This is a genomic window from Sandaracinaceae bacterium, from assembly GCA_020633055.1.
In the GTDB taxonomy this organism is placed as follows: domain Bacteria; phylum Myxococcota_A; class Polyangia; order Polyangiales; family Houyiibacteriaceae; genus JADJJE01.
Window position 1 is genome coordinate 980134 of record JACKEJ010000005.1, and the last position, 115343, is coordinate 1095476.

Consider the following 115343-nt stretch of genomic DNA (forward strand, 5'->3'; position numbering starts at 1 on the left):
GTCTCGCTCGGTGAAGATGCCCACCCAGGCGCCTGCCTCGCAGACCACGACCGACCCGATGTGGTGTTGGTTCATGACCGTGATGGCGTCCATCACGGTCGCGTCGACGTCGATGGTGTGGACCTGATGCCCCTTCTTTTCGAGCACCTCGCGTATGGTTCTTGTCATGCTTGCCCCCGTTTCCTCCGAGAGCGACGAGATGTGCATCGCCGCTTCGGAAGTGATAAACGTATCACTATATCCACGGGCACGAAAGGGCCTCACCTTGCATTAGACACCCATCGATACGGAGCCTCGGCATGGCACAGATGAAGTCACCAAAGTGGGCGGCACGTGACGATTCGCACGTGGACCTGGGAGGGAGCGCGCTGCTCTTCGGACGCGAGGGAGATCCGGTGGGCGAATACGCGGTCCGAGACCTGACGTCGCGCGGGGCGCTGCTGCGGGGACAGCCGTGGGCCAAGGGGGCGCCGCGTCGCGTGCACGTCCAGCTGGCGTTGCCCTCGCGCAGCGAGCCCCTGGAGGCCTGGGGACACGTGTGCCACTTCGTCGACGCGGGCGCGGGTGCTGCGGAGATGGAGCTGCGCTTCCACGGGCTGAGCGCCGACGACGAAGACCGCATCGAGGAGGCCATCCTGGCCGAGTGGGCACGCGTCCGCGACGCGTGAGCGCGGCGACCATGACAGCGACCGGCGCGCGACCGGGGCAGCGTCCGGCATACGGTGCGTCGAGGGTGCACCGCGCGTCGAGGGTGCACCGCGCGTCGAGGGTGCGCGGCGCGTCGAGGGTGCGCGGCGCGTCGAGGGTGCGCGGCGCGTCGAATCAACGCGCGCCCGCGACCCAGTCGAGCACGCGCGCGAGCTCCTCCGGCGGCAGGGGCGCAGACGGCGGCATGGGGCGCTCGTGCTGACGACGCACCCGGCGCTCGAGCTGCGTGGTGTCACCGTCGGTGGCCAGCCAGCCTTCGACCCGGAGGGTCCGCAGCGCCGTGTCTCCTTGCAGCAAGAACGCGTGACAGGCACCACAACGAGGGGCGAGGACCGCCGACCGTAGTGACTCGAACGCGGCGAGGGCAGCGGGCTGATCCACGGGCGCCGAGGTGCCTGCCGCGAACCTGGCGTCGTCGCCCATCCCCGCGTACCGCTCGAGGGCGACGCGCAGCACCGTGCCGTTCTTGTCCTCCACGAGCCACACGCTGCCATCGCGCGCGACGCCGAGCTCGACCGGCGCACCCTTGGGGCCCAGCTCGCTCGCGTCCCAGCCGCCCACCAGCTCCCCGGTAGGCTCGGTCACCGTGGGCATCCCACGCGCGTCGACCGGGAACACCAGCAGGCGATGGCCCGTGGCGCGGTACCCGTGGAGCGACACGAGCAGCGTCCCACGGAGGCCGGGCAACGCCTGCTGGTCGTAGTACGCGAGGCCGAGCGGCGCGCCGTGCGGGGGCAGCAACAGCAGCGGTGCATGGTAGGCCGCGTGGCTGGCCGGGTCGCAGCCGAAGTCCGAGTGGGTCCACGACGGGTCGCGCCCCACGCGGTCGAAGCAGTACGGCCAGCCGTAGTGGGCACCCGAGACGATCACGTTGAGCTCCTCGTGAGGGCTGTCCGCCTCGCTGAAGTCGGAGCCGTTCTCGCCCTGCAAGATGGTCCCGCTGCGGTGCGCCACGAGCGCGACCGAGTTGCGCAGCCCGCGGGCCAGCACCTCGGGGGTGCTCGCGTAGCGTCCATCCCCGAGGTGACGATAGAGGACCAGCGCGGCCAGGTCGTCCGCTTCGTCTTCGCACCGGGCGCGGGGCAGCGACTCGAGGCAGCGGTCGGTGGACGAGCCGCGGTTGAGCACGATGTCGCCAGTCGGCGTGAAGACGAACGCGCTCATCGGGTGGTAGCGGATGCGGTCTTCGCGCCGCAGCTGTGTGGCGAGCCCCGTAATGACCGGCTCGCGCGGGACGCTGACGAGCGCCACGCGGCCGGGGGTCGCTTGTGCGTGCTCCGGGGTGTCCAGCGCGTGGTTGGCTGCGCTCGGATCGAAGCGGAACACCCCGTCCACTTCGCCTACGTAGATCTTCCCATCCGGCCCCACACGCCCTCCGTGCGGTCGGTTGAGACCGGTCATGACCAGCTGCGCGAGCGGCGCTGGGGATGCGCCTGCCTCGGCCACGGCAGCCAGCTTCAGGCGGAACACGCGGCCAGCGTGCTCACGCTGCGCGCCACCGTCGATGACCCAGAACACGTCGTCGCGCTGCGGGTCCTGCACGATGGAGCGGGGTCGAAAGCGCGGGCCCGCGGCGGTGATGGCGGGGTGCGCGGCCGTGGTCACCAGCCCCACGCACGTGCCGGGCAGCGTCGTGAGCGAGAGGCGCGGGTAACCGTCACAGTCGCGTCCGACGTCGGCCTGATAGGGCCCGACGGTCTCCACGCGTGACGGTGGTGCGGGCGCGAGCGACGGCCTCGCCGCAGCAGCCTCGGACGGTGGCCTCGGCTCGGTCCCGTCCGCGGCACCAGCCGCCCCGTGGCCAGGGCCTGACGGTCCGACGCCTGCGCCCGCCGGGGATGTCGGCGCATCGGGCTCGTCACCGCCACACGCGGCGGCACCGACGACGCAGATGACGCAACACACCTGCGCGACGATGCGCTTCCAGGCCGTCCGTCGCTCAACGGATGTGCAGGACACGCGGCTCCCCATCGGCGGTGAAGAGGAAGGGGTACTGCTGCTGGACCGTGCGCTGGTCACGGGTGAACCGCAGCCTCCGCAGCGCGCCGCGTAGGCACCGATCGACACGTGGGGCACCCGCGCTGCCCAGCAGCTCGAGCCGCAGTGCCCCCGACCGGAGGACGCGCACGCGAACGCCCGGCGCAGGTTCGGGCACCCTGAACGCAGGGTCGCGAGCCAGCTCCTGCTCGTAGCAGCCGCGGACGGCTCGGGTGATGCGCTGCATCTGCTCGAAGACCTCGCGCGGCACACCGGCGGCGTGGCCATGGCCAGGCACACTCAGCGAGACGCCCAGCACGAGCGCGATGGTCCCAATCGTCCACACCCGATGCTCTCGCCACATGGGACAAGGGTGCCGAACCGGAGCTGCCGCGTCGACCCCCGTGCGCCCGCCCTCGCGGGCCCGTCTTGCCACGCCCCGCGCCGCAGCCTACCTTGAATTAGCCTCATGAATTTGCCCGCACGAAAGCCCGATTGGTTGCGTGTCCGCCTCCCCGCGGGGGAGCAGCAGGCCCAGTTCAACGCGCTGCGGGACGAGATGCGCAAGCGCGACCTGCACACGGTCTGCGAGGAGGCTCGCTGCCCCAACATCTTCGAGTGCTGGGGGCAGGGCACGGCCACCATCATGATCCTGGGCGAGACGTGCACCCGCGGCTGTCGCTTCTGCGCCGTGAACACGGGCGACCCAGGCGGGCTGACCGACCCGCGCGAACCCGAGAACACGGCGCGCGCCCTCGAGGGCATGGGCCTCGCGTACGTCGTGATGACCATGGTGGACCGCGACGACCTGCTGGACGGAGGCGCGGCCCACGTGGCGAAGACCGTGCGGCGCATCAAGGAGCGCAGCCCCGACCTCCTGGTCGAGACCCTGGTGGGAGACTTCCAGGGGGTGCGGCGCGAGGTGGACACGCTCATCCGCGACGGACGCCCGGACGTGTTCGCGCACAACGTGGAGGTGGTCCCGCGCCTGCAGCGCACCATCCGCGACGTGCGCTGCTCGTGGGAACAGAGCGTGAACGTCCTGCGTTGGGCAAAAGAGGCCGGCGCGATCACCAAGACATCCCTCATGGTCGGCCTCGGAGAGACGGAAGACGAAATGCTCAGCGCCATGCAGGCTCTGCGCGAAGCCGACGTCGACGTGTTGACCATCGGGCAGTACCTGCGCCCCACCCCCAAGCACGCCGAGCTGCTGCGCTACGTGGAACCGGAAGAGTTCGACGCGTACGCGGAGGCCGGGCGCGCGATGGGCTTCCAATTCGTGGCCTCGGGTCCCTTGGTGCGGAGCAGCTACCGCGCCGCCGAGGCGTTCTTGCATGGAGTATTGAGAGGCGAGCCGACTGCCGTCGCCGACCGCTACGGTCGCAAGCGCAGCCTGCCGCTGGTGCGCGATCCCTGAACACCCCCACCACCGCGAAGGAGGTCCCCATGCCCCGAGCCCGCCACCTTGCAGCCGTCCCCGCCAACCAGCGCGCGACCGACGAGCAGGAACGTTCTTGGCTGCGGCGCAGGTCTCCATCGGGGCAGTCCGGGGAGCACCCCTCGCCCATCTCGCATGCGCTCAAGCTGCGCCTCTACCGCGGCATGCTGCTCAGCCGGCGCCTCGACGAGCGGCTCATGGCCCTGCAGCGGCAGGGGCGCGTGGGCTTCCACGTCGGGCACCGCGGGGAGGAGGCCGCCATCATCGGGGCCGCCGCGGCGCTGCGCGAACAGGACTGGCTGGTGCCCTGCTACCGCGAGTTCGGGGCGCTGCTGATGCGCGGCGCGCCGCTCTGCACCTACCTGGACCAGATGTTCGGCAACGCCGCCGACACAGGGCACGGGCGCCAGATGCCGGACCACTTCCACAGCCGAGCCCAGCGCTGCCTCTCCGTCAGCGCGCCGATCGGGACGCAGATCCCGCACGCCGTGGGTCTGGCCTACGCGGCCCGTCTGAAAGGCAGGGACGACGTCGCGTTGGTGTTCTTCGGCGACGGCGCCACGAGCAGCAACGACTTCCACGCTGCGCTCAACTTCGCGGGCGTGTGGGGCGCGCCGGTCGTGCTCGCCTGCCGCAACAACGGCTACGCCATCAGCCTGCCGTCCAGCCAGCAGACCGCGTCCAAGGGCTTCGCCTGCAAGGCGGCGGCGTACGGGGTGCGCGGTGTCGAGGTGGACGGAAACGACGTACTGGCCGTGTACGAGGCCACCCGAGACGCACGCGAGGCTGCGGCGCGCGGCGAGGGCCCCACGCTGCTCGAGCTGGTCACGTACCGCCTGGACGCGCACTCGAGCTCGGACGACCCACGCGCCTATCGCAGCGACGAGGAGGTCGCGGCCGCCGCGGCGCGTGAGCCGATAGGGCGCTTCAAGGCACACCTGCTCGCGTGCGGCGCGCTCAGCGAGGCGGAAGACGCTCAGCTTCAGGAGGCTGTGGACGCCGAGGTGCGCGCCGCGCTCGAGGCCGCACGCGCGCGCGAGAAGCCAGCGCTCGACACGCTCTTCGAAGACGTGTACGCGGAGACGCCATGGCACCTCACGCTCGCAGCCCGCGAAGCCGCGCAGACCGCCCGCGGCGGCTCGGCCCACACCCCCGAAGGGAGCGCTGACTGATGGAAATGAACATGGTCCAAGCGATCAACGCGGGGCTGCACCAGGAGATGGGCGCGGACCCGGACGTCGTGGTGCTGGGCGAGGACGTGGGCCGCGTCGGCGGTGTCTTCCGTGTCACGCAGGGGCTGCACGACGCCTTTGGGGAACAGCGGGTGATCGACACGCCGTTGAACGAGAGCGGCATCCTGGGCACCGCCATCGGCATGGCGCTCTATGGCCTCAAGCCCATCCCCGAGATCCAGTTCGCCGACTTCATCTATCCCGGGTTCGACCAGCTGGTCAGCGAGGCCGCCAAGTACCGCTACCGCAGCGGCGGCGAGTACAGCGTGCCCATGGTGGTGCGCACCCCGTTCGGCGGGGGCATCAAGGGTGGCCTCTACCACAGCCAGTCCCCCGAGGCGCTGTTCATCCACACCGCGGGCCTGAAGGTGGTGTGCCCCAGCAACCCGTACGACGCGAAGGGGCTGCTGCGCGCGAGCCTACAAGACCCGGACCCGGTGCTCTTCTTCGAGCCCAAGCGCGTGTACCGCGCCGTGAAGATGGAGGTGCCGGAGCACGCCTACGAGGTGCCGCTGAGCAAGGCCGCGGTGGTGCGCGAGGGCAGCGACGTGACCGTCGTCGCGTGGGGCGCGATGCTCTACGAGGCGCTGGCGGCGGCGGAGCAGGTGCGCGGTGACGACGGCCTCGACGTGGAGGTGATCGACCCGCGCACCCTCTGGCCCCTCGACCTCGACACGGTGCTCGAGAGCGTGCGCAAGACCGGTCGCCTGGTGATCGTCCACGAGGCCCCGCGCGCTTGTGGCTTCGGCGCCGAGCTGGTGTCGCTGGTGTGCGAGAACGCGTTCGTGCACCTCGAGGCCCCGCCCCAGCGGGTGACCGGCTTCGACACCCCCTTCCCCTACGCCCTCGAGGACGACTACCTCCCGCTGGCCCATCGCATCGCCCCCGCGTTGCGCGAGACGGCGCGGTTCTGAGACCCATGAGCACCGACTACCTGTTCAAGCTGCCCGACCTCGGCGAGGGCATGACCGAGGGCGAGATCGTGGAGTGGCACGTTGTCGTGGGTGACCACGTGGAAGAGGACGGCCCGATGCTGGAGGTCATGACCGACAAGGCCACGGTCAGCATCGGCGCCCCGTGTGCAGGCTGGGTGCGGGAGCTGCGCTTCGGCCCCGGCGACATCGCCAAGGTGGGCGAGGTGCTGGTGGTGATCGGGCGGAGCGACGCGGAGGACGCGTCGACCGCGCCGACGCGGGCCGCGAGCGTGGACGATGCCCCGCGACGGACGGCGGGCGGATCGCCGACGGGGTCAACGGGCGGTGCGACCCCTGCGGCGCCCGCCGCGACCGCTGTGGGTGATCTGCGCGATGTCCTCCCCGGCGCGAGCTACTTCCGAGATCGGGTAGCACACGAGGGTGACCTCGCCCCCGGGCGCTCCGACGGTGCGTCAGGCGACGCGTACTTCGAGGCCAAGCCGCTCGCCACCCCCGCCGTCCGCGCGCTGGCGAAGGAGCTGGACGTGGACCTACGCCACGTGCGCCCCAGCGGCGCGCTGTCCCGCGTCCTCGAGAGCGACGTGCGGCAGCACGCCGCAGCATCGAACGCGGCTGCCGTAGCCAGCGAGCCGTCGACCGTCCCGCGTCATGGTCAGCCGTCGAACGACCGGAGGCGCGGTGCTGCAGTGGTCGCGCCCCCCTTGCCACCTCCGCACCCGGATGACGTTCGGCGACCGTTCGTCGGGGTGCGACGCCGTATCGCGGACCGCCTGCAGGCTTCGGTCCGCAGCGCCGTCCACTTCACGTTCGTCGAGGAGGTGGACGTGGAGCCGTTGATCGCGCGGCGGGCAGCCCTTCAACCGCAGGCCGCGGCGGTGGGCGTGAAGCTCACGTTCATGCCGTTCATCGTGCAGGCCGTGGTGCGCGGGCTCGCCGCTCATCCGGTGCTCAACAGCTACCTGGACGAGGGCCGCAACGAGCTCGTGACCCGCGGCGCCCAACACATCGGCGTGGCAGCCGCGACCGACGCGGGGCTGCTCGTCCCCGTCGTGCGCGACGCGAACACGCTCGACCTCCTCGCGACGGCGCGCGAGATCGAACGATTGGCCGAGGGCGCGCGCGTCGGTTCTCTCCGGAGCGATGAGCTCTCGGGGAGCACGTTCACGGTCTCGAGCCTCGGAAAGCTCGGTGGGCTGCTGGCGACGCCCGTGCTCAACTACCCGGAGGTCGGGATCCTCGGGGTGCATCGCATCAAGGACAAGCCCGTGGTGCGCCACGGCGCCGTGGTGCCCGGCAAGCTCATGATGCTGAGCTTCAGCTTCGACCACCGCGTCATCGATGGGCACGTGGGCGCTAGCTTCGCCTACGCGGTCATCGACGCGCTCGAGCACCCCGCGTCCCTGCCCTGATTCGCGTGTTGTGCGCGCCGGGAGCGCGACGCGCCGCCCGGAAACCCGAGCGGCCTGCGACGGGAGCGCGACGCGCCGCCCGGAAACCCGAGCGGCCTGCGACGGAAGCGCGACGCGCCGCCCGGAAACCCGAGCGGCGCGCGCCGTTCCTCCCAGTGCGCGGTCAGCGGCAGACGCCGTCGACGCAGCTGTCTCCTGGCGTACTGCAGTCCTGGCTGAGCATGCAGTTGGAGGTCGCTTCGTTGCTGGTCACGCAGAAGTTGTTCTGACAAACGCGGAACTGGACGTCGAAGCTGAGGCACTCCTGGCTGGTGTCGCACGGGGTACGACACACGCCACCGACGCAGGGGCGCCCTGGCTGGCACTGGGCGCTGCTGGTGCAGAAGGGTTGCGGCCGGTCGTCGTAGACGCACACGCCACCCGAGCAGTATTCGTCCGAGTTGCACGCGGAGTCGTTGGTGCAGCCGGTTTCGCATACGGAGTCGATGCAGATCTCGCCAGCGTCGCAGTCGCCGTTGTCCTCACACTCCCCCGTGACGGGCGGCAGGTCCACGCAGACCATGTCTTCGCAGGTCTGACCGGCGGGGCACATCGCCGAGGACTCGCATCCCTCACGGCACTCGCCGTTGACGCAGATGCGACCGCCACCGCACTCGTGGCTGAAGTGGCAGACGGTGCTGTCGGCGCGGCACTCACCGTCGATGCAGGTGAAGCCACTTGCGCACGGGGCGGTCGCCGAGCACTCACAGGCCGCGCCGCCACAGCCGTTGTCCACCTGGCAGACGCCATCGACGCACACGAGCCCCTCGCCGGTCGGGCAGTCCGAGTTACGCGTGCATGTGCCGGGGTTCGGGACGGGGACGGGCTCGGTGGGGTTCAGGCACACCCCATCGCGGCAGACGGTGCCCATCGGACAGTCGCTGTCGTCACCGCACTCCGTCACGCACCCGACGTCCGTACAGTGGCGCCCCTCGCTGCACTCGTAGTCGCCGTTGCACCCCGGGCGAGGAGGGCCCTCGATGGGGCGGCAGCCGAGGCCGTCACACAGGAAGCACCCGTCGGCGTCGCAGTAGTAATTCTCGGAGCGACAGCCCGACGTGAAAGCGGCCGTAGCCAGGAGAACGAGCATCAGAGCGTACGTGTGGCGCATGGTAGTCTCGAGCAGATCCACGATCCGTGCCAGCTCTCGGGCAGTCGGCCCAACGAGGCGAGCACTCGCGCAGGATAGCCTTAACTCGACCGCCTGCGCGATCTCTGGGGAATACGTCGCCAGCGAGGCGCGACGCGAGCCGGATCGGCGGTGCACACCGCCAGAGACGCGCGTGAACCCCCGTTCACGTACATCCGACCGTGGAATCGGTGACACGGTGAAAGTAGATTCGTCGAGCAAGAGCGGATAGACTCACCGATATGGGCAACGATGACTTCTCGGACGAGCGCACCATCGTGGGTGACCCGAGCGCGATCGTGGCCCAGATCGCAACGGAGAGCGTGCGCGAGAACGCGTACGTCATCGTGATCGCCGGGCCCAACGTGGGCGAGATGTACCGGCTGCCTCGCGGGGAGGCGACGGTCGGACGCGGCAGCGACGCGACGATCCACTTGCCGGACAACGAGATCTCGCGGCTGCACGCCAAGATCATCAACCGGGGCGAGACCGTCATCGTGGCGGACAACAACTCGACCAACGGGACGTTCGTGAATGGGCATCAAGTCCGGTTTCACGCGCTGCAAGACGGGGACAAGATCCAGATCGGCACCACGACGATCTTGAAATTCAGCTACCACGACGCCCTCGAGGAGAAGTTCCAGCGTCAGATGCTGGAGTCGGCCCTGCGTGACGGCCTGACGGGCGCGTTCAACAAGAAGTACTTCAGCGAACGGTTGACCGGCGAGGTGGCCTTTTCGCTCCGGCATGGGACGCCAGTGGCGCTCATGCTGTTCGACATCGACCACTTCAAGCCTGTCAACGATACCCACGGACACTTGGCCGGTGACTCCGTCCTCGCGACGTTCGCGGAGCGGGTGAGCAGCATGATCCGGCGCGAGGATGTCTTCGCGCGATACGGCGGCGAGGAATTCGCCGTGCTCAGCCGCGGGCTCGACATCCCCTCCGCGCGTTCCTTCGCGGAGCGCATCCGCCAGCTCATCGCAGACTACGAGTTCGTCTTCGACGACGCGGCCATCCCCATCACCGTCAGCGTTGGCGTCGCGGGGATGCCGGAGCTGACGGTGGAGCAGCCGACGGACCTCGTGGCGGCAGCCGACCAAGCGCTCTACGCCGCGAAGCGCAACGGGCGCAACCGCACCGAGGTCTACGCCGGCAAGTGATGCCCCCGTGTCGTCGCCACGCGCGCGGGGGACGCAGGTTGACGCGGCTGCGCCGGACCCGCAGGCTCCCGCCCCTGTGACCGAAGCCCTCGCCCAGCAGCTCAACCGCGGTGCCCGTGGGCACCGTCGTATCCACTTCGAGTCGCGCGTGCCGTTCGGGCCGGGGCTGTCGCTCGCACGCTACCGTCTCGGCAACGGGCTGCGAATCTACGTGCTGCCGGACGCGAGCGCCCCCGTGGTGAGCTACCAGACGTGGTTTCGGGTGGGCTCACGCGACGAGGACCCCGGCAAGACGGGCCTCGCCCACATGTTCGAGCACCTCATGTTCTTCGGCACGACCAACCACCCCAAGGGCGAATTCGATCGGCTGCTGGAGGCGTCTGGGGCGGAGAACAACGCGTCCACCTGGACCGACTGGACGCAGTACCACGAGAACCTCCCCAAGGGCGCGCTGCCCTTGGCGATCGCCCTCGAGGCCGACCGCATGGCCAACCTGCACCTCGAGCCGGACGAATGGGCCCGCGAACGCGAGGTGGTGCGCAACGAGCGCAGCCAAGCCGTGGACGACGACGTCTACGGGGCCGCCTCGGAGCAGCTCTGGTCGCTGGCGTTCGCGAAGCATCCCTACGGGTGGCCTACCATCGGCTGGGCGCGCGACATCGAGGCGTACACACGGGCCGACTGCCTCGCTTTCTATCGTCGCTGGTACGCCCCGAACAACGCGACCGTCGTGGTCGTCGGGGACGTGACCGAGTCCGATGTGCTGGCGCGCGTGCGTGACGCGTACGGCGCACTGCGCCCGTCGCGCATCGAACGGCGCCCGACGCCGGTGGCACCCGCGCTGCGCGCCGATCGGAGAAAGACCCTGCGCAAGCCCACCCCAACGGCCAAGCTGCTCATGGGATATCGTGCGCCGGGACTGACCGACCCCGACAGCATCGTGCTGGGGGTGCTGCGCGAGTTGCTCACCGGCGGTTTGAGCGGCCGCCTGACGCGGGCGATGACGCGTGAGACCGAGCTCGCGTCGATGGTCTACGCGAGCGCCGCACCGTTCCGTGAAGGCACGCTGTTCGAGATCTACGCCGACCTTCGCGAAGGGGTCACGACCGAGGTCGCCGAGGCCCGGGTGGTGCGGGAGCTGCAGCGCCTGGCGAGCGAGCCGGTGAGCGCTCGCGAGCTGGACAAGGTGCGCCACCAGGCTGAGCTGTCCTTCCTGACCAGCATGGAGACGGCGGCAGGCAAGGCCGAGCAGATCGGGTTCTACGACGCCGTGCTGGAAGACCCGAGCGCCGTGTTCGCGCGGGCCGAGGCCTACCGGACAATGCGCCCAGAAGACGTGATGCGCGTCGCCCGACGCCTGTTCGATGCACGCGCACGCGTCGTCGTCGCCGTCCAGCCGACCGAGCCGAATCCCAAGCCCAGGCAGCGGACGCGTCGCGCGCAGGAGGAGACGCGCGTATGAGCCCGCTGCGGTTCGCGTGCGAGCGCACGCAGGTCTTGGGCATGCCCATCTTCCTCGAGTCCAGCCACACCCTGCCGGTCGTGGACGTGGCCGTGCGTGTCGCCGCCGGCGCGGAGTTCGACCCCGAGGGCATGGAGGGGCTGGCGCGCCTGACGCTGAAGACCCTGCGCGCCGGCCCACGTGGGATGTCCGAGCGGCGCACCGAGGAGCAGCTCGCGGGGCTCGGCGCGCGCCTGCACGTAGCCACGACGCGGCGCTCCCTGCGCATCTCGGGGTCCGTGCTGACCCGCCAGCTCGCGCCCTTCTTCGCGCTTCTCTCACGCATGTTGCGCGAACCGGCCCTGCGTGGCTCGGACCTCTCGCGTCAGCGGCGCGAGACACACGCCATGCTGATGGCCCAGCTCGACGACGACGACGCCTTGGCCGCACGTCACGTACGCAAGCTGGCGCTGGGAGCGCACCCGTTCGCGCGCAGCACGGTCGGCGTCGACGCGTCGCTCGCGCGCATCGACGCCGCTCGGCTCCGGGGCTTTTTGGACACGCACCTGCGCCGCGGCAATCTCAGCTTCGGCTTCGCAGGGGACATCGGCGCAGGGCAGGCCGAGGCCCTGGTGCGCGAGCACTTCGGTGACCTCCCCGGAGGTCGCAGTCGACGACCTGGCATCCCTGCCACCAAGCTCCCTCGCGGCCGCCACGTGCGCATCGTGGACAAGCCCGAGCGGACACAGACCCCCATGACCTTCAGCGCGCTCGGGTCGCACCTGAAGGACCCGCTCCTGGACGCACTGATCGTCGCCAACACCGTCTTCGGCGGCACGTTCGCCAGCCGCCTGAACAACGAGCTGCGCACCAAGCGGGGCTTCACGTATGGCGCCAGCAGCCAGCTGGGGCGGGCCGAGAAGCGCGAGCTGTGGTCGATGCACAGCGCGCCCGAAGCCGAGCACACGGTCGCCTGCGCACAGCTGCACCTGGATCTGCTGGAGCGCTGGGTGGAGCGAGGCGTCACGCAGCGCGAGCTCAACGCGGCGAAACGCTTCCTCGCCGGAAGCTACGCGTTCGACGTGGAGACGCCGAGCAAGCGCCTCGACCTGCGACTGGACCGCCACTCCGTTGGCCTCGACCCCGACGCGTTCGTTCACTACCCCGCGCGCATGCTGGCCGTCACTCTCCAGCAGGCGAACGACGCGCTACGCGCGCGCATCACGCCGGACCACCTGGCGCTGGTGGTGGTCGCCGAGGCGCCGCGCGTGCAAGAGCAGCTCGCGCAACTGAAGGGGGTGCGTTCGGTCGAGGTGCGGCCCTACACCCAGCCCGCCGACTGACGAGGGGCTCAGGACGTCGAGCACTCGACGACGGTGGGGCTCAGGACGTCGCGCACTCGACGACGGTGGGGCTCAGCACACGGACCACGTCCACACCGCGGAGCGTGACGAGGAACCCCCGCGCGCCTCCGTTGATGAACAGTCGAGGCAACGCGAGAACGGACGCTGGGGCGAACACGGGGAGCGGCCGCTTCAACCCGAACGGCGACGTGCCGCCGACCTTGTAGCCGGTGTGACGCTCGGCGACGGCCGGATCGCAGGCTCGCACCAGCTTGACGCCGAGGTGGCGTGCGAGCGCCTTGGTCGAGACGCTCGCGTCACCGTGCATCAGGGCAACCAGGGCGCGCGCGCGCTCGTCCTCGAGCACGATCGTCTTGATGACGATGTGCTCCGGGACGCCGAACGCTGCCGCGCTTGCCGCCGTCCCGCCGCGCTCCACGTAGTCGTAGAGGTGTCCCTCGTAGGTCACGTTGGCCGCACGCAACGCGCGCACGGCCTGCGTGACGGGGTGCTTGGCGGACGACATGTCAGGGTGTCGGGAGCGGCGAGACCAGCTCCGCGGGGTGGTCCTCGTCGAGACCTCGCTCTGGGGGTAGGTCGCCACGCGGATCGCTCGTGGTCACGTCTAGCGTGATGGGATTCACGTAGGCGCTGCCCGCGGACTCCGTCACCGTGAACACCTCGGTGCTGGGCTCGATCTGCGCGTCGCCGTTCAGGTCCACCAACACGTCCACGCTGTAGCGCTTGGTGGGCAGCGCGAGACCGCGCAGCTCCAAGCTGAAGGTCGGGCCACCGCCCGTGTCGTCACGCCGGTAGAGGCCGACGACCCGCCGCAGGTTGAGATCCGCGTCGTGCTCCACCAGGTGGGCCTCCACGAAGCCGATCGTGGCGGGCAAGCCCGTCAGGGTGAGATCGAGCGTGTTGCCCTCCTCGATGGGGTTGTCGATCTCGACGAACGGCGACACGTGCGAGAAGCAGTTGAGCCCGTCCGCTTCGCAGTTGGAGTCGAACGCGCACACGTCCTCGGACCGCCAGGAGTGATCCGTGCCGCGGATCGGGCTCGTCTGGACCAGCCCGTCGTCGTTGTCGTCTGCCCAGAAGTTGAGCGCATGAGGCCCTTCGCCAATGGCGTTCGGCATGAAGAAGCTGCGGTCGGGGACCACCAGGTTGTCGATGATGGCCATGGCGCGCAGGACCGGCGGGTCCTCTCGGGTGACCGCCTGGAAGTACACGGGGTCCTCGATGTGGGGCGCGAACAGCACGACGTTGAGCTGCATGTCGCAGCCGATGTCGTCCGCGCTGACGTAGCTGTCGAGGTCGGCGACGATGGTGCAGCCGAGCGTGCAGGGCGCGAGCAGCAGGCCGACGAGGAGGGTGCGAAAAGACTTCATCAGAAGGTCACCTGCACGTTCATGTTGCATCCCGCGGGGCCACACCCGCCCATCACCTCCGTGCGACGCGCCGTCGAATCGTCCTCGTCCTCGTCAGCGTAGCGACGCCGCTGGACGAGGTACAGCACGAGGCCCGTGACGGCCGTGGCTCCGCCGACGCCCAATAGGACGTCGGTGGCGATGGTGCGGCGTCGCGCCTGATCGCGCGTGCTGTCGAGCGGGAACCCGCTGACGCAGACGTTCCCCGGGCAGTTGTCCTCGAGGTCGGCCAGGCTCGTGGTCTTGGCGACCACGCCCATGATGACGCCGCCGACGAGGACACCCGCGCCCGCGCCGAGGATGATCAACGGGGTGGGGTTGCTGCGCTGCGCATCACGCTCGCGCTGATTGCGCAGGCGATCGGCAGCTCGCCGCTGCGCCTCGGCCTCCTGCGCGGCGCGAGCGTTCTCTGCCTCCAGGGCGGCGCGCTCCTCTGCGCTCATGTTGGCGATGCGGCGCTGCTCCGCCAGCGTCTCCTCCATCGCGGCGAGCCGCTGTTCGAGCACGGCGCGATCGCCGGCATCTGGGCTCTGAGCGAGGTACTGCCGAAGCCGGTCCACCGCCTCGGCCACGTGTCCTGCGTCGCGATGCGCCAGGTACGCGTTGTAGAGCAGCTGCGGTCGCCCCGAGAGTTCGTAGGCGCGGTCGAACTCGGCGGCCGCCTCGTCGAAGCGGCCCTCGCCATACATCAGCTGCCCGACGCGGAAGTGAGACCGCGCGCTGGTCTCGCCTTCGCCCGCGAGAGGGGTCGGGGTGGTGACCTCATCCTCCATCTCGGCGGGCTGGGCTGCGGCGGTCACAGGGCCGAGGCTCGTCAAGAGGGCCACATGAGCGAGCCAACGGAGCGTGGGTGGGCGCGACTGGCGCATGAAAGACATCCAAAGAAACAAAGGCATGAGGCTCCGTGAATACGGCGCTGCACCCTCGGTGGATCAGCGCGCCCACAGAATCACCGACCAGCGCCGTGACGTAAAGTCTGCTGCAGCGTATGTGCTCCATCTGCGCTGCTGCACAGACTGAGAGCGAGCTCACGCCGCCGCTGGCGCCAACCCGGCGGACGCATCACGGGCTGCCCTGCGCTCGCTGTCGCGACGCTCGCGGTCGGTCCCGAGGTAGGGCTCGCGCGTCCCCATCACGTGGTCGAAGAACGGATGAGTCACGCACCAGTTGGCGTTCTGGTTGGGACCCATGTGGTGGTCGTAGTGCCACGGGAGGTGCTCCTTGGCCCACGCGATGTCCAAGTGGGAGCGACGGTGCTTCACGTAGTAGTTGGCCGCGCTGTACCACATGGTACCCACGAAGAACGGAGCCACCGGGAACAAGGGGGCGACCACCGCCGCGCCGAGCGCCAGCGCGACGACCTCTTTGCCTTGACCGTTCGCTCGGAACGGGTGCGTGGCGTAGTCCTCGTCGTAGTGGTCGTGCTTCCGCACGTTGCGGTGATGCTCGTGCCAGTGGAACGCCCACACGGAAGACTTGTGCCGACCCAGGCCGTGCAGCACGTGCTTGTGCACCAGCCACTCCGTGGCGTTGGCGGCGAGTAGTCCGAGGGGGATTCCGAGCATGGGTCACATCCTTCCGAGGGTGGGTCGCGCAAAACTGCGACCATGTGGTCATGTATTTATGATGACTAGCACGTCAGAGTTTGTCAATGGGGCCGTCGCCGAATCGTTTGGTATGCTCCCGGGCCATGGCATCCCCCCATAAAATTCCCAAGGAACGTCCGGGCCCTGTCGGGGGCAAGCGAGACCAGAACCGCCGCGAGCGGACCGCCGGGCTCGTGAACGCGGGCCTGCAACAATTCCTACAGCGCGGTATCGAGACGGTGACGATCGACGAGATCACCCGCGAGGCCGGCGTCGCAAAGGGCAGCTTCTACCGCTACTTCGACGACAAGGAGAACCTGGTCGCCGCGATCATGAACCCGTTCGCTCAACAGGTGCGCGACGCCATGAAGGCCTGCCACGGGGCACTCTCCATCGCGAAGACCGACGCGGACGTGACCGCGGCGTACATCGCGCTCGGTGCACACATCGCGATCGCGGCGAGCACCATGCAGGACGTGGTGCGGCTGTACTTGCAAGAGCACCGCGCGCCCTCCGTCGGAGCGCGGGCGTGCATCGGCGAGCTGTCGCGCGAGATCTCGGATGCCGCCATCGCGCTGTCCCAGGTCGCGGTGGAGCACGGCTTGATCGATGTGCAGGATCCGCGCGTCTCGGCCACGGCGGTCGTCGGTGCCGTGGAGGCGCTGGGGCTGATGTACCTCGACGGGCGCATCGAGCTCTCCCCTGCCGACTTGGGCGCGATGCTGGTGCGCATCGTGCTCGACGGAATCCGCGCGCGCGGCGGGTGACGCCAGCGCGAGCGACCCGGCGCACGGGATTGGCGTGAGGCGCAACGGGGCGTCGCAACTTTCCCTTTCCGAGCGCTTCGGGTCACACTTGGCCGAGCACATGAGAGCACCCCTCTACGCACGTGGAGCCGCCGCCGCGGTGGCCGCCGCGCTGACGCCCATGAGGGCGCTCGCGCAGAGCAGCCCTGGCCCCGATGGGGGCGTTCCGGCGAGCCTGGAAGCGCTCCATGACGCCGGACCTCCCATCGCTGCTGGGGCGACGGACGCGGGGCTTCAGCTGGCGCATGCCGCGGCCGCCGCCAGTCACGGCGCCGACGCGGCGAGTGAAGCGGCGGGCCCAGGCGGGACGTTCACCGTGGTGGTCGGGTTCCTCGCGGTGAGCATCTGCTACCTGTTGGCGGACACCGTGGTGGAGCGCATTCAGCGGCGCTTCCTGGTGCTGGCCGGCGTGCAGTTCCTGTTGCTCGGATACCTCCTGGGTCCGCAGGTGCCGTGGGTCCCGGCGTTGAACAACCTCGGCTCCATCTTCCCCGTCATCGCGCTCGCCGCGGGCTGGGTCGGTCTGCTGCGCGGTACGCAGTTCGACACCGAAGAGCTGCGCGCCTCGACCGGTGCCACCTGGTCCATCGTGTTGCTGCACCACGTCCTTGCCGGCGTCCTGACCGGGGGCGTCGCGTACTGGCTGTTCATGAGCGGCTTCGTCGGCGAGGTCGACGAGCGCAGCGCGAAGGTGTGCGCCTCGGTCATCGCGTGCTGCGCCGCTGCCGACTCGGCGGCCCCCTTCGAGCTGCTGGGTCGCCGCTATCTGATCCAAGGCCACCTCGCACCCCTGCTCAGCCGCGCCGCGCGCTTCGGCGACGTCTTGGTGATCATCGTGTTCAGCGTCGTCTTCGCGGTCTTCCACGGCAACTCCGAGGGCACGGGGGACGCGGCCGAGTGGTGGCTCATCACGCTGGGCCTGGGCGCTGGTCTCGGCGCGTTGTTCACGCCGTTCATGGGCGCGGACGAATCCGAGAACGGCCGCTTCCTGGCGCTGGTGGGCATCATCACGTTCGCGTCGGGCGCCGCCTACTTCCTGCGCCTGAGCCCGCTGGCGGTGAACGTGGTGCTGGGCATCTTCCTGGTGAACCTGAGCAAGAGCGGGCGCAGCATCCGGGCCACGCTGCAGAGCACCGAGAAGCCCATGGCGCTCGTGCTCATGATCCTCGCCGGCGCGCTGTGGAAGCCCTCCCCGTGGCTGCCGACCCTGGTGGGTCTCGCCGCGTTCGTGGCGCTGCGCCTGGTGGGCAAGTGGCTGGGCAGCTGGGTCGGCGCCCGTGGCAGCGATCTGCGCCGCGATCTGTATCGCGGGCTCCTGGCCCATGGCTCCGTCACCGTGGCGATGGTGGTCTCGTTCCGCCTGGTGTACGAGCGCGTGTTCCCGAACAGCGTGGCGATCGACATCGCCTACTCGGTCATCCTGGGCTCCGTCATCCTCAACGACCTGGTGGCGCCACGCGTGTTGCGCGCGCTGCTGGTCGACGCGGGTGACTTGGACCGCGAGCTGGCGGACAGCGCAGATGCCGACAAGGACGGCGACGGCATCCCGGATGGCGAGCAGGACGGAATGCTGTCCGGCATCGTCCCGGTGGGGGTGGCCATCTCGCTGCCGCGCCCGCCGCAGCTGCCACGTGAGAGCGCCCGCCCGCACGAAGACGAAGACGACGACACGGAGAAGGACGGCTACTGATGTACATCGTCGTGATAGGCCTGGGCGAAGTCGGCCGACACCTACTGAGCGTGCTCGACCACGAGGGACACGACGTCGTCGCCGTGGACGCTTCCGCCGAAGCCGTGGCGTATGCGGAGGAGCACTACGACGTGGCCAGCATCATGGGCTACGGCGCCAGTCAGGACGTCCTCGACCGCGCCGGTGTCGCCCGCGCCGACATCGTCGTCGCCGTGAGCAACCACGACGAGGTCAACTTGATCGCCGCGCTCGCTGCCAAGCAGCTGGGCGCGAAGCAGGCCGTGGCGCGCGCGCAAGGGGATGAGTGGGCCAACTGGACCGAGGGCATCCGCTATGGGTTGCTCGGCGTGGACGTCGTCATCAACCCGCGCGTGCTGGTGGCGCAGGAGCTGGCGCGCGTCGCTCGCTCACATGGCGCGAGTGACGTCATCGACCTCTCGCAGGACCGCGTGGAGCTGGTGCAGATCGAGCTCGCTGGCGAGTCGCGCCTCTTCAACAAGGCGCTGAAGAGCATCGACATGCCGACCAACGCGCTGGTCGCGGCGATCGTCCGCGACGGGGTGCTCGAGGTGCCTGGCGGCGACGACGTGTTTCAGAAGGGCGACCGCGTGTACCTGATCGGCTCGCCCGACGGCGTGCTCTCGGCCGAGCGCTTGTTCAGCCGCACGCGCGAGGCGCGGCGCGTGTGCATCGTCGGCGGTGGCGTGGTGGGCAAGTCGCTGGCGCGCGAGCTGAAGCGCTCGGGCGCGAAGGTCATGCTGATCGAGAAGGACCGTGAGACCGCGGAGGCCATCAGCGTGGAGCTGGACGGAATCGACGTGGTACACGGCGACGGCACGCACCAAGGGCTGCTCGAAGAGGAAGAGGTGGACACCTACGACCTCTTCTGCGCGGTGACTGCCATGGACGAGGTCAACCTGATGGCGTCCCTGCTCGCGAAGCGCATCGGCTGCCACCGCACGGCCGTGACGGTGCAGCGCGCCGACTACGTGCCCATCTACAAGCAGCTGGGCATCGACATCGTGCTCTCGCCGCGCACCGTCGCGAGCGACCACATCCTCCGCTTGTCACGCGGCGGGGTGCTGCACAGCCTGACGGTGCTCGAGAACGGACAGGCCGAGGTGGTGGAGCTGACGGTGAGCTCGCACAGCCCGGCCGTCGGGCGCGAGCTGACCAAGATGCGCGACCTGCTGCCGCATGGCGCCCTGCTGGGGGCCATCATCCACGGCGACCGCGTCGTCATCCCGCGCGGCAGCACCAAGCTCACCGCCGGTGACCGCGTGATCGTCATGACCAAGAGCCACGCGCGCAAAGCGGTCGAGCGCCTCTTCCGTCCGAGGCACACTTGAAGCGCGAGCGCCCCGTGAACCTGCGACGTCTCCGTCAGAGCGGCGCCCTCGCGCTGTTCGTGGGCGCGTTCGTGCTCGGCTACGCCGTCCTGGCAGGCCTGTTCGACGGGCTGCCGCTGGCTCGGAGCGAGAGCACGCTCTTGCTCGTCGGCACAGCCTCGCTGGTCTACGGCCTCGTGGCGCGTCACAACGAGCGCGACTACCGCGCCGTGTTCCGACCGGCCGGTGCGGTGGTGATCGGCCTCGGCGCTTGCATCTGGCTGTGCCTGGTGCTGGCGTTCTTCTTCGAGTTGGCGGACCCCGACCCCGACCTGCCGAGCGCCACGCAGGGCTATGTGGCGCTGGGCCTGGCTGGCGGCACGGCGCTGGTGCTGGGCGCCGTGATGGTATGGATCGGCGAGGTCCGGAAGCGCACCAACTTCTCGCGCCGTGAGGCCATCCTGGCGGTATGCCTGATCTGGGTCGCCGCCAGCCTGGTGGGCGGACTGCCGTTCCTTTACGGCGCGCGCATGAGCGCGACCGACTCGTTCTTCGAGGCGGTGAGCGGGCTCACCACCACCGGCGCCACGGTCATCACCGACATCGAGACGCGCCTCTCGCGCCCGCTCCTCCTGTGGCGCTCCGTGATCCAGTGGCTGGGCGGCATGGGCATCGTCGTGTTGTTCGTGGCGGTCTTCCCGAACGTCGGCGTGGGCGGCAAGCACATGTTCCGCGGCGAGGTCCCGGGCGCCACGTCGGAGGGTCTGCGCCCACGCATCGCAGAGACCTCCGTCGCGCTGTGGAAGCTCTACGCGGCGCTCACCGTGATCCTGTGGGTCGCGTTGCGCATCACGGGCATGAGCACGTTCGACGGCCTGTGCCACGCGCTCACCACGATGAGCACGGGGGGCTTCTCGACCCTCGACAGCTCGATGGGGGGCTTCCAGAACCCGGCGGCCGAGTACGTGGTGGGCATCTTCATGGTCATCGCCAGCGTGAACTACGCGCTGTACTACGCGCTGCTGCGCGAGCGCTCCCCCAAGCGCCTGCTCCACAACGTGGAGTTCAAGGTGTTCTTGGTGATGGTGGTCGGCGCCACGCTGGCGCTGACCGCCATGTTGCGCAGCAGTGGCGTGCACGCGGACCTCGAGCTGGCGTTCCGCCGCTCGCTGTTCCTTGTGGGCACCACCGTCTCGTCCACGGGCTTCGGCACGGACAACTACACCGTCTACACCTCCCCTGCGTTCGGCCTGATGGTGTTCATCATGTTCATCGGCGGCTGCAGCGGGTCCACGGCCGGGGGCATCAAGGTCGAGCGCGTGGTGCTGTTGTTCAAGCAGTCCGTAGCGCAGGTGAAGAAGAGCTTCCGCCCCAGCTCCGTGCTCAACGTGCGCATGGGTCGCGCCGTGGTGCAGAGCGAGATCCTGGCCGACGTCGCAGCCTTCTTCTTGATCTACATGGGGTGCATGGCCGGCGGCGCCTTCGTGGTGTGTTGGATCGAGCACTGCCCCGTGCCCACCAGCTTCGGAGCGATGCTCACCACGCTCAGCAACATGGGCCCCAGCCCCTTCCACGACCTGCCCTGGGCGGCGGGGGCGGACAACGCCGCCATCGTGCACTCGGACAACTTCGCCCACTACCAGCCCGTCACCAAGGTGGTCTTCTGCTTGAGCATGCTGCTCGGCCGCCTCGAGTTCTTCACCATCTTCGCGCTGTTCGTGCCAGGGTTCTGGAAGCGTTGACATGAGCGGTCACGGCACACACGCGGCCCCGCGCCGGCACGAAGGACGCTCACTACGGCAGCTGCTGATCGTCGTCGCGCTCGTCGTGGTGCTGGTCTACCTGCACCAGTGGGCGGGCAGCGCGATGTTCGGCGACCTCGACCCCACGGCCATGTTGGCCCTCGGGTTCGTGGTGCTGGGCAGCTACACCATCGGCGCGCTGGCCGAGGTGGTGCGCCTGCCGCACATCACCGGATACTTGCTGGCGGGCCTGTTCTTCGGGCCGTCCATCGCGCACTCGCTGTTGCCCGCGCTCGCGTCGCTGCTGGGCTTCGGCGCGCCCTGGCCACCGTTCGATCGTGGCGTGCTCAACGAGAACGTCGTCCACCAGCTGAAGCTCTTCGACACGCTGGCGGTCGCCCTCATCGCCATCAGCGCGGGCGGCGAGCTCAAGCTGAACGCCTTGCGCGAGGGGCTGCGCGCCATCGTGGGCATCATGCTCGGGCAGTACGTGCTCGTGATGTTGGTCATCACGGGCTTCGTGGTCGCCATCAGCGGTGTGTTCCCCTCCATCGCGCTCCCCGGGCTGACGGTCCCCACGCCGGCCGCGGCGATCGGCTTCGGCATCCTCGTCAGCGCCATCTCGTTCGCCACGTCGCCGTCGGCGACCTTGGCCGTCATCAACGAGACCGGGGCCTCGGGCCTGATGAGCCGTACCGTGCTCAGCTCCGTCGTCCTCAAGGACGTGGTGGTCATCGTCACGTTCGTCGTGGGTAAATACGTGGCGGCCACCATGCTGGGCGCCGAAGTGGAGGACATCGGGCCGTTCTTGGTGCAGCACGTCGGCGGCGGCGTGGGGCTCGGCATCGTGCTCGGCGTGGGATCGCTGTTCTACCTACGCGTGCTCGGCAAGGAGCTGCTGCTCTTCATCGTCGGCCTGGTCTACACGGCCACCTTCGTCGCCGAGCAGCTTCACGCGGACAAGATGCTGATGTTCCTGATGATGGGCTTCATCATCGGCAACTTCAGCAAGGCCGGAGAGCAGCTGATCGAGAAGGTGGAGCAGCTCGCGCTGCCCACGTACGTGGTCTACTTCACCCTCGCAGGCGCGGGGCTGCACCTCGACCAGCTGCTCGCGACGCTCACCTTCGCGCTGTCGCTGGTCGTGCTGCGCGCCATCGCCATGTACTTGGGCGTTCGGTTCGGGGGTGGTATCGGGCGCGCGGATCCCGCCACCATGCGGTACGGCTGGCTCGGCTTCCTGGCCCAAGCGGGCGTGTCACTGACGTTGGCCAACCAGCTGGGGGGCCTGCACGGCGACATTGGCGTGGCGCTCGGCACGATGGTCATGGGCGGCATCGCGGTGAACGAAGTGCTGGGGCCCGTCCTGTTCAAAGTGGCCATCAGCCTCGCGGGGGAGGGGCGCGCTGCCCCCACGGAGGAGAGCGACGACATCCCGCACCTCAGCGTGCCACCTCCGCCATCGAGCAGCGTGCATCCCGCGCCCATCGGTAGTGACGCCCCCCCCGACGACGACGCGCTCCGAACGTGGCCCGAGCAGGAACGCAAGAACCCATGGGGCAAGTCACTCCACTCGGGCTCGGCGTCGCTGGATCAGCGCGTACGGGACCTCGAGCTGGACCTGCACGCGATCGTGCGCGACGTCTCGTCTGGTCCGCTGCGCGAGTGGCGCGCGGACGGAGAGGCGTACCTGCGCGCCCTGCGGCGAGAGTTCCTCCGGCACCACCGGCGCATGACGGTGCGCGCGCGCACGAGCAAGAGCGAGAACCCCGCCGAGGCAGCCGCTGCGCTGCGCAGTGAGCAGGCAGAGCTGGCCGAGCGCTGGCGTGGCATCGTGTTGGGCCGCGGCGCACGCATCACTCAGGTCACCTGGCAGCCCGAGGACATCGTCGAGGCGCTCGACACCATCGTGGCGGCGCTGCCACAGACGCTGACGGTCCCGTACGACCCGCAGAGCTTCACTGGGCGTAGCGACGAGACGCTGTTCCAGTCCGCGCAGCGGGGTCTGCTCGTGACACGTCGCGCTGCGCTGCGCGTGCTTGGCCAGCCCGAGCCAAAGCGCGAGCTCGCGCTGCGCGACCTGGGACGCTTTCACTTGAGCGGCACGGCGCCCGACAAGCTCCAAGCGCTCATCGCGCTCTTCGTGCAAGGGGACCGCCACCTCGCCAACCGCACCCGCAGCATCTTCGACGCCATCGTGCGGGGCTACGATCAGCTGGCGACGCAGCTGGATCAAGAAGTGCAGCTGCTCGAGGCCCAGAGGGCGCGCAGCGCGCGACGAGCCTCCGAGAGCGCCTCCGCGTCCCCCGCCACCGACGCCGAGACCACCCCCGTGCTCCCCGAGGGCACGCCCGCGGAGGGGATCCCCCTGCTCGGTATCGGCGGCCCTCCGAGCAGCGAGCTGACGCGGCTCTCGTCCAGCCCACCGCCCCCGGCCATCGACGTGGAGGCGCGCCTGAAGCTGCTGCGCGCGGACATCGAGGAAGAGCTCGCCATCGGGCTCGAGGAGGTGCGCCGCATCGCGCAAGACGGCACGCTGCGCACCGCCACGGCGCTGGCCAACGGGCTGAAGGCCTTGAAGCGCGACACCGCCATCTATGGCACCTACCACCTACCGGCGCGCAAGCGCCGCAGCAGCCGCGTGTTCGCGCGCCGGCTGCGCGCCATCGAGATGCTCAGCGCCGACATCGTGGCGCACCGCCGCGCGAGCTCCGCCACCTACGGCATGCTCGCGATGGAGCTGGAGCTGGTGGGGCTCGAGGCCCGCGTGAAGGACGTGATGCTGGACCACAGCCAGCGCCTCGAGGGTGAGCTGCAGCGCCGCGTGCACCAGAAGGTGGAGCGCGTGCAGCAGTCCATGGCGGACGCCATCCACAGCTTCCACCACGCGCTCGCCACCGAGCAGGCGGGGGAGAGCCTGGCTGCGCAGGTTCGCCTGCTGACCGAAGACACCGAGCGCACCGCCGCGGAGGCCAGCCGCGTGGTGCTGCAGCTGCACGACGAGCTGCGTGACGAATCGAAGGTGGCCCCCCTGCTGGACGCCCTGACGGTCTCGGCGAGCGCGCTCACCAATCGGTACGACGTGCTCGAGGGGCACGTGGGCACGGGCGAGTGGAAGCTACCGGCCGCGCTCGAGCCTGTGGAGGTGGCGTTCCGCGACATCGTCCAGGCGCGCATCGACGCGCACATCGGGCCCGAGCTGCGCGCCACCACGCACGAGATCGCGCGCCAGGTGCAGCCACTGCTGGCCGCGCTGCAGGACCTGGAGCGCAAGCTGGCGTTCAACACCGAGCTGGCCACCAGCGAGCTCGACGTCGTCGCCGACGAGAAGATCCCACGCGAGGTGCGCGAGCTGCTGGCGGAGATGATCGGCGGCCCGCTCGAGCGCCACAAGTCCATCATCGACGACTTCGTGCAGCGCTCGGCCGAGTGGCCCGCGGAGTTCGGCGCGCGCCTGCGAGACGCCGTGAAGCAAGAGCTGCGCGAGCTCCGCAGCCTGCTGGCCGACGGTGAGTTCTCCCGAGCGCGCCTGCGCGAATTCCGGCGGGAGACCGAGAGCCGCAAGCTCCGCCACCGCGCGGAGCAGCTCCCTGGGGCGCTCCAGCGCCTGCGCCGGCAGTTCTCTCGCTCGGTGCGCGTGGTCGCTGGGGAGGAGCGCTTCGAGCGGTGGCGCGAGACGCTGGGTCTGCGCGGGGTGGTCCGGTCCACCGCGCTGGACCCCAAGTCGTTTGCCGCGCCGGCGCCTCGCGCCGACCTGCCGGTCATCTACCGGCGCCTTTTCTCGGCGGACACCATGGAGGCTGGCGACGTCCTCTTGGGCCGGGAGCGCGAGATCCACCACGCGCAGGAGATCCTCTCGCGCCGCGTGAAGGGGCGCATGCGCAGCGTGGCGCTGGTCGGTATCGACGGGGTCGGCAAGGCCGCCGTGTCCAACGCCATCGTGCGCACCGGGCGCTTCAAGCAGGTTCGCCGCGTGACGCTGAGCGCCCCCTCGGACGCGAGCGTGTTCGAGGAGGTCGTGCGCGCCGGCTCCGAGGGGCAGCTGGTCGTGGTCGACGGCGTGCACTGGTTGCTCAGCGCAGAGCCCGGCGGCTTCGAACCGCTGCGTCGCTTCGCGGACATCGTCATCGCCGATGGCGGACGGCACGCGTGGCTGCTCCACGCCGACGAGGTGTTCTTCCGCTACGCGAGCAGCGTCGCGCCGCTGGCCGACGCGTTCCCCGACCGCATCCGCCTCGAGCCCCTCTCACCCGAAGCGCTGCGCGGCGCCGTCATGGACCGCTCGAGCCACAGCGGGCTCGGCACGTCGTTCGAGCGCGTCGAAGGCGACTCCCGCATCGAAGAGTGGCTGGCACGCTCGGCCAGTCGCCTGCGTGGACCGATGGACCACTACTTTCAAGAGCTGCACGCGGCCAGCGGCGGACTGGTGCGCGATGCGCTGCGGCTGTGGCTGGCGTCCATCCGCGGCGTGCAGAACGACGAGCTGGTGCGCGTCGGGCGCGTGCCCCCCTCCGCCTACGCGGCCCTGTCGCGACTCGCCGACGACGTCCTGATTACGCTCTACCAGATCCACAGGCAGGGCTGGATGCACCCGCGTGTGCTGGCGCACCTGTTCCGCGTGGACCAGGGCGCCGCGCACGCTGAGCTGGCGCGGCTGGCGCACCTGGGGCTGTTGGAGGAGCAGGACGGGCAGGTGTACCGCGTAGAGGTCCACCTACGCGGCGCGCTGGCGCGTGTGCTCATCGAGAAGGGGTGGGTCCGATGAAGCGCGGGCGCACATCCATGCGCGGTGCAGCGTGTGCATTCAGGCGGCTCACTCCGCGGGGCGCTCCGCTGCTCCTGCTCCTGGTGGCGTGGACGGTGGCCCCCGTTGCGAGCAATGCGCAGACCCCCGCGCCGGCTGCACCGGAGAACGGGGGCGGGGCGACCGAGGCCCCGGCGCGCGCCCCGGCTCGCACGCCTGCGCGGCGTCGACCGTCCGCGCGCGCGGACGCGGGGGTAGCGACGCCACCGACGTCCGAAGGTGGCGCGGCGAACGCGGGCGGATCCAGCGGCGGCGAGCCCGGGACCTCCCGCCCTTCGAGCGACGATCGCGCAGACGCGCCACGCGAGGGGAGCGGGGGCGGCCAAGGCAGCACGTCGGGGGCTGGCTCTGCGGGCGCTGGTTCCGCGGAGACGAGCGCACCACGCGATGGCACGGCCCCCGTGGGTGATGGGCAGGCGGGCGCGCCTCGCAGCGGTACCGCGAGCGCAGCGGGGGCCGGGACCTCGGGCAACGGCGGCGCGGAGACCTCTTCACCGGAGGGCAGAGGTTCGGGAGCCGACGGGGAAGGCGAGAGCGGCGCGGCGCCACCGGGCGCGGGCGGCGCGCCGGAGCCGGGAAGCGTCCATGAGGCTTCTGGCGCGGCCAACGCAGGCGGCACCGGCACGCCCAGTGTGGGGGCCCCGAGCGCAGGGCCCACGGCGGAAGCCAACTCGGGGGACGCGGTCGCGCCGCCGACGAACGACGTCGCGGATGCGGGTGTGCCACCGGAGGACGCGGCGCTGGACGCAGGCGTGCCGTTCGTGGACGCGAGTGTCGCCGAAGAGGTCGCGGAGCCGCTCGAGCCCGACGCGGGGCCAGCGACGGCCCCCGTCGAGACCACGGCCCCCCCCGAGGCGGGCGGCGCGGCCCCCACCACGACAGTGGTGCAGGTGCCCATGCCCTTCGTGCAGGCGTCCGAGTCGATCGACCCGTGGGCCGGGCTGCGCGAGGTGATCCCCGGCATCCCGACGGGCGGCATCAAGCCCATCGGCCTGCTGGGTCTGCTCGCTCTGCTGGCGCTGTTTTCGACCTTCATCGAGCGCCTGCGCGGGCGGCTGCTGCGTGACGGCCTGTTGCCCACCCTCCTGGCCGTCACGCAGGTGGTGGTGCGCCTGCTGGCCCTGCTCATCGCGCTGGCGCTGGTCATCCAAGTGGTGCCCGCCAACATCCGCTGGGTCGTGTACTTCATCCTCATCGCCAGCGGCGCCGCGCTGGGCTGGTCCATGCGCGACGTCATGCCCGACCTCATCGCGGGCGTGGTGATCGTCTTCGAGCGGCGCATCCGGCGCGGCATCTGGATTCGGTCCGACAGCTTCTCTGGCGCGGTGGAGCGCGTGGGCCTGCGCTCGAGCTGGCTGCGGGACAGCAAGGGCCACCGTGTGGCGGTGCCCAACCGGCTGCTCATGCAGGCCCCCGTGGTGAGCGACGAAGAAGGCGAGCGCGTGCAGGAGGTGGTGGTGCGGCTCGGCGGCGCAGACGCCGCGGACATCCGACGCGCGCTGCGGGATGCCGTCTTGGCCTCTCCCTGGACCACGCCCGAGAGCGAGCCGCAGGTGCTGCGCGACCCGGTGGACCCGGACCTCTGGCAAGTGCGCGGCCGCCTGCTCTCCGCCAGCTTCGCTTCGTCGTTCCAGGGTCAGCTGCTGGAGCGCGCGGAGGCCCAGCTCGCAGCGCTCCAGGCGCGGTCGCGGCGCACGCGCGAGACCAGCCCTGGCTTCGAAGAGAGCCCGGCTGGCGTGCCCACCACCAAGCACGCCAAGCTGGACAAGGCCGAGAAGTCGGACAAGGCCGACAAGCACGACAAGACCGACAAGACCGACAAGCCGAAGGCCCCCTAGCCCCAACCCCCGCTCCTGGCCCCGACGATGACCGACACGCTTGGCACCCGCTTCCCCGGCCTGGCCCCGCTGCTGCGCGCCGACCTCCTGGGCCCGCTCCCCACCTCGGTGGAGCCGCTCGCACGCCTCAGCCGCATGACCAGCACGGAGCTGTACATCAAGCGCGACGACCGCTCTGCCGCGCACTACGGCGGCAACAAGGCGCGCAAGCTCTCGTTCCTGTTGGGTGACGCCACGCGCGCTGGCGCGGACACGCTGCTCACGGTGGGCGCCTTCGGGTCCCACCACGTCCTCGCGACTTCGGTACACGGGGCGCGCAACGGGTTCGCGGTACACGCGGTGCTGCTGCCGCAGCCGTTCACTCCACACGTCGAGCGCAACATCCTCGCCGGCCTGGGCGCGTCCGCCACGCACCACCCTGTGCGACACTCCGCGCTCGCGGCGGCCGAGGTCGCGCGTGTGCTGGCTCGGTTGCGGCTCTCGCGGCGGCGCCCCTACTTCATCCCGCACGGGGGCACCTCGCCGCTGGGTGCGCTGGGCTACGTGGACGCGGGGCTCGAGCTGGCCGCGCAGGTGGACGCGGGGCTCACGCCCGAGCCGCACGCGGTGTACTGCGCGCTCGGCAGCGGGGGCACGGCCGTGGGTCTTTGCGTGGGGCTCGCCGCCGCGGGGCTGCGTGTGCCGGTGGTGGCGGTGCGGGTCACGCCGCGCTTGGTGGCGCCGCGCGTCATGCTCGACCAGCTGGTGGAGCGCGTGGTGCACGACCTCCACACACGCGACCCGCGCTTCCCGCGCGTGGCCGAGGCCGCCAAGCACCTCATGCACGTGACCGACGAGCAGCGCGGCGCGGGCTACGGCAAACCCGACGACGCGGCGCAGCGCGCGGCCGAGCTCGCGCTGGCGGACGACGTGGAGCTGGACCCCACGTACACGGCCAAGGCCTTCGCGCAGATGCTGCAGCACGCAGAGGGCGAGCGCCGCGGGCAGCGGCTGCTGTTCCTGCACACCCTCAGCTCACAGGATCTCGAGCCGCTGGTCAGCCGCGCCCCCGCCCTGCCCCGCTGGACGGACCGCTACCGCCGCGAGCAACGCTGACGTGCCCCGCTACGACCCACCCATCGAAGACGCGGCGCAGCACGCGCACGACGCCGCCGAGGCACGCGGCGAGCGCGGCTACATGGATCCGCGCAGCGGGCTGTTCGTAATGACGGCCGGCTCGTTGGCAGCGCGCGGGACGTGCTGCGGCTCAGGCTGTCGCCACTGCCCCTACCCCGCCGAAGAACAAGCGGCGAGCGGGCGCCCACGGCTGCGACGGCCCGAGCCCTGAACGGGCACGAGCGGTTCCGCGCGGGGCTGCTACGCTCTCGGGCGTGTCGCAACGGATACTCATCGGGTTGGTGAAGGGCCTCACGCTGGGCGTCCTGCTGGGCTCGCTGTTCCACTTCGGGCTCGGTTGGCGCGTGACCCCTGGGCTGCTGGGCTACCTCATCGCCATGGGCGTGGGGGCCACCGCCGGCATCCTCGCCGGGCGCCCGCCCTGGCTGCACGAGGCGTGGATCGAGAGCCTGCTGAAGGGGGTGTTCGGCCTCGCCGTGGGCGCCGCGGTCTACTGGGTCGCGGTGCGCTTCCTCACGTTCGAGATGGCGTTCGACGTGTTCGGCGCACCCGCAAGCTCGCCGTGGACCTCGCTGCCGCTGCTGTATGCGCCGCCCATCGCCATGCTCTTCGCGCTCATCGTCGAGCTCGACAACGGGGCCAGCAGCAAGCCTGGGGCCGGCAAGCCGGGCATGCCCAAGCCCGGGGCGGGCAAGCCTGGTGCGGCCAAGCCCAAGCCCGCGGGCGGAGGCGCTGGATGAGCGCGCAAAGTGGCGCGGCCAGTTCCGGAGCGCAGGTCCAGGGACCACGCGCCACCCCGCGCACCGACGCCTACCTGGACGACCTGCGCCGCGAGTTCCCGCGGCTACGCATCGTGCACAAGCAGGACCACGCTTGGTCACGCCGCATCGACGCCCTCCTGCGCGCGATCACCTTCGGGGGCCAAGCCGCGTACGTCAGCACCTACACCACGGTGCTGGGCTGCACCATCTATCTGCCCAGCGCGTGGGCCGAGCGCAGCGACGAGGCGCGCTACATCACGCTGCGCCACGAGGCCGTCCACCTGCGCCAGTTCCGGCGCTTCACCGTGCCGGGCATGACGCTCATCTATGGGCTGCCTCTCTTCCCCGTGGGGCTCGCGCTGGGCCGCGCGCTGATCGAGTGGGAGGCCTACCGCGAGACCCTCGCCGCATACGCAGACGTGTATGGCATCGAGGGCGCGCGCGACCCGGCCCTGCACGCGCACATCCGGCTGCAGTTCACGGGGCCCGCCTACGTCTTCATGTGGCCCTTCCCGCGCATGGTCCAGCGTGCCATCGACCGCGAGGTCGCGGCGCTCGAAGCGCATAGACAGACGCCCGCGGCCCCGTGATACGGTCGACGCATGGGGCATCCCGTGCGCCTGGGAGCGTTCTACCTGCAAGACCAGATCGGTCAGGGCGGGATGGGTGCCGTGTGGCGCGGCGTGCACCTGCAGCGGGGTCAGCCGGTGGCCGTGAAGGTGCTCTCGCTCGAGCGTGCTCGCGAGCCGCGATCCCTGGCCACCTTCCGTCGTGAGGTGCGCGCGGTGGCGCGCCTCAACCACGAGGCCATCGTCTCGGTGCTCGACCACGGCATCATCACGCCAGCGGCCGCCTACGAGGCCCGTGGGCGCCTGGTGGCGGGCAGCCCGTTCTTGGTAATGGAGCTGGCCGAGGCCACGCTCGCCTCCGCGTATCCGACCGTCAGCTGGGAGGCCACGCATGCCGCCCTCGTGCGGCTGCTGGAGGCGCTCGCCCACGCCCACGCGCGCGGCATCGTGCACCGTGACCTCAAGCCCGCGAACGTGCTGTGGGTGCGGCGGGCCCCGAACTACCCGCCCGACCTGAAGCTGAGCGACTTCGGCCTCGCGCACGTCATCACACAGGACGACGCCGGCGGGCGCATGCACGCGGCCGGGACGCCCGCGTACATGGCTCCCGAGCAGTTCCGGGGGGCCATCCGCGACTTCGGCCCCTGGACCGACCTCTACGCGCTCGGCTGCCTCGCCTACCAGCTCACGGCCGGACACCGCCCCTTCCACGCGCGCAACGAGAACGAGCTGGCCCAGGCGCACCTGCACGCCACGCCGCAACCGCTCGTGGCGCGCTTCCCCGTGCCGGAGGGCTTCGAGGCCTGGGTGCGTCGGTTGATGGCCAAGCACCCCATGGCCCGCTACCGCTGCGCGGCCGACGCGCTCTTCGCGCTCCAGGCGATCGCGAGCCGTGAGCCGGTACGCGTGGCCGAGAGCGAAGGGGCAGCGGCGGAGGCTGGGGACCCCGACGGCGTCGAGGTCGCGGCGACGCTGACGATGACCGTAGCCGGTGACTCGCTCAGCGACCCGAGCGCGTCGGCGTCGTACCACACGGACCAGGGCACGGTCAGCGAGCGCCCCCCGCTGGACCAAGCCCAGCGCGACCAGTTGCGTCTAGCGCCCCTCGAGCCCCCCGGCGCGCCCAGCGGCCCCTCGTTGCCCACGGTCATCACCGACGTGGTGCCCTTCGACGCGGACGAGGGCGCCTGGGAGCTCAGCGAGGCGCCGCCGACGCCCGAGCACTGGACCACCACCCATGAGCCGCTGCCGGTGACGCTGCTGGGCGCGGGTCTCGGCCTGTTCGGCGTGCGCGAGGTGCCGCTGGTGGGGCGCCAGCACGCGCGCGACCAGATGTGGGAGGCGCTGCGGCGCGTGCGACGGGAGGGCAAGCCCCGGTCGCTGGTGCTGGAGGGTCCGAGCGGCTTCGGCAAGACGCGCCTGGCCACGTGGCTGTGCGAGCGCGCGCACGAGGTAGGCAGCGGGGAGGTGCTGCGCGCCAAGCACGAGCCCGACCACAACGCGGGCGAGGCCCTGCAGCGCATGGCCGAGCAGCGGCTCAACACGCGTGGCCTCGAGCGCAAGCTGGCCCTCGCGCGCATCCGCCGGTTGCTGCTGGCGCAGGGCGTGGACGACGAGCGCGAGTGGGAGGGGTTGTGTGCGTTGGCGGTGCCACCCGACGCGCTGCGTGAACGGACCAGCCCGCGCGTGGTGCAGCCCTCGGCGCGCTTCGCGCTGCTGATGCGCATGCTGCAGCGTGCCAGCGCCGAGCGCCCGCTGGTGGTGGCCTTCGACGACGTGCAGTGGGACGCGCTCACGCTCTACTTCGTGGAGTACGTGCTGGACTACGCGCCCTCGCCGCTGCCGGTGCTGTTCGTGCTGACCGTGCAGGAGGAGGCCATCACCGAGCGCCCCGCCGAGCGCGTTCAGCTGGACAACCTGGTGGGGCGCGACGACGTGGAGGTCATCCGCGTGGGCCCGCTGGACGCGCACGAGCACCAGACGCTAGTCACCAACCTGCTGCGCTTCGAGAGCGACCTGGCGGCCAACATCGCGCAGCGCACGGCCGGCAACCCGCTCTTCGCGACACAGCTCATCGGCGACTGGGTGCAGCGCGGCGTGCTCGAGCTGAGCAAGCGTGGCTTCGTGCTGCGCGAGGGGGCACGCGCCGACCTGCCCGACGACCTCTTCGCCGTGTGGTCGCAGCGCGTGGAGCGCGCCGTGGAGGGCGTGGAGGACGGGCGCGTGGCGCTCGAGTTGGCCGCCACCTTCGGGCGCGTGGTGCCCGTGGACGAGTGGCGCAGCGCGTGCCTGGTGCTGCGCCTGGCGGTGCCCAAGACCTTCCTCACCGACATGCTGCGCGCGCAGCTGATGGAGGTGGAGGACCCGCTCGACGTGGGCATGACCAAGGTGTGCTTCGTCCACGGCATGCTGCGCGAGGCGCTCGAGCGCAGCGCCCACGAGCGCGACGTGCGGCGGCACCTGCACGGCGCCGTGGCCGACGTGCTGCGCCCCAAGCTGCACGACGGCGAGGTGGACGTGGCCGAGCGCCTGGCGCTGCACCTGCGCGCCGCCAACCGCCTGCGCGAAGCGGTCACGCCGCTACGCAAGGCGGCCGAGGTGCGGCGACGACGCGGCGAGGTAGAGCGCGCGCTGCAGCTCCTGGACCTGCACTCGGCCACGCTGATGGACATCGAGGCCGAGGCCGAGCACGTGGAGTGGGTGGAGAACCTGCTGCTGCGCACCGAGCTGGCGTGGAAGCAGGGGGCCCTGACGCGCGCCTCCCGCCTGGCCGACGAGGGGCTCGAGCTGGCCACCGCCGCGCAGCACGCGCTGCAGCTGGCGCAGGCGCGCTACCTGCGCGGCTACCTGGACGTGCAGCTGGGCAAGCTGGAGGCGGCCGAGCCGCTGCTGTTCCAGGCCGCGCAGACCTTCGACCTCCTGGGGCAGCGCGCCGAGTCCGCGCGGGCCATGCGGGGCCTCGGCTTCGCCGCCATCTCGCGCGGGCAGCACGAGCTGGCCTTCGGCGCCTACCTGACCGCGCTCGAGACCTGCCGCGCCTACGACGACCTGCACGGCGCTGCGGCGAGCCTGTGCGGCATGGGCTTCTCCGACCCGGAGAACATCCACGGCAGCGCGGGCCACCTGGAAGAGGCGTTGGCGCTGTTCGAGCGCGTGGGCGACCTCTTCGGCGTCACCTCGACGCTCAACAACCTGGCCGACCTCCACCGCCGCGGCGGCCGCGACCAGGAGGCCGAGACCCTCTACCGCCGCGCGCTCAGCATCAGCCAGCGCATCGGCGCCGCCCACCTCGAGGCCATGATCGTCGCGGGCCTGGCGCTCGTGTTGTTACGCCACGGGAGACACGACGAAGCGCTGCGCGAGCTCGAGGTCGCCTGGCGCATGGCCGACGTCCTCGGCCAGGTGGGCGCGCTGTCAGCCCTACACGCGCTCAGCCTCCCATGCGCCGTCATCGCCAAGGACCGCGGCGCGTGGAGCGAGCACGAAGCCCGGCTCAGCGCGCGTGTCAACGACGAGGCCGTGCTCGAGCTGGAGGTCATCCAAGCCATCGAGCACGCTGGCCACCTGTGCGCGCAGAGCAACGACATGGACCGTGCCCGGCGCGCATGGACGCTGGCGGCGCGCTTCTACGCCAACGCCGGGCACGCGGAGCGAGCGGCGACGCTGCGCGCCAAGGCGACGGACTGAGGTTCGGCGTTCGTGGTTCGTCGAGGCGCAACGGAGGCTGGAGCAAGCCGAAAACCAACGCGTATGGCACGAACTCACCCACCGCGCATTGCGCAACGCCTGCAACACATGCATAATGCATGTGTGCCTGTCTCCATCACCATTCGAGATGTCCCCGACGAGGTCCGTGACGAGCTGGCCGCACGTGCCGCCGGGGCCGGGCGTTCGCTGCAGGAGCACCTGCGGATGACCTTGATCGAGATCGCGCATCGACCGACCGCCGAGACCCTCGTTGCGCAGATGCGCGCACGCAAGGCGGCGACCGGGACCACGATCGGTTCCGCCGAGATCCTTCGGCACCGCGACGAAGACCGCCGATGATTCGCGTACTGGACGCCTCGGTGGTGGTCGCCGCGTTGGTCGACCGTGGGCCAGACGGTCGGTGGGCCGAGGCCGAGCTGCTGAACGCCCACCTGGCCGCCCCACACCTCCTCCCGGTCGAGGTGGCCAACATCCTGCGACGGATGGCGCGGGCGGGACAGATCTCGGGCGACATCGCCGCGTTGGCACACGACGACCTGCTACGGCTGCCGGTGGAGCTCTTCCCCTACGAACCGGTCGCAGCCCGAGCGTGGGAGCTGCGGCCGAACCTCACCAGCTACGACGCATGGTACGTCGCGCTGGCCGAGCAGCTGGACGCACCAGTTGCCACGCTGGACACCCGGCTCCGTGGCGCCGTGGGGCCCACGTGCGCGTTCCGAACGCCACCCTGAACACGCGGCCATGGCCGCGTGATGTCGCGCCCGCGCACGCCCGCGCCCTCGACGCAACTCGCCGAGCCTCGCGCCGAAGACCGCCGGGCATGGCGAAGCACGACGCGCTGTTCAAGCGGATCTTCTCGGCTCCCGAGCACGCCGCAGGCGAGCTGCGCACCATGCTGCCCCGCTCGCTCGTGGCCCAGCTGGACCTCGACCAGCTGGAGGTCGTGGAGGGCAGCCTCGTGTCCAAAGAGCTGCGGCTGCGCCACACCGACCTCCTCTTCCGAGTGCCGTTTCGCAAGCCACGCAACGGGCAGCGCTACGTGTACGTCTACGTCCTGCTGGAGCACCAGAGCAAGGCCGACCCCGACATGCCCTTCCGGGTCCTCGAGTACGTGGTGCGCATCTGGGCCAAGCTCCGCGCCGACGAGCCACACCGAGGGACCCTGCCGCTAGTGGTCCCCCTCGTGGTGCACCACGGCGCCCGCGCGTGGAGCGCGCCAACGTCCGTGCACGAGATGGTGGAGGGGCTCGCCGAGCACCCCGAGCTGCGGCGCTTCGTCCCCAACCTGGACCTGCTCATCGACGACCTCGCCGTGGCCAGCGACGCCGAGCTCATGAACCGCCCCCTCGCGCCTGTCGCGCGCGTGGCCACCTGGCTGCTGCGTGACGGGCGTGATGTCCATGCGATCCTCGCCCACTTGGAGTTCTGGGCCGCCCTGCTCGCCTTCATCGCGGAACGGTACCCGGATGAACTCGAAGCACTCCTGCGCTACATTTTGCTGGCGGCCGGCGAGCGGTCTGTCGACGATGTCCGCCGCGCCATCCTGATTCACGTCCCCACCGCGGAGGGTCCCTTGGCATCAGCCGGTGAACAACTCATTCAACAAGGCCGCGAGCAAGGCCTCCAGCAGGGTACGCTCGTTACCCTGCGCACCATGCTGCGATCCCAGCTGACGGCGCGCTTCGGTCTGCTCGGCGCCGACGATGTGGAGACCATCGAAGCGGCAACCGCGCCCGCGTTGGAGCAGATGCTCATCCGCGTGCTGACGGCAACGACCCCCGAGGAAGTCCTCCGCGACAGCTGACTCGCGTCACGGCCCGAGACACGCGCCCTCGATGCAATTCGCTAGCTTCACCGCTGCCTCACGCTCTGCCGCCGTGTGCCTCCCGCCTCGTCCCGTATTCGGTGTGCTCGTCATCCTCGGTCTCCAGGACAGGAGTCGACCACCCATCCTCAGGTCGTCCGGGATTTCAGCCCTCAATCTCGGGGGCCGCTGATTGGCAACGGCATCTACGGGAGGCCGGTCAGTGGGCCCACGACTCGGCGAGTGGACACGGCGATCGCGTACCGTGGTGTCATCACTCCATGCACAGCGCTGCGCGAATCGCGAGGAGTGTGTCTCGGACGTGGACCGACTCATCGAGCCGCTCGTCGATGAGCGCCACAAACGCGGCGGGATCCGGTGGACCAGCCGGAACAAGGCGATACTTGCCTGGTATGGTGCCGAAGACCGTCTTTCTGTTGGGTCTGGATGCCTCTCGGATCACGCGGCCATCTTGGGGACGGCCTGAACGTGGGCGGAGAAGTCGCGCCGGCGTAGCGTGACGACGGCGCGGTCGAGGCGGTCGTTGAGAACGAGGGACCGGCAGGTCAGCGTCGCGCGGAGGCCGTCGTTTCGCCAGCGTTGGCCGGAACGTTTGCAGCGGACGGAGAAGAAGGACTTGCACGCGCCCTCGGTCGCGCTGGAGCCGATCGGGAAGCCGGCGTCGCGGAGGGACGCGTAACGCATGGGGGCGCCGTTGTTCGTGATGAACGTGAGCTCGTTCTCCATCGCGATGCGGCACGTGGGCAGGTATCCGTGGGCGACTTCCCGCTCGAGCTCTTTGGCGATGGCATCGATGGCTTCATCCTCTTGGCGAAGCGCCTTCTTCCATCGCGCTATGATCGCGGAGGCGTCGCCCTCCATCGCCTGCGCGGCGGCCGAGAGGTGACCCATCGCGTGATAGTGGTCGACGAGCTCTTCCCAGTCCGACACGGAGGGCTCGCCCTCGAGCGCGGCGACGAGGAGCGTCCACACTTCCTTCGCCGCGTCCTGGACGACCACGATGCGCAACGTGTGCACTCGCCAGGGCGCCCCTGCCCGACTGAATCCATTTCCGTGAAGCTGCCGCCCTTTCACAAAGGAGCAGCTTGGGATGAGCAAGGCATCGGCAGATGAAGGGTTCTTGCGAGGAGTCACTGGGCCCGCGCACTGGAGGAGGCGGACGCGCGACGGGGCTCCAGGTGCGGCGGCGGTGACGAGCCCCTCGACGCCCATGGCTTCGTACCACTGCAGCCAGCGGTTGACCGAACCACGCGTCACGTCCAGCTCGGCCGCCAGCTCCACAACACGGCGCCCTTCAATGTACCCGAGCGCCGCCTTGCCTCGGCGCCACTCGTCGAGGTCCCCCGCCTTCGAACGTTCCCGAATGAACCCTCGCAGCTTCTTCTTCGCCGACGGGCTACGCCCTCGCGCGCTGATCGCTTCGCCGTTCCTTGACCGTGCCATGATCACGTCCTTGTGTGATCGCGGAACCCTGATCCTCCTCGGATCCCGAATCAACAAGAACTTGGATCCGCCTCTCGGCGATCCTGGTTAGACCTGCTCATCGACGACCTCGCGGTGGCCAGCGACGTGGAGCTCATGGACCGCCCCCTCGCGCCTGTCGCACGGATCGCCACGTGGCTGCTGCGTGACGGTCGTGATGTCCGTGCCATCGTCGCTCACATGGAGGCGTGGGCCGCCTTGCTCGCCTTCGTCGCGCAACGGTACCCAGATGAATTCGAAGCGCTGTTGCGCTACGTATTGCTGGCTGGCGGCGAGCAGTCCCTCGAAGATGTCCGCCGTGCCATCATGATACTCGTCCCCACCGCGGAGGGTCCCTTGGCATCAGCCGGTGAACAACTCATTCAGCAAGGCCGCGAGCAAGGTCTGCAAGAAGGCCGCCAGCAGGGCCGCCAAGAAGGCACCCTCGCGACCCTGCGTACCAACGTGCGTACGCTGCTCAGCGCGCGTTTTGGGCCGCTCCAAGCTTCCCTCGAAGGACGCGTGGACGCCGCCACCGCGTCCGAGCTGGAACAGATGCTCCTCCGCGTTCAGACCGCCACGAGCGCCGACGAGGTGCTCGACGCGCCGTGATGTCCGGTCTCGGTCGCTGACCCCGCCGGAAATGCGCCCACCGTGACCGATCAGCGACACCGGGATGCGACCGACGTCGGCCCGTGCGAGCCTGATCGGGGGCTCGCCGTGTGCATGGGGGTCAGAGCATGGAGCGCTTGAACGCGGCCGGCGCCATGTCGGCCACGTCAAGCCTGAACACGTCGCGGTGGGTGCCGAGCCGCTCGAAGGCCCAGGCAAGGTAGGCCTGGACGGGTACCCCGATGGCGCGGCAGGTAGCCACGATGCCGAGCAGGACGCAGGCACGGTGCGCTCCCTCCGAGCTGCCGGCGAAGAGCATGTTCAGGCGCAGCTTCGCGACGTTCTGGAACTCTCGCTCGGTGGGCGAGTTGTCGATGGGGACGTCCGGTCGTCGATGAATCGGAAGAGCGCATCGCGGTGGTTTCTGTAGTAGCGCACCGCCGCCATGAGCGGTTCCGAGGGGAGGAGCACGGGCTCGACGGCCGCGAGCCACACCTCGAAGTCGTCGGCGAGCGGCCGGACGTAGCGTTGCCGATGCTCTCGCAGCGCTTCGCCTATGAGACCTAGCGCCTGCGCCTTTTCCTCTTCGCCGTAGATGGCGCCGATGAATGCCCCGCCCTCTTTGGCGAGCCCTGGTTGGGTGGCCTCGGCGTCGCGAAACTTGCGCCGCCCGTGAGCGTTGCAGCCGGTCTCGATCACACGCCCCGTCTCGAACACCGCGTTGAAGCGATGCTCGGCGTCCGCGGTGAGCTTGCCCGTGAACGGCGCGAGCTTGGACACCACCGACTCGCTGCTCTTGTCGGCCTCGTACTGGAACACCGCGAGCTCGTGGTTTCGGTACAGCTCGATGTAGCCGTTGTGCGCGACCGGGAGCTTTGGCACGAGCACCTTGAGGCCCGTTCCATCGGTGGCCATCCACGAGCCCGCGAGGAGCGCTCGCCAGTGGTAGCCGTCGACGGGCGCGAGCAGGTCCGCAGCTCGCTCAATGAACGACACGAGCGTGCCCATTGCCAGCGGCACGCCCCGCTCGGCGAGATCACGGCGAAGCCGGTCGAGCGGCGTCAGCAGCCCGAACTTCTGATGGACCAGCCATCCGAGCCACTCGCCCGTGACCTTCGAGCGCTCGTAGGGCGCTGGCAGGGAGCGCGGTGTCGTGCGTCCTCCGCAGCTCCGACAGCGGCAGGTGGTGCGGCGCACCACACGTCGACGCTGATGCTCCTTGACCACGTGGAGCTTCTCCTCGGTGATCTCGTCAGCGGCATCGAGCGCTGTGCTCCCGCAGTGCATGCAAGCGTCCGGTCGAAGCGTGTGCTCCTCCGCCTCGAGGTGCGGCGGGAGCTTCTTGCGCCCCGTCGGTTTCACCGGCGACTTGGCCTTCTCTTCCTCGGTGGGCTTCCCGGGCGCCTGCGGACGCTCGTCGAACGCGCGCTTGGCTTCGCCTTCGACTGTGGGCGGCGGCGCGGGAGGCTTCACGGCCGGGGTCTTGCGTTGCTTGCGCTGGGCGATGGCCAGCAGCTGCGCCACGCGCTCGTTCAGCTTCGCCAACTGCTGGACGAGCTGAGAGACCTGACCGCGCAGCTCGGCGTTCTCTCGTTGCAGCGCCTCGACGTCGACCACGACGGCAAGAGATCACGCCAGGAGAACGCTGTCGATCCCCTACCGCCGCACATCCGCTCGTGCGCGGCGGTACCAGCCCTGTCGCGCCGCCGTGAAATCGATGCCAGCGAGCAGCGACGCGAACGCCGTACCGTCGATTTGCACCTGGGTTTCCGCGCCGTCGATGCGCGGCAGCTGGAAGCTGCCAGCCTCGAGCCGCTTCGCCAGCAGACACCACCCCGAACCATCGAACCACAGGGCCTTCGCGATCCGTCGCCGCTTGTTCATGAACAAGTAGAGGTGCCCATCTACAGGGTCGAGTCCAAGCCAACGCACCGCTCCTGCAAGCGAGTCGAACGAGCCGCGCATGTCGATGGGCTCCACTGCCACGAACACGCGCACCGTCGGCGGCAGGCTGACTACACACCGGTCGGGGACTTCTATCTTTGAACCCAAACCTCGAACGCCCGACTGTTGAACACGCACACCTTGGCGACGCGACCTTCGGACAGGACACCCCCACGCGCTATCGGTGTGTGATACCCAACTCGGTCTGTCAGATCGACGAGCACTTCTTCACCCCGGACAGTGATCCGGTCAGGACCCATCCTACCGTCCGAACGCTGTTGTTCGATCACGGCAACTTCACCTTCTACCCAGTGGCACCTCTCCATTCCATCACGAACGAGGTCTGCCTGAATCGAGGCCCCATGTAGTGAACCTGATATGGTCGCAACCCCGACCAGGATCGCAGCACAGGCAAAGACTCTCGCGTTGCGAATCCAGGCAAGTCGGGCTCCAACCGCCGCCGCCACCCCAAACAGCGCCCCGACGACCATCGCCGCATCCAGACCTGCCGACCTATATACTAGTTCCCACATAGCACCTCAATCACTGTCACCGAACTCCAACCAACTGCCAAAGTCGATCCTATCACCATGCCCAAAGCCGATCCCGGGATCTTGCTCGGTTCGCTCAGTCGTCACGACAGGAATGTAGAGCGTGTCGAACCTCCTGAACACGTTGAAGCCCGTAGAAGTACTACGCTGAGCTAGGTCAATCCCAAAGTACGCAGGGTTGTCCTCAGACAGATCGCCGTCTCCCCAGAATATCGTAAATATTCCAAGAATCTCAAGATTATGGAATATCCCCTTCCACTCTGCACCTCGCCCACCGATTGCGATATTCGGCCCAAACGACCACCCAAACCCGGCCCCCAGCGCGTAGTTCTCTTGCCTGAGTGAATCGCCATCGTCTACGGTGGGCACAACGAGATAGAGACCACTGTGACCTTCGCCTTCAAGCGGCGCAACAGACTGAACGTTTAGACCTACGGAACCTGCGGTACCTAGAGTGCCTCCGCTCACGGTCCCGGAGAAACCAAACGAGAAGTCAACTGGTATCGACGAGATCATCCAGGGTCGTTCTTCAGACTGTTCCTGGTCGCTGTCCTCGGGTGGCGGAGATGACGCTTCATCGCCACCCGTAGCTGCGAGCATCAGGAGTAGCAGCTGCGCGCTAGCGTCGTCAGAAATCGCCTCCTCCATCAGCTGCTCCAGTGTGGGCTGACGGGGGCGCGGGGGCTGTCGCTCAGGGGACGCCTCAGCGGGTGGTGCGGTCGGATCGGAGAGTAGGATTTGCTGCTCCTCCGGGTCCCAGTCCTGCATCACATGGTTGGGCGTCCGAGGGGGGGGGGCTGGACATTCGCCTTGGCATTGGAGCCCGAGCGGGTCCCTGGCCTGCAACAGGCTCCCGCCAACGTAGTGGTACCCGTTCATCGCCTCGCCTCCGCCCATGGCGTGCACGCTCAGCGGGTCTACGCTTGCCCAGCGGCCGAGCCGGGGGATCAGATACCGCTCCCCGAAGTACACCAGCCCAACTTCTTCGTCGGCTTCCTTGCCCGTGAAGCCGATCGGCTCGAGCTGCATGGAGACGTCCTCGGTGGTTCGGTGCGTCTCGCGTGCGCCGTTGGGGTAGAAGGTGGTGTGTTCCAGGAGGTCGCCACTTTGCAGATCTACGACGGCGGCGGTGCTGTGGACCAGGTCGCTGAGCGGGAGGGTCAGGCGTTGCTCGCAGGTGAGGGCGCCTGTGGGGTCCAGCTCGTTGTTGTTGGCCCAGACGAGGCGGGCGCCGCCCACGAGGTATTGGGTCTCGGTTCCGAGGGTGGTGCTGGCGTGGTAGGTGTGGCCGGCGTAGTCGTGCTCGAGGCCGCGGCGCTCGTAGTCGCCTGGATAGGGCTGGAGCGTGGTGGCGGCGAAGGCGTCTCCGTCGCGGCCGCGGTTGAGGGTCTCCTTGATCACCCGGACGTTGCCGGCGTCGTAGCGGTAGCGCTGCTGGACCATGAGGTACCAGCCGCCGGAGGCGCCTTGGCGGTCGTAGCGGCGGGCCTCGGCCAGGCGGTTGAGCTCGTCCCAGTCGTAGCGGTAGTGCTGCTCGCGCTGGCAGCGGCAGTTGTTCTCGAGCGTGCTGCGGCGGGTGGCGAGGCTCTGGTCGCGGGGGTCGGCGCAGACGAGCGTGGCGGAGCGGTCGAGGCACTGGCTGCGCACCGTCATGTGGGTGACGTTGCCGTCCTGGCCGTAGTTCAGGGTGACGTAGCCGCCGTGGTCCACGCCCACTTGGCGCGTGGCCGGGGCCGGCCGGATGTTGGTGCTGAGGTACAGGGCGCTCGGGCGGTCGGATGGCGACAGCGGGGAGAAGCCCGGGTCGTCGTTGCCGCTGCTCAGCAGGCCGGCCGAGCGCTCGTAGAAGACACCCTGGTCGTCGGTCCAGTCGGTCTGGTTGGCCAGCCAGTCGTAGTCGTACGTGAGGTCACGCACGCGCGTGGGCGCGTTGGTGGACACCATCGGCGCCGGCCGCCGGTGCATGGGGTCGCGCTCGCCGTGGGTGCTGCCGTCGAGGTTGGGGCGGGTGCGCTCCTCGCGCCAGTCCGTCGCCGCATCGTCGTAGCCCGGGTCGAACGCGCCCGTCTGGTCGTTCATGTACGTGAACGCCACGTTCGTGACGCGGTAGAGCGCGTCGTGCTCGATGTTCTGGCGCCACGGACGGTAGCCGGCGGGCCACTCGGCCGTAGCGCGGGCGTCGGTCACCTCGGTCAGGTTGCTGACCGCGTCCCAGGTGTACTGGAAGTCGTGCACGGTGGTGACGGCGTTGAGGTCGGGCACCACGGCCCCCGCGCTGGGGGTACGCACGGCCAGGCTGCGCTCGGGGCGTCCTCGCTCGTCGTAGGTGGTCTCCGTGTACAGGGTGCCGATGACCTGGGGGTCGCCGTAGTCCGTTCGCACGGGCTGCCGGTCGGCGTTGTAGGTGACGTTGCGCACGATGGGCACGCCGTAGAGGGTGCCGCCGTTGGCGGACACGCGGAGGTCCACGCCAATCGGCAGGCCCAGCTGGTTGTAGTGCAGCGTGCCGCCGACTTCGGGAGTGAAGCCCGTCTCTCCCCCCATGGCTTCCCAGTCGGGGTCGCTGGGGTAGTCCATGGCGACGGGCCGCCCCGCGTAGTCGTAGGTGGTGCGCGCGACGTAGGTGTGGCCTGCTTCCTCGTCCCAGCGGCGGGTGGTCGGTGCCAATGGCGCACGCAAGCCAGTCTGCGTGAGCTGCGCGTTCAGGCTGGCGTTGAGGTTTCGTGCGCGGGGCAGCACCGCCATCTGGCGCAGCGCGGCTTCGGGCTGGCCGCGCTGGTCGTAGACCACCACGCTGCGCTGCGCGCGATCGGTCGAGCCGCTCAGCCGGCCTATCCAGCGCGGGTTGTCGGACACGGCTGCCACGTCCAGGTCGAAGTCGGGCTCTTCGTCGAAGAAGTAGCGCACGTCCACCAGCTGGCCCTGCTGGGCGTCCTCGGCCATGCCGATGGCGTCGAGTGGCAGCGCCGTGTCGGGCAGGTCGCCCGGCGGGATGGCCTCGGCGCAGGTGACGTAGTCCTCGGCGATGAGCCGGCCGGCGTGGTCGTAGTAGAAGTTCTGGCCGCAGCCGCGCGGGTCGCGCACCGCGGCCAAGTCGCCCACGTCGTTGAAGAGGTAGCGCCAGGTGCGGTTGGCGTCCGTGCGCGCGGCGTCGCGCGAGTCGCTGTCGGGGTCGGTGGAGGCCACCCGACGCCCGAGGGAGTCATAGGTGAAGGTGCGGAACAGCAGGTGGGTGCCCACCACGCTGGCCCCGGCGCCGAAGGGGGTGTCGTCCTCGGTCTCGGCGCGCCCCACCTGCAGCGCCACGCCGTCGGCGCGGTAGAGACTGCCCAGCCGATAGGTCTCGAGCACGTTGCCCGTGGACGCGCGCCGTTGGCGCAGCACCTGGTCGATGGTGCGCCCCTGGCCGTCCACGCGGGTGGTGGTGCACGTGGCGTTGAAGCGCGGGTTGGAGCTGCGGTCGAGCGCGTCGCACACCGTGGTGCTGGTGGCGCCGTAGGCCGTGTGGGTCTCGGTGTGGTCTTCGGCCGCGGCGCGGATGACGCGCCCGAAGGCGTCGTAGGTTGCCGTGGTGTAGGCCGTGGTGGGGATGGTCAGGGCCGCTGCCGCGCTGGGCTCGGCGCCTCCCCACAGGTCGTTGTGGTAGCCCATGTAGGAGCTTCCGCGCGCGTTGAGCACGGCCAGCCCGCTGCGCTCCCACTCCATTGGCCCGCGGCGCGCAAGCGAGACGCGCGGGCGGCCGAGACCGTCCACGTACGAGACAGTGTCTAGGTACTCGGGGGCCGTGCAGCCCACGTTGCCGTGGTTGACACGGGCCATGATGCGGCTGACCGGCGAGTCGGCGGTCGCCAGCTGGTAGGTGAACGACTGGGTCGGGGCCCCCGTCATGGTGCAGTCGTCGAACGCGGGTGGCACCACCGCCGTCAGGCGCCCGAGGCCGTCGTAGGCCACCGACGAGGTCTCGTCGTTCGGGTCGGTGGCCGTGCGCAACACGCCCATGCCGCGCTCCCACGTGGCATGGGTCTCCAGCAGGCAGAAGGGGGCTCCGGCGTTGGCCACCGGGTCGGCGCAGAATGTGGCGTCTCGTCCCCGCCGGATGGCGATGCGCTCCGACGTGGGTAGCTGGGCGTAGGCCTCGTCCACGCTGACCTCGGAGTAGCGCAGGCACTCGTTCAGCCCGCCTGCGTGCAGGTTGCCGCTTGCGCAGCTGGCGCGGGGCGTGCCCCACGCGTCGTACTGCGTGGAGGACTCGATGACCTGCGCGCTGGGCATGGTGTAGCCCTGCGCGTCGGCCGTGCCGGCGAACTCGAAGGTGACGCCGCCGGGCAGCTGGGCGAGCGCCTGAGTGTGCTGCAGGTCACCCGTGACCGGGTCGAAGGTCTGCGTGCTCCGGCCCAGCTGGAGTCCGCCGTCGCTGGCGCCCGTGGTGAAGCTCTCCACGGTGCGCCACAGCCAGTTGCCGCCGGGCAGCAGCGCGGGCACCACGTGCCCCACGGTGAGGTCCTGGGGATACGCGGCCGGTTCGGTGTCGTGCTCGTCCTGCAGGCGGCCGTGCGTGGTCTGCTGCCAGACGTTGCCCACGTTGTCGACCACGTCGGTGGTGCCACGCACGTGGGCAAAGCGCGCGCTGCGCACGGGCACACGCCACGTGTAGGGCGCCCCCGTCGTCGTCGCGCCGCCGTTGTTGTCCACGCCCTCGAACTGCAGCCACGGCAGCTCGCGCTCCTCGCGCGCCCCCACGAACTCGGCGTGGTGGTAGCGGAACTCGTCGGTCTGCGAGACGTAGGCGTACCAGACCACGCGTCCGTCGAGGCCCGTGACGAGGTGGCGCGCCACCACGGTGCCGTGCGCGGTGGCCAGGTAGGCGTGCTGGGCGTCGTACGTCTCCGTGTACCACTGGCGCCCCTTGAGCGCCTCGAAGGGGTTCTCGGCCAGACGGTCGCTGGCGATGTCGCTCGGTCGGCGCCCCTGGTGGAAGTAGGTGCGCACGTACTGCGTTCCGTGGTGCTCATCGCCGATGGCCACGGCGTCGGCCGCGCCGAAGCCCCGGAACTCCTGCTCGATGCCCTCGTAGTAGCCCTCGTGGAACTTGAACTCGCTGCGCGTGACGTTGGCCGCGCGCCCCAGCAGGTTGAAGTTGTCCGTGGTGCTCACGGCGCGCACCACCGTGCTCAGCACTGGCGTGCCGCCGCTGCGGTACACGCAGCGCCCGCTCAGCTCGTACAGCAACTGGTCGCCCCAGGGGCACTGGGCGGGTCCTGGCCCCGGGTCGGTCAGGGTCTTGCCACGAGGGGGGCCCACCTGGCTCCACTGGAACTCGTCGCCCCCGCAGTCGCCTGGGCACTGGTCCGCCTGCACCAGGTCGCGGGTGTAGTCCTCGGCGGCGCTGGCGTAAGTGAGCGTGGTGGCGGCACCGAGGCCGTTGTGCACGCGGGTGAGCAGGCGTGGACGGACACCGCCCAGCAAGTCCATGTACTGCCACTCGCCGGCCCGCCCGTACACCAGGTCCGTGGTACCCGAGCCGTCGATGTCGGCGAAGCGCACGTTGGAAGCGAACTCGGGGGCGAAGGGCGAGGCGAACGTCTGGCGCGCCGTGAAGCGCTCGCCGTTCACGTTCATCCACACGTCCAGGTTGCGGTAGCGCACCTGCACCACGTCGCTCAGGCCGTCCTCGTTCACGTCGACGGTGAACACGCCGCTCAAGTCTGGGTTCAGCTCCGGCGGTGCGTTCTCCATGTGGCGCTCGCGGCCTGCGCCCTCGTTGCGGCCGCACGTGGCTGGGCCGTCGCCCCACAGGGCCTCGCCGCGCCCGGGCCAATACACCAGGCGCCCGCGGCGCATGCGCACGATGTCCTGCACGCCGTCGCCGTTCATGTCCGCCAGGCGAATCTCCGAGTCGCTGAAGTCGACCGGGTTGCCGTCGTGCAGCAAGCAGGTCTCGAGGGGCGCGGTGGACAGGGTCCAGGTCCCGCTGCCCTCGTTGTAGATGGCCTGCCCGAAGCGCCCCTCGCCGCCGGGCGCCCAGCCCAGGTTCATCCAGGTCTGCATCACCGTGCCGGTGGTGCGCACCACGTCCACCAGGTGGTCGTTGTTGACGTCCCACATCTTGTAGTGCGCCCCGTCGCGCACGAGGTCGATGCGCGGGTCGTCTCCCACGTTGTCGAGCTCCACCTCGGCATAGGTAAAGCCCCAGCCCTGCTGCGCGGGGCGCACGCTGTAGTCCACCTCTTCGTCCGCGCGGCGCGTGGGCGTGAAGTACCCGTAGCGATCGAGCCGCGGCATGTGCAGCAGGTCGCCGCGGCCGTCGCCGTCCACGTCCATGGGCGCGATGTTGGCGTTGCGCATGCGCATGACGCCGCTCAGGTCGCCGCGCATGGGGACGGGCACCGCGTCGCTGAACACGCCCGCGCGACCGGCCGGGGTGGTGCTCGCGCCGCGGAAGCCGTTGAAGAACACGCCTGCCGCGGGGGCGCCAGAGGCCGTGCGGTAGCGCGCGGGCTCGGTCACGATGAGGTCCGGCAGGCCGTCCGTGTTGACGTCGTACAGGTCCGCGTCGGCGAGGTCCACCGACACGTCGGGGCCGAACGCGACGTTGTGCACCGCGTTGTCCACGCCGCCAAAGCCCGCGACGGAACCGAGTGGCATCTGGCTGTACTCGAAGGTCATCGGCGGGAGCAGCTCGCCCACCGTGCTGTCTTCGAGCGCCGTCTCGAGCACGCGCCCGTTGGTCATCACACCTGGGGGCGCGTTGCCCAGTGGCACGTTGGGGCGGCCCTCCACCTGCACGCTCGCGAGGAGCGAGTGATGCACCTGGCCGTGGTAGGCTAGGTGGTAGCGGCGGACCAGGTAGCGGGTGCCCACCGCCTCCTCGGCCATGGTCACGGTCACCATGCGCACGCGCCAGCGCAGCTCGGTGCGCCAGCCCATGGTGTAGCTGCTGAACACGTCGGGGCGCGCCGTGTCGTAGGTGATCTGCACGTGCGCGGCGTATTGACTGAGCGGGGCGCGGCACGCGCGCTGGGCGTCGGGGACGCCCCCCTGCGCGCAGCTGTTGGGCGACACGTAGTAGATGTCGGCCAGGTAGTTGTGCCCGCGGTCCTCGAGGTAGCGGTAGTACACCGTCGACCCGTGCGCGTCGCTCATGCGGGTGAGGTACCAGCTGAAAATGCGACCATGCCCTGCCCCCAGCTCGCTGGTGAGGCTCAGGCGGCTGTCGAGGTCCGGGGGGCCCGTCATGGCCGGCAGCTCACCGAAGTCGAAGCGCGTACCGTCCTTTCCCTGCACCACCCAGCGGCGACCGTCCGGCGAGCGGAAGAAGCGCATGAACCCGCCCTCCACACGCGCGCGGTACTGCTGCCACGTCGCCACGTCCGTCGGCACATCCCGGGCGCTGTCCACGTCGAAGAGGCCGCTGGCGTCCACCGTGCCCATGCGGGTGCTGTCGACGGGCACCAGCTCTTGGCCGCCGTTGTAGATGAAGCGGTCTTCCTGCGCGTGCCACGCTTGGCGGTCGTCGTAGCGGGGGAGTCCGCGGTCGGTCTGTCGAGCGATGAACGGCACGCTCATCCCCCAGCCGATGCCGACGACGCCGTTGCCGCTGGTGCTGGAGTAGCCGAGCCCGAGCGACGGCTGGACGCCGGCCCGACCTGCGGGGAGCGCGATGGGCACGCCAAAGGTCGCCGTGCCGCTGCTCAGGTTGGGCGTGAAGCTCTCGCCCATGCCTTCGATGGAGCCCTCGGCGTTGGGCAGCGAGATGGCCTGCGGCGTAACGGAGCTGTTGCCCTGCTCCGCGCCGGGAAGGTCTTTGGGCTCGGCTCCTTCGGGCTCTTGTTCCTCGCCCTCACCGGGTTCGACGCGCTCCTCGACGCTGTCCTGCTCCTCGTCACCGGTCAGTTCGCGACGCTGCTCGTCCTCGGCGTCGGCGTGCTCCTCGGCCCCATGGCGGCTCCCGCGTGCCTCGGTCTCGCGGCCAGCGACCGTCCCGCGACCCGCGGCCGACTGCACGTCCTCGCCCGACGAGCTGCGCTGCGTGCTCACGCCGGCGCGCGTGCCCGCCTGGGACATGGCGCCCGCGGGCAGCCAGAGAGCCGGGGCAAGCAAGCATCCCAGCAGCAACACTCTCTTCGCGATTCGAGTCCGTCTCATCCGTCATTCTCCCGCGCCGAGCTGCCCCGGCTGCGGTTCGAGAGCTCCCTCACGGAGGGGGAAGCTGAAACACCACCGCGCCAACGCGCGCACCAACGACCTGCGCCGTGTAACCAAACCAGACCGAGCCGCCGGTCAGCTCGTAGGGGGCTGCGGCGACCACCGGGAAGCGCTCCCCACGCATCAGCAGCCGGAGCGCGTCCACCTCTTCGGGCGGCGTGATGCCCACAGAGAGGAACAGCGGGTGCGGGACCGGGTCGTTGTCGTTGTAGACCACCACGTAGCCGCCTGAGCCGCCCGGGCCGTAGGGGGCGACGTGCGGGTCCGACGCACCCAGGTTCGCGTCGACGTCGAGGGGCACGGCCGCCCCCAGCACGCCACCGGCCGCATGGGGCAAGCTCATGGCGTAGAGGTCGCCGTTGCCGTCTTGTCCGCGCGTCGTGTAGGCCAAGAGGTAGCTGTCGCCCTCCGGGTCCACGTCGGTCAGCTCGAGGGACGTGGCGTCGCCCGGCAACACCACGAACTCGTTGCCCAGGGGCCCGCTCTGAAGAAAGCGCCGCGCGCGCAGCTGGATGGGCGCGCTGAAGTCTCCAATCTGCGACAGCCACGCCACCATGAACTCGTCTCCATGGGCCGCCACGCTCGGGCGGGTCTGCGTGTCCGTGGTGGTGCTCGCCACTGGAAACACCTCGGACACCGCACCCGACGTGTTGCGGAAGCGCCGGCCCCACACGTCCGAGTCGGACGTGCTGTCCTCCCACACCACGACGAAGCTGTCGGTCAGTGCGGCCAGCTGGGGATAGCGCTGTGAGCCCTCCATGGGCCCATGCACCACCTGCTCGCTACTCAGGCTGCCGTCAACCGCCACTCGACGCATGCGCACCACGAACGCGGGCAGCCCCCCGACCATCCGCGAGGCCGTCCACGCCACCACGAACCCGCCCGACGTGAGCCCCACCGCGGTGGGCGTCATGTCGAACGACGTGAGCGTCGTCTTGTCGACGGTGAGCGGGTTCTCCAAGTCCAGGAAGTTGCCGTAGCGGTCGAGCCGGGACGCGCGCAGCTCTTGGCGTGCCTCGCCGAACTTGATGTGGTGTTGCACCCACACCAAGAGCCCGTTGCCCAACCCGTCCAGCACCAGCAGCCGACCCGTCGCGGAGAAGCGCGCGCTGTACTCTTCCGAGCCAGGGTCCACACGCGCGGTGAACTCGGTGGGTTCGCAGCCCATGCTGCACGTGTCGCCGTCGTCGGCGTTCTGGTCGTCACACCCCTCGCGGGGCCAGAGCGCCATGCCCCCAGGCTCGCGGTAGCCGTCGCCGCAGCCACGCATCACACACTGTCCCGCCACGCACAGCAGCGTGTCCGTCTCGCCACACAGCGTCCCGTCCGGCAGGGTCGACGCTTCACACATCCCCGTAGCGGGGTTGCACTCGGAAGGCGCGCATGGGTCGGTGGCGATGCAGCCAGACGCACACGGGCCCGCGTCCACACCCACATCCGGCGAAGCATCTGAGCCTACATCCGCGAGGTACATGTCGACCCCACCAGCGTCCCTTCGCGCGCCCTGGTCCACGCCCGCGTCATCCGACACGCCACCGTCGCCGTTCATCATGCCAACGTCGACGCCCGCATCGCGCCGTGAACGCCCGTGGGGAGACGCACACCCGGAGGCGAGCGCGACCCAAGCAACAACGGTCACGGCGACGAAGCGACGCATCGCTCAGTTGGTTCGCGTCCAGAAGCGATAGCCGAGGACCAGCTGAACGTCTTCGATGCCGTTGAAGTTCACACCTGGCTCATCCCACACACGGAGTCGGTAGGTGCCCGTCACCGGCCGGCCGCGCATCTGACCTTGCGTGAACTGGCTGATGAGCGCCTGGTCCGCGCCGCTCATCGGGTTCGAGAGGTACCGCTCCGCAGCGAGCGCGCGCGCATGCTCGATGCGCCCCGTGTAGAGAGGCGCGTCGTACGAGCGCCCATCGTGGCCCAGCACCGTGTACGGTCCGAAGTGCTCGAGCGAGTAGGGGACGTAGCCGGCGCTGTAGCAAGTGGATGGTAGGTTCGCGTCACGGCACTGGCGCGACGCGGACCCGACGACGTTCGCCGCCACCGAATCGATCCGGTAGTTGAAGTTACCGCGTGCGAAACCGGACGCAGCAAACGTATTGCCGCGTTGGATGGACTCCTCCGCAACGGTGAAGCTGGTCTCCCAGTAGCAGTAGCGCGTGCGCTCGTCTTCAGGGCAGCTCCCCTGGAAGCCAAGGTCGCAGAGCTCCTCGCACCCGTACGTCCACGATCGGTCACGGAACTCGACACCGGTCGTGTCCTCGCAGACCTGCTGCCCGTACGTCAGCGTGTCTTCGGTCGAGGCAAAGTCTGGAACAGCGATGTCCCCCAGGTCCGGGTCGAACGTCGACACGCCCCACGGCATGCGCTCGAGCATCACGCCCGCCACGACGGGCTCCATCAGCTCGTTGCCGTTCTCACCGTACTCGACCTGTGGTCCGACGTGCACCTCGATGGTCTGAACAGTGGGTACGAAGACGTAGCGCCATCGGCGCGTCCACACTTCGTCCGCCTCGTCGGCGAAGCTCCCAATATCTTGTACCTGCGCCGCTGGCGCCACGCTTGCGCTACGTACCGAGAGTTCGGGCAACTGGTTCGCATCCGCCTCGGCAAGCTCGTACCAGGACAGCCGATAGAGTCCCACCGCCCCGCTGAGTGCCTGCGAGTACGTTGCCCCCGGTCGCCAGCCGCAGCCTGGATCTTCGAGGCCGCTCTCGTCCACGCAGGGGCAGTCCACGCCAGGGCAGCTCGGATGCCCCGGGCGGAACGTGAGCCGCATGGGGTTGGCGACGCCCGTGATGCCCACCGGCGGTCCGTCGATGTCGGCCACTGGCGCAACGCTGATGCACGCCGCTTCTCCGGGAGCCGCGGACTCGAGGAAGCACCCTGTCGGACGCCAGCCCCGTGGCTGAACGTCGGTCGCCTCCGTCAGCGACGCCGAAAAGTAGAGGAGGTTGCCGACGGGTGCCTCGCACAGCGCCCGAATGTTCTGGATGTCGTCACGAAGCGAAACCACCGCGACGTCGACGCCATCCGTGAATGGGAAATCGTGACGGTAGGACTCCACGAAACTCTCCAGTAGCGACACGTAGTCACCGACAGCGCCCGCTGTGTACTGCCCAGCGGTGTTCTCGTCCGGGTCGTCGGAGGTCTGCTGGCCGAAGTCGATACCGTCCATCTCGCAGATGGTCGACTCCCACGCAGCCGGTCGGTCAACCAGCGAGAGGTCGTTGGTCAGGTCGGCGAGGCGCACACCGAAGCGCTGCTCGATGGCTCGCTTCGCCAAGAAGCTGAGGCGAATGGCGTCCCGCTCCGCCCGCCGATAGCGTTCGTGCTCAGCGCTGTGCCGTGTGCGCAAGCTGCGACTCACGGGAAGGATTGCACCCGCCTCGTCGGTGGACAGAAACAACGCACGAGCGAGCGCGCGGTCTGCCTGAGCCTGCATGCTGTCCAGCTGAATCAGGTACTGGTCGATGGCGGCGCTGCTGGTTCGGAGCCGCGTCTCCAGCAGACGAAGGTTGACGGTAGCCTCATCCGACACGTTCTCCGCCGTCAAGATGAGTAGCGCGCGGTTCGAGTCCGCGATGGCCTCGTTCGCTGCGAGATTTCTCGTGAGTCGCTGGACATTGGTGGCGTTGACGGCGCACTGCGCCGCCGCGCGCACCGAGCCGGCGATCGCCGCCTTGACGCTGAAGATCGACCCTTCCGCCGCTGCGAACAAGCTTTGAGCGCACTGGTTCGCCTGCTCGGCCACTCCGGTCTTGTAGTTGTTCCGATCGATGACGTCGATGTTGGCTAGCCGGCTGAGCTCTTCGTTGGCAGACCGCACGGCACGCTCGAGTCGCCGCACTTCCGCCGCCATTTGCTCTGGGACAGCGCTCAGATCGACCATCGCCGCACGCAACCCGGCAACCACGACGCCATACTCACCGTGGATACCTGACGTCCCCGTGGCGTCATTGGCGTCGAGGGACTCGACGACGCTCACCGGCATCTTGGCGAACACCATCCGGTTCGCGAGGCCGTGAACGGCGTCGGCCGCGTATTTCAGATCATTCAAGATGTCCGGTAGGTCATCTGCGGAAATGTGCGTACGCGGCGTGGGCACGACGCTGATCTGCGACGTAGCGTCTGCTTCGCAGATCAGCTCCAGAGCGTCGAACACCTGCCCCGCGGTGAAGGTGTTGCCCATGGCGCGGGTGTAGTAGTCCACGCCCACGAGGGCCCAGCCGTCGACACCGTCCAGAAACCACGGAAACACATGGTCGCATCCGAAGACATTACTTGGACAGCCGCTGGGATGGAACGGATCTGTGAGGCCCAACATCTGAAAGTACCGTGGGCGAGCAGGGTCACGAAGCGACCGGAGTGTCTCGGAGGCAACGAGGCGACCGTTCTCCACGTTGAGAGGGTCCAGCGGTGACACGGTCTCCCCGAAGGGCGCGCTAGAATTGATGGTCATGAAGCCCACGCCGTCCCATGGGCACGTCGTAGTATGAACGTAGGGTTCCTCTCCCTCTGAGCGCCAGACCCACATTACGTCGCGCTCTAGAGTCGAAGCGGCAGCCTGACAGGCGGCATATCCTTGGCGGTCTTCTTGGTTGATACTCCACCGTCCGTAGGGCGAGCCTCCCGCGATCCATGTGTCCTCGTATCCTGTGGACGACCTACCCTCGACGCTCACGAGGATATTGCCCTGGTCGTCCTGCTCGACGGCGACCCCCCACGGCACGACGAAGCCCTCGAGTGTCTGTTGACCAAGCCACCGCGCTGCAACCGCGGCTTGAACCATACGGGCGTTGAGAAGCTGTCGGCGCCCCTGGTTCGCGCACGAGTTCCCGTCGCAGAACAAGCTTCCCGCCACACGACCATTGCTGCACCGATTCTCTTCGAACCCGCCTTGAGCACAGACGCCGCTGGCTCGCGGTCCGTTGACGATGTCACCGTTGGTGAGAATGGTTCGCTCGCCAACACGGAGTGACGAAAACGACCCTGGCCGCGCCTCCCAGTTGATGCCACGGGCGATTCGTCGCGCGTTGCTGGCAGAAAAGAAGTCGCTTTCGATAAAGACCTTCCACCATGCTAATCGAGTTGCAAGGTTGTTCGTGCCTATCCGCATCAGGCGACGCGCCTCCCGAACATCGTCGCAGAACCCGGGTGGAGCCTTGGTGCCCGCGGAGAGCTGTGGTGCCGAGAAGAGACCAAGGAGGTCTGCGCCACTGATCCTGACGGACACGTATCCGTCGCCGGCCGCGGCGCAGCCGGTCGGAGGGTCATCTTCGGTGGGCTGGCGCGGGCATGCCTGGTCCGGGAGGTCGTAGTCTCGTGCCTTGCCACACACCTGCGTCTCTTCGCCAATGGGGTGGAAGATGCATAGCTCCTGCGAGCCGAGGCTGACGAAGGGACGCCTCGTCGAGGCTTCGAGGCATCGGATGAGATCTTCCATCCCAGGCGTATCCTCACCAAGGCACCGAGCGATTTCCAGCGGAGTGCCCGCGTCGGGGCAGGTGCTCGTGACGTTCTCTGCGGTCAGCGGCGCAATGCTGATGGCCGACCCACAGATGGACTGGATTTCGGCAATTGCCGCCTCAGCACGGAGCTCGATCTCGAGCTGCGTACCCTGGGCCTGCCGCCCGAGCTCGTCGGCGCGGTCAGCTGCCTGCCGCGCGCGCACCAGGTAGCTCCTCCAAGAGCTCTCGAACGCATCGCCGTCGTCGGTCAGCGAGTCCTCGAGTGGAAGGCGCGCGTCGTACGTCGTGCCGGCGCAGTCCACTTGGGGCGCCGCACAGTCTGCCGCGCTCGGCATGAGCAGCTCCGCCGCGCGCCGCTCGGCCTCGGGCTGCAACGTCCTCACGGCGAAGCGAGACACGCAGTACTGCCCCGGCCCGGATGAGCCCATGTCGGGCTGAAAGACCGGGCCCATGTCGGGCATGAAGCCCGAGCCCATGTCGGGACCGAGGTCCGGCGGCGGGCCCGCGTCCTCGGGGACCCCGGCGTCCATCGACCCGCCACCGGGCGGACAGTTGGGCACGGCGTACTCCTCGGGAACGTCGATCGTCGCGATTTCGTCGTACGAGTTCGGCTGACCGGGCGTCGCGCCCGGTCGCGGGCGCAGGAGGTACACCCGCTCCGCGTTCTCCGGCCGCTCGTAGTAGTAGAACCTCCCCGCAAATGGGTAGAGGCCATCGATGGAAGACTGCGGCATGGAGATGATCGGCTGACGGAGCTCCTCCAACGCTGCCGCGCTGCAGTCGCCCGCTTCGTTGACGCCACGCACCGCGCAGTTTACGTCTTCGAGGTTGGCGGTGATCCGCCACTCCTCGTACTCGGAACCCGCGACGAACATCGACACCACGCGGAACTGGGTCTCCGGCGTGTAGTTGAAGACGATGGCGGGGTCGGGGGGGTTGTAGTTGAAGCTGTCCGCAGGGAGCAGCTGGTCTGACACACCAATGCCGCCCAGGAAGTCCGCCATCCCAACGCCGCGCGCAGCCTGCAGGGAGGCGAGATAGTCGTCGTAGGCGTCGCCGTAGTCGTCTCCCAGCGCGGCCTCGAGGCGGTCCGCCAACTCGATGAGCGTGTACCGCTGCGACGCGAGCACCGGCGTGTCGTAGATCTCGTCTGCGACCGGAGGGCCGTTGGTGTCCAGGTGCAGTTCCGTGGCGTTGGCGTACGCGAGCCACGTCTGGAGCGAAGGTGGCTCACGCGTGGCGGCGTAGACGGCCGGGTCGATCTGGTATCCGCTCCCGCCCTCGGTCAGTGGCGGCGAAGGGAGGGTGACACCATCGAGCGCGACCGAGAGGGGCCTGCGGAACGCGCGAATTTCTTGCTGGAGTGCGACGCGCGCCGCCGCGAAGTCGCTCTCGCTCAGGCCGACCTCGGCGAGGAACTCCTCCGGCGTCGGCAGGTTGGCGACCCCCGGCTCCGGAAAACGCGCGAGACCGGTCGTGGCGAGGTAGTAGCGGGGCATGACCGCGTCGGGCCCGTTGAACAAGAAGTCCTGCAGCGAGACGGGTGACTCGACCTGACCAGGGATGGCGACGAGCCGCGTGGGGTCGACCGCGGAGAGTCGGATGACCGATGGCCGCGAGCGTCGCGGGCGCGAGCGTGGCGCGGTCGCAGAACGGGTTCCCGGCGTAGGGACCAGCTTCCACCTCGTTGGGTCCAACGATGAGGCTCCCCGCGAACTGGCGGAGCTCCCAGCGCGTCTGAGAGGCCTGAACGGGGTCCGAGATGCGCCCGGCGGACGAGTCTGCGAGCCGGACGTAGGCGTCCATGGCACCGTAGCCCAGCTCGTCGATGAGCTGCGCGTAGTCACCCGTCATGAACGCGATGGCGTCGATGAGCGTGACACCTTCCGTGAATTCCGAGGCGCACTCCTCCTGATTCGCGGACGACGCGAGGGGCGGCTCCGAACCCTGCCCGCTAGGCACCGCGTCCCGAATCGTGAGGCCAGCCTCGCGGAAGCGGCTCAACCCGAGTTCCAGCAGGAGCGCGCGGGCTGCGAGATCCTGTGGCGGAAGCGTCACGGTGGTCCACTCCGCGGGAGCGATGCGCGCGCCCAGCACCAACGGCGCGACCGCGTCGGCGATCTCGGCGTAGGTGTGCCCGATGCAGGTCGCACGCTCGAGCCGGCAGCTGATATTCCCACAGGTCTTGACGCTGTCGTCTGAGCACACGATGTGCTCACCGCTCCAGCCGCCTTCCCCGTTCACGCCCTCCCCGTTCATGCGCTCGAACGCGATCTTGTCGCAGTGCGCGAGCACGATGTCCTCGTGAAACTGGTCCTGCGAGAGCACGTCGCCAGCAGTCGGCGCCTCGGGATCGGACGACACGGTCCACACCTGGCCGTCGATGAGGACGCGCACGTTCTGTCGCAGCCTGAGACGGCGCAGCGACGCGGACTCTGCCGCGGCTTCGTCCCCGCCTTCCGACCCACGCAAGCTGGCGTCGGGGGGTGGTTCGTAGCAACCGAAACACAGCGCTGCGCTCGCAGTGACGATCGCAAAAAGAAGGATGCTTCTACTCACAGCTTACCTCGCAACCAGGACGACCGACGCCGCGCCATCAGGGCGACGAACAGCGAAACGGCCCACATGGACCAGACGCTCCAACCACGCCGCGGCACACCGAGACCGGCACTGCACGAGGCCTGGTGGAGCGGAACACACACGTTGACTCCTGTGAGGTGGTCACAGGAGTAGCCCGCGGGACACGCGAGCGCGTCGCTACACAGCCGGCTGCATTGCGCCACGCCGTCATATTCGACGCAGACGTCGCTCACACAGTTGCCGGAGAACTCGCAGTCCTCACCGAACACGGAGCGCAGCGGAGCGCACTGCCCAGCGACGCAAGCTGCCTGGAGCCCGCATGACGAGGAACACCCGACCGTGCAGTAGCCCTGCTCGCCGCAGTGCCCGACACCACACTCGGCGTCATCCGCGCACAGGTCGAACAGAGGCTGCGCCACGCACACGGTGTCTACGCAGTGCCCGGCACCACACTCGAAATCCGACGCGCAACGCGGGCGATCTCCAGGGCACGAACCCGTTGTACACGACGTGTCACAGGCGGGTGCGACGCAGGGATACACGGCACAGAGCCCCGCGCGATCGTCCGCGGCGAGCGTGAGCACGGTTCGGCCGTCGTACAAAGGGTACATCGCAACAGAGGCGTGCTCGCTCGAGCACGCTGGCGCGTCTCCTTCCGCCTCGGGCTCGCAGGGGTGCAGCAGCCCCAGGGCGTGGCCAAGCTCGTGCGTGAGCACAGCCGTGAGGCTCCTGGCAGACGAACCCGCTGCGGGTGTCCCCGCCACCCACTCAAAGTGCTGCGCGTTGATGTAGATGTCGGCCTCGGTGATGTCCCAGCGCCCATCTGGTTGCCGGACGAGGTTCACGTCTGTCGTCGCCATGGCGTCTGGCGCAAGCCCCAGTTCGGTCCATCCGGTGTGCACCCACTCGATGGTGTTGATGCCGTCGCCCAGCACGCCCGAGTGGACGCTGGCGCCGGCGTACGAGACGATTGGGGCCCCGCAGCCACGCCACGCCGAGCGCGCCTCGTGGAACGCGCCCTCGACAGAGGTGAACGCGAGACTCAGCGGCTGCGCCGTGGAAATCTTGAACGCGAAGTCTTGGCGCCACGCTGGGGGCTGCTGACCATCGACCCCCTCGGCGCTGAGCGCGGTGCGATAGGCGCGCACCGTGCTCGGGAGTCCGGCCGTGCCGACGAGTGCGAGCAGGACAGAACAGAAGAAGGTGGTGCTTCCATGCATGCGCGCGCCGTACGCGCCAACGACTTGTTTAGCGTCTCCCCACACTTCTCTTGCAGTCTCCCGCCTTGATCGATTGCCGGGAACGTGGTCGTTCGAGTGCGAGCGCGCAAGTCAATTTTCTTGCGCACCATGGAATAGAATGGAGCGCGAGTTTTCCACCCATCCAACCAAGGAACATTCCGCTCAACGTGCACGCCTCCGCGCCGCACCATCCGGCACTCCAACGCAACGACCCCCGTGGCCGTGTGAGCCGCGGGGGTCGCGCCGAAGAGTCCGCAGTGCTCAGCGGAAGCGGTAGCTCAGCCCCAACGAGATGAGGTTCGTGCTGGCGGTGAAGCGACCCGCGTTGATGATGGTGCCTTCGCCAGCCGCGACCGGGCTGGTGACGCGCGCCTGACTCTCACTGTTGTTCACGGTGAAGTAGTGCGTGTGCATGTAGGCGAGCGAGAGCTCGAACCGCTGGATGCGCAGCGTCATGCCGAAGGAGCCGCCGAAGAGCTGCCATGGGGTGAAGTCGAGCCGCTCGTAGCCTGCTTCGACACCGTGCGTCTCGTACACGAGGCCCCAACGCAGCGCGAGCACCTCGGGCAACACGTTGACGTCGCCGCCGAGGGCTACCATGACCTGAGTGCGCCAGTTGTGGGGCAGCGAGATCTCTGGGGGTGCGGGAAGCGAAATGACGCCAGACACCAGCCATGGACCTGGTCGCTCAGAGGCAACCACATTGAACGACTTCACGCGGCTGCCGAGTGTCACCACCACGTCGAGCTCTAGGTCGAAGACCTCGTCGCGCATTGGATCAGACGAGCGCGCGGGGTCACCCTCTGCTGGTTCCAATGCTGGCACCCCGTTGATGCGGTCAGAGGTGCTGCGTGCGCCCGGGCGGGCCATGGCGTACCGCACGCCTGCGTTCAACACCGAGGTTTGCGGCGCGGTAAGGTTCACCGGAAACGTCACGTTCTCCCAGCCCTCGTCGCGACCCATGCGCGGACGGTTGGCCTGCCCAGCGATGTCACCCCAAAACACGGGGCGCAGATTGAGGTCGCCAGACGCCTTGACGTCGCCGGTCCACGTGAAGCCGGCCATCAGCTCGAGGCCATCGACGGGCTCCGCGTCGACGCTGAGACCGATGCGCGGGACGAAGCGGTCGTGTGCGTCGACGACCGCGATGATGTCGCGTGCAATGTCTTCGCCATGCACCGGGGTGACCGCCGTGGTGAAGCCCGGGCTGGCGAAGCCGTAACCGAACGAGGCCCCCACGCGCAGGCGTGGGTGCAGCTCGATGCCCGCACCGACGGCCACGAAGGCAAGCAGCACGTTCGCTTCGATCACGTCGTAGCGGCTCGACACGGGCAGCCGACCCGTCGGAGCGCCGGGCACCGCGTACGTGCCCAGGTTTGGTCCACTAGCGGCGCCAAACGTCCTGTGACCCACGTTGTTCGGTGCAATGAGGCCGATGCCGATGCCGACGCGCTCGTGCGGCCGGAACGAGAGGGCCATCTGCGGGATGGGGAAGATGCCCGCGTCGTTGCACACCTCGGGATACTCGATGCCCGCGTACTGACTGGGAGCGCCGAAGTCGTTGACGTTGCCGTTGTTGCTCCCCACGGGGGTATTCGCACGATCAGGGGTCTCCTGGGCACGCGCGTCACCGTTGCCATCACGCGTCGGCGTGCCCGTGCGGTCGAAGCACGACTGCAGGCTGGCGAGGTGCAGGCTGATTTCTACGTTGATGCCGTCGAGGCGCGCGAGGTTCGCCGGGTTCAAGTGCAACGCCAGGGGGGAGTCGGAGCGCACGCCCCAGGCCCCTGCGCGCCCGAGCCCGCGCGTTCCCAGACCAGGCATGTCGAACCCGCCAGCCTGGGCGCTGGGCGCTCCAAGGGTCAGAGCCAGGGCGCAGGCCAAGGTGCCCGCCAGCACGCGCGCCTGCCGCGCGCTCAATCGATTTCGCATCCAATTCACTCCGAGTGGTGGCGGAAGGACGGCAACGTCCGCGTCCCGCGTGCCATCGCACGATACGCGTTTCGCCCCCATAAGAGAAGCCCCAAATACATACATGTACGACACTGGGTGAGTCGCATATCGGCCAGCTACACCCCCGCGGCCGGGCGTGGTATCTACGCCGACCCATGAACCGAGAGCCCTCGTCCGGCCGGGTGCCGCCCAACTCCCTCGACGCCGAGCGCGCCGTGCTGGGGGGCATCCTGCTCGAGAACGGGGCCATGAACGTCATCATCGAGATCCTCGAGTCCGAGCACTTCTACAGCTCGGCCAACGGGACCATCTTCGAGACCATGCGCACGCTCTTCGCGCGCAGCGAGCCCATCGACCAAGTCACGCTGCGGGCCGCGCTGGTGGGCAGCAACAAGCTCGCCTCGGTGGGCGGGGACGACTACCTGCTGTCGCTCTCGATGACCATCCCGACCGTCGCCAACATCGAGGCGCACGCGAAGATCGTGAAAGAGAAGGCCATCGTGCGGCGCATGCTGTCGGTCTGCCACGAGCTCGCGGCCGAGGGCTACGGCGACTACGGCGAGATCGAGAACTACCTGGACACCGCCGAGAGCCGCGTGTTCAACGTCGCCAAGGAGCGCGCCAAGAACCCCTACGAGCACATCCGCGAGGTCGTGAAGCGCACCTTCATGACCATCCAAGAGGCGGCGCAGCGTGGGGCCGCCATCACGGGCCTGCCCACGGGCTTCGCCAAGGTCGACAGCATGACCGCGGGCATGCACCCCGGCGACCTCATCATCATCGCCGGGCGCCCCGGCATGGGTAAGACCTCGTTCGCGCTGAACGTCGCGGTCAACGCCGTGGTGAAGTCCGGCCAGGGGGTGGCCATCTTCTCGCTCGAGATGCCCAAGGAGCAGCTGGCCCAGCGCATGCTGGGCAGCGAGGCGCGCGTCGACGGCTCGCGCCTGCGCACGGGCAAGCTCATCCGCGAGGACTGGCCCAAGCTGTCGAAGGCGGCGGGCCTGCTCAGCACCCTGCCCATCTTCATCGACGACACCCCCGCCATCTCCATGCTGGAGCTGCGCAGCAAGGCGCGCCGCATCGCGAGCGAGCACGGCCTCGCGCTGATCGTGGTCGACTACCTCCAGCTCATGCGCTCGGGCAGCAAGAACGACTCGCGCGAGCAGGAGATCTCGGAGATCAGCCGAAACCTGAAGGGTCTCGCCAAGGAGATGGGCCTGCCGGTCATCGCGCTGTCGCAGCTGAACCGCGGCGTCGAGAGCCGCGGCAACAAGGACAAGCGCCCGCAGCTGAGCGACCTGCGCGAGTCCGGCGCCATCGAGCAGGACGCCGACACCATCTGGTTCATCTACCGCGACGAGGTCTACAACCAGGAGTCGGAGGACCGCGGCATCGCCGAGGTCATCATCGGCAAGCAGCGCGCGGGTCCGACGGGCACGGCGCGGGTGCGCTTCTTCAACGAGTACACCCGCTTCGACAACCTCGCCGAGGGCGACTACTACGGCGGCGGCCCCGAGGAAGACTTCGGCGGCGGGGGCGGCGGCAGCGCCAACGAATTCATCGACGAGTAGTCCGTAGCGGGCAGCGAGCACCGGCCCGTCTCGCTAGACTCCAAACATGGCCCGCCCCGTGGACATGGAGGAAGCGAAGACGGACTTGGTACGACTCGTCGAGCGCGCCTTGCGAGGAGAAGAGGTCGTCATCGCGCGAGCAGGGGTACCCGCCGTGCGGCTCGTGCCCTTGGTCAACCGAGGTCCGCGAAAGCTGGGCCAGTGGCGAGGCCAGGTACGGATGTCAGAGACATTCGACGAACCTCTCGACAACGTCGACCTCGACGTGTGGGAAGGAAAGTCGTGAGGGTGCTCGGCGCCGCCAGCACCAACGCGCGCTCGCACGCGCAGCGCAGTGACGGATCAGCACCGCCCCCGAGGGACCCCGGGGGCGGTGCTGCTGGTTCTGGCCATGGGTCGCGCAAGCGAGCCCGCGCTCGCGGAGCGCTCAGCGGTACGACCAGAGCACCTGGTCCACGGTCACCGCGCCGCGGTCGACGACGAGGTGCTGGTAGGCGCCCTGCAGCTCCACGTCGGCCGCGTGCTGGCCGAACTGCCGGTAGAGGTAGTGCGTCAGCTCGCCGACCGTGAGCACGCCGTCGTTGGGGGCCGCGTCCGCCGCACCCTGGAAGGCGGTGCGCAGGAAGTGGCTGAGGTAGCCGCCCGCCTGGAACTGGCTGGCGACGGCGCTGAGCACATCCTCCTCCGAGCTGAAGAGGCCGATGCGGCCGGGGCGCGTGATGACGTCCTTGGCGAAGCCACCCGCGAAGCAGCTGTCGAGCGAGAGCACCGCGACGCGGGCGTGGATGGCGTCGAACATGGTGCCCATGTCGTTGTCCATGATCTGCCCGTCATACATGACGATGTACTCGTCGTTGCCGTCGATCTCGCGCGGGTCGGTCGAGCCACCGCCCGTCTGACCGCCGTGGCCCGAGTGGAAGAAGATGAAGATGTCGTCGGGCCCGATCTGCTGGGCCATGCGCGCCATCGCGTTGCGGACGTTGGCCACGGTGGCCTGGCTGTCCGTGAGGACCACCTGGCGGTCCTCCGTGAGGAGCCCACGCTCACGCAGCGCCTGAGCCAGCTTGATGGCGTCGTTGGCGCACTCGGGGAGGTCACCCGCACCCGGGTAGTCGGTGATGCCCACGAACACGCCGAACACGCGCCCCCCGCTGCCGCTGCCGCCGCCCGCGCCCGCCGGACGGGGCACGGCCGCGCCCGCGCCGAAGGTCATGGTGTAGTTGCCGGTCTCACCGGGGCGGTAGCTGGTGACCGTGATGCGGTACTCGCCGGCCTCCGCCGCCGGCAGGTTGATGCCCGCGTCGCGCGTCTGCCCGTTGAGGTCGTCGTTGTCCAGCTGACGCCCGCTCGGCGTGTGCACGATGAGGTAGGGGTCGAACTGCGTGGACGTGAGGCGGATCTCCACCGACTGGCCCACCTCGAAGGTGCGCGTGTAGTTGTCGGCGAACTCGCCGCTCGGGATGGTGCTGTCCCCCTGCGCCAGCGCGCCCGTGGTGGTGGCGCCCGTGCTGGCCGTGGCGGGGCCGCTCGGTCGGCTGCCCCCGCCGCTGCCCACGCCGGGGTTGCTGGGCGTGCTCGGCGCGCCGCCGGCCTGGTTCACGCGCAGCTCGTAGTCCCCCGTCTCGCCGGGGCGGTAGCTGGTGACGATGACCCGGTAGGTGCCGCCCGCCGACACGAAGTCGAGCGCCGCGTTGGTGTTGCCCTGCGCCTGGTCGTCGTTGTCCTGCTGCTGCCCGTTGGGCGGGCGCACGATGAGGTAGGTGTCGAACGCCGTGGAGACCGCCTCGAGGTGCACGGCCTGGCCCGCCGGGAAGCTCATCTCGTAGGTGTCCATGAACTCGCCCGAGTTCAGGGTGCTGTCCCCCTGCGCGAGCGAGCCACGCTGCGACTGACCCGGCCCGCTGGGGGCACTGGGCGCGCTGGGGACGGGGGCGCTGGGCGCCGGACCCGTGCCGCGCTGCCCCAGAGTCACCCCCAGGTCGAAGGCGCCGGACATGCCGGCCCGGTAGGCGGTGGCCACGACGCGGTAGGTCCCCGCGACGTCGGCGTCCAAGGACACCTGCGAGTTGAGCCCGCCGCCGAAGTCGTCGTTCTCCCAGTGCCGGCCGTTGGGCCCGATCACCATCAGGTACGGGTCGAACGCGCTGGAGGTGAGGTCGATGGTGATGGACTGCCCCGGCGTCGCCTGGAAGGCGTACAGCGTCATGGGCTCACCCGTCGGCAGCGAGGAGCTACCGTTGAGCTGCCCCTGCACGCGCTGGCCGATGGTGATGCTCTGCGGCGAGCCGCCCGTCGGCAGCTGGTGGTGGTTGCGCGACAGCGAGGGCGTGGGAGGCGGCGCCGAGGGGGCCGCCGCAGCCGCGCCGCCCAGCCGGATGGTGTAGCCGCTGGTCTGGTTGGCCGGCGAGATGAGCTGCACGCGGTGCGTGCCCGGCTGCGTGATGGTGTACGAGCCGTTGCTGGAGGCGCTCAGCGCGCGCCCCTGCGGGTCGAGCACCACCGCGCTGGGGATGACCTGGGTCTGCGCCTGGATGAAGAGGGAGAGGGGGCCGGCTGTGGCGCCGCTCACGAGCACCTGCTCCTGGTAGCTGCCGTCGGCCAGCTGCTGGTCCCCGGGGCCCAGCTCGCCCTGGTAGGACTGGCCTGGCTGGATGGTGGCCGGGGCCATGACCATCTGGCTGGCGATCCCGCTGGGCAGCGTGGGGCTGGGCGCGCTGCCCCCGGCCACCTCGCTGACCCCCGGACCGGCCTGGGCCACGGCGGGCAGACCACCGCGGTCGACGCGCACATGGAAGGCTCCGCCCGTTCCGGACGAGAAGCTGGTCACGCCGACCTTCAGGTCGCCACCCTCGCTGACGATCACGCTCAGGCGCGACTCGGTGCGGCTCCCGCGCCAGTCGTCGTTCGTGAGCGGGGCGGACCCGGGCGGAGTGACCTCCAGGATGGGGTCGAAGTCGGTGGAGGTGAGCGTCACCACCACCTGCTCGCCTGCCGCCACTGCGACGTTGAAGTTCACGTGCCCACCGGGGTCGAGGCGCCCGTCCTGCTCGAACAGGGGCCGCGCCGCCTGTCCCGGCTGCTGCGCCGGGGCGCCCGTGGGGGAGCCCCCGGAGCCGGAGCACCCGAAGGAGACGGTCCCCATCGAGACCAGGAGGGCAAGGAGACAGAGCTTGAGCTTCACCGCGTATTCCTCTCGCTTCTGCCGGGCCGGCCGGCAGCAACCAAGGAATCATACGCTGTCGGTGTTGGAGTGTCCCCTGCGAACTGTCTGGGCTCCCTGCGTCAGCGCCCCGCCGCGGCGTGTCTCACGCCAGAAGCAGGACGGCTGGCGCCCGAGAGGCGCTCACTCGGCGCTGACGGGGTCCAGCTCCAGCTCGGCGGCAGCCACGACCGAAGGCACGGCCACGACCGGCTCGCCCCTCCGGCGGGCACGCCGGGCGGCCTTGCGCGCCGCGTCGTTCGCGCGGCCCTCGGCCAGCACGCGGGCCGGCGGCTCGCGCAAGTCCCACACCACGCCCACCCAGGAGAGGGCCTTGAGCACGTAGTAGGTGACGTCCACCTCCCACCAGTAGAAGCCCTGGCGGGTGGAGCTCTGATAGTGGTGGTGGTTGTTGTGCCAGCCCTCGCCAAGGGTGAGCAGCGCCAGCACCCAGTTGTTGCGGCTCTGGTCCGTGGTCTCGAAGCGGCGCTTGCCCGCCACGTGCGCCAGGGAGTTGATCAGGAAAGTGATGTGCCAGCAGAGCACCGTGCTGAGGAAGAACCCGATGAGCAGTCCCGGCCAGCCAGCGATCGCCGTGCAGCCCAAGGCCAGCAGCGTGGGGGGGACCAGGAAGTGCTCGTTCAGCCACACCAGCTCGGGGTACTTGGCGAAGTCCTTGATGCGGCTGTAGTCGGTGCCCGCCGTGTCGTCGAACAGCCAGCCCATGTGCGAGTACCAGAAGCCGTCCAGCACGGGGGAATGGAGATCGCCCTGCTGGTCGCTGAGCTTGTGATGGTTGCGGTGGTGCGCGCCCCACCACAGGGCGCCCTTCTGGGCGCTGCTCTGGGCGAGGAAGGCCAGCATGAACTGGAACACCCGGCTGGTCTTGTAGGTGCGGTGCGCGAAGTAGCGGTGGTAGCCCGCCGTGACGCCCCACATGCGCAGCACCAGCAGCCCGAAGCACAGCGCCCAGGCCTGCCACGTGACCCCTGTGAAGAACGCGCCGAGGACGACGACGTGGCACAGAGCGAAGGGGATCACCTCCACCATGGAGAGGTTGAGCCGCTTCTCGCGGCGGGGGGCGTCGGGGGTCGAGGGGGCCATGGGCGCACCCTATGTGTTCACAGGCGGAACCTCCATCACAACAACGCCTTGGTTTGTCATAGTTGTGTCATGAGCAGGTGCTATGCTCGGCGCCATGAGTGACGAAGACGCGCCGAAGCGCCTGCTCGTGGTCGAGGACGAGGCGCATCTGGCGGCGGGGTTGAAGCTCAACCTGGAGCTGGATGGCTACCAGGTGGACGTGGCCGGCAACGCCAAGCAGGCCGCCGAGAAGCTCATCCGCGTGGACCGCTACGATGCCATCGTGCTGGACGTCATGCTGCCGGACGTGAACGGCTTCGATCTCTGTCAGAAGCTGCGCGACGCGGGCAACTTCGTGCCGGTCATCATGCTCACGGCGCGCTCCTCGCCGGACGACCGCGTGCAGGGGCTGGAGGCCGGCGCCGACGACTACATGGTCAAGCCCTTCGAGCTGGCCGAGCTACTGGCCCGGGTGCGCTCGCTCTTGCGCCGCCGCAAGTGGGAGACCGACCGTGGCCTGCGCCCGGCCGACACCGCCACCCTGCAGTTCGGGCAGGTCAAGGTGGACTTCGACACCCACGAGGTCTCCATCGGGGAGGAGCCAGTCAAGCTCACCCAGCTGGAGCTGGACCTGCTGCGCTACTTCTCCGACAACCCTGGGCGCGTGCTCAGCCGCGACGAGCTGCTGGAGAACGTCTGGAAGCTGCGCAACTACAACAACACGCGCACCATCGACAACTTCATCTCCCGCCTGCGCCGGCGGTTCGAGCCCGACGGCAAGAACCCGGTGCACTTTCTGTCCATCCGCGGCGCGGGCTACAAGTTCGTCCCCGAGCCGTGAGGCGCTCGCCGCTCAGCGCGGGGGCTTGACCGGCAGGCGGACCTCGAACGTCGACCCGCGCCCCACCCCTTCGGACTCGGCGTGGATGCTCCCGCCCAGGTTGCGCACCAGCTGGGACACCACGAACAGGCCGAGCCCGGTGCCCTTGCGCGAGCGCACCTTCTCGTGCTCCACCCGATAGAAGCGGTGGAACACCCGCTTGAGCTCGGCGCGCGGGATGCCGATGCCCTCGTCGCGCACCGTCAGCGTCAGCGGCCGGTCGCCCCCGTCTGCCGCGAGCTGGGCGACCACGTGCACCCGCACGGGCTCGTTGCTGTACTTCACGGCGTTGTCCACCAGGTTGCGCGCCACCAGCAGCAGCGCGGGACGGTCGGTGGTCAGGCGCAGGGTCTCGGCCACGTCGACCGCGATGGCCTCGTTGGGCAGCCCGTGCCGCTTGCGGGCCGCGTCCGCCACCTCGTTCACCAGGTCCAGCACGGCGAACTCGCCCAGGTTGAGGATGGTGTCCCCGTCGTAGGCCAGGCGGCTCGAGTGCAGCACGTCGTCGATGAAGTCGTTCAGGCGGTCGACGTCGCCTCGCATCATCTCGTGCAGGCGCTCCACCTGGGACTCCGGCAGGTCGGGCCGAGCCAGTGTGTCGAGGCACAGGCGGATGGACGCGAGAGGCGACTTGAGCTCGTGCGTCACGCTGTCGATGAAGCTGTTCTGCCGGCGCACCTCGAGGATCTCGCGCGCCAGGAAGTAGCTCAGCAGCACCAGCACGCCGATGATGACCGTGAACGAGATGGCGCCCAGCACCAAGAGCCACACCTCGACGAAGATCTCCTGCTGCTCCGCGATCTTCTGCCCGAACAGCACCGTCCACCCCACCAGCAGCGCCGCCGAGAGGGGCACGGCGATGGCGCCCATGGTGATGGGCACCGAGATGGAGCGCAGACCGCGGCGACGCGCCATGCGGGCTCAGAGCACCGAGTCGATGCGGGCGGTGACGCTGTAGGCGCCGTGCACGCCGCCGTCGTCGTGCACCGTGAGGGTGCCGGCGGCCGTGTCGATGGACATGGCCGCGTCCACTCCGTCCTGAGCCGTCGTGGTGGGGTCGCTGCCCGAGATGCTCGGGGGCTGCTCGACGACGGTGCAGGTGAAGTAGCCCACGTCGGGCCCCCCGAACAGCAGCTGCCCGCCGCACACGACCTGCGCGCGGCACTGCACGCCGGTGGGGGAGTTCGCGTTGGCCTGCGCGGAGACCACGAAGTTGCAGTTGGTGCCCACGGGTACGGGTGCGTTGCCCGTCGCCATCGTGATGGTGGCGTTGACGGTGCGCGAGGGCAGCGCGCCGACGCTGGAGCTCCCGGGGCCCACCGGGGCGCCACCCGGTCCGACACCGGGGCCGCCCGCGAGCGCCTGCCCGCGGTTCATGGCGTAGAACACGAGCCCGCCGCTTCCGGCGCAGAGCAGCAGCAGCAGGAGCGCGCCGCACCCGACGAAGATCCACACGCCCGAGCCCTGGCCGGACGACGACCCCTCTGGGGGGGTGAACTGAGGTGACGGTTGCATGCGGCTGGTACCATAGCCCGTTCCCATGCCGACCCGCGACCGAATCGCGCACAGCTCCGTGCCCAGCACGCTCGAGGCCATCGGCGACGGCTGGACCCTGTCGCTGCTGTCGGCGCTGCTCAGTGGCCCGCGCCGCTTCGAGGAGCTGGCGGCGGGGCTGGGCATCCCACGCAGCACGCTGAGCACGCGGCTGCGCCACCTGGTCTCGCACGGACTGGTGGAGGCGCGGGCGTACCGCGAGCGTCCCACGCGCCACGCGTACGCGCTGAGCGCGGCGGGGGCATCGCTGCTCCCGGTGCTCGCGCTCGCCGACGCGTTCGACGTGACGCACGCAGGCGCCGATCCGTCGCTGTGGCACGGAGACGCGGCGGGACACGCCGTGCGCGCGGTGGCGGTGTGCGCGACGTGCGGCGAGGTGGTGCACGCCCGCGACGTGACCGCCAGCTATCCCGACGACCTCGCGGACGAGAGCGCGACCGACGCGGACGGGGCGCCCACGCGAGGACGCGCCACTCGGGCACGGAGCACCCGCAAGCCGCTCTGGCGCGCACGTGAGGTGCTGGAAGACGCATGGGCAGCCAAGGTCGTGGCCGCGCTGTTCATGGGCGAGCAGCGCTTCACGGGCCTCGTCGAAGCGACCCAGGCGGCGCCCAACATCGTCAGCGAACGACTGCAGCGCCTAACCGACGCGCAGCTGGTGCGGGGTGGCCCCGCGTATCAGCTCAGCCCCCGCGGCCTCGCCCTCTACCCGCTCGTGGTCGCGCTCATCGCCTATGGGGACGCGCGACGCGGGCACCCGTCGCTGGCCCTCACGCACCGGTGCGGGGCCGCGCTCCGCCTGCGACTGCGGTGCGCCAGCTGCGGCGAAGGGGTCTTGTCATCAAGCGTGAGTTTCGCTATGCAAGTTCCGCCATGCACGACACCAACCCGTACCTGAGCGGCAGCTTCGCCCCCATCGACGACGAGCGGCGCGTCGAGCACGAGGCGCTCGAGATCATCGGCGAGCTCCCGCGCGACCTGTGCGGGAGCTACCTGCGCAACGGGCCCAACCCGCGCTTCACGCCCCGTGGGCTGCACCACTGGTTCGACGGCGACGGCATGGTGCACGCGCTGCGCTTCGAGGACGGCCGGGCCACATACGAGAACCGCTACGTGCGGACCACCTGGTTCGAGCGTGAAGGGACGGCGGGCGAGTGCCTCTTCACCGGGCTGATGGAGCCCGTGCAGCACAACCCCCGGGGCGCCCCCTACAAAGACACGTCCAACACGGACATCCTCGCGTTCCGCGGCAAGGCGCAGACCTCGTGGTACATGGGCGGCGCCGCCTACGAGTTGGACCCGGTGTCGCTGCGCACGGAGGGCCCCATGCGCTACGGCGCGGAGCGCCCCGTCAAGCTCTCGGCGCACCCCAAGGTGGACCCGCGCACGGGCGAGCTGCACTTCTTCGACTACGGGCCGGTGGCCCCCTACATGCGCTACGGGGTGGTCAGCGCGGCGGGCGAGCTCACGCACCTGAGCGACATCGCGCTCGACGGTCCGCGCTTCCCCCACGACATGGCCCTCTCGGAGAAGCACGTGGTGGTGATGGACCCGCCCCTGCGCGTCAGCGAGAGGGCCAAGCGCGCGGGGCGCTGGGGGCTCGAGCTGCCGGCGGACACCCCCATGCGCTTCGGCGTGCTCCCGCACCACGGCCGCGGCGAGGACATCCACTGGTTCGAGGCGGAGCCCTGCTACGTCTACCACACCATCAACGCGTGGGAGGAAGGTGACACGCTCGTGTTGGTGGGCTGCCGCGTGCGCAACCCGCTGCCCCCCATCGACCCGGCCAACGGCATCTACGCGGTCATGATGGCCAACCTCACGATGAACGCCGAGCTCTACGAGTGGCGCTTCGACCTGCGCACGGGCGCGGTCCGGGAGCGCACGCTGGACGACCGCAACACGGAGTTCCCGTCGATGAACGTGGAGCAGCTCGGGCGGCCCACGCGCTACAGCTACAACATGCGCATCGCGCCCACGCCGACGCTGCGCTTCGACGGCGTGGTCAAGTACGACACCACGACGGGCGAGACCAGCGAGCACATGTTCGGCCCCGGCCGCTACGGCAGCGAGGCGCCCTTCGCGCCGGCGGACCCCAGCCGCGCGCAGCTCGCAGCGCACGAGGACGACGGATACCTCACGAGCTTCGTGCACGACGAGGGCACGGGTCGCAGCGAGGTGGTGGTGCTGCGCGCGCAGGACCTGGCCGCTGGGCCAGTGGCCCGGGTGTTGCTGCCACGGCGCGTGCCCCTCGGTTTCCACGCCTGCTGGGTCCCGACGGATCGCCGATGACGGTGTCGTCGGTGGGCTGCGGGAGGCTGCCCACCGACCCAGGGGACACGGCCGCTCGGCCGCTCGGGGCCGGGCCGCAGGTCGCCCGCGGCAGGTCGGGAGGACGCGCCTGGCGGGTCGCAGACGATCGCGTCCGACGCATCAGACCGGCAACTTTCTTGACACGCGGGGGTGAAATCCCGTAGCCCCACCCGGTGACTCTGCAGCTGGGATTCGACTTTGGCGCCTCCGACACGAGCCCCCTCGTGCCGCGCGCTGGGGTCCGCGACCGCGCCGTCGAGCCGCCATCGGCCCTCGCCGTGGCCGACCCGACGTCCGACCGCACTCCGGATGTGCCCGCGGGGCGCAGCACGAGCGCGCCGATGCCCTTCCTCCTGCGCAGCTCGGACCAGGCGCTCTCGCGGGCCGGTCAGCTCTCGGCTCACATCGCCAGCAGCCTACGTGAGCCCGTGCGCGTGGCGTTCACGGACAACCGCCGCACGATGCTCTCGGCGCGCCGCCGTGGGGGCAAGCTGGAGGTGCGTCTACACCACATGTTCCTCGAGGCGGACGAGGCCACGCTGGACGCCATCGGCGCCTACCTGGGTCACGCGGACCGCCGCGCCTCCATGCGCATCGACTCGTTCATCGCCGCGCGACACGACGTCATCCGGGGGAGCCAGCGGCGCAACACGCACATCCGGGTCGAGGGCGAGGTGCACGACCTGGTGGCCATGATGGACGACATCGTCGACCGCCACTTCGGCGGCGCCACCGAGGCTCGCATCACGTGGGGTCGCCGCGTGGCGGGCGTGCACCGCGGCCGGCGCCGCAAGAGCATCCAGCTGGGGACCTACTCGGCCGACGAGCGCCTCATCCGCATCCACCCCGTGCTCGACCAGGAGTGGGTGCCCGACTTCTACGTAGAGTCCGTCATCTTCCACGAACTGCTGCACCACGAGCTGGGCGCGGAGGAGAAGGACGGTCGCCGGTGCTTCCACACGCCGGAGTTCCGGCGGCGGGAGCGCGCGTTCGAGTGCTTTGCGCGAGCGCAGGTGTGGGAGAAGGAGAACCTCTCCCGCCTGCTGCGCGGCCACTGAGCACCCCGCCCGACCGCACGCGTGGCCCGGAGCGCGCGCCAGTGGCGTACCCCGCCCGACCACACGCGTGGCCCGGAGCGCGCCAGTGACGTACAAGTACGTCCCGTGACGTCGACCTCACCGCCCCTCGCGCCCGGCAGCCTGCCCCCACCCGACACCGCGCACGAGAGCGCGGCGCTCGCTACCGGAGACGCGGTCACGCCGGACACGCCCGCGTTGGCCCGCACGCTCCACAGGGAGCGTGAGTTCCGAGACAAGGCCGCCGCGCTGGGCAAGCTGAGCGAGCGCCTCAGCCTGCTGCGCTTGGTGAACTTCGTCACGGCCGTGGTGGGCGTCGCGAGCGCGTTCAACGGGGGTGGGTCGACGGGTGTTTCCCTCGCGCTGATCGGGACCGTCGGGTTCATGCTGTTGGTGATCGCGCACGCGCGCCTCCTGACGAGACAGCGAGCGGCCGAGCTGCGCGGGGACCTGCACCGAGATCACATTCTGCGGATGACGGGCCGCGCCGCCGAGCTTCCCGCGCCGCACGGCGGCCTCTTGCCGGGTGGCCACCCCTACGCGGTGGACGTCGACCTGGTGGGCCCCGCCAGCCTGCTGCAGCGCCTGGACTGCGCGCGCACGCTGCGCGGCACCAAGACGCTCGCCAAGTGGCTGGCCGAACCCGCCTCGGCGAGCGAGGTACAGGCGCGCCAGGGGGCCGTCCGTGAGCTCGCCGGCCTGCACGATTTCCGGCAAGAACTCGAGGCGGCCGGGAGGATCGCGGCGGGTGACGACCGGCTCGACGCCGGCCCGTTCCTGACCTTCACGAAGCGCACGCCAGGCGTGCTCGGGACGCCGCTGATGGCCGTCGCCCTGCTCTCGCCCCTCGCATTGCTGGGGGTGTACGTCGCCACGGAGTTCGGATTGCTCCCGGACGGTGTGTTCTGGGGTGCGGTCGCGCTGCAGTCCACGCTCGCGCTCGGACTGGCTGGGCGCTCGCACGCCGCGTTCGAGCTGATCGCCGCGCGCCGCGGCTACATCGAGGCATTCTCCGCGGCGCTGGTGTGCGTCGAGGAGGCGCGCTTCACGGACCTGCGCCTGCTGCAGCTGCACGCAGACGTCCACGCCGGCGACGCGCCCCCGTCGGCTTACATGCGAAGGCTCGACCGCTGGGCTGGGCTGGCCGAGTTCCGACACCAGTTCCCCGTACACTTCTTCGTCAACCTGCTGACCCTCTGGGACCTGAACGTCCTGCTCCAGCTGGAGCGCTGGAACCGGAGCGTGGGCGCCGAGCTGGAGCGGGTCTTCGCGGCGTTGGGCGAGCTCGAGGCGCTCGCGTCCTTGGCCGCGTTCGGCGACGCCGAGCCTGGGTCGACGTATCCCCACATCGTGCCCGCCACCGAAGGCTTCCGGGCGCGTGGACTCGCGCACCCGCTGATCCCGACACACGCGCGCGTGCCCAACGACGTGACGCTGGGAGGCCCTGGGCACGCGGTCATCATCACAGGGTCGAACATGGCGGGAAAGAGCACGCTGCTGCGCGCCGTCGGGCTGAACACGGCGCTCGCGCTCGCGGGGGGGCCCGTGCTGGCCGACGAGCTGCGACTGCCCGAGGTGCGACTACGGGCCAGCATGCGCGTGGACGACTCGCTGCAGCGCGGGGCCAGCTACTTCCACGCAGAGCTCGCGAAGCTGCGGTCCGTCGTCGACCGGGCGGACGCCCAGCCGCCGCTGCTGTTCCTCCTGGACGAGCTGCTGCGGGGGACCAACGCGCGGGCGCGGCACCTGGGTGCGCGGGCGGTGTTGACGCACCTGCTGGACCGAGGCGCGATGGGCCTCGCGGCGACACACGACATCGCGCTGTCCGAGTTGGAGCGGGAACGCCCGGGCAAGGTCACGAACGTGCACTTCACCGACGTGATGCGCGACGACGAGATGATCTTCGACTACCTCTTGCGCGAGGGGGTCGTGACCAGCAGCAACGCGCTCCGGTTGCTGGGCATGGCAGGGATCGCGGTGCCCGACGACGATCGGGTGGACGCGCTGTGAACCGGTCGATGGGAGGGCGCCCCCGCGGCGGGACGACGGGCCGCCTGGGGCCGGAGAGGTCTGCTCGGCGCCTGGCGGCCTGCGCCCTGGTGGGACCCACACGCGTGAGGCGCGTGTCTTCTTGCCCGTTCCTCCGCATTCACTGGTAGATTGACGCCCCCTCATGCGGACGCGCGACTACCTCGAAGGCCTGACGCAGCTCCATCGCCTTTCGGATCCCGAGGAGCGGCGTGGCGTCTGGCGTCAGAGCCTCGCCACGCTGGGCGCGACCATCGTCAACCTGCAGCACCCGGCTCCGCTGGAGGGGCTCGACCCAGACGACCTGCTGCGCAGCGTGGAGCAGGCCAGCGCCGACCGACTGCTCGAGGATCTCGACTGGCTGCCTGGCCCGTTCGCCGCCGCTTCCCTCTACGAGTTTGCCGCCGCCCTACCCCCAGGGAGCGCCAAGCGCGACCTCGGGCGGCTGGTCTTCCGTCGGCTGCACTCCGGCAACGCGGCCACCTTCGTGGCGCTCGCGACGCGCCTGGCCCTGGGACGCGCCCGCGTCTTGAGCGGCCCTGGCGTGCGGGCCCGCGTGGCCCTCGCGCTAGACCTGCCGATCGGCACGGGCGCGCGCGCCGACAGTCTGGCCTACGCGCTCATCTCCAGCACCGAGCTGCGTGACGAGTGGCTCCTGCGCCCCGCGATGGGGTCGCTTCCGTCGCGACGCCTGGCCGCCCGCCTGATCGAGCGCGCGGCGCGCGAGGCGGCTCAGCGGGCCGCCGACGGCGACCCGTCGGGTGTGCTGGTGTTCCGCACCCCCGAGGTGAGCCGGGCTTGGCAGCGCCTGCTGGACGACCGCGAGTCGCTCGTGTGGCGGCACGTAGCATCGGCTCGGGGGTTGCTCTCGGGTGCGCTCCCGGAATTCGAGGAGCAGATCCACCAGCACCTCGCGCCGAACCTGAGCGTGACCGAGTGGCGTCGCGCGGCCGTGTCGCTCGCCGCGAGCATCACCGTGCAGCCAGAGTCGGCCCTGTCGGCGTGCCACCGTCTGCTGGCCAGCGACCTCGTGGAAAAGGACAAGGGCTTGCCCTCCGCGTTGATGCTCGGGCTCCCACGCGCGGCCGAGCGCGAGCCCGAAGCCGTGGAGGAGCTCCTCGAGCTGCTGGTCCGTGAAGGCTCGCTCTCCGTCGCAGAGGTGCTGTTGGACCTCCGGCGCGAGCGGCTCGGTGAGGACTTCGCCGCCTGGGCAGCTCAGCGCGCGCGCGTGCAGCTGCGTGAGGCGCTGGCCGCCGACGACCGCATCGACGAGGGCAAGGCCGCGTTGATGATCGCGGTCGCGAACGAGCTCGGAGAGCGACAGGCGGACGCAGCGGGATCGCTCCCGCAGATGGTCGCCGACGCGCTCAGCGCGTTCGCGGAAGAGAGCCCCGTGGTGGCGGCGCGGATGGCGCAGGACATCCTGACGGCCACGGAGGAGCGCATCAGCAAGCTCGAGGACTGCGACCTCGGTGAGCGCATCGGCAGGCAGACCGCGTTCTTGGCGCTGCGCGAGCTGGATGCTGCGCTGCTGAGCACGGACGGGCTCGTGAACTTGCTCGTGCTGCAGCGCCGCTCCGAGGCCGAGGAAGAGGCCGACACCCGCCGCACGCTCGGCGACATCTTCCAGCGGCTCACCAACTGGCTCGTCATCCACGAAGGTGAGCCCATGGCCGCGGGAGACGACAGCACGCAGTTCACGCTGCGCATCCGGCGCCTGCAGTCTTTCCTTCACCTGGTCGACGCAGACGGTCAGCAGGTCGAGCCACGTGAGCATCTCCTGCGCGCCAGGCGCGTGCTCACGACACGCGTGCTGCTCACGCGCCTCCAACAAGACCACGGCAGGGGGCTGCGCCGCGCGCTGTGCGCTGCGTCTGCGCGCGCGATGGATGCCCTCGTCCGCGAGGAGGTCGCCGAGATCTCGGACGTCGTCCTCTTCGCCGGGGACTTCGGCGCGAACACCGATGACATCCGCTCGATCTCCGAGGCCTCCATGATGCCGGAGGTGGAACGCGCCCTCGACGCGTACGAGGTGCTCGAGCGCGCGACGGAGAGCCTCGACCGCGTCGATCGTGTACTGCTCGCCGTGGACGCGATGAGCAAGCTCGCGACCGACCTTCCCGTCGCCTGCTCCCCACGGGTCGAGGCGCTGCGAGGGGCGCTCAGCCGCCTGGCGCGCGGACTGGGAGGGGCGCTGCGTTGCGACTCGCTGAGCGAGCTGGCAGAGCGCTCCACCGACACGCCGCTTGGGGACCTCGAGGACTATGTCGTCGACCTGGCGCAGCTGGTCGCGGGCGCGCGGCGGCGCCTCTCCATGCTGGACGTGGAGGAGCCCTACTCGGTGGCCACGCTACGCCTCATGGACGTGCGGGTGCAGCGCGTCATCCGCTCCGGGCCCGAACCTCTCGACGAGGAGGCCGAGGCGTTCGTCGAGGCCGCCCAGCACGACTTTCCGCACGCCATCGCGCGCGTGCTGGGTGCGGCGGTCCGCTACATCGCGCGGCTCCCCGACGACGCTCCGCGCTCGTCTCGGCCGAGCCTGCTCACGGTGTCCAAGAAGGTGGTGAAGATGCCCGCCTGGATGCCGCCGAGCCGCACGCTCGGGGGATTCTACGTCACGGACACGATCGGCAACGGCGCTGGCGGCTCGGTGTTCGCGGCCAAGCGGTCGGGTGAGCGCCACACCGCGCAGGCGGAGCTCTTCGCGCTGAAGGTGCCCGACTACTCGGGCGCCGCCGCGCGCACGCTCTCGGAAGCCGAGTTCTTGCGGCTCTTTCGCGAAGAGGCCGGCGCTCTCTTGGCGCTGCCCGACCACGCCAACATCGCGCGCTTCGTGACCTTCGACGCGGGCGCGCGGCCGAAGCCGATCCTCGTCATGGAGCTGGTGGAGGGGCCGAACATCGAGCGCTTGCTCGAGACCAACGACCTCAGCATGGCGCGCTCGTTGAGCCTGCTCGAGGGCGTCGCGGCCGGGCTCGAGGCCATGCACGCGATCGGCGTGGGGCACCTCGACGTGAAGCCCTCCAACATCATCGTGCGGCAGGGCGCGCTGGGGGAGGAGTCCCCGGTGCTGGTGGACTTCGGTCTCGCGGGGCGTCACATGCGGCCCGGGTGTGGCACGGCCGAGTACGGCGCTCCAGAGGTGTGGGGTGCGCTGCCGTCGGACGCTGCCCCGCCCGTGGACGTCTACGCGTTCTGTTGCATGGCGTTCGAGTTGATCACGAACCTGTGCCTCTTCAGCGCCGACACCGAGATCGGCATGATCGGCGCGCACGTCGAGCACGACGGCGTGCCCGAGGGCATCCAGCAGCTCACCCGCTTCGACGAGACCAAGCGCTTCGCGCGCCTGCTCCAGGCGGGCCTTCGTCGGCAGCCGTCTCAGCGCGCGAGCATGGCTCAGATTCGCGCGGGGCTCGCCGAGGTCCGTGACGAGCTGGGCGGGCTGCCCTGGCCGCTGGTGCTGGCGGGCTGAGCATGCTGGAGCAGGTCGTCAGCCGCGGGCACGAGTACACCATCCACCCCTGGCCTCTGTGGCTCTCGGCAGGAGCGATTGCGCTTGGGGCGCTCTCTTTGGTGGGCTACTCCCTACCTCAGGCCGGAGGACGCCGCGCACCCCAGATGGGCTGCGCCCCTCTGTTCCTCGTGATCTTGGTCGGCGCGCTGTTCGTGGGCATGCCGGTGCTGGCGTGGTGGTCGGTGGGCGGCCCCTATGGGGGCTCGAGCGAGATCCACAGCTATCGGGTGTTTCGTCCGTTCCTGGAGCGCGCCACATGGTCGTCCGTGCTCGGTGCGTCGCTCTTTCTGTTTGGGCTCGTCGTGCAGCGCTCTCGGAAGGTGCAAGGGCGGCCTGCTGCGCTGGCGTTTGGGCTGGGTGCGGCCGGGCTGCTCTGTGGCGCCGCAGTGATGGCGCATGCCACGTGGTTCGTGGTGCTGGACTGCCTGCCGCGCTTCGAGCGCGAGGGACACCAGTACCTGCACGTGGGGCGTCCCCGAGAGGTGCGTACGCTCGTGTCTTGCGGTGCCGGCTTCCCCGTGCCCGACGTGCAGACGGTGACCGCCACGCAGGCAGGGCCCTTGTCGTACAGCCTCGAGATCGCCTCCTCGACCATCCGTGTGCGTCACAGCATGTCGCTCACGGCGGGCGAGGAGCTAGGCTCCCCGCGCTTCAACGTGCGGGAGGGCAACCGGTGGCGCTACGAGCGCGTCTCCACGAGCCGCTCAGCGGCCGCCTTCGGGGCTTCCACGTCGTCGGAGGACCGCGAGGAGGTGCTGGTGAGCATCGGTGAGGCGCACGTGGAGCACGGCCTGCGTCTGTTCCCGCTGACCATCGAGTACCCCGACGAGCGTCCCGTGCGTGAGGAGCTGCTGGCCTGGAATGGTGCCCTCTACACATGGCGCGACAGCATGGGGGGACAGATGACGGAGTTTCTTCCTGCGGAGCCCGTCGAGGAGCCGTACGGCGGCTTCTTCTTGCCGGGTCGGTGCTCGGGGCTCCCGGAGGCGGGTCCTGCAGCCCCGCTCGAGTGCCGAGAGCGCGCCAACCCGATTGCCGCGACGGGCGCCGCCGTGCTGCGCGTCTTGACGGTCGGGGCGGCCACGTATCTGCCGCCGCGGCCCGTGCACTTCCTGCGGGAAGCCCGCTTTGGACCCGAAGGCGGGCCCGAGGTCTCCGCGGGCCCACTGCTGTCGCCGACCCAGTCGCCCGATGAAGAGGAAGACGAGAGCGAGGCGCGACGCCCTGCGCCGGCGCGTACGGGCGAAGCAGAACGGGTCCCCGACCGCGAGCCCTGAGGCGTGTCCATCGCTCCGGCGCGTGACGCCAGGCGTGGTGCGCTGCCGGGGCCTTCAGCGCGCGTTGTCCACGGCCTCTTCGAGATCTGGATAGTCCCCGCCGTCCACGAGGGCACCGTTCACGGTGAACGACGGAGTGCCCTGTACCCCCAGCTGCTGAGCCTCGGAGCGGTCACGCTCGACCCGCGCGACATGACGGCGGTCGTCGAGTGCCCGTTCGAGAGTGTAGCGATCGACCCCGCAGCGCCCGGCCAACCCGAGCAGTCGCTCGCGCGAGAGCTCGTCTTGGTGGTCGAACACCGCATCGTGGTAGCACCAGAAGGTCTCGTTGCCGCCTTGTGCGTACGCCTCCACGGCGGCCTGCGCCGCGATGTGGGCGGAGGGGTGCATGGACAGCGGGAAGTGACGATACTCGAAACGCACGCTGGCAAAGTCGGCGAGCAGGCGCGTGGCGTGGTCGCGAGCGCGGCTGCAGTATGGGCACTCGAAGTCCGAGAAGACCTGGACCACCACCCGACCTTCAGGGTTGCCGCGGAAGGGTATGTCGCCCGGGTCGAAGCGCTGCGGGGCCTCCGCGCTCGCTTCGTCCCGACCCGCAGGCGGACCGGCGGAGTCCGTCGTCCCGCGGGAAGCCTCCGCGGACGACTCGTCCCCCGACGACGTCGGGCCACCCCGGGCGTCAGGCTCCGGCCCTGCCGCTCCACCTGAGTGGCACCCAGACGTGACGGGCGTCGCCGCGAGCAGGGCGAGCCCCAACAGGCCGTAGACCGCGGCGTAGCGCGGTCGAGAGAAGAGCCCGCCGGCGGCCACGCCGAGCCCACGCGCGTGAGACGTGCGAGCGTTGTGTGGAGCGCGACCGGCCATGTGCGGCCTCACGCCGGCGGAAGCAGCGCGTCGATGTCCTGCTCGATGCGGGCTTCCTTGCAGCGCTTCGCCAGCGCCAGCTCCGTGACCAGCAAGCCGCGGGCCTGCTCCAGCAGGCGGCGCTCGCCGAAGCTGAGCTCCTTGTCCGTGCGCAGCCGGGACAGGTCGCGCAAGACCTTGGCCACCTCGAGCGGAGACCCGCTGTTGAGCATCTCCATGTACTCGCGGTAGCGGCGGTTCCACGGCTGCGACTTCACGGCCACCGTGGTGGACTCCAGCTCGGCGAGGACGTCCTTGGCGTCCTTCTTGGACATGATGCCGCGCAGCCCCACCACCTTCGCGCGGTCGGTCGGGACCATGACGGTCATGCCCGACTCGACGATCTTCAGGATGTAGAACTGGCTACGCGTGCCCCCCACATCACGCTCTTCGATGCGGGTGATCTCTCCGACGCCGTGCGCTGGGTGCACGGCCTTGTCGCCGATGTTGAAGCTCATGAGTGTCTCGTTTCCCCCTGAACACAGAGAGGGGCTGGCGGTGACCAGCCCAGGTTGCCCCCGTGTCATTCGTGCGTGGGTTACCCGATTCTACCTCGGGAGACCGTGTGCGTCAAGCGGTCACATTGTGTTTGTCGCGTAATTTCAAACATTTAGACTGGGAAGACGCCGCCCCGAGGAGCTCCGCCAGCCCGTCCACGAACAGCACGCGCAGCCCCGCTTGCAGCGTGCTGACCCGGACTGGAACACGTAGACCCACGAAATGTTCCCCGACCTGGACGGCCACGGCGGGAGGCTCGCGGCCAATCAGGGTATGGCCGAGGTCGGAGCGGAGCAGGTGCCCCACCAACGTGCGGAGGTTGTCCTCGATCGTGGAAGGGAAGGCGCCCGTGAGCACCACCTGGAGCTCCGCGGTGTCCGCGCCAACCATGCGAAGCCCGATGCCCGCAGCGCGCTGCTGCGAGAACACCAAGTACAGAGGGCTGTCTGGAGGAGGCGCGACGGGGCGAAGATGGAAGTACCGAACGGGGGCCGGGTCGAGCAGCTCCTCCAACCGCGTGCGGTCGGTGTTTGCCGCGGAGTCGGGGGGGGCATCCGAGGCGATGTGCGCCATGGCCGGACCCGCGTCACCGGAGTACGCGAAGGTCGCAGCATCCAGCTCCAACGCCTCGCGTCGTACCGTACCCAGGAATCCCACGCGACGCGCGGGCTCCTCGCGCGTGACTTCGACCGTGTTCATGCGCATGCCGAGAGCGCGCACCACGTCGCGCCCCCTGAAGTCTCCGCGGACCAGCGCGACGAAGCCATCCTGGCCCCATCGCGTGAGCGTGGCTTCACGCACCTCGGTGGCGCGCACGACGAACAGGCGCTCGAACCCCCGGCGCTGTGCCTCTGGGAACGCAACCTCCATGAGACCAGCCCAGGCGGGATCCCCGAGCAGCACCTGTGGTGCCAGCGCGAGGACCCAGGTTGCCCGAGGCGGCGTATAGGTTGTGAGTGGTCGAGGTGCCGCGACCTGCGGCGCCGTGCGCTCGCCACCACCGTGGCAGCCCGCCACCGCGAGCGCCAAGACGAGCCACCTCGACGCCGTGAGCACGTGGCGTGGCTTGACCGCGCTCGATGGCCCACACGCCGCGCCCACACATGCCGAGAGCACGCGGGGTCAGTTGGCGCGTGCGCGCCGGCCCTTGCCGTTGATCTTGCCGTCGTCATCCGACGACTCGGCACCGGCACCGGCGTCGCCCCTCGGCTTTCCGCCCCCGCGGGCGAGGTCGTGCTTGGCCAGCAGCTTGTCCTCGATCTCGGACATCATCTCGGGGTGCTCTTCGAGGAAGACGCGAGCGTTGTCCCGGCCCTGTCCGACCCGCTCGCCGTTGTAGCTGTACCAGGCCCCCGACTTGTCCACGATGTTCGCCGCGACCCCGAGGTCGAGGATGTCTCCGCTGCGGCTGATGCCGCGACCGAACAGGATGTCGAACTCGCACGTGCGGAACGGCGGGGCGACCTTGTTCTTGACGATCTTGACGCGGCAGCGGTTGCCGATGGCGTCCTCGCCGACCTTGAGCGTGGCGATGCGGCGGATGTCGAGCCGCTGCGACGCGTAGAACTTGAGCGCGTTACCGCCCGAGGTGGTCTCGGGGCTGCCGAACATGACGCCGATCTTCATGCGGATCTGGTTGATGAAGAACAGGGTGCAGTTGCTCTTCTGCACCGTACCGGTGAGCTTGCGCAGCGCCTGGCTCATGAGGCGCGCCTGCAGACCCACGTGGCTGTCGCCCATCTCGCCCTCGATCTCGGCCTTGGGCACGAGCGCGGCGACCGAGTCGATGACGATGATGTCGACCGCGCCGGAGCGCACCAGGGTGTCGGCGATCTCGAGCGCCTGCTCGCCGTGGTCCGGCTGGCTCACGAGCAGCTCGTCTACGTTCACGCCGAGCTTGCGGGCGTACTGAGGGTCGAGCGCGTGCTCCGCGTCGATGAAGGCCGCGACACCGCCCATCTGCTGACACTGCGCGATGGCGTGCAGGGTGAGCGTGGTCTTACCGCTGGACTCCGGTCCGTAGATCTCGATGATGCGGCCCCGGGCGTAGCCGCCGACCCCGAGCGCGATGTCCAGCGAGATGGACCCGGTGGGGACGACGGGGACCTCTTCGGCGACCTTGTCGCCGAGCTTCATGATGGAGCCCTTACCGAAGCTCTTTTCAATGGAGCCGAGGGCTAGTTCGAGGGCTTTTTCGCGGTTCGGGTCTTGGGCCATGTCGCTGCGTTCTCCTGAACAGCTGTTTAGTTCAGGGCGTCCAGGCTGACAAGCAAAAAGAACGGGAAAAGCCGCTGTCACAGGGGGATGCTAGGCTTCGAAGCGGGGCGCGAGCCCCCTCCTGGACAGTCAGGCCGCAGCCGGGCCCGCCCAACGCCAGCGCCCGGAGGCCTCCACGTCGCGCGCGGTCCACGGCCGGATCCCATGGCGCGCCCGCACCTCCGCCAGCGGCTCCTCGAAGTGGCGCTCCCAGTACACAGGCAAGAGCGGGCTCGCCGCGCGCCCCCTCAGGAACGCGGCCCGCAGGCCCCTCCGCAGCGCCCAGAAGCGCGCCTCGAGCGCCATGTGCTTCAGCGACCCCAGCGCCATCAGCGCGACCGAGCTGGGCAAGCCGGTCTGCGCGAGCTGGAACGCGTGCAGCAGGATCTCGTCGTGCCCCTCGACGCCCAGCCCCGTCAGCACGTGCCACACGTCGTGGACGTGACGGATGCGCAAGATCAGATAGGCCTCGTCCGGGTCGGCGGTGTGCGCGGGTGGGATGTCGTACAGGTTCGTGCTGAGCCCATTGTCGTCCATGAAGCGCGCGAAGGCGCCTCCGAGCGTGCTGGCCGGCAGCGACCGCAGGTGGTCGAAGTCGATGTCCCCGAAGTGGGGGCGGTCGCGCATCAGGGCCGGCCCCTCCCCGGTCTCCATGACCCGGCTCGCGATCAGATGACGAAGCTGGTCCTGCGCCGAGAGCTCCTCGGCGAGCGCGATGTCCTCCGTGCGGTTCGAGTCTGCGAGCACACGTAGCACGCACCTGCCGACGGTCTTCCACTGCTCGGCGGTCATGCGGGTCGGGAGGTGGATGGCGGTGCGTGTCGTCATGACCGACATCATGAATGTGACGCCAGCTCGCTTTCAACTCGCTTTCCGGGCATGCTCCACCGACGATGCTCGAGGACCCCCTGCCCCGCGCCTCCCTCTCCAAGATCCCACGCCAGAAGCGCGCCATCGCGACCGTGCACAGCATCCTCGACGCCGGCATCCGAGTCCTCGAGCGCGAGGGCATCGAGGGCTTCACCTCCAACCGCGTCGCCGAGGTCGCGGGCGTCAGCCCCGGCTCGCTCTACCAATACTTCGCGAACAAGGAGATGGTCATGGCCGGCATCGTGGAGCGCGGCGTGCTCTCCGCCGAGCGCCAGATCCGCGCCGTCACGTTGAGCGCCGTGGACCTCCCGCCCAGCACGCTGGTCCGCCAGATCGCGTCCGCGCTGCTCATGAGCCTCGAGCCCTACGGCGCGCTGTTGGCCGAGATCCTCACGGCCACGCCGGTCCTTTCAGGAACTGGGCTGGCCGCCCTGCTGGAGACGCGCCTCGGGGACGCCGTACGCGACTTCCTGCTCGCGCACCCCATCGGCTACGGCATCCGCGGCGGCCGCGCAGGGCTCTACGTGATGGTCAACGGCGCCATCTTCGTTGGGCTCAAGTGGCTCAGCGAGCGCCCCGCCTTCGTGTCTCGCGAGGAGCTCGTCGAGTGCTTCGTGGCGCAGCTGGACACGCTGCTGGTCGTGCGCCCACCCGCCGCATTGTGATCCAGCCGCGCGCTTCGTCGTGCGCCCGCCACACCGTGACCCGGCCGCGTGCGTCGTGGCGCGCCCAGCCGTCGCGCCGTGACCAGGGCCCCGAACCCGCGTCGACGACGCGCGTGCCTCACCGCGGGTCGCAGACACGGAGACGCCCGCAGCCATGGACCGCGGGCGCCTCGACCGGAGCAGAACCGTGTAGCTCAGACGGTCGCGAACGCGTCCAAGGGGATGTCGTTGGCGCTCTGGTCCGCGCTCGCGATGACCTTGGCGCGGCTGGGCACCAGGGCGAGCACGTTCTGCGCGAAGTACAGCGCGGCGAACTTCTTGCCGGTGTAGTAGGCGCGGTCCGGGTGCGTCTCGCTCAGCCCCTCGAGCTTCTCGAGACCGAGCGCCGCCTGCTCCAGGAGCAGCCAGCCGATGGAGAGCTCGCCCATGATGCCGAGGAAGCGCTCGGAGCTGAGCGGGATGTTCTGCATCTGGCCGCCCTGGAACCACTGGATGAACTGCATGACGCACTGACCCACGGCGCCATGCGCGCGCTGCAGCTGCCCCACGGCCTCACCCAGCACGGGGTGCGCCTTGTTGGCGTCGATGAACTTCTGGATGTCGGCCAGGAACGCCTTGGTGTTCGCGCCGCCGGCCTGACCCAGCTTGCGGCCCACGAGGTCCATCGACTGGATGGCGTTGGTGCCCTCGTAGATGCTGAAGATCTTGGAGTCACGCAGGCACTGCTCGACCGGGTGATCCTGCAGGTAGCCGTGACCGCCGTAGGTCTGCACGGCCGTCTCGCACACGCGGAAGCCCTCGTCGGTGCTGTAGGCCTTCACGATCGGCGTGAGCAGGTCGATCTGCCCCTTGTGGTAGGCCGCCGACGCGTCGTCCGAGCCACCGATGACGAGGGCGCGGTCGCTGTGCATCGACAGCTTCACGATCAGCGCGCGGATGCCCTCGACCTTGGCCTTCATGTCCAGCAGGTCGCGGCGCACGTTGGGGTGCTCGATGATGGCGACGCGCTCGGCGCTGGCGTCCTTGAAGTTCTTGACGCTCGAGCCCTGCTTGCGCTCACGGGCGTACTCGAGCGCGTTCAGGTACGCGTTGCTCGCCACGCTGAGCCCCTGGATGCCCACGCCGATGCGCGCGAAGTTCATCATCTTGAACATCTGCGGCATGCCCTGGTTCTCGACCGTGCCCACCAGCTCACCGACGCACGCGTCGTTGTCGCCGAAGTTGAGCACGCAGGTGGCCGACCCGTTGATGCCCATCTTGTGCTCGATGCTCGGCACGGTGATGTCGTTGGTCTGGCCCAGGCTCCCGTCGTCGTTCACGCGCACGCGCGGCACGATGAACAGCGAGAGGCCCTTGGTGCCCGGGCCCGCGCCCTCGATGCGCGCGAGGCACAGGTGGATGACGTTGTCCGCCAAGTCGTGGTCGCCGCCCGAGATGAAGATCTTGGTGCCCTTGATGTTGTAGGTGCCGTCGGCGTTCTTGGTGGCGGACGTGCTGGCGATGCCGACGTCGGAGCCCGCGTGGGGCTCGGTCAGGCACATGGTGCCGCCGAACTTGCCCACCATCATGGGCTCCACGTACTTCTTGCGCTGCGCGTCCGTGCCGAAGTGCTGGATGACCTCGGCCGCGCCCATGGACAGGCCCGGGTACATGGCGAACGCCGTGTTGGAGCCGCTGATCATCTCCTCGGACAGCGCCGAGAGCGTGAAGGGCGCGCCCTGCCCGCCCATCTCGACCGGAGCCGCGAGCGTGCGCCAGCCGGCCTCGAAGATCGCGTCCCACGCACCCTTGAAGCCCTCGGGGGTCTTCACGCGGCCGTCCTCGATGCGGCAGCCTTGGTGGTCGCCCACCTGGTTGAGCGGCCCCGTCACCTCGCACGCGAAGCGGTAGACCTCGCCGAGCACCATGCGGCACTGCTCCTCGTCCCAGTCCGCGAACGGGCCCTTGCCGAGCACGTCCTGCAGGTTGAACTGCTCGAAGAGCAGGAACTGAAAGTCACGAAGGTCGGCCTTGTACCGGTTGATCGCGTGCGTTGCCACGGGTGCCTCCACTCGGAGCGGGTCCGAAGGGTCGAGAGGGGAGTTGATTACACTTGGCACCCATGAACGGTGTGCGCGCGTAATAAGAGGAATCTTGAATCAGCCGCGGCGAGCGTCAAGCCAGCGACGCAAGAAATGAACGAGCCTTCAGTCGTCCCGCGCGCGGACACCCCGAAGGCCCAGCCCCGGCGGAGCGGCCCGCGCGCCGGACGCGCTCGCGTCAAGGTGTGGCGCCCGTTCGCTCGCGTGCGAACGCGCCAATGTCGGCGATGGCCTCGCGCGCGACGGGCAGCAGGGGCGCGAAGACGTGGAACGCGTGGATCATGTCCGGGAAGGCCTGCAGCGTGACGTCCACCCCCTGGTCGCGTGCGCGCTCGGCCAGGTGCAGCGCGTCGTCGAGCAACCCTTCTGCGGCACCGACGTGGATGAGCAGCGGGGGCAGGTCGTGCAGCGCGGCGTGGATCGGAGCCGCCAGGGGGTTGCGCAGCTCGTGCCGCGGGACGAACCGCTTGGCGTACTGCTGGAGCGCGTAGCGCGAGACGAAGTCGTAGCGGCGGTTGTCGTCCAGGCTGCGCCCACGCCCCTCGAGGTCGACCCACGGCGAAACCACGGCCAGCGCCGCAGGGAGAGGCTGCCCTTGGTCTCGGAGCCACAGCGCTGTGCTGAGCGTGAGGCCGGCCCCCGCCGACTCCCCTGCGATGACGATGTGCTCGGGGTGCACGCCCTGCGCCCGCACGTACGCGTACACGGCGCGCGCGTCTTCGAGCTGCGCCGGGAACGGGTGTTCGGGGGCCAAGCGATAGGCCGGCGCGAGCACGCGCATGCGCGCGGCCTGCGCGATACGGCAGATGAGGTCGCGGTGCGAGCGCAGCGAACCGATGCTGTAGCCCCCTCCATGCAGGTAGATGAGGACACGCTCGGGGTCGTGGTTCGCGGCCTCGAACCACATGCAGGGGATCGGCCCGGCTGGCGAGGGCACGTGCACGTCCGCCATGTGGGTCTCGCGCATCACTCGCGTCTCGGGCCGCGGCGGGTCCGTCACGGCCCGCTGCCACGCGAGGGGCATGAGCGTCGACGCGTTGGAGGACCTGCGTAGCACGGTGGCCACGACCTCGAAGTCCTCGCTCCAGGTGGGGCGCAGGGGACCGAAGACGGCGCGGCGCGCGCGCACGACCGGACGCGCACCGTCCATGAGCTTGCGGATGACGTTCATGATGAGGCCGAGGATAGCAGGCCCACTCTGGGCCGCCGTCGCGCTCACGGCGACGCATCGTCAGCCGGCGGCGCGCTCGCTCATGGGCGCGGCCAGCTGCGCCTTGGCCCACGCGAGGGCGTCGTCGAACGACCCGAAGGCTTGGTTCGGGAACTTCGGGGGCGCCATCCAGAACACCGCGGTCAGCGCGCCTTTGATGACGGCGTTCGGCGCGACGATGGCGCTCCCGTGATTCCACGCAACGTCATGTGGCTCGAAGCGCCCCAGGTGCTCCGCGAACATCCGGCGTTGCTTCGCCGAGGGCATGGTGCGCAGCTGGCTCATGTCGCACACCCAAGCACAGGAGAAGCGCGCACGCTGTGCCCAACGCTCACGAGCCGCGCAGAACGCGTCCAGCGTCGCGTCGTCCGGCTCGGCCGGAAAACGCATGACGTAGACGGGTGCGTAGGTCCGCAGGATCCACGGGTGGTCGAGGAGCGAGTCGAGTTCGGACGGGGACGGCATGTGGCGCGGCGGCGAGCGACACGACGACGACCGAATGGGCGCTCACCACCTGGGGATGGCTTCTCACGCCGAAGGTGCGGCTGTCAACTCACCGGCTGGATCGTCGCCATATCGATGACGAAGCGGTACTTCACGTCCCCCACCAGCATCCGCTCGTATGCGTCGTTGATGTCGGCCATCGCGATGGACTCGATGTCGGACACGATCCCGCGCTCGGCGCAGAAGTCGAGCATCTCCTGCGTCTCCGCGATGCCGCCGATGAGCGACCCGGCGAGCCGCCGGCGCTTGAACACGAGGTTGAACACGGTGGGCGACGGGTGTGGGCTCGGAGGTGCGCCGACCAGCGTCAGCGTCCCGTCACGCTTCAGGAGGGAGAGATACGCGTCGAGATCGTGCGGGGCCGCCACGCTGTCGAGGATGAAGTCGAAGCTGTTGCGGTGGGGCTTCATCTCCGCGCGGTTGTTGGACACGACCACCTCGGCCGCACCGAGCCGACGCGCGTCGTCGGCCTTGCGGGGGGACGTGGTGAAGAGCACGACGTGCGCGCCCATGGCCGAGGCGAGCTTGACGCCCATGTGCCCGAGACCGCCCAGACCTACGATACCCACCTTGCTCCCGGGCCCCACCTTCCACTGGCGCAGGGGGGAGTACATCGTGATACCGGCGCACAGCAGCGGGGCCACCGCCGCAAGCTGCTCGGGCGGGTGACCGATGCGCAACACGAACGCCTCGTTCACCACGATGTGGCTGGAGTAGCCGCCGAGCGTGTTTGGGCCGCCGCCTTGCTCCTTGCTGTCGTAGGTGCCTGTGAAGCCATTCTCGCAGTACTGTTCGAGGCCCTCGTCACACGCCGAGCAGCGCTGGCAGCTGTCCACCATGCAGCCGACCCCGACCACGTCACCGACCGCGAAGCGCGAGACCGCCCCCCCCACCGACGTGACGCGCCCGACGATCTCGTGCCCCGGGACGCACGGGTAGGTCGCCCCGCCCCACTCGTTGCGGGCCGTGTGGAGGTCGGAGTGACACACGCCGCAGTGCAGAATGTCGATCGCCACGTCGTGCGCGGCGGGCGCGCGTCGATCGAAAGAGAACGGGACGAGCGGGGTGGTGGCGGAGTGCGCGGCGTAGGCGTGCGTGTGCGTCATGTCCGATGCGTGTCGCGGAGGGAGAGAGGGCGTTACGGCGCGAAGCGCGCGCCTGCAGCCTACCTCAGGGACCGTTCTCAAGGGGCTCGGACAGCGCCGCGCTCGCGAGTTGCCCTTGCAGGAGGACGCCGTCGTCGCTCGCGATCAACACAGCCTGCAGGCCTGTCGTGGGGTTCGCGGGCCGAGCACGCGCGAGGGCGCCCGCAGGCGTGACCGTCTGTGTCCCGTCACGCAGCGTCAGCGCGGAGGCCGGCGCCACGACGCGCAACGGCAGATCCGTCTGGCGACAGAAGAGGGCCGCTCGTGCCACGACACCTGCAGGCCGCGAACCGGCTCGTCCGCCCAGCCCGAGGCCGCTCGGCCTGCACCCTCCCGCCGTCGTGCCAGCGGGGTGCGATGCAGGCCCGCTCGTCGCGAGCGCGCCCTGCACGAAGCCCACGACCCACACCTCGCGCCCGCCACCTCCGATCGCGACCCGGCTCCATCCCTCGCGCTCTTCGAGCAGGCCCACCATGAGCTGGGCGTGGGCTGGCGACGCGAGGGGTTCGCCTCCCGCCGCGACGCGCACGCTGTTGGCCTGGGCGCTCGGAATCCAGCGCTGCGAGAGGGGCACGGCCGCGCGGGACGGCCACACCAAGTCCAGGTCCTCGACCCGCATGGGGCTGCGCCAGGTCTGAGACCCGTCCTGCCTGTCGACCAACGCGGTGTGCGGCAGCACGGCCCAGTCGCTACCGATGCGCGTGTCCACCTCGATCAGCACCGTTCCGTCCATCTCGGGCGCACCCACCACGCACACCAGCTCGCCCTCCTTGATGAGCACGGGCGCCGCGGGTAGCTCGACGCGCCGTTGAGTCCGCGCCCCCAGCTCGCGGCGTGACACCCACGCGCGCAGCCCGGGCCAACCCGTGACGAGCTCCACGTGGGCCAGCTCTCCACGCCGCGCGAGCACGCGCACGTGGACGCCGGCAGCGCCAGACCCCAAGACGACCGCGTCGGCCGCCGTGGAGCTCATGAGGCGCACATCATCGCGGCACAGCAGCCACTCCTCCGCGGGGGCGCCCTGCGCGCTGGCCCGAGAGCCGGCCAACCCACAGATGGACAGGCTGGCGATGACGGCGAACGTGATGAAGGAGCGAGGTGCGGGAGGGGGGGAGACGCTCATCGGCGGCAAGCTAGCAGCTGCAGCCCGGACCGCCGCGCGCGAATGCACAGAAAATGCACAGTCGCTGCTCGGGCGCGCCCCGCATTGGGGGTGCCCCCTCGGGCGGGGCTCGGTATCCTGCGCGGAACTCATGACTCGAACTCGCCAGCTCGCCCCTCTCTCGACCCCGGCGGAAGCGCCTCGCCCGCCCCTCCCCCGACGTGTGTGGTGCGTCAGCGCCGTCCTCGTCGCGCTCCTGCTCACACCCGGCTGCAACCGCGGCGCGGGAGGGCCCAGCACCACACCGGAGGTCGCGGCGCTCGACGACGCCAGCTTTCCCCCGACCCGGCGCGCGTTCCATGGACTGCAGCTGAACGACCCACAGCGCGAGGTCGACCGTGCGCGCCTCTTCGCCTACTTGGACCAAGCTGGGCGGGCGCTCGTTGCCGGGAACGACTACGACGCGCTGCTCGAACACTTCGCGCTGTGTACGGACCTCCTCATCCCCAGCGACTACGTGCAGGAGCGCGTCCCCGCCAGCTTGGCGCCCGTCGCGTTGCGCATCGTCGAGCTGGGCTCGCCGCGCGGCGACGAAGGCCCGGTGCTGGGCGCGCTCGAGGTGCTGCGACGCATCGTCATCGAGCCCGACCGTGAGGACGGCCCAACGGCGGAAGAGCAGTACCAGCAGGTGGCGCAGTGGGGTCGCACGTCACGTGAGGCCATCCCCGACTTCATGCATCGCTACTCGTCGCTGATCGACGTGTGGGAGGTGCACGCACACTACTCCGCGTCGCCGCAGGTGTTGGACACGCTGGCGCAGCTGCACATCGACCGGCGAGACTTCGTCCTGCGCGCCGCCTCCGAGACGGGCATGCAGGGGCTGTTGGCGGACTATCCCCCATCGCTGCCGCTCCAGATCGGGCGCATCGCGCCGATCGACGTCGTGGCCGTCTACCTGCGCGTCGGGGACGTGGAGGGCGCCATCCGCAAGCTCCGCGAGATGGGTCTCAGGGGCCGCACGGAGGCGCAGCTCCTCGAGCTTCTCCAGGCGGCCGAGCGGCCCTCCGAGGCTGGCGCGCAGGCGCTGACGGATCTCGCCGAGGCCTACGGGCGCACCCGCCCCGAGGCGGCGCGCGGCATCTGTCGACGGGGCCTGCGCGACTACCCGCGCGACACGCGCTTCCCGGAGTGTCTCGCGGCCGTCTCCGCGGAGGGCGCGCAGTTCGAGGACGCCACGGCTTGGTACGTGGTGGCCATCGCGCTCGACCCCGAGAACCGCTCGCTGTACGACGAAGCGCTTGCGCAGCTGAACGAGTTCATCGAGCGCGGGGTGTTCGACGAGGATCCCGCCGCAGGGCGCGCGCTGACGGCGCACGCGCGGCGGCTGCTGAACGAGCGCAGCACGCGCTTCCCGAACTCGCCTGCGCCCGTCTCGCTCGCCCAGATCGAGTTCCTGGCGGCCATGGTGGAGCTGCACTCGGGTCACCCCGACAGCGCGCGAGAGCACTTCCTGGCCAGCCTCGAGTCCAACCCGCTCAACGACGTGCTGCGTGAGCTCGGCACACTCGAGACGCGCCTCGGGAACGCCGACACCGCGACCGAGCTGCTGCGCCGTGCGCTGGACAGGACCCTCGGGGAGTCCCTCGAGGTCAGCGTGCAGCGCGCCGGCCTGCTGCACGAGCTCGGCGACGCGTTCGGCGCGGCGAACAATTCGACGCAGGCTGAGCGCATGTACCGGCAGGCACTCGAGCTGTACGACGGCACCCTCTCGCAGCTGAGCGCGAATGGCCTCGGGTTCGTGCAGGCGCGCCGCGGCGTCCTGCTGGACAAGCTCGGCTCGCACGACGCCGCGCGCGCCGCGTTCCTGGCGGCGGTGGACGCGACGCCGCTCGAGCGCGAGCCCTACATGGTGGCCATGATGCAGCTCACCACCAGCACGGAGGACGTGGCGCTGATGCGCGAGCTCTACCGGCGCGCGCTGCTCAACCTCGGCCTCGCGCCAGAGTGGAAGGTGTACTTCGCGCTCTGGACGCAGTTCGTCGTGCGGCGCGCTGGCGAGGCGGACGGCGAGGAGATCGACGCGGTGCTCACGCGCTTCGCGCGCCACTCACCGTGGTACGGGCGCCTTGCAGCGTTCGGCGCTGGACAGATGGACGGGGCTGCGCTGGTCGCCGCGGCGAGCACCCCCGGCCAACGCGCCGAGGCGCACTTCTACGCGGCGACCCGCGCGGCCACCACGGGTGACCGCGATGGCGCGCGCCGCGAGTACGAAGCCGTCTTCGCCACCGGGATGGTGAACTACGTCGAGTACCAGATGGGGCGCAGCCTGGTGGGTGCGCTCGGGACGCCTGTCGGGGCGGCGCCGTGAGCGACTTCGAGAAGCTGGGCGCGTTCTACCTGGGCAAGCGGGTGGACGTGGCGAGCGGCGCCCTGCTGGACGAGCTGGTGCTGTACGACGCGAAGGACCTCACGACGCACGCGTTCTGCGTAGGCATGACGGGCAGCGGCAAGACGGGTCTGTGCGTGTCGCTGCTGGAGGAGGCTGCGATCGACGGCGTGCCCGCCATCGTCATCGACCCCAAGGGCGACCTGGGCAACCTGGCGCTGCGCTTCCCGGAGCTCCGGCCCGAGGACTTCCTGCCATATGTCGATCCGGGCGAGGCGAGCCGCAAGGGGCGCACGCCGGGCGAGCACGCCGAGGCGGTCTCGGCGCAGTGGCGCGCGGGGCTCGCCGAGTGGGGCCAGGACGGCGAGCGCGTGCGCCGCTTCCGCGACGCGGCGGAGGTGGTGCTGTACACGCCGGGCAGCCAGATCGCGCGACCAATCTCCATCATGCGCTCGCTCTCGGCGCCGCCTGCCGCGCTGCGCGACGACGTGGACGCCATGCGCGAGCGCGTGCTCGGCGCGGTGAGCGGCCTGCTCGGGATGCTTGGCGTCGAGGCGGATCCCGTCCGTAGCCGCGAGCACATCTTCCTCTCCAACCTGCTGGACACGGCGTGGCGCGCCGGCGAGGACGTGAGCCTGGCGGACCTCGTCCGGCGCATCCAGGCCCCTCCCTTTACGCGCGTCGGCGTCATGGACCTCGAGTCGTTCTATCCGGCGAAGGACCGCGCGGCGCTCGCGCTCGGCGTCAACGGCATCCTCGCCTCGCCAGGTTTCTCGGCGTGGCTCGAAGGCGAGGCGCTCGACGTGGGGCGTCTGCTGCGGCGTGAGGATGGCCACCCGCGCATCAGCATCCTGTCCATCGCGCACCTCGACGATGCGCAGCGCATGTTCTTCGTGACGTTGCTGCTCAACGAGGTCATCGCGTGGATGCGCACGCAGTCGGGCACATCCAGCTTGCGCGCGATCCTCTACATGGACGAGGTCTTCGGCTACCTGCCGCCCGTGGCGAACCCGTCTTCCAAAAGCCCGATGCTGACGCTGCTGAAGCAGGCGCGCGCGTTCGGGCTGGGCGTGGTGCTGGCCACACAGAACCCCGTGGACGTGGACTACAAGGCCCTCTCCAACTGCGGCACGTGGATGCTGGGACGGCTGCAGACCGAGCGTGACGTGGCGCGCGTCCTCGACGGTCTCGCGGGCGCGGCCACGGCCACTGGAGGTGGCTTCGACCGCGCGGCGATGGAGGCGCGCATCGCGGGGCTGAAGGGGCGGCAGTTCGTGCTGAACAACGTCCACGACGCCGGGCCAGACCTGTTCCACACGCGCTGGGCGTTGTCGTACCTGCGCGGTCCGCTGACGCGCGACCAGCTGCGCACCCTCACGCAACAGGGTGTCTCGGGCGTGGCAGGCGCGAGCACGGCACCCGCCCCGAGCACGGTGCTGGCGAGCGCGACAGCCGCGGGCGTGGGCGGCGCGGTCGCGTCGGCCGAGGCACCCGACGAGCCCCGCCCGGTGCTCCCTACCGGCATGACCGAGGTCTTCCTGGGCGGCAACGAGGGCTGCCGCTACGCCGCCGGCGTGCTCATCGGCCTCTCGCTGCACTACAAGCACGCGCGGACGGGCACCGACTTCTTCCAGCAGGCATCGTTCGTCGCGCCGACGCTCGGGCGCGATCCGAGCGAGACGTTGGGGCACGTAGAGGCGCACGCCATCGCAAACCTGCCCCTACGAGACGATCCTGCCCCCAACGCGCGCTTCGCGCCGTTGCCCGCCGCCGCCGCGACCGCGAAGGCCTTCGGGACGCTCGAGAAGGCCATCAAGGCCAAGGCCTACCAGGAAATGGGCCTGACCCTGTACGAGTGCAAGGCGCTCAAGCTGTGGTCGACGGTAGGAGAAGACCACGCGGCCTTCGTCGGACGTGTCCAGCAAGGGCTGCGCGAGGCGCGCGACCTGGAGATGGGCAAGCTGCGGGCGTCGTTCGAGCCGAAGCTTGCGCGGCTGCAGGAGCGCATCCGGCGCGCCGAGCAGAAGGTGGCGGACGAGAAGGGGCAGGTGCGGCAGCGGCAGCTGGACACCGCCGTGAACGTGGGCACTACTGTGCTGGGCGCGCTGCTGGGGAGTCGCAGCGTCGCGCGCGCGGGGACCGCGGTGCGGAGCGCCTCGCGCATCAGCCGGGAGCAGCAACAGGTGGAGGCCGCAGAGCAGACGCTTGGCTCGCTCCAGGAGCAGCTGGCCGAGCTCGAAGCGGAGTTCCAGCAGAGCCTGAACGCGCTGGCGGCGCAGCAGCCGCAGGCGGACATCACCCCCGTGACCGTCAGCCCCACCAAGTCGGACCTGAGCGTCACGCGCCTCGAGCTGCTCTGGATCCAACAGTAGCGCGCGCAAGCCAGGAGCCTGCCGAACGCCTCCCACGCTCACAGTCGGGTCGGCGCGTGGCCACGCGCACGCGCGAGTGTCCCGGCCCGGCTGACCTCCCGCGCGTCCGAGAGGGTCAGGGGCGCGTGGGAGCCGTGTGGGCGTGCGCGTCCTGCGCCCACGCTCCGACGCCCGCGCTGGGCGACGCCCCGGCGAACGCCGCCAGCGCTTCCGCAGCTTCGCGCGCGGAGGACAGCCGGCGCTGTGGCACCTTGTGCGTCATCTGGCGCACCAGGTCGGCGAGGCCGCGCGGGACGTCTGCGCGCAGCTCTTCGAGCGGCGGGATGTCCGCGCGCCCGGCCAACATGAACAGCTCGAGCTCGTTCTGCGCCTGGAACAGGCGGCGCCCGGCCAGCATCTCCCACAACACCACACCGAGGCTGTAGATGTCGGAGCCGGCCGTGGCGCGCGAAGCGGCGATCAACTCGGGCGCGACGTACGCCATCTTGCCCACCACCACACCCGGCAGCGTGACAGTCATGCGATCCATGGCGCGCGCGAGCCCGAAGTCGGTGAGCTTCACGTCTCCCGTGCGGCTCACCAGGATGTTGGCGGGCGACACGTCACGGTGGAAGACGGGCGCAGTCGGTCGCTGGTGCGCCGCTCCGAGCGCGCGCAGCACGGAGGACCCGACGTACGCCGCGTGAGGGACGCTCACCGTCCGTCCAAGGTCGCGTGCCGCGATGAGCATGCGCGACAGGTCCACCCCGTCGACCCACTCCATGACGATGCACAGCATGCCTGCGTCGTCATGGCAGAGCTCGTAGAAGCTCGCGATGTTGGCGTGCTGAAGGTCCGCGACCACGCGCGCCTCTTCCACGAACATGGCCTGGAAACGCTCGTTGGAGCGGAAGCTCGGCAGCAGGCGCTTGATGGCGACCTCGCGTGGCGCGGACGCGGGGGCACGCGACATCCCACGAAAGACGTGGGCCATGCCTCCCCGCGCCACGCTCGCGGTGATCTCGTAACGCTCTTCGAGGAGAGGGATGTCCTGCATGACTCAGACGTGGATTCGAAGCGAGCGCCTGGTCGGTTCCTCCGCAGACGCGGCGGGCTCGGCGCGCTCGCCGCGCTCGGCTGCGCGCAGCAGCTTCTCGATGGTGGGCCCCAGCACGTCCAGCTTGGTCGAGGCGTAGCGCGGCCCGCCGAAGGCGCGGATGTTCTCCATCTGGCGCGCGAGGATGCGCACGTCCTGGTTCAGGATGCGCAGCCCGATGGGCTTGAACAGGCGCGCCACCGCGCCTGCCGGGATGGGCAGACGGAAGCTCACGCTGGCGAACATGCGCGTGTGGTGCTCGGCCATGGGCGTGAGCGCAGTGGTCGCCACCACGTGGCTGTCCTCGCCCAGCTGGTACTCCACCTGCGCGATGCACGGCAGGAAGAAGCGGTCCCAGTGGCGCACCACGCCGCCCCCCGGCGAGAGCACGCGCCCGATGACGCCGTCGGGGCGGGGCTCCCCGATGTACTCCGCCACGACACGGTCGGCGTAGCGCTGAAAGTCCACGTCGATACCGCGCTTCTCGCCGCCGCTGCGGAAGAGCCCGCGGTGCACGAAGGCCGTGTGCGGCACGTCGAGCGCGTTCTCGGCGACGGCGTGTACGGAGCCCTCGAAGTCCTGGACGTGGTTGACGGTGGTGTAGGCTGGGTCGTCGACGAGCGGCAGCGGGAACGGCTCGCGCTCGGGGCGCGCACCCAGCGTGGAGTAGACCCACACGTAGCCGCTCTGCTCACGCGTCTCGACGCTCTGAACGGAGCGACCACGAGCGCCCTGCTCACGGTCCTCCGCGAGCAGCCCGGGCACGTGCGTGCAGCGTCCGTCCCCGTCGAAGCGCCAGCCGTGGTAGGGGCACTCCACCTGCCCCTCGCACACGCGCCCCATCGAGAGCGGTACGTTCCGGTGGGAGCAGCGGTCCAGCAGCGCGCGCGCCCTGCCCCCTGTGTCGCGGAACAGCACCAGGCGGTGGCCCAGCATGGTGACCCCGAGCGGCTTGCTTCCGAGGGCGCGCGACTCACACGCCACGTACCAGTCGTCGGGGACCCCTAGACGCGGGGGTTGGGGGGTGGGGACGAGCTCGAGACTCATGAGGCCTACGGTATCACGCCGAGCGCTTGATAACTAACCAACCGGTTAGTAGAATGCGGCCATGGACCTCAACCGCATGCTGAACCTCTGCGAGCGCAACCAGTGGCACGCAGACGACCTCGACTGGAGCGTCACCCCCAAGGCGCTCGCCCGAGAAGACGAGATCGCCGTCGTCCAGTACTTCACGGACATGGCGGGCATCGAGCTGCTGGCTGGCAAGCTCTTCCAAGTGCAGCGCGACCGCGCCGATGATCCGGTGCTCGCACAGATCTTCGACTCGTTCGTCGTGGACGAGCTGCGGCATAGCGAGGTCGCCACGCGCTTGGCGCGCCACTACGACGTGCACCACTACCGGCAGTACACGATGAACGACCATCTGCTGGCGTTCTCCGACGCCTTCGCGGACCTGCTGCAGTATCTGTCAGCCGAGATCGCGAACGCTTACATCACGACGGGCGAGCTGCTGCTCGACGTGGCCCTGCTGCGTTCGATCGACGACTTCGTGGACGACGAGATGAGCCGCCAGGCGATGAACCGCATCAACCGCGACGAGAGCCGCCACATCGCCATGGACTACTACATGATCGAGTATTACGCGTCGCCGGAGGGCATCGCCCGCGAAGCTGCGCGGCCCCCCTTGAGCACCACGCAGCGGCTGCGGGGCGCCTCGTCCATGGCGCGGGTCTTCTACCACGCGCGTCCCTTCTTCAAGGACGTGTTCTTCGGGCCGATGGACCACGTGGACCCCGGTGGAAAGCGCCTCCTCGAGGCGTTCAAGCGCGCGCAGCTGATCGGCGCCAAGCCCGAGGTCGCCGCGCGCCCGTTCCCGCGCTTCGCCGCGGCGCTGACCGACCTGGCGAACCACCCCGTGTCGGGGGCGGTCTTCAAGCCCGTGGTCGAGCGCGTGCTGGGTGTCGACCGACGGGTCATCGGCATTCTCTACAACGAGAAGGAGGAACAGTGGGCGCAGCGCGCCAGCTTCGACGAGCTGGCCAATGAAGCCCTCGAAGCGAAGACGCTCAACTGAGTCTCAGCACCTCGTGTGCGCCTCGCGAAGTCGCCGTGGCGGTGGCGCGAGGCACCCCACGATCGCGAAGGGCCGCCCCCGAGAGGAGCGGCCCTTTCGCCTTGGGGGCGAACCATCCCCCGTAGACAGCGAGGTGTCAGGCGGCCGAGACGCCGAGGGACGCCGCACCCGCCGGGGGCGTCATGCTCGCTTCGACGCTGCGCAGCATCATCTCCGTGGCAGCGCTGCGATTGGTGACCCGACCGTCCAGAATGGACTCTACCGTGGTCAGCACGAGTCCGATGATAGTATCGGCCAGCACGACCAGATCGTCGACTTGCTTGCCAACGCCACGCGCGTGCAGGTCCGCGACGAGGTCCTCTCGGGCCCTGTCCATCAGCTCGCGCCAGCGCCGTCCGAGGGGGTTGGCCACGTCGCGCCGATGGCGCAGGAACAGCTCGGCGGCCCGACGATCGGCGAGGAGCGCCTCGACCCCCGTGGTGAAGGCCTGACGGGTCGCCGCCTGGGGCGTGGCGCCGTCCTCGACTCCCTCGCGGAACTCGCGCAGACGCGCCCGCAGCGCTTCTCCGACGGTGACCGCGGCCTCCTCCAGGGCCTCGTCCATGTCCTTGAAGTGGACGTAGAACGTGGGCTGAGCCACGCCGGCGGCCTGCGCGATACGCCCGGTGGTGAGCGCCGTCGGCCCCTGCTTGTGCAGGATCTTCAGCGTGGCCTGGACCAGCTTGTGGCGGGTGCGCTCTTTGTTGGCTTTGCGAGTACTCATGGCGTCACTTCCCAATCCCGTTCGGACAATCGGGCTATTAGGGGCATTGGGTGTCACAGCAACCCGTGTCCGACCGATATCCCTCATTTAGAGCGCTTTACGCACCGCGTCAACGCGCTGCGTCATTTTCACGTCGGTGACGGCTGAGAACGTAAAATTATTCGCGCGCGGCTGGGACCCAGGGCTGACCTCGACTGACACGAATTCCACGCAGACCACCATAATTCACCGAGAGATAAGGCGCGCCGTCCAGAGCCCATGCCGCGAGACGCTGCGCCATCTCGTTCAAACGCTCGGCGAGGGCGCGATCTTCCCCGGTGAGTTGCTCGCGGACGCTGACGTTGCGCGCCTCCAACAGCGCGATCTGCATGTTCCACGCATGCGCGGCCACCATGGCCCCGGCCTCGTAGCTGGGTGGGGCCTGCGCGGCGAGGTCGAGGGTGGCCACCGCCGTCTGCTCGAAGATCGGCCGCTCGTCGGTCGTGCGTACGAAGTCCGCCATGACCCGCACGACGTGGCGCTCTTGAGCCAGAAAGGTGGGCGTCCGCTGTGCGAGCACAGCGCGGGCCCGCGCCATGGCGGGCAGCACGAAGCGCAGAGGCTCGAGCATCGCGATGCCCTCCACTCCGCGGGTGGGCTCACCACGCCGCGCCATGATGCCCACGAGGTGGCCGTCGGCGTCGATGACCGGACCACCCGAATTGCCCGGGTTGACGCTCATCGCGACCTGCAGCGACCCATCGTTGTTCTCGCGGCTGAGCTCGCCCGACACCGCCGCGGGGTAGCGCTCACGGATGTCCAGGGGATAGCCGGTGGCGAACAATCGCTCGGCCAGCGTGAGGGGCCGCGGAGCGCTGGGCAGCGTGATGAAGTCGGGCAGCGGACCATCCACGGCCAACACCGCTAGATCGTGCTCCGAGTCGGAGTAGATGACGCGCGCCGCCTGAGGCTCGTCGGCGCCGGGCCGGAGGACCGCCAGCACGTCTCCGCCGCGCACCACGTGGGCGGCCGTGAGGACGAGCCCCTCGGGACCGACGACGACCCCCGTCCCGTGGACGGCGTCCGGCAGGCTGACCGCGCGACGCACCCGGCTGACGCGCCCCTCGAAGGTGAACGCCGTCGCCCCCGTGATCTGGACCACACGGACACTGGCGCGATCGATCGGGCGGAGGCGGATGCGCGACGCGATCCCTTCGTCCGCAGGCGCGCCGGCGGCGGAGGGGGCCTGGGACTGAGCGCCCGATGTGAGCGCGAGCAACCCGAGACAAACCACGAGGCTGACGAGCGCGGAGGGTGCCCTCCTCGCCGCAGCGCGAGCCGAGGAGCCATGGAGCGAGAGAGAACGATGGCTGGTGCGCATGGGTCAGAGCATCCGAAAGCTGTCGAGGAAGGTGTTGCGGGCCTCGAGCAGGTCGGCCCCGGCAGTGCGCGGCAGGTCGACGCTGACTTCGTAGGTGGCAGCGTAGGTGGCGAAGATGAGCGTGAAGCGCATACGCCCCTCACTCTCGTACACGAGCGAGCGCCCCGAGTAGCCCTGACGCGTGGTGTCGCGCGCCGCCCGCAGCGTGTAGTGCGCCAGGGGCGCCGCCTCGAGCGTGGCGACCGAGCCCGCAGGGCGACCGTCGTCGTAGCCGGTGGCCCTGACCTCGAAGGTCGCCCCGCCCTCGCCCACCACCCGGTACGTGCGGACGAACGATGCCTGCGACACCGGGCTGGTGGCCTCGGCGGCGACGGGCGCGCCCGGAAAGCGCACGGCGAAGTAGGCCTCGGCGGGCATGGACCAGCGCCAGCCGCCCGCCACGTACGCTCCGTCGCCCGTGGCGCCGAACGAGTCCGCAGGGTCCAGCTGAAGGCTGCTCAGGTACGCCGCGGCGGTGTTGCGGTGCACCGCCTCGAGCTGCGGCGACATGATGGCCATGAGGAGGTACACGTGGGTGCGCGCGACGACCGCCCGCGCATGCACGATCCGGCCGTTCTCCCGATCGAGGTACTGCATCTCGAAGCCAGGCGAGCCGTTGACCATGATGGACCCGAACGCTCGCTGCTCGGCCCGCTCCAGGAGCGTCTCGCGCATGTCTTCGAGCCGTTCGAGGGGCGCGCCCACGATGCCACCCTGCACTTCGCTGACCGCCACCATGAGCTGCAGCGAGCCGTAGTCTTCGCCAGCGATCACCGTTTGGTACACCGCGCCATCGTCCTCCACCCCGGTGGTCGCGGGCATGTATCGCGGCTCGCTCGGCATGCGCAGCGTCGCCCGGCCGTTGCGCAGCTGCACGACGCGCCACTGAGTGCTCGCGGGGACCGACGACCCTGACGGCGCGCTCCCGGTCGACACGGAGAGTCGCTGACGCCCGCCCGAGTAGCAGGCGCTCAGCAGCACGCAGCCCACCAACGTGAGCGCCCGCGCGAGGCGGCCACCACCCCTCGTCACGTACCAACCAACTGTGCTCGTCACCGCGGGGCCTCCTGCATTCATCTAGACCCATCGTGATATCACACGCGCGGCGGACGAGCGACCGGACGCCGCGCGCGCGCGACGACGTGTATGCTGGGCGCATGTCGACGCCTACGCTTCACCACCGCACCTGCTCGCTCTGCGAAGCGATGTGCGGCATCACGCTCGAGGTGCATGCCGGGAAGGTCCTCTCGACGCGGGGCGACGAGCAGGACCCGTTCAGCCAAGGCCACGTCTGCCCGAAGGCCACGGCCCTCGCGGACCTGCACGACGATCCCGACCGGCTGCGCCAACCGATGCGCCGCGAGCGCTCCGGCTTCACGCCCATCACGTGGGACGAAGCGCTGGACGAGGCCGCGGAGCGCATCCACGGCCTGCAGCGTCGGCACGGCAACGACGCCATGGCGGCCTACCTCGGCAACCCCAACGTACACAACATGGGCGCGATGCTGTTCGGACCAGTGATGCTCCGTGCGTTGCGCAGCAAGAACCGCTTCTCCGCGACCAGCGTGGACCAGCTGCCGCACATGTTCGCCGGGTACTACATGTTCGGCCACCAGCTGTTGCTGCCCGTGCCCGACGTCGACCGCACGGACTTCTTGTTGATGCTGGGGGCGAATCCCCTCGCCAGCAACGGCAGCCTCATGAGCGCCCCCGGAATTCGGCGGCGCCTGGACGGAATCCGCGCACGCGGTGGGCAGGTCGTGTTGGTGGACCCCCGCCGCACGGAGAGCGCCCGCTGCGCGAGCGAGCACCACTTCATCCGCCCAGGCACCGACGCACTGTTCCTGCTTTCGCTGCTGCACACCGTGTTCGCGCGGGATGCCGTCCGCCTCGGGAACCTGCAAGGGCTCACCCGGGGGCTCGAGGATCTGCGCGACGCGACGAGCGGGTTCTCGCCGGTCTTCACCGCCGTCCACACCGGCATCTCCGCCGAGACGGTGGACGGCATCGCGACGCGCCTCCTCGAGGCCCGCCGGGCTGTGGTCTACGGGCGGATGGGAGCCTCGACGCAGCGCTTCGGCGGGCTGTGCGCATGGCTCGTGTACGCGCTCAACGCGATCACGGGAAACCTCGACCGCGAGGGAGGCGCGATGTTCACGCAGCCGGCGCTAGACTCCCTCGCCTCGGCAGGTGGGTTCGGCATCAGCCGCGGGAGCCACGGCCGTTGGCGCAGCCGTGTGCGTGGCTTGCCGGAGTTCGGGGGTGAGCTCCCGGTGTCCGTCTTGGCGGAGGAAATGCTGACGCCTGGCACAGGGCAGATTCGCGGGCTGCTCACCATGGCGGGGAACCCCGTGCTCTCCACGCCGAACGGCGCGCAGCTGGACCGCGCGCTCGCCAAGCTGGACCTGCTCATCAGCGTGGACCCGTACATCAACGAGACCACACGGCACGCTCAGCTCATCCTGCCGCCCCTCTCCCCCCTCGAGCGACCTCACTACGACCTGGCGCTGCACCTCCTGGCCGTACGCAACACGGCGAAGTTCAGCGAGCCCACGTTCGAGCCAAAGGAAGGGGCCCTCGACGACTGGCAGATTCACGTGGGGCTGGCGCGCCGCTTGGCCGCGCTCCGGAGCGGTCGACTCGACAAGGAGGTGTTCAGGCTGCGCGCCCTCGAGGCGGCGGGGCCCGAGCGCATGCTGGACCTAGCGTTGCGCGTGGGGCCATATGGCGCGGGGGCCAACCTGCTGCGCGACGGGCTGACCCTCAAGAAGCTGCGGGAGAACCCGCACGGCGAGGACTTTGGGGCGCTACAGCCCTGCCTGCGTGCGCGGCTCCCCGAGGCGCACCCGTACGTGGAGCTCGCACCGGCTCCGATGATCGCGGACCTCGAGCGGCTGCGCGCGAGCATGAGCGAGGACGCCGGACAGCTGCTGTTGATCGGCCGGCGCCACGTGCGCAGCAACAACAGCTGGCTGCACAACAGCGAGCGGCTCATGAAGGGGCGCGATCGCTGTACGGCGCTGATCCACCCGGACGACGCCGCGCGCGCGGGCGTCACACAGGGCGCGCACGTCACGCTGAGGACGCGCACCGGGGCGGTCAGCCTCCCTGCGGAGGTGACCGAGGACATCATGCCGGGCGTGGTGTCGGTGCCGCACGGGTTCGGGCACGCGCGCGAAGGTGTACGGTTGCGCGTGGCACGGGAACACGCCGGGGTGAGCGTCAACGACCTGACGGACGACGCGCTGCTCGACACGCTCACCGGCAACGCCGTGCTGAACGGTGTGCCGGTGGAGCTCTCCGCGGAGCTGGAGGAGGCCGCGTCGTGACCCGCTCGCGGAGCGACGAGACACCCGACGACTTCGACCTGGTCGTGATCGGCGGGGGCCCCGCCGGGGAGAAGGGCGCGGCCCAGGCGGCGTACTTCGGCAAGCGCGTCGCCGTCGTGGAACGCGAGAAGGAGCCCGGCGGCGCGGCGGTGCACACCGGGACGCTGCCGAGCAAGACGCTACGCGAGTCGGCGCTGTACCTGTCGGGGCGACGCAGCCGGACGCTCTATGGCGTGGCCGTGGAGCTCGAGGCACGCGGGATGCTGCAGGGGCTGATGCGCCGCAAGCACGCCATCGCGGTCGCCGAGTCGGCGCGCATCCGACAGAATCTGTTCCGCCACGGCGTGGAGCTGGTGGAGGGGCACGCGCGCTTCGTCGGGCCGCACGAGGTGGCCGTGACCGGACCAGACGGTTCCGTGCGCACGCTGCGCGCGGAGGTCGTGCTGATCGCCACGGGCACCAAGCCGCGGCAGCCCGCGGACATCGACTTCGCGTCTCCGCTGGTGCACGACTCCGACGAGGTGCTGCTCATCGAGGAGCTGCCTCGCTCGCTGACCATCCTGGGCGCGGGCGTCATTGGCTGCGAGTACGCCTGCATGTTCGCTGCGCTGGGCATCCCGGTGGAGTTGGTGGAGGCGCGCGACGAGATCCTGGGGTTCATGGACCGCGAGATGGTGCGCGCGCTCGAGCGCTCGATGGCCGACCTGGGCGTCCGGCTGCGGCTCGGCCAAGCGTGGGGCGCGGTCACGCTCGGCACGGACGGCGAGAGCGTGCACACGCAGCTGGGGGCCGAGACGCTGGTCACGCACCACCTGCTCTTCGCCGCGGGACGGACGGGCTGCACGGCGGATCTCGGCCTCGAGCACGTGGGCGTGAGGCCGACCTCACGCGGGCTCTTGGAGGTGGACGCTTACTACCGCACGGCGGCGCCACACGTGCTCGCGGCGGGCGACGTCATCGGCTTCCCCGCGCTGGCGTCCACGTCGATGGAGCAGGCGCGGGTCGCCGTGTGTCACGCGTTCGGGTTCGCCTACAAGCAGAGCGTGTCGGGCACCCTGCCGTATGGCATCTACACCATCCCCGAGCTCAGCTCCGTCGGCGAGACCGAAGAGAGCGCGGCCGCCGCGGGGCTCGACGTGGTCGTCGGGCGGGCGTTCTTCCGCGACAACGCGCGAGGGCAGATCACGGGGGACACCGAGGGCATCACCAAGCTCGTGGTGGAGCGAGGGACGCGCAAGATCGTAGGCGTGCATGTCTTCGGTGAGCGCGCGAGCGAGCTGGTACACATTGGACAGACGGCGTTGATGGCAGGGGCCACGGTCGACCTCTTCATCGAGATGGTGTTCAACTTCCCGACGCTGGCCGAGAGCTACAAGTACGCTGCGTACGCGTGCCTCGCTGAGCTCGCGGCGGGCACGGGGGCCGTCGAGGCATGAGGTTGCAGCGCGGGCATCCCGCGGTTGAACTCCGTGCGTGTCGGGGCGACCATGGGCCATGCCTCGGTTTGCCTGCTCCGGTCGCTCTCTCTTCCTGACCCACGCGCTGCTCGCCCTCGCCGCGTTCGCGACGACTCCGAGTGAGGCGGCCGCGCAGCCCACGCTTAGCGCGAGCTTCGAGCACACCACCATCGGTCCCGGCAGCGCGACCTTCCTGCGCTTCGTGGTGAACAACGCGAGCCAGCCCACGGCGGCGACGGACGGCGCGTTCACCGCGGTGCTGCCAGCCGGGGTCACGCTGGCCGCCGTCGTCGAGGCGAGCAGCTCATGCGTGGACACCGTGATCGACGCGCCAGCGGGCGGCTCGACGATCAGCGTGGCGGACGTCCGGGTCCCGGCCTTCGGCTCGTGCACGGTGAGCGTGTTGGTGACCAGCAGCACCCCTGGGATGCACATGCTGGCGACCGGCACGCTCACGACGAGTGCGGGCAACAGCGCGGCCGCGAGCGCCACGCTGACCGTCGCGACGGACCGGCCTGGGTTCACGTTGAGCGCGGCCCCTGCCAGCGTCCCGTTCCGCGGGCGCAGCCGCCTGACGTACACGATCGACAACACGGCCAACGGCATGCTGCTGGCGTCCATGGCGTTCTCCCACGCGCTCCCGACGGGCGTGGTGCTGGCGGATCCCCCTCGCGCACAGTCCGACTGCGGCGGGGCGCTCACGGCGGTTGCTGGGACCCAGACGGTCACGCTCTCCCCTGGGGGTGTTCTCGCGGCAGGGGGCACGTGTACCGTGGCCGTCGACGTGCGCGTGGGAGCCGCGGGACCGGTCGGGCTGGTGAGCGGGCAGGTCACGGCAGCGCTGGGTGGCTTCATGCAGGTCGTCGGCGGGCGCGCCGCGGGAACGGTCACCGGTACGGTCGACCACGCGGTGCTCGAGGTGGACTTTCTGTCGGACCCCGTCGCACCCGGGGCCACCGCGAGCGTCGCGTACACGCTCTACAACCGCAGCCGAGACGAGGCGCTCACGGGGCTCGGCTTCCAGCACGACCTCGACGCTGCGCTGAGCGGCTTGGTGGCGACGGGGGTCAGCGACAACGACTGCGGGGCGACGGTGACCACGGGCAGCACGGTGAGCGTGTCGGACGCGGCCGTGGAGGCGGGCGGCGAGTGCCACGTCGAGGTCACCGTCCAGGTGCCCAGCGGCGCCGTCGGAGGCGCGTTCACGAGCACCACGAGCGCGCTCACGGCCGACCCGTCGGCGAGCGTGGTGGGAGCCGCCGCGAGCGACGTGCTCGTCGTGACCACGGGCCCGCTGGTGTCGCTCGTCCTCTCGCCGGATCCCGTTGGCGCTGGCGACGTGCTGACCGCGGAGTTCACCATCACGAACGGGTCCAGCACGCAGCCGTTGAGCGCCATCAGCTTCACCGCACCGCTCGACAGCTTCCTGCCGGGCGCGTCCTTCACGTTGCCCGGCACCCCCTGTGGCGCGGGTTCGCTCCTCGCGCAGATCGGCGGCAACAACCCGTTCTTGCAGTTCGCCACCGGCTCCCTCCCGGCCGCGGGGAGCTGCACCTTCAGCGCGACGGTCACGGTCCCGAGCGGCACGCCGAGCGGCCGGCAGCAGCTGCAGACGTCGATCCCCACCGCCGACCAGGGTGGACCCGTGACGGGCACCGCCGGCGGCGCGAGCGTGGACATCTTCGCGCCTCCGCACCTCGCACTCTCGTTCGAAGGCGCGGTGCTGCCCGGCCAGAGCGGCACCCTGAGCGTCACGCTCACCAACAACGAGAACGGCGCGACCACCACCGGACTCGGCTTCGCCCTGCTGCCCATCGCGACCCTCACCGGGGCCACGTACGCGGGGCTGCCGGCCTCGGGCTTCTGCGGCGCGGGCTCGAGCGCGAGCGTGGACGGTCCCGGGACGACCGTGACGTTCGCGGACATCACGCTCGACGTGGGTAGCTCCTGCACGTTCGAGCTCGAGGTGCTCGTCCCCGCCGCCGCATCGCCCGGCACCTACACGGTGAGCTCCAGCGCGCCCAGCGGCACGGTCGGCAGCGTCGGCAGCACGGCCGAGGCGCGCAGCACGGAGCTGACCGTGGTCGTCACCAGCGCGTCCATCGACGTCGTGGACGACCCCGCCGCGCCCGGCGACACGGTCACGCTGCGCTTCACCCTGTCGAACGACGCCGCGACGGGGGACATCACGGGGCTGTCCACGTCGCTGAACCTCGGCGCCGAGCTGTCGGGGCTGAGCGCCATAGGCGTCCCCATGAGCGACGTGTGCGGGGCGGGCTCGCAGCTGAGCGGGACGACGACGCTGCTGCTCACGGGCGGAGCACTGACGGCGGGAAGCAGCTGCACGTTCGACGTCACGCTGCAGGTCCCCGCCGCCGCCACGCCGGGCGAGTACACGCTGCGCACGGGCCCGCTCAACATGACCTTCGATGGCTCCCCGCTCGTCGCGTCGGCCATCTCGACGGGGCTCGTCGTGGGCGCGCCCTTGATGCTCGGCGTCGCCCTGTCCGAGAGCCCCGTGCGGGCAGGCGGGACCACGACGCTCTCGGTGACGCTCGCGAACGCCGGCGGCAACACGGCTTCGGCGCTGGCGTTCACGCTGGATCTGGATGCGGCCTACCCGGGCTTGGTGGCGACTGCCTTGCCCAGCGGCGGAGAGTGTGGCGCCACCATCACGGGCACCAGCACGCTCAGCGTCAGCGGCGGGACGCTGCTGGGAGGCGCCATGTGCTCGTTCGACGTGGAGCTGACCCTGCCCGACGCGCCCGCTCCGCAAGGTGGCGCGACGCTGACGACGAGCGCCCTGAGCGGCACCGTCGGGGGCGCTGACGCGAGCGCCCCACCCGCCGCGGTCACCCTCGCCGTGCACGCGTTGGACCTCACCCTGCCGACGGAGACGCAGCTCGAGGCTGGCACGAGCGCGGAGCTGGTCCTGTCGCTCACGAACTTCACGGGCGGCACGCTCGCCGAGGCGAGCGCGACCCTGTCACTGGCCGGGCTCCCCAGCGGCGTGAGCGTGGACGACATCGCGTTCGACGACGCGTGCCAAGGTGCGGTGTCCGTGACCGGGACGACCGTGCTCGCGTTGCGCGCCACGGGGCTCGCGCCCGGACAACAGTGTGACGTCGTGCTGACGCTGTCCGCGCTGGCGACGGCGGCCCCGACGACCCTCACGCTCAACACCTCCCCGGTGACGGACGGAAGCGCCGAGGTGGGCGCGGCCGCGAGCGGCGTGCTGCGCATCCTCGCCGCCGCCCAGCCCTCGTTCGGGCTCGCCGTGACGCCGGCCTTCATCATGCCTGGCGGGAGCGCGACCCTCACGTACATCGTCACGAACGCGGGCAGCATCGCGGCCCTCGATGGCCTCGCGTTCACGCACGCGCTGCCGACCGAGGTCACCGTGGACGACGGCGTCGCGGCGACCAACGACTGCGGTGGGACGCTCGAGACGACCGCTGGCAGCGTGGCCCTCACTGGGGGCTCGCTGGGGGCCATGACGACCTGCACCATCACGGTGACCGTGACCAGCGCGACCCTCGGAGAGTACACGCTCACGCCGAGCGCGCTCGACTCGTCGCGCGGCAGCCTGAGCGCGCCGAGCACCACGCTGTCGGTGGTCGCCGAGCTACCGGACCTGGGCACGCCGGACGGCGGCACGTCCCCCGATGGTGCGGTGACGATGGACGGTGGCGCCGCAGACAACGGCACGGGTCCCGGAGTGGGCGGGGGCGGCGGCTGCGGCTGCCACGTGAGCGGCGCTGGCGACCAGCGTGGGCTGCTCGGGGTCGCGTTGGTCATGCTGGGGCTGGTGGGTGCGCGCCGGCGGCGCCGGGGCCAGGCCCGCAGACGCGGCTGATGCAGGCCGGTCCAGCGCGCGACGCTCGGACCGCCTACGAACACCGAGCGCAGCGGCCCGTGGCCCTTCGGGCCGCTCTCGCCTGATCAGCGTGGCGCGGCGGCCCGCCCGCTTCCGCCAGCCGGGACCGCGCACCAGCGCGTCGTGCAGCGGTCTGCCGCTCAGGCCGCTTCCGCCAACCCGGAGCGGCGGAGGAGCGCGTCCAGCTCCGGGTCGCGGCCCATGAAGGCGCGGTAGAGCTCGCCCGGGTCGCGGCTGTCGCCCATGGACAGGATGCTCTCGCGGAACGCCCGCCCGACCTCGGGGTTGGTGACCCCCTCGGCCGCAAAGCGTGAGAACGCGTCGGCGTCCAGCACCTCGGCCCACTTGTAGCTGTAGTACGCGGCGGCGTAGCCCACCGGGCTCGCGAAGAGGTGCGTGAAGCCCGCGATCATGGCGTAGTCGTCGGGGTACGGGCACGCCGAGAAGCGCGCCAGCAGCGCGCGGGCGTAGTCCAGCACGCTGCCGTCGGTGGCCGGGTCGTAGGCCGTGTGGAGCCGCAGGTCCACGCTGGAGAAGCCCAGCTGCCGCATCTGTGCGTTGCCGGCGCGGAAGGTGCGCGCCGCCTGCATCTTGTCGAACAAGGCTGCGGGGATGGGCTCGTTGGTCTGGTAGTGGCGCGCGAAGAGGTCCAGCGCCTCGCGCTCCCAGCACCAGTTCTCCATGATCTGCGACGGAAGCTCGACGAAGTCCCACGCCACGTTGGTGCCCGCCAGGCTGCGCACGGACACGCGGCTGAGCGAGTGGTGCAGCAGGTGGCCGAACTCGTGGAACAGGGTCTCCACCTCACGGTGGGTGAGCAGCGCGGGCTTGTCGGCGGTGGGCTGCGTGTTGTTGGCGCAGAACAGGCCCAGCTGGGGGCCGCCGTCCACGGCCGAGATGAGCGGGTTCATCCACGCGCCGCCGCGCTTGTTCTCGCGCGGGTAGAGGTCCGCGTAGAACGACGCCACGTGCGCGCCGCTGGGGTCCACGATGCGGTACGTCGTCACGGCCGGGTCCCACGTGGGCAGCGTGGTCGGCTCGATGCGCACGTCGAACAGCCGCTGCACGATGGCGAAGAGCCCGTCGAGCACACCCTGCACCGGGAAGTAGGGGCGCAGCTCCTCTTCGTCGAAGTCGAAGCGCGCGCGCCGCAGCTTCTCGGCGTAGTAGCCCACGTCCCAAGGCTCGAGTGGTAGCGCGTCCGGGCCCTCCAGCTCGCGTCGGTAGGCCTGCAGCTCCTCGTTCTCCTGCGCGAACGCGCGCTCGGTGCGGGTCACCAGGTCGTCCACGAACTCGGTCGCGCGCGCGCCGCTCTGCGCCATGCGGCTCTCGAGCACCAAGTCCGCGAAGTTGGCGTAGCCGAGCAGCGCGGCCTTCTCCCCGCGCAGCGCGACGATCTCCTGCAGCAGCGGCCCGTTGTCGAACGCGCCGCTGGTGGCGCGCGTGTTGTAGGCGCGCCAGACCTGCTCGCGCACCGCGCGGTCGTCCAGGTAGGTGAGCAGCGGGATGAGGCTGGGTGCGTGCAGCGTGAAGCGGTAGCCCTCCTTCTTCTGCGCGACGGCCGCCTCGCGCGCGGCGACCCGGGCGCTCTCGGGCAGTCCGGCCAGGCCGTCTTCGCTGGGGATGTACAGCTCGAACGCGTTGGTCGCGTCCAGCACGTTCTGCGAGAAGCGCGTGGTGATCTCGGAGAGGCGCGTGTCGATGGCCTCGAGGCGCGCCTTCTTGGCCCCCTCGAGGGCCGCGCCGTTGCGTCGAAAGCTCTCGAGCGTCTTCTTGAGGAAGCGTGCGCGGGTGGCGTCGAGCGCAGCCGCCTCGGCCGTCTGCGAGAAGGCCGTGACGCGCTCGTAGAGGCCGTTGTCCATGGAGAGGGCCGACCAGAACGCGGTGGTCTTGGGGATGGTCTGGTTGTAGGCGTCGCGCAGCGCGTCCGTGGTGGCGACGCTCTCGAGGTGCTCGAGCACGGTGCTGGCCAGCTCCAGCTTGGCCGTGGCCGCCTCCATGGCCCCGAGGGTGTTCTCGTACGTGGGCGCGGCCGTGCTGGCCCGCACCACGGCGAGGGCCTCTTGGGCGTCCGCGATGAGGGCGTCGATGGCGGGCACGGCGTGCTCGGGGCGCACCGCGTCGAAGGGCAGCTCGAAGCCGAGGTCGAGGAGGGGGTTCTGGGCCGGGGGGTTCGTCATGGTGGGAGGGATCCTACTCGACTCGGTCGCCGGAGCACGCGCAGGAGTTACACGCCGAGGTCCGCTGCGACGCAATGCGCGGCCGAACGAGCAGCGCGTGATCGGCTGCCCGAGCGCCAGCCTGCTACCCTGGCCGCATGAGTGACGCGTTCGACTTGGGGAAGACCCCCGTGCACCTGGGCCTCGGCGCGACGGCCTCCGTGCAGCCCGCCTTCACCGGCATGGCCTGGTACGCCGACTACGCAGAGCGCACTGCGGCGGACGGGGACGAGGGGCGCTTGGTGAGCATGTACACGTTCACCGAGTCCTGGGGGTCGTGGGAGATGCACCCGCGCGGGCACGAGCTGGTGGTCGTGACCAGCGGCAAGCTGGTGCTGGTTCAGGAGCGCGACGGCGACGAAGTGCGCACCACGCTCGGCGTCGGCGAAGCGGCCATCAACGCGCCGGGCGTGTGGCACACGGCAGACGTGCTCGAGCCGACCACCGCGCTGTTCATCACCGCGGGTGCCGGCACGGAGCACCGTCCGCGCTGAGGGTGTGTCGGGTGCACGAGCACGCGCCCGTCGTAGCCCGAGACCAACACGGCGTCGTCGCCCCAGCCGCGGATGCGCGTGATGAAGTCGGGACGTTGGGCGAGCACGCTGGGAGCCTGGCGCGGGCCACGATGGCGCAGCACGCGCCCGTCCTCGCCTCCGCTGACGAGCTCGCCGGCGCACGTCAGCTCGAGGGCCGTGACCGGGCCGCGGTGCGCGTCGATGGTCGGAACGGAGTCACGGCGCCCGCGGGGACCGCGCGGTGCGTGCAGGGCCACGACGCGCCCATCGTGAAGGCCCACCCAGGCACCCCAGGTGGGGTGTGCCGCGAGGGACCGCACGGGCGCGGGCATGGGTGTGCGCCCCACCTCGACCAGGCGCTCCCCGTCCCACACGACACGGTGCACCCGGCCGCCCTCCCCGCCCACGAGCCACGCACGGCCCGTGTCGTCCAGCTTTGCGAGCGCCCACAGGAAGCCGCCGCGCCGGAAGCGCAGCCGCGCGAGGGGCGCGCCGTCGGGCGCGAGCACCTGCACGAGCCCGTCGGCCCCGGCGCTGACGAAGCCGCCGGCACACGGCGCGAGCGCGAGCACGACGCCCCGTTGGACGCGCTGGGCGCGCCCCTCCCGCTCCAAGCGCTCCGTGAGCGCAACCACCTGTCCGTGACGGTTGCCCACCAGCACCGCTCCCGTGGGGTCGCACGCGATGGCGGTGGGCGACGGCAGCTGCAGCGTGAGCGCGCGCTCGTCCTCTCGGCGGCGGGAGTTGGGGACGCAGCGGCGCACCGTACCGTCCCGCCCGACGCTGACGACGGCCCCGGACGACGTGACGGCCACGTCCCAGACGTAGCCGCGGTGCCCCCCTGACGAGGTCGCCGGGCGCCGCCGCGCCGCGCCCTCGCGAGGCAGGACACGCTGGTAGAGCAAGTCACTGCGCAGCACGACCTTGGTGCCCCCCGTCACCGCCTCCCCGTCGTGCCACGCGTCGTGCGGGAACACCGTGGCCAGCCCCGCTCGCGGCGTGATGCTGAGCATGGGTCCCGCCGCAGGGTCGGCGCTCTCGTAGAAGCGCGTTCGTCCGCCCTCGTGGGCGCCTCCGTCGGTGAGGTACAGCATGAGCGTGCGCTCGCTGCGGACGTCGTCCGTGGGGGCGTAGGCGCCGTCGCGGTGGCGCTGGAACGACTGACCGTCGCGGTAGCGACACGCGCGGAAGCGCGGGTTGAGGCCCACCAGCCGCGCGACCGCGCCCCCCTCGACGCGCACCTCGGCGGGCAGGTGCGGGCGGAGCTGCGCGAAGAGCTTGGCCGCGAGCTCGGGGTCGTCGAACACGAGCCGGTCGTTGTCGCGGTAGCCGCCTGGGTAGCGCCCAGCCGTGGCGCGGAAGCCACGCAAGACGAGCCGCGCGCGCAGGCTGCGCAGGGCCTCGGGGGCGAGGGCGTCCGGGACGAGCACGATGGAGGACTCGAGCGACTCGGGGGCGGGCAGCGCATTATTTGGTTGCATGACCAAATGATAAACACGTGCTAGCGTCCCGCGCAAGATGCCGAGACCGAGCAACACCGCGGCGCGCCGCGCGCAGATCATCGAAGGCCTGCTCCAGGTCATCGCCGAGGAGGGCTACGAAGGCGCGACCATCGCCTCCATCGCGCGGGCCGCGGGGCTCGGGAGCGGCCTCGTGCACTACCACTTCAGCAGCAAGCAGGCGGTGTTGTTGGCGCTCATCGAGCGCATCGGGGAGCTCATCGAAGCGCGCTACGCCCGACGCCTCGACGCCGCTGGCAGCGACCCTGCCGCTCGGCTGCGCGCCTACCTCGACGCGCACCTGGCGCTGGGGGACGACGCCGAGCCCAGGGCCGTCGCGGCGTGGGTCGTGATCGGCGCGGAGGCGCTGCGGCAACCCGCGGTGGGAGAGGTCTACCGCGCCATGGTGGCGCGCCGGCTCGCCACGCTCGAAGCGCTGGCGGGTGAGCTCCTGCGTGAGCGCGTGGGCCACGCCCGCGGCGCTCGCGAGGCTGCGGCGGGCATCCTCTCGGCCATCGAGGGCGCCTATCAGCTGGCGGCCGCCGCCCCGACAGCCATGCCGCGTGGCCGCGCGGCGCGTGTGGTCGAGCGCATGGCGCTGGGCCTGCTCCACCCCGAGGCCGACTGACCGCCTACGACCTGGGCACCATGCGTGGTCACCGAACACAGCCCCGGGTTCGCATGCGCGACCGCGGCGGACGGCCACTGGGCCTCGGAATGCCAGCGAAGGAACGGGCGGTAGTACTGCATGCCAGGGGGGATCGTTGCCAACTCGTACCGCAACGTCTTGCGTCGACAGGGGCGACCGGGACTCTCGGATAGTTCATGGGAACGACGTCGTGATTGGACCCCTGCGCAGCAAGGTGAGCTACGACGAGCGCCTGCGGCCAGTGGTCTCGCGCACCATGCGCAGCGCGGATCCGAACGCCACGGGCAAGCGCCCGCCCGCTCTAGTCCAGCTGCGCACGGAGTCCGTTCCACTCGGCAGCAATGGTCGCGCCTGGGGTTGTCGCTGATCCTTCGAATAGCCAGCGCCCGAGCGAGCTCTCTTGAGGCACGCCGTTGATGGTCAGCTGGGCGTCCACCCCTAGGATGTGCTGTCCTTGCGCGGTCACGCCAGTCACCGAGTAGGCCTTGCCTCCTGCCGGCCGGTCGAGCTCCGCGAGCTCGATGCTCACGATGTCTACGTCATCCACGACGAGCAGCTCGACCCAGTGCTCTTCGGTACCACCGGTCAGCTGAACGGGAAACACACCAGGCACCGGCGACATGGGCTCAAAAAAGATCCCGTAGTTGAGCGACACCTCGACCGGCGGCTCGATGACGGCCTCGAACGCGTCCAAGAACACGGAATCGAACCGGCGCCCGTCGGCGGTGTGGGCAGTGACGTAGACAACCGCCCGTCGGCCCGCCAGCACACCGACGGGCCCTGGCACGGGCGGGTACTCGTCTGGGTAGGCGTTCTGGACAGCGGATAGCTCGAGGTGGTCCAGACGCGCGACCTCGACAGACACGGAGTCCACCAGCAGCGACCCGCTGAACAGGTCGACTCGACTGCTCCCGACCTCGAGCCCGCACAGGTTCAGGAACGCGCGCTGATCGAACCATACGCGGCGTTCGAAAAGCGAGTGACTCGCGAACGTCCCGCCGCCGCGTGTGCGCAGGTCTTCGAAGTGCTCGACTCCCGTGACGCGGGTCGACCAGCAGCCCCCCGGGAAGAGCAGCGCGTCGTGTCCGCTGAGTTGCGCATCGGGATTGGTCGCGGGCGTCGCGCAGCCGCCCAGCAGGGCGACCGGAGTTGCCAGCGCGAACCGAGCGATCAGCGCGACCAAGTGTGTGCAGCGTCCCAAGGGGGCCATGTGCCGCTGCAGAAGCAGCGTTCGTGCCAAGCAGCGCCTGCATAAACACCTGAGAAACACCAACTCACGCGGCGTACGCGGTGCGCGGCGTGCCCACGGGTCACACAACTGTGCCGCGCGTGCGTCAGTCTGCGCGGAGGGCAAAGCCCCCTGAGAGCGACAGAGTAGAGCCTCGAGGTTCGCTCGGTGGCAGGCACGTTGCGGATCGGCGCGTCCCTGCATTGAGCCGTATCGCTGAACCCGTCGCGTGGTTGCAGCCCCGGACGGGCGACGTCGCTGACCTACGGCGCCTCGTGAGCCAGCGCGTGGAGGGCCGCGTGTGTCATGCGCGCGCTGAAGCCGGTCTGCTTTGCGTGACCAGGTGACCACCCCGCCAAGAAGCGCTCGAAGTCCGCCCACGCGAACATGCACAGGGACCGCCACTCGCGCTCGATGGCCTCGGCGTCGAGCTCCGGCCGCTCGCGTCGTAGGGCAGCCCGGAGGTGCCCGAAGTAGGCGTCGGTCAGCGCGTCCGCGCGCCGCTCGAGCTGTCGCTCGCTCAGGCAGCTCCCGAGGAAGTAGGCGACGTCCTTCACGCCGCACCCACCGCCCACGTATTGAAAGTCCACGGCCGCCACCCGCGCGCCGCTGTGCGGGCCACGCGCCTCACGCCGGTCGAAGCAGAAGTTCGCGACCTTCGCGTCACCGTGCACCAACGTCTGGTGGACGCAGGCGTTCAGGCGCTCATCGATGGCTGCGGCCGCGTCGCG

General features: G+C 69.9%; 79 protein-coding genes and 1 pseudogene (2 of these 80 only partly in view). 41 read left to right on the top strand and 39 right to left on the bottom strand.

The genetic code is table 11. The annotated features are described in order from the left end of the window. Positions 1–168 carry the 5' portion of a CBS domain-containing protein gene (locus tag H6726_09025; GenBank protein ID MCB9657774.1) on the bottom strand. 276 nt of this gene lie to the left of the window's left edge, so only the first 168 of its 444 coding nucleotides appear in the window; the start codon lies at positions 166–168; its stop codon lies beyond the left edge, outside the window. Between the two features lie 131 nt (positions 169–299). On the opposite strand from H6726_09025, the gene H6726_09030 reads away from it, so the two are divergent. Then, the gene (locus H6726_09030; GenBank protein MCB9657775.1) at positions 300–668 is read left to right on the top strand and encodes a PilZ domain-containing protein; all 369 of its coding nucleotides are present in this window, start codon (positions 300–302) and stop codon (positions 666–668) included. Between the two features lie 154 nt (positions 669–822). Here H6726_09030 and H6726_09035 read toward each other — a convergent pair whose 3' ends face one another. Continuing rightward, on the bottom strand, positions 823–2412 hold the full coding sequence (locus H6726_09035; protein ID MCB9657776.1) for a PQQ-dependent sugar dehydrogenase: 1590 nt from the start codon (positions 2410–2412) through the stop codon (positions 823–825). 235 nt (positions 2413–2647) lie between these two features. Continuing rightward, entirely contained in the window at positions 2648–3049 is a 402-nt protein-coding gene (locus H6726_09040; protein ID MCB9657777.1) for a hypothetical protein, read from the bottom strand. A gap of 105 nt (positions 3050–3154) precedes the next feature. Between H6726_09040 and lipA the strand changes: the two genes are divergently transcribed. The 4 genes from lipA to H6726_09060 are packed head-to-tail and all read left to right on the top strand — an operon-like array spanning position 3155 to position 7699. After that, positions 3155–4102, top strand: a complete 948-nt coding sequence (gene lipA / locus H6726_09045) for a lipoyl synthase (GenBank protein ID MCB9657778.1) — start codon at positions 3155–3157, stop codon at positions 4100–4102. A gap of 29 nt (positions 4103–4131) precedes the next feature. Beyond that, the gene (locus H6726_09050) at positions 4132–5295 is read left to right on the top strand and encodes a thiamine pyrophosphate-dependent dehydrogenase E1 component subunit alpha (protein ID MCB9657779.1); all 1164 of its coding nucleotides are present in this window, start codon (positions 4132–4134) and stop codon (positions 5293–5295) included. Next, positions 5292–6269 (top strand): alpha-ketoacid dehydrogenase subunit beta, encoded by a 978-nt coding sequence (locus H6726_09055; GenBank protein ID MCB9657780.1) that lies wholly within the window; start codon positions 5292–5294, stop codon positions 6267–6269. Before H6726_09050 ends, H6726_09055 begins: the two co-directional genes overlap by 4 nt. Before the next feature lie 5 nt (positions 6270–6274). Continuing rightward, positions 6275–7699, top strand: a complete 1425-nt coding sequence (locus tag H6726_09060; protein MCB9657781.1) for a 2-oxo acid dehydrogenase subunit E2 — start codon at positions 6275–6277, stop codon at positions 7697–7699. A gap of 163 nt (positions 7700–7862) precedes the next feature. Here H6726_09060 and H6726_09065 read toward each other — a convergent pair whose 3' ends face one another. After that, positions 7863–8828, bottom strand: a complete 966-nt coding sequence (locus tag H6726_09065) for a hypothetical protein (GenBank protein ID MCB9657782.1) — start codon at positions 8826–8828, stop codon at positions 7863–7865. 281 nt (positions 8829–9109) lie between these two features. Between H6726_09065 and H6726_09070 the strand changes: the two genes are divergently transcribed. The 3 genes from H6726_09070 (at position 9110) to H6726_09080 (ending at position 12814) form a co-directional block, all read left to right on the top strand. After that, positions 9110–10030 (top strand): GGDEF domain-containing protein, encoded by a 921-nt coding sequence (locus H6726_09070; GenBank protein MCB9657783.1) that lies wholly within the window; start codon positions 9110–9112, stop codon positions 10028–10030. A gap of 76 nt (positions 10031–10106) precedes the next feature. Beyond that, the gene (locus H6726_09075; protein ID MCB9657784.1) at positions 10107–11492 is read left to right on the top strand and encodes an insulinase family protein; all 1386 of its coding nucleotides are present in this window, start codon (positions 10107–10109) and stop codon (positions 11490–11492) included. Next, complete coding sequence (locus tag H6726_09080) at positions 11489–12814, top strand: insulinase family protein (GenBank protein MCB9657785.1); 1326 nt, start codon at positions 11489–11491, stop codon at positions 12812–12814. Before H6726_09075 ends, H6726_09080 begins: the two co-directional genes overlap by 4 nt. Positions 12815–12854: 40 nt before the next feature. Here the strand turns inward: H6726_09080 and H6726_09085 are convergent, their stop codons facing one another. From H6726_09085 to H6726_09100, 4 genes and pseudogenes are all read right to left on the bottom strand, one after another. Beyond that, complete coding sequence (locus tag H6726_09085) at positions 12855–13340, bottom strand: aminoacyl-tRNA deacylase (GenBank protein ID MCB9657786.1); 486 nt, start codon at positions 13338–13340, stop codon at positions 12855–12857. Position 13341: 1 nt separating this feature from the next. Next, entirely contained in the window at positions 13342–14205 is an 864-nt protein-coding gene (locus H6726_09090) for a hypothetical protein (protein MCB9657787.1), read from the bottom strand. After that, the gene (locus H6726_09095; protein MCB9657788.1) at positions 14205–15113 is read right to left on the bottom strand and encodes a tetratricopeptide repeat protein; all 909 of its coding nucleotides are present in this window, start codon (positions 15111–15113) and stop codon (positions 14205–14207) included. The genes H6726_09090 and H6726_09095 overlap by 1 nt, the downstream gene beginning before the upstream one ends. Positions 15114–15359: 246 nt before the next feature. After that, a pseudogene (locus H6726_09100) lies at positions 15360–15809 on the bottom strand (hypothetical protein). A gap of 125 nt (positions 15810–15934) precedes the next feature. On the opposite strand from H6726_09100, the gene H6726_09105 reads away from it, so the two are divergent. From H6726_09105 to H6726_09170, 14 genes are all read left to right on the top strand, one after another. Then, positions 15935–16597, top strand: a complete 663-nt coding sequence (locus tag H6726_09105; protein MCB9657789.1) for a TetR/AcrR family transcriptional regulator — start codon at positions 15935–15937, stop codon at positions 16595–16597. 100 nt (positions 16598–16697) lie between these two features. After that, positions 16698–18326 carry a hypothetical protein gene (locus H6726_09110; GenBank protein ID MCB9657790.1) on the top strand — a complete coding sequence of 543 codons (1629 nt, stop codon included), beginning with the start codon at positions 16698–16700 and terminating at the stop codon, positions 18324–18326. Next, positions 18326–19675 (top strand): Trk system potassium transporter TrkA, encoded by a 1350-nt coding sequence (gene trkA / locus H6726_09115; GenBank protein MCB9657791.1) that lies wholly within the window; start codon positions 18326–18328, stop codon positions 19673–19675. The genes H6726_09110 and trkA overlap by 1 nt, the downstream gene beginning before the upstream one ends. A 14-nt stretch (positions 19676–19689) precedes the next feature. Beyond that, on the top strand, positions 19690–21396 hold the full coding sequence (locus H6726_09120; GenBank protein ID MCB9657792.1) for a hypothetical protein: 1707 nt from the start codon (positions 19690–19692) through the stop codon (positions 21394–21396). A gap of 1 nt (position 21397) precedes the next feature. Next, positions 21398–26161, top strand: a complete 4764-nt coding sequence (locus tag H6726_09125) for a cation:proton antiporter (GenBank protein ID MCB9657793.1) — start codon at positions 21398–21400, stop codon at positions 26159–26161. Between the two features lie 440 nt (positions 26162–26601). Continuing rightward, a complete protein-coding gene (locus tag H6726_09130; GenBank protein ID MCB9657794.1) occupies positions 26602–28038 on the top strand; it encodes a mechanosensitive ion channel in 1437 nt (478 codons plus the stop codon). Between the two features lie 27 nt (positions 28039–28065). Further along, on the top strand, positions 28066–29133 hold the full coding sequence (locus H6726_09135) for a pyridoxal-phosphate dependent enzyme (GenBank protein ID MCB9657795.1): 1068 nt from the start codon (positions 28066–28068) through the stop codon (positions 29131–29133). Between the two features lie 82 nt (positions 29134–29215). Next, the gene (locus tag H6726_09140; protein MCB9657796.1) at positions 29216–29365 is read left to right on the top strand and encodes a hypothetical protein; all 150 of its coding nucleotides are present in this window, start codon (positions 29216–29218) and stop codon (positions 29363–29365) included. Positions 29366–29408: 43 nt separating this feature from the next. Continuing rightward, entirely contained in the window at positions 29409–29894 is a 486-nt protein-coding gene (locus tag H6726_09145; protein MCB9657797.1) for a hypothetical protein, read from the top strand. After that, positions 29891–30505, top strand: a complete 615-nt coding sequence (locus H6726_09150) for a hypothetical protein (GenBank protein MCB9657798.1) — start codon at positions 29891–29893, stop codon at positions 30503–30505. The genes H6726_09145 and H6726_09150 overlap by 4 nt, the downstream gene beginning before the upstream one ends. A gap of 12 nt (positions 30506–30517) precedes the next feature. Beyond that, positions 30518–34171, top strand: coding sequence for a protein kinase (locus H6726_09155; GenBank protein ID MCB9657799.1), 3654 nt, complete (start codon positions 30518–30520; stop codon positions 34169–34171). 123 nt (positions 34172–34294) lie between these two features. Further along, positions 34295–34531 (top strand): hypothetical protein, encoded by a 237-nt coding sequence (locus H6726_09160; GenBank protein MCB9657800.1) that lies wholly within the window; start codon positions 34295–34297, stop codon positions 34529–34531. Next, positions 34528–34923, top strand: a complete 396-nt coding sequence (locus H6726_09165) for a type II toxin-antitoxin system VapC family toxin (GenBank protein ID MCB9657801.1) — start codon at positions 34528–34530, stop codon at positions 34921–34923. Before H6726_09160 ends, H6726_09165 begins: the two co-directional genes overlap by 4 nt. Positions 34924–35012: 89 nt before the next feature. Beyond that, positions 35013–35996, top strand: coding sequence for an Rpn family recombination-promoting nuclease/putative transposase (locus tag H6726_09170; protein ID MCB9657802.1), 984 nt, complete (start codon positions 35013–35015; stop codon positions 35994–35996). A 459-nt stretch (positions 35997–36455) separates the two neighbouring features. Here H6726_09170 and H6726_09175 read toward each other — a convergent pair whose 3' ends face one another. Then, entirely contained in the window at positions 36456–37460 is a 1005-nt protein-coding gene (locus H6726_09175) for a helix-turn-helix domain-containing protein (protein MCB9657803.1), read from the bottom strand. Positions 37461–37595: 135 nt separating this feature from the next. Here H6726_09175 and H6726_09180 point away from each other — a divergent pair, with 135 nt between their 5' ends. After that, positions 37596–38090, top strand: a complete 495-nt coding sequence (locus H6726_09180; protein MCB9657804.1) for a Yae1 family protein — start codon at positions 37596–37598, stop codon at positions 38088–38090. A gap of 121 nt (positions 38091–38211) precedes the next feature. Here the strand turns inward: H6726_09180 and H6726_09185 are convergent, their stop codons facing one another. From H6726_09185 to H6726_09220, 8 genes are all read right to left on the bottom strand, one after another. Next, positions 38212–38409: a transposase domain-containing protein gene (locus H6726_09185; protein MCB9657805.1), complete on the bottom strand. Its 198-nt coding sequence runs from the start codon at positions 38407–38409 to the stop codon at positions 38212–38214. Between the two features lie 2 nt (positions 38410–38411). Continuing rightward, positions 38412–39707, bottom strand: a complete 1296-nt coding sequence (locus tag H6726_09190; GenBank protein ID MCB9657806.1) for an IS66 family transposase — start codon at positions 39705–39707, stop codon at positions 38412–38414. A gap of 39 nt (positions 39708–39746) precedes the next feature. After that, positions 39747–40082 (bottom strand): IS66 family insertion sequence element accessory protein TnpB, encoded by a 336-nt coding sequence (tnpB, locus tag H6726_09195; protein ID MCB9657807.1) that lies wholly within the window; start codon positions 40080–40082, stop codon positions 39747–39749. A 491-nt stretch (positions 40083–40573) separates the two neighbouring features. Beyond that, positions 40574–48730 (bottom strand): VCBS repeat-containing protein, encoded by an 8157-nt coding sequence (locus H6726_09200; GenBank protein ID MCB9657808.1) that lies wholly within the window; start codon positions 48728–48730, stop codon positions 40574–40576. Positions 48731–48779: 49 nt separating this feature from the next. Beyond that, entirely contained in the window at positions 48780–50141 is a 1362-nt protein-coding gene (locus H6726_09205) for a hypothetical protein (protein MCB9657809.1), read from the bottom strand. A gap of 309 nt (positions 50142–50450) precedes the next feature. Continuing rightward, positions 50451–55790, bottom strand: coding sequence for a hypothetical protein (locus H6726_09210; GenBank protein MCB9657810.1), 5340 nt, complete (start codon positions 55788–55790; stop codon positions 50451–50453). A 1032-nt stretch (positions 55791–56822) separates the two neighbouring features. Continuing rightward, a complete protein-coding gene (locus tag H6726_09215) occupies positions 56823–58067 on the bottom strand; it encodes a matrixin family metalloprotease (GenBank protein MCB9657811.1) in 1245 nt (414 codons plus the stop codon). Between the two features lie 282 nt (positions 58068–58349). Continuing rightward, positions 58350–60020, bottom strand: a complete 1671-nt coding sequence (locus tag H6726_09220) for a hypothetical protein (GenBank protein ID MCB9657812.1) — start codon at positions 60018–60020, stop codon at positions 58350–58352. A 176-nt stretch (positions 60021–60196) separates the two neighbouring features. Here H6726_09220 and dnaB point away from each other — a divergent pair, with 176 nt between their 5' ends. Together dnaB and H6726_09230 are read left to right on the top strand one after the other, a co-directional pair. Beyond that, positions 60197–61612 carry a replicative DNA helicase gene (gene dnaB, locus H6726_09225; GenBank protein MCB9657813.1) on the top strand — a complete coding sequence of 472 codons (1416 nt, stop codon included), beginning with the start codon at positions 60197–60199 and terminating at the stop codon, positions 61610–61612. 46 nt (positions 61613–61658) lie between these two features. Then, entirely contained in the window at positions 61659–61898 is a 240-nt protein-coding gene (locus tag H6726_09230) for a type II toxin-antitoxin system prevent-host-death family antitoxin (GenBank protein ID MCB9657814.1), read from the top strand. A 141-nt stretch (positions 61899–62039) separates the two neighbouring features. On the opposite strand, the gene H6726_09235 is transcribed toward H6726_09230, so the two are convergent. Both H6726_09235 and H6726_09240 read right to left on the bottom strand, forming a co-directional pair. Further along, positions 62040–64793 (bottom strand): caspase family protein, encoded by a 2754-nt coding sequence (locus H6726_09235; GenBank protein MCB9657815.1) that lies wholly within the window; start codon positions 64791–64793, stop codon positions 62040–62042. A gap of 162 nt (positions 64794–64955) precedes the next feature. After that, the gene (locus H6726_09240; GenBank protein MCB9657816.1) at positions 64956–65861 is read right to left on the bottom strand and encodes an acyl-CoA desaturase; all 906 of its coding nucleotides are present in this window, start codon (positions 65859–65861) and stop codon (positions 64956–64958) included. 148 nt (positions 65862–66009) lie between these two features. Here H6726_09240 and H6726_09245 point away from each other — a divergent pair, with 148 nt between their 5' ends. Beyond that, positions 66010–66735, top strand: a complete 726-nt coding sequence (locus tag H6726_09245; protein MCB9657817.1) for a response regulator transcription factor — start codon at positions 66010–66012, stop codon at positions 66733–66735. 12 nt (positions 66736–66747) lie between these two features. On the opposite strand, the gene H6726_09250 is transcribed toward H6726_09245, so the two are convergent. Further along, positions 66748–67689, bottom strand: a complete 942-nt coding sequence (locus H6726_09250) for a HAMP domain-containing histidine kinase (GenBank protein MCB9657818.1) — start codon at positions 67687–67689, stop codon at positions 66748–66750. 6 nt (positions 67690–67695) lie between these two features. Then, positions 67696–68289 (bottom strand): hypothetical protein, encoded by a 594-nt coding sequence (locus H6726_09255; GenBank protein MCB9657819.1) that lies wholly within the window; start codon positions 68287–68289, stop codon positions 67696–67698. A 25-nt stretch (positions 68290–68314) separates the two neighbouring features. Between H6726_09255 and H6726_09260 the strand changes: the two genes are divergently transcribed. The 6 genes from H6726_09260 to H6726_09285 all read left to right on the top strand — a co-directional run bounded on the left by H6726_09260 (position 68315) and on the right by H6726_09285 (position 78536). After that, positions 68315–69226 carry a helix-turn-helix transcriptional regulator gene (locus H6726_09260; GenBank protein MCB9657820.1) on the top strand — a complete coding sequence of 304 codons (912 nt, stop codon included), beginning with the start codon at positions 68315–68317 and terminating at the stop codon, positions 69224–69226. Then, complete coding sequence (locus tag H6726_09265; GenBank protein ID MCB9657821.1) at positions 69202–70620, top strand: carotenoid oxygenase family protein; 1419 nt, start codon at positions 69202–69204, stop codon at positions 70618–70620. The genes H6726_09260 and H6726_09265 overlap by 25 nt, the downstream gene beginning before the upstream one ends. 194 nt (positions 70621–70814) lie before the next feature. Then, a complete protein-coding gene (locus tag H6726_09270; GenBank protein MCB9657822.1) occupies positions 70815–71699 on the top strand; it encodes a hypothetical protein in 885 nt (294 codons plus the stop codon). A 105-nt stretch (positions 71700–71804) separates the two neighbouring features. Continuing rightward, on the top strand, positions 71805–73727 hold the full coding sequence (locus H6726_09275; GenBank protein MCB9657823.1) for a DNA mismatch repair protein MutS: 1923 nt from the start codon (positions 71805–71807) through the stop codon (positions 73725–73727). Positions 73728–73890: 163 nt separating this feature from the next. Then, positions 73891–77217, top strand: a complete 3327-nt coding sequence (locus tag H6726_09280; protein MCB9657824.1) for a protein kinase — start codon at positions 73891–73893, stop codon at positions 77215–77217. A 2-nt stretch (positions 77218–77219) separates the two neighbouring features. Beyond that, positions 77220–78536: a hypothetical protein gene (locus H6726_09285; GenBank protein ID MCB9657825.1), complete on the top strand. Its 1317-nt coding sequence runs from the start codon at positions 77220–77222 to the stop codon at positions 78534–78536. Between the two features lie 54 nt (positions 78537–78590). Here H6726_09285 and H6726_09290 read toward each other — a convergent pair whose 3' ends face one another. From H6726_09290 to H6726_09310, 5 genes are all read right to left on the bottom strand, one after another. Then, positions 78591–79400 carry a thioredoxin domain-containing protein gene (locus H6726_09290; GenBank protein MCB9657826.1) on the bottom strand — a complete coding sequence of 270 codons (810 nt, stop codon included), beginning with the start codon at positions 79398–79400 and terminating at the stop codon, positions 78591–78593. 8 nt (positions 79401–79408) lie between these two features. Next, positions 79409–79897: a CarD family transcriptional regulator gene (locus H6726_09295; protein MCB9657827.1), complete on the bottom strand. Its 489-nt coding sequence runs from the start codon at positions 79895–79897 to the stop codon at positions 79409–79411. A gap of 112 nt (positions 79898–80009) precedes the next feature. Continuing rightward, the gene (locus H6726_09300) at positions 80010–80807 is read right to left on the bottom strand and encodes a hypothetical protein (protein MCB9657828.1); all 798 of its coding nucleotides are present in this window, start codon (positions 80805–80807) and stop codon (positions 80010–80012) included. Positions 80808–81059: 252 nt separating this feature from the next. Next, positions 81060–82154, bottom strand: coding sequence for a recombinase RecA (recA, locus tag H6726_09305; protein MCB9657829.1), 1095 nt, complete (start codon positions 82152–82154; stop codon positions 81060–81062). A gap of 129 nt (positions 82155–82283) precedes the next feature. After that, on the bottom strand, positions 82284–83021 hold the full coding sequence (locus tag H6726_09310) for a hypothetical protein (protein ID MCB9657830.1): 738 nt from the start codon (positions 83019–83021) through the stop codon (positions 82284–82286). Between the two features lie 65 nt (positions 83022–83086). Between H6726_09310 and H6726_09315 the strand changes: the two genes are divergently transcribed. After that, positions 83087–83728, top strand: a complete 642-nt coding sequence (locus H6726_09315) for a TetR/AcrR family transcriptional regulator (GenBank protein ID MCB9657831.1) — start codon at positions 83087–83089, stop codon at positions 83726–83728. Between the two features lie 194 nt (positions 83729–83922). Here the strand turns inward: H6726_09315 and H6726_09320 are convergent, their stop codons facing one another. From H6726_09320 to H6726_09340, 5 genes are all read right to left on the bottom strand, one after another. After that, a complete protein-coding gene (locus H6726_09320) occupies positions 83923–85767 on the bottom strand; it encodes an acyl-CoA dehydrogenase (GenBank protein ID MCB9657832.1) in 1845 nt (614 codons plus the stop codon). Between the two features lie 220 nt (positions 85768–85987). Then, the gene (locus H6726_09325; GenBank protein MCB9657833.1) at positions 85988–86980 is read right to left on the bottom strand and encodes an alpha/beta hydrolase; all 993 of its coding nucleotides are present in this window, start codon (positions 86978–86980) and stop codon (positions 85988–85990) included. Positions 86981–87040: 60 nt separating this feature from the next. Further along, positions 87041–87484 (bottom strand): hypothetical protein, encoded by a 444-nt coding sequence (locus H6726_09330; GenBank protein MCB9657834.1) that lies wholly within the window; start codon positions 87482–87484, stop codon positions 87041–87043. A gap of 83 nt (positions 87485–87567) precedes the next feature. After that, positions 87568–88629 (bottom strand): NAD(P)-dependent alcohol dehydrogenase, encoded by a 1062-nt coding sequence (locus H6726_09335; GenBank protein MCB9657835.1) that lies wholly within the window; start codon positions 88627–88629, stop codon positions 87568–87570. 64 nt (positions 88630–88693) lie between these two features. Further along, positions 88694–89791: a hypothetical protein gene (locus H6726_09340; GenBank protein MCB9657836.1), complete on the bottom strand. Its 1098-nt coding sequence runs from the start codon at positions 89789–89791 to the stop codon at positions 88694–88696. A gap of 130 nt (positions 89792–89921) precedes the next feature. Here H6726_09340 and H6726_09345 point away from each other — a divergent pair, with 130 nt between their 5' ends. Both H6726_09345 and H6726_09350 read left to right on the top strand, forming a co-directional pair. After that, a complete protein-coding gene (locus H6726_09345; GenBank protein MCB9657837.1) occupies positions 89922–92138 on the top strand; it encodes a tetratricopeptide repeat protein in 2217 nt (738 codons plus the stop codon). Then, positions 92135–94528: a DUF87 domain-containing protein gene (locus tag H6726_09350; protein MCB9657838.1), complete on the top strand. Its 2394-nt coding sequence runs from the start codon at positions 92135–92137 to the stop codon at positions 94526–94528. The genes H6726_09345 and H6726_09350 overlap by 4 nt, the downstream gene beginning before the upstream one ends. Before the next feature lie 115 nt (positions 94529–94643). Here the strand turns inward: H6726_09350 and H6726_09355 are convergent, their stop codons facing one another. Further along, positions 94644–95564, bottom strand: coding sequence for a serine/threonine protein kinase (locus tag H6726_09355; protein MCB9657839.1), 921 nt, complete (start codon positions 95562–95564; stop codon positions 94644–94646). A gap of 3 nt (positions 95565–95567) precedes the next feature. Continuing rightward, the gene (locus H6726_09360; protein MCB9657840.1) at positions 95568–96650 is read right to left on the bottom strand and encodes an aromatic ring-hydroxylating dioxygenase subunit alpha; all 1083 of its coding nucleotides are present in this window, start codon (positions 96648–96650) and stop codon (positions 95568–95570) included. A gap of 61 nt (positions 96651–96711) precedes the next feature. Between H6726_09360 and H6726_09365 the strand changes: the two genes are divergently transcribed. Further along, the gene (locus H6726_09365) at positions 96712–97677 is read left to right on the top strand and encodes a hypothetical protein (protein MCB9657841.1); all 966 of its coding nucleotides are present in this window, start codon (positions 96712–96714) and stop codon (positions 97675–97677) included. 136 nt (positions 97678–97813) lie between these two features. Here the strand turns inward: H6726_09365 and H6726_09370 are convergent, their stop codons facing one another. The 3 genes from H6726_09370 to H6726_09380 all read right to left on the bottom strand — a co-directional run bounded on the left by H6726_09370 (position 97814) and on the right by H6726_09380 (position 100895). Further along, positions 97814–98440, bottom strand: a complete 627-nt coding sequence (locus H6726_09370; GenBank protein ID MCB9657842.1) for a TetR/AcrR family transcriptional regulator — start codon at positions 98438–98440, stop codon at positions 97814–97816. A gap of 157 nt (positions 98441–98597) precedes the next feature. Continuing rightward, positions 98598–99800, bottom strand: a complete 1203-nt coding sequence (locus H6726_09375; GenBank protein MCB9657843.1) for a trypsin-like peptidase domain-containing protein — start codon at positions 99798–99800, stop codon at positions 98598–98600. 3 nt (positions 99801–99803) lie between these two features. After that, positions 99804–100895, bottom strand: a complete 1092-nt coding sequence (locus H6726_09380; protein MCB9657844.1) for a hypothetical protein — start codon at positions 100893–100895, stop codon at positions 99804–99806. A 101-nt stretch (positions 100896–100996) separates the two neighbouring features. Between H6726_09380 and H6726_09385 the strand changes: the two genes are divergently transcribed. From H6726_09385 to H6726_09395, 3 genes are read left to right on the top strand one after another with little or no spacing between them, the layout of a single operon-like run. Then, positions 100997–103168 (top strand): molybdopterin-dependent oxidoreductase, encoded by a 2172-nt coding sequence (locus H6726_09385; protein ID MCB9657845.1) that lies wholly within the window; start codon positions 100997–100999, stop codon positions 103166–103168. Then, entirely contained in the window at positions 103165–104604 is a 1440-nt protein-coding gene (gene sthA, locus H6726_09390) for a Si-specific NAD(P)(+) transhydrogenase (protein MCB9657846.1), read from the top strand. Before H6726_09385 ends, sthA begins: the two co-directional genes overlap by 4 nt. Before the next feature lie 58 nt (positions 104605–104662). Next, a complete protein-coding gene (locus H6726_09395) occupies positions 104663–108481 on the top strand; it encodes a hypothetical protein (GenBank protein MCB9657847.1) in 3819 nt (1272 codons plus the stop codon). A gap of 161 nt (positions 108482–108642) precedes the next feature. Here H6726_09395 and H6726_09400 read toward each other — a convergent pair whose 3' ends face one another. Next, complete coding sequence (locus tag H6726_09400; protein MCB9657848.1) at positions 108643–110682, bottom strand: M3 family metallopeptidase; 2040 nt, start codon at positions 110680–110682, stop codon at positions 108643–108645. 137 nt (positions 110683–110819) lie between these two features. Between H6726_09400 and H6726_09405 the strand changes: the two genes are divergently transcribed. Together H6726_09405 and H6726_09410 are read left to right on the top strand one after the other, a co-directional pair. Next, positions 110820–111215 carry a cupin gene (locus H6726_09405; GenBank protein MCB9657849.1) on the top strand — a complete coding sequence of 132 codons (396 nt, stop codon included), beginning with the start codon at positions 110820–110822 and terminating at the stop codon, positions 111213–111215. Between the two features lie 1539 nt (positions 111216–112754). Further along, positions 112755–113363, top strand: a complete 609-nt coding sequence (locus H6726_09410; GenBank protein ID MCB9657850.1) for a TetR/AcrR family transcriptional regulator — start codon at positions 112755–112757, stop codon at positions 113361–113363. A gap of 322 nt (positions 113364–113685) precedes the next feature. On the opposite strand, the gene H6726_09415 is transcribed toward H6726_09410, so the two are convergent. Both H6726_09415 and H6726_09420 read right to left on the bottom strand, forming a co-directional pair. After that, a complete protein-coding gene (locus H6726_09415) occupies positions 113686–114594 on the bottom strand; it encodes a hypothetical protein (GenBank protein MCB9657851.1) in 909 nt (302 codons plus the stop codon). A 281-nt stretch (positions 114595–114875) separates the two neighbouring features. Continuing rightward, positions 114876–115343, bottom strand: partial view of a phosphotransferase gene (locus H6726_09420; protein ID MCB9657852.1) — the 3' end only. Its footprint extends 552 nt past the window's final position; only the last 468 of its 1020 coding nucleotides appear in the window; its start codon lies off the right edge, out of view; the stop codon is at positions 114876–114878.

Bases quoted from the DNA above. Each gene is read 5' to 3' on its own strand.
- H6726_09405 (MCB9657849.1), top strand. From the start codon at position 110,820: ATGAGTGACGCGTTCGACTTGGGGAAGACCCCCGTGCACCTGGGCCTC.
- H6726_09215 (MCB9657811.1), bottom strand. From the start codon at position 58,067: ATGCATGGAAGCACCACCTTCTTCTGTTCTGTCCTGCTCGCACTCGTC.
- H6726_09375 (MCB9657843.1), bottom strand. From the start codon at position 99,800: ATGCGCACCAGCCATCGTTCTCTCTCGCTCCATGGCTCCTCGGCTCGC.
- H6726_09050 (MCB9657779.1), top strand. From the start codon at position 4,132: ATGCCCCGAGCCCGCCACCTTGCAGCCGTCCCCGCCAACCAGCGCGCG.
- H6726_09090 (MCB9657787.1), bottom strand. From the start codon at position 14,205: ATGAAGTCTTTTCGCACCCTCCTCGTCGGCCTGCTGCTCGCGCCCTGC.
- H6726_09070 (MCB9657783.1), top strand. From the start codon at position 9,110: ATGGGCAACGATGACTTCTCGGACGAGCGCACCATCGTGGGTGACCCG.
- H6726_09310 (MCB9657830.1), bottom strand. From the start codon at position 83,021: ATGACGACACGCACCGCCATCCACCTCCCGACCCGCATGACCGCCGAG.
- H6726_09290 (MCB9657826.1), bottom strand. From the start codon at position 79,400: ATGGCCGGTCGCGCTCCACACAACGCTCGCACGTCTCACGCGCGTGGG.
- H6726_09355 (MCB9657839.1), bottom strand. From the start codon at position 95,564: ATGCAGGACATCCCTCTCCTCGAAGAGCGTTACGAGATCACCGCGAGC.
- H6726_09125 (MCB9657793.1), top strand. From the start codon at position 21,398: ATGAGCGGTCACGGCACACACGCGGCCCCGCGCCGGCACGAAGGACGC.
- lipA (MCB9657778.1), top strand. From the start codon at position 3,155: ATGAATTTGCCCGCACGAAAGCCCGATTGGTTGCGTGTCCGCCTCCCC.
- H6726_09135 (MCB9657795.1), top strand. From the start codon at position 28,066: ATGACCGACACGCTTGGCACCCGCTTCCCCGGCCTGGCCCCGCTGCTG.
- H6726_09240 (MCB9657816.1), bottom strand. From the start codon at position 65,861: ATGGTGGAGGTGATCCCCTTCGCTCTGTGCCACGTCGTCGTCCTCGGC.
- H6726_09200 (MCB9657808.1), bottom strand. From the start codon at position 48,730: ATGAGACGGACTCGAATCGCGAAGAGAGTGTTGCTGCTGGGATGCTTG.
- H6726_09345 (MCB9657837.1), top strand. From the start codon at position 89,922: ATGACTCGAACTCGCCAGCTCGCCCCTCTCTCGACCCCGGCGGAAGCG.
- H6726_09040 (MCB9657777.1), bottom strand. From the start codon at position 3,049: ATGTGGCGAGAGCATCGGGTGTGGACGATTGGGACCATCGCGCTCGTG.
- H6726_09170 (MCB9657802.1), top strand. From the start codon at position 35,013: ATGGCGAAGCACGACGCGCTGTTCAAGCGGATCTTCTCGGCTCCCGAG.
- H6726_09340 (MCB9657836.1), bottom strand. From the start codon at position 89,791: ATGAGCGTCTCCCCCCCTCCCGCACCTCGCTCCTTCATCACGTTCGCC.
- dnaB (MCB9657813.1), top strand. From the start codon at position 60,197: ATGAACCGAGAGCCCTCGTCCGGCCGGGTGCCGCCCAACTCCCTCGAC.
- H6726_09185 (MCB9657805.1), bottom strand. From the start codon at position 38,409: ATGCTCTTCGCCGGCAGCTCGGAGGGAGCGCACCGTGCCTGCGTCCTG.
- H6726_09315 (MCB9657831.1), top strand. From the start codon at position 83,087: ATGCTCGAGGACCCCCTGCCCCGCGCCTCCCTCTCCAAGATCCCACGC.
- H6726_09175 (MCB9657803.1), bottom strand. From the start codon at position 37,460: ATGGCACGGTCAAGGAACGGCGAAGCGATCAGCGCGCGAGGGCGTAGC.
- H6726_09080 (MCB9657785.1), top strand. From the start codon at position 11,489: ATGAGCCCGCTGCGGTTCGCGTGCGAGCGCACGCAGGTCTTGGGCATG.
- H6726_09095 (MCB9657788.1), bottom strand. From the start codon at position 15,113: ATGCGCCAGTCGCGCCCACCCACGCTCCGTTGGCTCGCTCATGTGGCC.
- H6726_09230 (MCB9657814.1), top strand. From the start codon at position 61,659: ATGGCCCGCCCCGTGGACATGGAGGAAGCGAAGACGGACTTGGTACGA.
- H6726_09410 (MCB9657850.1), top strand. From the start codon at position 112,755: ATGCCGAGACCGAGCAACACCGCGGCGCGCCGCGCGCAGATCATCGAA.
- H6726_09220 (MCB9657812.1), bottom strand. From the start codon at position 60,020: ATGCGAAATCGATTGAGCGCGCGGCAGGCGCGCGTGCTGGCGGGCACC.
- H6726_09245 (MCB9657817.1), top strand. From the start codon at position 66,010: ATGAGTGACGAAGACGCGCCGAAGCGCCTGCTCGTGGTCGAGGACGAG.
- H6726_09065 (MCB9657782.1), bottom strand. From the start codon at position 8,828: ATGCTCGTTCTCCTGGCTACGGCCGCTTTCACGTCGGGCTGTCGCTCC.
- H6726_09110 (MCB9657790.1), top strand. From the start codon at position 16,698: ATGAGAGCACCCCTCTACGCACGTGGAGCCGCCGCCGCGGTGGCCGCC.
- H6726_09060 (MCB9657781.1), top strand. From the start codon at position 6,275: ATGAGCACCGACTACCTGTTCAAGCTGCCCGACCTCGGCGAGGGCATG.
- H6726_09365 (MCB9657841.1), top strand. From the start codon at position 96,712: ATGGACCTCAACCGCATGCTGAACCTCTGCGAGCGCAACCAGTGGCAC.
- H6726_09330 (MCB9657834.1), bottom strand. From the start codon at position 87,484: ATGCCGTCCCCGTCCGAACTCGACTCGCTCCTCGACCACCCGTGGATC.
- H6726_09165 (MCB9657801.1), top strand. From the start codon at position 34,528: ATGATTCGCGTACTGGACGCCTCGGTGGTGGTCGCCGCGTTGGTCGAC.
- H6726_09385 (MCB9657845.1), top strand. From the start codon at position 100,997: ATGTCGACGCCTACGCTTCACCACCGCACCTGCTCGCTCTGCGAAGCG.
- recA (MCB9657829.1), bottom strand. From the start codon at position 82,154: ATGGCCCAAGACCCGAACCGCGAAAAAGCCCTCGAACTAGCCCTCGGC.
- H6726_09335 (MCB9657835.1), bottom strand. From the start codon at position 88,629: ATGACGCACACGCACGCCTACGCCGCGCACTCCGCCACCACCCCGCTC.
- H6726_09205 (MCB9657809.1), bottom strand. From the start codon at position 50,141: ATGTGTGAAGCGTCGACCCTGCCGGACGGGACGCTGTGTGGCGAGACG.
- H6726_09255 (MCB9657819.1), bottom strand. From the start codon at position 68,289: ATGCAACCGTCACCTCAGTTCACCCCCCCAGAGGGGTCGTCGTCCGGC.
- H6726_09400 (MCB9657848.1), bottom strand. From the start codon at position 110,682: ATGACGAACCCCCCGGCCCAGAACCCCCTCCTCGACCTCGGCTTCGAG.
- H6726_09285 (MCB9657825.1), top strand. From the start codon at position 77,220: ATGCTGGAGCAGGTCGTCAGCCGCGGGCACGAGTACACCATCCACCCC.
- H6726_09370 (MCB9657842.1), bottom strand. From the start codon at position 98,440: ATGAGTACTCGCAAAGCCAACAAAGAGCGCACCCGCCACAAGCTGGTC.
- H6726_09360 (MCB9657840.1), bottom strand. From the start codon at position 96,650: ATGAGTCTCGAGCTCGTCCCCACCCCCCAACCCCCGCGTCTAGGGGTC.
- H6726_09415 (MCB9657851.1), bottom strand. From the start codon at position 114,594: ATGGCCCCCTTGGGACGCTGCACACACTTGGTCGCGCTGATCGCTCGG.
- H6726_09395 (MCB9657847.1), top strand. From the start codon at position 104,663: ATGCCTCGGTTTGCCTGCTCCGGTCGCTCTCTCTTCCTGACCCACGCG.
- trkA (MCB9657791.1), top strand. From the start codon at position 18,326: ATGTACATCGTCGTGATAGGCCTGGGCGAAGTCGGCCGACACCTACTG.
- H6726_09085 (MCB9657786.1), bottom strand. From the start codon at position 13,340: ATGTCGTCCGCCAAGCACCCCGTCACGCAGGCCGTGCGCGCGTTGCGT.
- H6726_09260 (MCB9657820.1), top strand. From the start codon at position 68,315: ATGCCGACCCGCGACCGAATCGCGCACAGCTCCGTGCCCAGCACGCTC.
- H6726_09155 (MCB9657799.1), top strand. From the start codon at position 30,518: ATGGGGCATCCCGTGCGCCTGGGAGCGTTCTACCTGCAAGACCAGATC.
- H6726_09300 (MCB9657828.1), bottom strand. From the start codon at position 80,807: ATGGAGGTTGCGTTCCCAGAGGCACAGCGCCGGGGGTTCGAGCGCCTG.
- H6726_09280 (MCB9657824.1), top strand. From the start codon at position 73,891: ATGCGGACGCGCGACTACCTCGAAGGCCTGACGCAGCTCCATCGCCTT.
- H6726_09250 (MCB9657818.1), bottom strand. From the start codon at position 67,689: ATGGCGCGTCGCCGCGGTCTGCGCTCCATCTCGGTGCCCATCACCATG.
- H6726_09265 (MCB9657821.1), top strand. From the start codon at position 69,202: ATGCACGACACCAACCCGTACCTGAGCGGCAGCTTCGCCCCCATCGAC.
- H6726_09150 (MCB9657798.1), top strand. From the start codon at position 29,891: ATGAGCGCGCAAAGTGGCGCGGCCAGTTCCGGAGCGCAGGTCCAGGGA.
- H6726_09325 (MCB9657833.1), bottom strand. From the start codon at position 86,980: ATGAACGTCATCCGCAAGCTCATGGACGGTGCGCGTCCGGTCGTGCGC.
- H6726_09030 (MCB9657775.1), top strand. From the start codon at position 300: ATGGCACAGATGAAGTCACCAAAGTGGGCGGCACGTGACGATTCGCAC.
- H6726_09105 (MCB9657789.1), top strand. From the start codon at position 15,935: ATGGCATCCCCCCATAAAATTCCCAAGGAACGTCCGGGCCCTGTCGGG.
- H6726_09180 (MCB9657804.1), top strand. From the start codon at position 37,596: ATGGACCGCCCCCTCGCGCCTGTCGCACGGATCGCCACGTGGCTGCTG.
- H6726_09140 (MCB9657796.1), top strand. From the start codon at position 29,216: ATGGATCCGCGCAGCGGGCTGTTCGTAATGACGGCCGGCTCGTTGGCA.
- H6726_09295 (MCB9657827.1), bottom strand. From the start codon at position 79,897: ATGAGCTTCAACATCGGCGACAAGGCCGTGCACCCAGCGCACGGCGTC.